The organism is Streptomyces sp. NPDC091281 (assembly GCF_044757425.1).
GTDB lineage: Bacteria > Actinomycetota > Actinomycetes > Streptomycetales > Streptomycetaceae > Streptomyces.
In genome coordinates, this window is record NZ_JBIVUY010000001.1 from 109,398 (window position 1) to 221,607 (window position 112,210).

Here is a 112,210-nt window from a genome sequence, read left to right on the forward strand (position 1 = left end):
GATTCCCGGACACGCTCCGCCGTTCACGCTCGTCCCACCCGTATAAGGATCAATACGCCGAGACAGCCATGGCCGGTCACGAATTCTTCGAACCAGCGGACCGCAAGCGGCCCGTCGCCGATCCCACGGCGGACGAGCCCCGGGCGGCGGAAGAGACACGTTCCTCCTGCGACCCCGCCTTCCAGCACGGTGTCGTCGTCGGCTTCGACGGCTCCACCTCCAGTGAACGCGCCCTCGCCTACGCCATCGGCATGGCCCACCGCTCCCGCGCGGGCCTGATCATCGTGCACGTCGCCAACCGGCTGCCCACCACGGTGTGGGCGGGCTGCGAGCCGCCCGTCTTCGTGGATGTGCCGGACCACCGCACCGAGGTGCTCGGCCTGGAACTGGCCTGCGCCGACTATCTCTCCGAGGTCCCCTGGATCCTCGTCGAGCGCGGCGGCGACATCTGCCACGAACTGGAGGAAGTGGGGCGGGAGTACGAGGCGGACGCCATCGTCGTCGGCTCCACCCACGGCATCGTCGGCCGTATCTTCGGGTCCGTCGCCGGGCGGCTCGCCAAGCGGGCGAAGCGGCCTGTCGTCGTCATCCCCTGACTCCCGTTCCTCCCAGGTGAGATCAGATCCGGGGGTCCGTCAACTCCCTTGTGCGCCACGCCAATCTACTGGCGCGTAGAGGTGTTTGTGTCCTTGTGAAGGGCATATACCGCTCACACAACTGCACAGGCATGAAGGGAGCCCGCCGTGGACAGTGACGTCTCCGCGGGAAGAACCACCACCTCCTCCGTCGTCGGCCGACTCGCCCTGGGAATCACCCTGTTGGCGTTCGGCCTCGGACACACCGCCGTCATCGACGGCGTGACGGCGGCCGACGCCGTCTCTCTCGCCCGGTACGTGGGCGGAGTCGCCCTCTTCCTCGCCGGACTCCTCGCGCTGCGCGACGGCGACACCGTCACCGGTACCGCCTTCTCGGTGGTCGGCGCGCTTTGGTTCACCTGGGCCGTCTCGGCCGGGGCACAGGTCTCCGAGAACGCGGCGGCGACGTTCCTGCTGCTCTTCGCGCTGGTCGCGCTGACGCTCGCCCTCGCGGTGCGCGAACAGCTCGACCAGGGGACGTACGGGCTGTTCGCGATCGCGCTGGTGCTGCTCGCGGTGGGGGTCCTCGCCGACAGCGGCGGGCTCGCCAAGGTGGGCGGCTGGGTCGCCGTCGCGGCGGGTGCGGTGGCCTGGTACGCGGGGGCGGCGGCTCTCGCGCAGTGGCCTACGGCGTTTGCGCGGGGGTCCGGGCGGGCCGGTCGGTCCGGGGTGACGGCTACGGGCTGACCGGTGGTCGCCGGGGGTGGGCTTGCCCCGGCGGTGGGACGGCCCCCCATGGGGTGGGGGGCCGTTCTGCGTGGTGCGGCGGCGCGGGGCGGTGGGGGCTGATCGCGCAGTTCCCCGCGCCCCTGAGGGGGCTGCGCCCCCTCGGTCGTCTTCGGCTGCGGGCCGGTGGGGCTCCTTCGCGCAGTTCCCCGCGCCCCTGGGGGGGAGTTGGGGAGCTGCGCTCCCAACTCCCCCCCCAGGAGCAGGCGTCGGCTACTCCACCGTCACCGACTTGGCCAGGTTGCGGGGCTTGTCGATGTCGCGGTCGAGGGCCTTCGCCGTGTAGTAGGCGAGGAGTTGGAGGGGGATGCCCATGAGGATGGGGTCGAGTTCGTCCTCGTTCTTGGGGACGAGGAGGGTCTGGTCGGCCTTCTCCTGCTCCTGGTGGGCGACCGCGAGGATGCGACCGCTGCGGGCCTTGATCTCCTCCAGGGCGGCGCGGTTCTTCTCCAGGAGGTCGTCGTCGGGGACGATCGCGACCGTCGGGAGCGCGGGCTCGATCAGGGCGAGCGGGCCGTGCTTCAGCTCGGACGCGGGGTAGGCCTCGGCGTGGATGTAGGAGACCTCCTTGAGCTTGAGGGAGGCCTCGCGGGCCACCGGGTAGCCCCGGACGCGGCCGATGAAGAGCATCGAGCGGGCCTCGGCGAACTGCTCGGCCAGCTTCTTGATCTCCTCCTCGCCCTTCATGATCTCGGCGATCTGGCCGGGCAGGCGGCGCAGACCGGCGATGATCCGCTTGCCGTCGCTGACCGACAGGTCGCGGGTGCGGCCGAGGTGCAGGGCGAGCAGCGCGAAGGCGACCGTGGTGTTGGTGAAGCACTTGGTGGAGACGACGCAGACCTCCGGACCGGCGTGCACGTAGACCCCGCCGTCGGCCTCGCGGGCGATCGCCGAGCCGACGACGTTGACCACGCCGAGGACGCGGGCGCCCTTGCGCTTCAGCTCCTGCACGGCGGCCAGCACGTCGTACGTCTCGCCGGACTGGGAGACGGCGATGTAGAGGGTGTCGGGGTCGACGACGGCGTTGCGGTAGCGGAACTCGGAGGCGGGCTCGGCGTCCGCGGGGATACGGGCCAGCTCCTCGATCATCTGGGCGCCGATCATGCCCGCGTGGTACGAGGTGCCGCAGCCGAGGATCTTCACGCGGCGGATGCGGCGGGCCTCGCGGGCGTCGAGGTTGAGGCCGCCGAGGTGCACGGTGGAGAAGCGGTCGTCGATCCGGCCGCGCAGCACGCGGTCCACGGCCTCGGCCTGCTCGTGGATCTCCTTGTGCATGTACGTGTCGTGGCCGCCCATGTCGTAGGAGGCGGCCTCCCACTCGACGGTGGTGGGCTCGGCGGTGGTGCGGGTGCCCTCGGTGGTGTAGGTGCGGAAGTCGTCGGCCTTGAGGGTGGCCATCTCGCCGTCGTCGAGGGTGACGATCTGGCGGGTGTGGGCGACCAGCGCGGCGATGTCCGAGGCGACGAACATCTCCTTCTCGCCGATGCCGAGGACGACCGGCGAGCCGTTGCGGGCGACGACGATACGGTCCGAGAAGTCGGCGTGCATGACGGCGATGCCGTAGGTGCCCTCGACGACGCGCAGCGCCTCGCGGACCTTGTCCTCCAGCTTCTCGGCCTGCGAGCGGGCGATGAGGTGGACGAGGACCTCGGTGTCGGTCTCGGAGAGGAACTCGACGCCGTCCGCCTCCAGCTTGCGCCGCAGGTCGGAGGCGTTGTCGACGATGCCGTTGTGGACGACGGCGACCTTCAGGTCGGCCGACATGTGCGGGTGGGCGTTGACGTCGGAGGGGGCGCCGTGGGTGGCCCAGCGGGTGTGGGCGATGCCGGTGGTGCCCTTGAAGCGGGCCGGGACCTTGGCCTCCAGGTCACGGACGCGCCCCTTGGCCTTGACCATCTTCAGGCCGGCCGTCTTCGGGGAGGTGACGACGATGCCCGCCGAGTCGTAGCCGCGGTACTCCAGCCGCTGGAGGCCCTCCAGGAGGAGGGGGGCGACGTCACGCTTTCCGATGTATCCGACGATTCCGCACATGTATGGGTGTCCCTCAGCCGTAGACGATGCGGCGCAGCTGGCGGAGCGACAGCTCCGGCGGTGCGACCGCCCGGTATTTCAGATCCGCCTCGATCCGGTCGAAGATCTCCGCGTTCACCAGGCCCTGACCCTGGAGTTCACGGTGGCGGCGACGGACGTACTCCTCGGTCGTCTCGTCGAAGTAGGCGAGCACGTCCTGGATCACCCGCAGCGCCTCGCCCCGGTTCAGGGGGGAGGAGCGCGTCAGATGATCAACGAGTTCGTCGTGCACCCGGTAGATCCTGGGGTACCTGCCGCAGATCCGCAAGAATCCTGCCCGATTTCGGGCAAGCGGTCGCCGGGCTTTCCTTGGGGGAACGTTGAACCTCTCATGAGGGGGTGTTCGTGAGCCGTCCATGCCCCCGCCCGCGGACGGTCGCCCGAGGAGACCAGTTTCAGGCGCCATGGACATTCCTCGTATGGGCGTACCGGAGCGGCTCGCCGAGCGCATGAGCATGGCGGAGCAGCACGAGTACCTCCGCAGCAGATTCTCCCGCCGCACGATGATCCGGGGCGGCGCGGTCACCCTCGGCGCCGTCACCGGCGGCGCCTTCGTCACCGGCACCCCCGCACAGGCCGCGCCGCGCACGGCCGCGCACACCGCGCCGCGTCACGAGAAGGTCGACGGCGCCCTCGTCGCCCCCTTCGGACGCCACCTCGCCTATGGCGCGGACGCCCGCACCGAGATGACGATCTCCTGGCAGGTCCCGGTCGCCGTCGAACGCCCGTTCGTGCGGATCGGTGTCCACCCGTGGGACCTCTCGCACAAGATCCAGGCCGAGGTCCGTACGCTCCACACCCCCGCCGGGGTCGGCGCGAGCGCGGACCACACGCAGTACTACGTCCACGCCAAGCTCACCCACCTCAAGCCGGGGCGTACGTACTACTACGGCGTCGGGCACGCCGGGTTCGACCCGGCCGCCGCCCACCTGGCCGGGACCCTCGGCACCTTCACCACCGCGCCCGCGCACAAGGAGCCGTTCACCTTCACCGCCTTCGGCGACCAGGGCGTCAGCTACCACGCCCTCGCCAACGACGGCCTGGTCCTCGGCCAGAACCCCGCCTTCCACCTGCACGCGGGCGACATCTGCTACGCCGACCCGTCCGGCGCGGGCAAGACCAGCGACACCGGCTTCGACGCCCGGATCTGGGACCAGTTCCTCGCCCAGACCGAGACGGTCGCCAAACAGGTCCCCTGGATGCCCGCCTACGGCAACCACGACATGGAGGCCTGGTACGCGCCGCACGGCTACGGCGGCGAGGAGGCCCGCTGGGTCCTCCCCGGCAACGGCCCCGACCGCGCCAACCTGCCCGGCGTCTACACCTTCACCCACGGCAACACCGCTGTCATCGCCCTCGACGCCAACGACGTCTCCTTCGAGATCCCGGCCAACCTCGGCATCTCCGGCGGCACCCAGACCCGTTGGCTGGAGGCGCAGTTGAAGCGCTACCGGGCCTCGCGGGACATCGACTTCGTGGTGGTCTTCTTCCACCACTGCGCCTACTGCACCTCCACCGCCCACGCCTCCGAGGGCGGGGTGCGCAAGGAGTGGGTGCCGCTGTTCGAGAAGTACACCGTCGACCTGGTGATCAACGGCCACAACCACGTCTACGAGCGCACCGACGTCCTCAAGGGCGACCGCGTCGTCAAGAAGCTCCCGATCGGCGGCACCGCCTACCCGGAGACCGAGGGCGTCGTCTACGTCACCGCGGGCGCCGCCGGGCGCAGCCTGTACGCGTTCAGCGCCGACCAGTCCTACGAGGGCCACGAGAAGGACGTCGACTCCGTCCCCTCCTACGTCGTCGAGAAGGACGGCCACCGCGAGGAGGCGGTCGCCTGGTCACGGGTGCGCTACCTCGACTACTCGTTCCTGCGCGTGGACGTCACCCCGGCCCCGCGGGGCCGCCTCGCCACCCTCACGGTGAGCGGCATCGCCGAGACCGGCGCCCGGGTCGACCGCTTCACGGTGGCCCGCCGCGCCAAGTAGGCCTCTGTATCGCTGTGTTGGGCGGGCGGTGCTCACATACGTTTGAGGACCGCCTGCTTGGCGAGGGTGAACTCCTCGTCCGTCAGGACCCCTTCACGCCTCAGCTCGCCCAACTCCCGCAACCGCCGCAGCAACGCGTCATGATCGTCCTCGGACGGCCGTACGGTGTCGGCCCGTACGGTGTCGGCCCGTACGGTCTGGGGGCGTACGGTGTCGGGGCCCACGGTTCCCGGTGCCGCGCCGTCGGCCGCGGGGGCCGGGGCGGGCAGGGCGCGGGGCGGTCCGGCGGACGCCGCCGGGTGCGGCAGGCGGGCCTGGACCGCGGCGGCGACCAGCGCCATCAGGGGGTCCTTCTTGAAGCCCCACAGGTCGACGGCGTTCGGGTCGTACTTGGGCGGGGCCTTGGTCGGCGCGCCCCGCACCGTGAACCGCAGGTACCCGTTCTCCAGACCGGCCGACGGATACCACTCCACGCCGGTGATCGCGTCGAGCGGCAGGTCGCGCGTCCCGGCGGCGGCCTTGGCGTCCTCGGTCTTCCAGTTCCACTCCAGGCGGACCCGCTCGCCGTCGAAGCTCGCGGTGCCGTCGCCCGCCGACACCGACAGCGGCACCGACGGGCCCGGCAGCAGGAACCCGTCCACCGGGCCCGCCGGCACCTGCTCCAGCAGCAGGGCGTTGCGGACCTCGTCGACCAGGTACTCGGCGACGCCGAACCGGTCGGACTCCACGACCAGTTGGTAGGGGTCGTGAGGAGCGGCCAGACGACCGCCCGTGGCGAGGAGCAGCGGGTCGGCGCCGTCCCGCAGCCGCAGCCGCAGCCGTCCCGCGCGCTTGCCCTGCTCGAACGAGACACCCGCCAACGCGGCCAGCGGCACGACGAGTTCACCCAGAGTGGCGCGCAGAGGACCGACGCTCTTGTCCCGCCCCGGAGTGAGCCGCAGGGCGTCCCCGTCGAAGACCCAGGTGCCGTCCTTCTGGATGATTTCCGCCATGGGGCGATTCTTCCATCAGCGGCCGCTGCGGGGGCTGTTGGACGGCCCGGCCACCGACTCGCCCGACGTCCGACGTCCGGCTCAGCGGCCCGCTGCGGCCGATCGCGCAGTTCCCCGCGCCCCTGGGGAAGTGGGGGTGCGGGGCGGTGGGTCTGCGCGGGTCCGTCGTGGCTGGTCGCGCAGTTCCCCGCGCCCCTGAGGGGGTGGGGGGCGACCTTCCCGCCCCAGGGGCGCGGGGAACCGCGCACAGTTCTGTGACTGAGGGGGCTGGGGAACCCCGGCCGGTGGGTCGACCTTTGAGGGGCGCGGGGAACCGCGCACGCCCGCCGGGACCCGGGGTCACATCGCAGCCCCGGTCAGCTGACCTTCTTCGCCATTTCTATGGCCTCCGCGAGAGCGTCCAGCAGCGGTGCGCACTTCTCGTAGGACAGGATCGGCTCCGCCGACCGCGGAATGACCTGCCCGGCCTTCACCGCCGCCAGCTTCTTCCACGTCGCCTTGGTGATCGCGTCCGGCTGGATGGCCTGCGCGCGGTCGTCCATCATGATGATGTCCGCCGGGTACTTGTCGACGTTCTCCCAGCTCAGCGACTCGAACCAGCCGCCACCCTCCGCCTTCGCGCTCTCCGGCGGCTCGACGAAGTTCACGCCGAGGGACTTGAAGTACTCCAGGTCGACGGAGAGGTTGGTGCCGGACACGTAGAAGATCTGGTCGCTCGCGGACCCGGCGAGCACCTTGATCTCGGGCCGCGCCTTCGCCGCCGCCCGCAGCCGCGTCGCCGCCGTCTCGAAGCTCTTCTTCGCGTCGGTCGCCTTGGCCCCGGTCACGTCCGCGCCCAGGGACTCGGCGAGCTTCCACACCTGCTCCAGCGGCGCGGTCAGCTGACGGTCGTAGACGGAGACGCCGACGCTCGGCGCCAGCTTGGCGATCTTGTCCTTGGAGGCCTCGGGCACGTACCAGAGGGTGCCGGCCTTGTCGTACATCGTGGTGACCAGCACGTCGGGCGCGAGGGCCGCGTACTTCTCGACGTTGAACTCGTCCCAGACGTTGCCGAGGATCTCGACCTTGGAGATGTCGAGGTCGCCCGCCTGCACGTCGGGCTTGCCGTCGGTGGTCTTCGTCGGGCCGAACACGCCCTTGACAACGATGCCGTAGTCGAAGAGGGCGGCGGCGACGCCGGTGAAGGCGACGATGTTCGCCGGGATCTTGTCGAGCTTCACGGTGGTGCCGCGGTCGTCCTTGAACGTCCAGGGCCCCGACTTGGCGGACGCGCCCTCCGTCGACGCGGAGCCACCGCTTTTCGCGTCGTCGTCCCCGCACGCGGCGAGCGCGGCACCGAGGCCGAGGGCGCCACCGGCGGCGAGGACGCCCCGGCGGGTGAGGTGGGAGGCGCTGGCGTTGGGCATGAGGATGGCTGCTTTCGGACGGGGCGGATCACCCGCTGGACAAGTCGAAGGTAGGTTAGCCTAACCTCACGACCTGTCCAGCGGCGGGCCTCCGCCGGGCCCCAGGACCCGGCCCGGCAGCCTCCCCGGCCCGTGGGCCTCAGCCCACCAGCCCCAGCTCCCGCGCGATCAGCATCCGCTGCACCTCGCTCGTGCCCTCGCCGATCTCCAGGATCTTGGAGTCCCGCCACATCCGGGCCACCGGGTACTCGTTCATGAAGCCGTACCCGCCGTGGATCTGCGTCGCGTCGCGCGCGTTGTCCACGGCGACCGTCGACGTGTAGAGCTTGGCGAGCGCGGCCTCCTTCTTGAACGGTTCGCCCGCCACGAGCCGGCTCGCCGCGTCCCGCCAGGCGAGGCGCCCGGTGTGGGCCTTCATCTCCATGTCCGCGATCTTGAACTGCACGGCCTGGTTGGCGCCGATCGGACGGCCGAAGGCGTGCCGCTCGCGCGCGTACTTCACCGACTCGTCGACGCAGCCCTGGGCGAGCCCGGTGGCGAGCGCGGCGATGGCGATGCGGCCCTCGTCGAGGATGCGCAGGAACTGTGCGTACCCGCGGCCCTGTTCGCCGAGGAGGTTCGCCGCCGGGACCCGGACGTCCACGAACGACAGCTCGCGGGTGTCGGAGGCGTTCCAGCCGACCTTGGAGTAGGGCGCGGCGACCGTGAAGCCGGGCGTCCCGGACGGGACGATGATCGACGAGATCAGCGGCTTGCCGTCGGGCTTGCGGCCGGTCACGGCGGTGACGGTGACCAGGCCGGTGATGTCGGTGCCGGAGTTGGTGATGAAGCACTTGGTGCCGTTGATCACCCACTCGTCGGTGTCGGGGTCGAGGCGGGCCGTGGTGCGGGTGGCGCCCGCGTCGGAGCCGCCGTCGGGCTCGGTCAGGCCGAACGCGCCGAGGATCTCGCCCGCGCACAGCCGGGGCAGCCAGGTCGCCTTCTGCTCCTCGGTGCCGAACAGGTGGATCGGCATGGCGCCCAGCGAGACGCCCGCCTCCAGGGTGATCGCCACGGACGAGTCGACGCGGGCCAGCTCCTCCAGGGCGATGCCGAGCGCCAGGTAGTCGCCGCCCATGCCGCCGTACTCCTCGGGGAAGGGCAGCCCGAACAGGCCCATGCGGCCCATCTCGCGGACGATCTCGTAGGGGAACTCGTGCCGCTCGTAGAGGTCGCCGATCTTCGGGGCGACGACGTCGTGCGCGAACGCCTCGACGGTGCGCCGGAGTTCTTCCAGCTCGGGGGAGAGACGGTGGTCCATCGGGTCACTGCTCCTTGTGGGCCCGCGGGCCCTGACGGTCCTCGATGCCTCTGCTGTCCCCGAGGTCCTCGTGGGACGGCGCGGGGGTCAGGGCGCGGACGGTGCGGGACGGGCTGGGGCGGCCGAGCCGGTCGGCCATCCAGACGCTCGTGGCGACGAGACGGCCGAGGTCGACCCCGGTGTCGATGCCGAGGCCCTGGAGCATCCAGACCAGGTCCTCGGTGGCGAGGTTGCCGGTGGCGGACTTCGCGAAGGGGCAGCCGCCGAGGCCGCCCGCGGAGGCGTCGACGGTGGTGACGCCGTGCCGGAGGGCGGCCAGGGTGTTGGCCAGGGCCTGGCCGTAGGTGTCGTGGAAGTGCACGCCGAGGGTGTCGGTGGGCAGGCCCGCCTCGTTCAGCGCGGTGAGCAGGGCCGTGACGTGGCCCGGTGTGGCGACGCCGATGGTGTCGCCGAGGCTCAGTTCGTCGCAGCCCAGGTCGCGCAGCTCCCGGCAGACGCGGACGACCTGCTCGACGGGGACGGCGCCCTCCCAGGGGTCGCCGAAGCACATCGACAGATAGCCGCGGACATGGCCGCCCGCCTCCTTGGCGCGGGCCACCACCGGGGCAAACATGGCGAGCGCCTCGTCCACCGTCCGGTTGAGGTTGGCGCGGGCGAAGGACTCGGTGGCGCTGGCGAACACGGCGACCCGGGTCGCGCCGAGCGCGAGCGCCCGGTCCAGGCCGCGTTCGTTCGGCACCAGCACGGGCAGGTCGGCCGGGAGGTCCGCGACGAGCGGGAACAGGGCCTCGGCGTCCGCCAGTTGGGGCACCCACTTGGGGTGGACGAAGCTGGTCGCCTCGATTGTCGTCAGACCGGCGTCGGCGAGCCGCCGGACGAACTCGGCCTTGACCTCGGTCGGGACGGTCGCCTTCTCGTTCTGGAGGCCGTCGCGCGCGCCGACCTCGTGAATCCGTACACGCGCGGGCAGGCCCGCCTCCGGTACGGCCATCGGGAGTCCCCGGAGCGGCGTGGTCATGACCTGCCTCCCGCCACCCGAGGCGTGGCCGGGTCCCCGACCGCCCCCGTTCCTGGCCCTGTCCCTGGCCCCGCCCCCGGTCCCTCGGCCGTGCCGTCGGCCGTCGCCGAGCCCGCGGCTTCCGCCGAGACCACGGCCCCCGCCGGGTCCTCGTGCGGGGCGACCACCGCCAGCACCTGCTCCATCGCGACGGTCGTGCCGGGCGTGACGTCCAGTTCGGTGACCGTGCCCGCGTGCGGGGCGGCGATGACGTGCTCCATCTTCATCGCCTCGACCACCAGCAGACTCTGACCGGCCGTCACCTCGTCGCCGACGGCGACCTTCACCACCGTCACCGTGCCCGGCATGGGCGCGGTCAGCGCGTCGGCGCCCGCGTGCGCCGCGCCGGTGAGGGAGGCGGCCACCGGGTCGTGGTCGCGCACGTGCCAGGCGTCGCCGTCGCGGCCGAGCCAGTCACCGGCCCGGTCGAAGGTGTGCCGTACGCCGTCGAGGGTGACCGCGACCCGGTCGGCGGTGACGGTCGCGCTGCCGCGCGGGGTGTACGCCACCGGCTCGTCGGCCCGCAGATGGAACGTGACCGGGTGCGGGGTGCCGCCCAGCCGCCAGCCGCTCGGCACCGAGAACGGGTCCCGCCAGCCGTCCCCGCGCGGGGCGAGCGCGTCCAGCCGGATTGCCGCCGCCGCCTCGTGGACCTCCTCCGGCACCCCGGCCGGGACCAGGTCGTCCACCACCCGCTCCACCAGCCCGGTGTCCAACTCGCCCGCCACCACCGCCGGATGGGCCAGCAGGCGGCGCAGGAACCCGGCGTTGGTCGGCACGCCCAGCGTCACCGTCCCGGCGAGCGCCGCGCGCAGCCGGCGCAGCGCGGTGGCGCGGTCCGGGCCGTACGCGATGACCTTGGAGAGCATCGGGTCGTACAGGCTGCCGACCTCGGTGCCCTCGCTGAGGCCGGAGTCGGTGCGGACGCCGTCGCCCTGCGGTTCGCGCAGCCGCAGCACGGTGCCGCCGGACGGCAGGAAGCCGCGCGCGGGGTCCTCCGCGCACAGCCGCGCCTCCACGGCGTGCCCGGTGAGCGTCACGTCCTCCTGCGCGAACGGCAGCGGCTCCCCGGCCGCCACCCGCAGCTGCCACTCCACCAGGTCGATCCCGGTGACCAGCTCGGTGACCGGGTGCTCCACCTGGAGGCGGGTGTTCATCTCCATGAAGTAGTACGCCGTCGGGTCGCCGCCCGGCACGATGAACTCCACGGTGCCCGCGCCCCGGTAGCCGCACGAGCGGGCCGCCTGCACGGCCGCCTCGCCCATCGCGGCGCGCGTGGCCTCGTCGAGGAGGACGCTGGGCGCCTCCTCGATGATCTTCTGGTGGCGGCGCTGGAGGGAGCACTCGCGCTCCCCGAGGTGCACCACCCCGCCGTGGCCGTCGGCCAGCACCTGGATCTCGATGTGCCGGGGCCGGTCGATCCACCGCTCCACGAGCAGCGTGTCGTCGCCGAAGGAGGCGCGGGCCTCACGGCGGGCGGCGGCGATCTCCTCGGCGAGGGCGGCCTCCGCGCGCACCAGCCGCATGCCCTTGCCGCCGCCCCCGGCGCTCGGCTTGAGCAGCACCGGCATGCCGATCTCCCGCGCCGCGTCGGCGAGTTCGGCGTCGGTGAGGCCGCTGCCGCTGGAGCCGGGCACGACGGGCACGCCCGCCGCCTTCACGGTCTCCTTGGCGCGGATCTTGTCGCCCATCAGGGCGATGGCGTCGGCGGGCGGCCCCACGAAGACGAGCCCGGCGTCGGCGCAGGCGCGCGCGAAACCGGCGTTCTCCGCGAGGAAGCCGTACCCGGGGTGGACGGCCTGGGCGCCGGTGCGGGCGGCGGCCTCCAGCAGCCGCTCCACCGACAGATAGCTCTCGGCGGCGGGCGCCGGGCCGATCCGTACGGCCGTGTCGGCCTCGCGGACGTGCCGGGCGTCGGCGTCCGCGTCGGAGAAGACGGCGACCGAGCGCACGCCCAGCGCGCGCAGGGTGCGGATCACCCGGACGGCGATCTCGCCCCGGTTGGCCACGAGCACGGTGTCGAACAGGTCGGGCGTCACGAGTCCCCTCCTCACATCCGGAAGACGCCGAACCGGGGCTCCCCCAGCGGCGCGTTGGCACAGGCGGTCAGGGCCAGACCCACGACCTGGCGGGTCTCCAGGGGGTCGATGACCCCGTCGTCCCACAGGCGGGCGGTGGCGTAGTAGGCGCTGCCCTGGCGCTCGTACTGGGCCCGGACCGGGTCCTTGAACGCCTCCTCCTCGGCCGTCGGCCACTCCTCGCCGCGCGCCTCCAGCTGGTCGCGCTTGACGGTGGCGAGGACGGACGCGGCCTGCTCGCCGCCCATGACGGAGATCTTGGCGTTGGGCCACATCCACAGGAAGCGCGGCGAGTACGCCCGGCCGCACATCGAGTAGTTGCCCGCGCCGTACGACCCGCCGACCACGACCGTCAGCTTGGGGACGCGCGTGCAGGCCACCGCCGTGACCATCTTGGCGCCGTGCTTGGCGATGCCGCCCGCCTCGTAGTCACGGCCGACCATGAAGCCGGAGATGTTCTGGAGGAACAGCAGCGGGATGCCGCGCTGGTCGCACAGCTCGATGAAGTGGGCGCCCTTCTGGGCGGACTCCGAGAACAGGATGCCGTTGTTGGCGACGATGCCGACCGGGTGCCCGTGGACGCGGGCGAAGCCGGTGACCAGGGTCTGCCCGAACTCCGCCTTGAACTCGGCGAACCGGGAGCCGTCGGTGATCCGCGCGATGACCTCCCGGACGTCGTACGGCGTGCGCGGGTCGACCGGGACCGCGCCGTACAGCCCGAAGGGGTCGGCCTTCGGCTCGACGACCGGCTCGACCGACCACGGCAGCGGGCCGCGCGCGGGCAGCGTGGAGACGATGGTGCGCACGATGCGCAGCGCGTGCGCGTCGTCCTCCGCGAGGTGGTCGGTGACGCCCGACACGCGCGCGTGGACCTCGCCGCCGCCCAGCTCCTCGGCGGTCACCACCTCGCCGGTGGCCGCCTTCACCAGCGGCGGGCCGCCCAGGAAGATGGTGCCCTGGCCGCGCACGATGACGGCCTCGTCGCTCATCGCGGGCACATACGCGCCGCCCGCCGTGCACGAGCCGAGCACCGCCGCGATCTGCGGGATGCCCGCGGCCGACATCCGGGCCTGGTTGTAGAAGATCCGCCCGAAGTGCTCCCGGTCGGGGAACACCTCGTCCTGCATCGGCAGGAAGGCGCCGCCCGAGTCCACCAGGTACAGGCACGGCAGCCGGTTCTCCAGGGCCACCTCCTGCGCGCGCAGGTGCTTCTTCACCGTCATCGGGTAGTACGTGCCGCCCTTGACGGTCGCGTCGTTGGCGACGATCACGCACTCGCGGCCCGAGACCCGCCCGATCCCGGCGATCACCCCGGCGGCCGGGGCCTGTCCGTCGTACAGCCCGTCGGCGGCCAGCGGGGCCAGCTCCAGGAACGGCGAGCCCGGGTCCAGCAGCGTGTCCACCCGGTCCCTGGGCAGCAGCTTGCCGCGCGCGGTGTGCCGCTCGCGCGCCCGCTCACCCCCGCCGAGCGCCGCGGCGGCCAGCTTGCCGCGCAGCTCCTCGACGAGGACGCGGTGCGCCTCCTCGTTCACCCGCCAGGCCTCCGACGCGGGGTCCGCCGCGCTCGTCAGCTCCGGTGCCTGCTCCATACCTCGCGGTCCCCTCACCCAGTGGTCGACTGTTAATGAGCGTTAACCATTTCCTTCAGGTTAACGACCGCTAACCTTCCTGTCTAGAATTATCGGCATGGCCACCAGAACCGACGCCCCCACCCGCCGCGAGCAGATCCTCAAGGAGGCCGCCCGGCTCTTCGCCGAGCGCGGCTTCCACGGCGTCGGCGTGGACGAGATAGGCGCCGCCGTCGGCATCAGCGGCCCCGGCCTCTACCGCCACTTCCCCGGCAAGGACGCGATGCTGGCGGAACTGCTGGTGGGCATCAGCGGGCAACTGCTGACGGGGGCGCGGCGGAGGGTGGAGGAGGCGGGCGCCGGGACACCCGAGGGCGGGGCGGAGGGCCGGGTTCCGCGGGGGGCGCGCGGGGGTGGTGTGGACGGTACGGATGGCGCGGGCGCGCGGGGGCAGGGTGCGGGTGGGCAGGGCGCGGGCTCCCCGGATGCGGACGGCGCGAGCGGTACGGCCGCCGAGGCGCTCCTCGACTCCCTCATCGAGGGCCACATCGACTTCGCCCTGGACGACCGCCCGCTGATCACCCTCCACGACCGGGAACTGGACCGCCTGCGCGACAGCGACCGCAAGCTGGTCCGCCAGCTCCAGCGGCAGTACGTGGAACTGTGGGTCCAGGCCCTGCGCGAGGTCTACCCGACGCTCACCGAACCGGCGGCCCGCTCGGCGGTCCACTCGGTCTTCGGCCTCCTGAACTCGACCCCCCACCTGGGCCGCGCGGGCTCCCTCCCCGGCCGAGGCACCACAGCGGCCCTGCTGCACCGGATGGCACGGGGGGCGTTCGGGGCGGCGGCGCGGGGGTAGGGACGGGCGGACGGAAACGGCGCGGACCTGGCCAGGCCGGTGCGGAACCGTCGCTCAAGGGTCTCCGTCAGCCCTCCGCCGGGCGCGCCCCGTGCTCCGTGGCGAGGGCGCTGACGCGTGCGGCCAAGGCCGTGTCGCGGGCGGTGATCGCGCCTCCGGCGTCGTGCGTGTCGAGCCTGAAGCCGATCGTCCCGTACAGGACGGTGATCTCGGCGTGGTGGTCGGCCGCGTCCTCCGCCGCGGCGACGGCGGCGTAGAACCCGGGGACGGCGGCCCGGTCGGCCTTGAACGTCGCGGCGAGCTTCCCGCCCCGGACACTCCAGCCGGGCAGGCCGGTCAGGGCCTCGTCGAGTTCGGTGGGGGTCAGCGGGGTGGCGGCCATGGGGGTGACTCCTTCGGCGTCGACGACGACTTCGAGCGTAGGGGCGGCTCCAGGCGGATGCCTACCGCGTCCGTGCCCTTGGCGTGCCCCTGCCGTGCCCTTGCCGTGGCCTTGCCCGGGACTCTGCCGCAGGCCACGTCGGAGACAGCCCCCTACGAGCGCCCCATGTCGATGACGCACTTCCCGCGCACGCCGCCCGCTTCGAGCCGGTGGTGGGCCTCCGCGATGTCGGTCATCGGGAAGACCGTGTCGATCGCGGGCCGGATGCTGCCGTCCTCGACGGACCGGGTGAGTTCGGCGATCCGGTCGGGTGACGGATTGTTGCTGAAGGGCTTCACGCGGCGGGGTGAGGTGGCGGCGCGCAGCATCGTCCCCGCCACGGACGAGACGATGTGGTCCGTGTCGAAGGCGAGCGGGATCATGCGTCCCTGCCGCGTCAGCCGCGCCCGGTACGCGCCGAGATCGGTGCCCACCACGTCGACGACGACGTCGAAGAGGCCGAGGTCCTCCGGCCGGGTCGTGCGGTAGTCCAGGGCCACGTCCGCGCCGAGTTCCGTGATCCAGTCGAGGTTGCGGGCCCCGGCGAGCGCGGTGACGTGGGCGCCGAGGGCCTTGCCCAGTTGCACGGTGACGCTGCCGACGCCGCCGGTGGCGCCACGGACCAGGAGCCGTTCCCCCCGGGTGAGGCGCGCCTTCTCCGTCAGGGCCGTCAGGGCCGTCGTCCCCGACACCGGGAGGGCGGCGGCCTCGACGAGGTCCAGGTTCTTCGGGGCCGCCGCGATCCGCTGCTCGGGTACGGCGACGAAGTCGGCGATCGCTCCGAAGGTGAGGTGCGGCATGAGCCCCCACACCGCGTCCCCGGCCCGCCACGCCTGGACGCCGGAGCCCACGGCCGAGACACGGCCGGTGAAGTCGCCGCCGGTGCCGCGGGGGAAGCGGGCGCGGCTGAGCCTGCGCATCTTGCCCGCGCGGAAGGCGGTCTCGCCCGCGTCCACGCTCGCCGCGTGCACCTCGACGAGCACTTCTCCCGGTCCCGGGCGGGGGGTCGGCACCTCCTCGACGCGCAGCACCTCGGGCGGGCCAAAACGGTCGTACTGCACGGCACGCATGATCGGCTCCTTCGGTCGGTCTCCTCGACGGTAAATGGGGTGGCACCCCACTTACTGCCCGCTACGATAACCGGAAAGCCACCCCGGTTAGCAAGCGCAGGAGGCCGACGTGCCCGACATCGCCCCCGAGCGGCCCTTGCGCGCCGACGCGCGGCGCAACTACGAGCGCATCCTCGCCGCCGCCCGCGAGGTGTTCGCGGCCCACGGGGCCGGCGCCTCCCTGGAGGAGATCGCCCGCCGGGCCGGGGTGGGCTCGGCGACCCTGCACCGGCACTTTCCGTCCCGGCGGACCCTGCTCACCGCCGTCTTCCACGACCGCGTGGAAGCCCTCTGCGCCAGGGCGCGGGAGTACGCCGAGGAGAACGAGCCCGGCGTCGCGCTCGTCGCCTGGCTGCGGGACTTCACCGCCTACGCGTCGGCCAGCCGCGGCCTGGCCGCCTCCCTGCTCCACGACGGCCGGGACGGCGACCCGCCGCAGCGCAGCGACGACTGCGAGATGATGATCGCCGCCGCCGCGGGCGAACTCCTGCACCGGGCGCAGGAGGCGGGCGTCGTCCGACCCGGCGTCCGCGCCGAGGACCTGCTCACCCTCCTCAACGCCATCTCGCTCGCGACCGAGCACCACCACGACGACGCCCAGGCGAGCCGCCTGCTGGACCTCACGATCGACGGCATCCGCGTGCACCCGTAGGGCCGTTACGGCGGTGCGGACGCGACCCGCCAGGCGCCCCAGGCGTGTCTCCTCACGCACCGGCGAACCCGATTCCGTCCTTACGGCATCCGCAGGGCGCAGACCTGTTGGGGCCTCAGTCGGCTTGCTGCCTCGCGTGGGACACGAACGCCGTCCACGCGCGGGCGTCGACCCTGACGGTCCCGACCGCAGGTGCCTTGCTGTCGCGGACGGGTACCACGCCTGACGTCACGGCCACGGCCGGTGCCCACTCCAGGCAATTGCCGCCTTCGGGCCCGCTGTAGCTGGACGTGACCCACTCCGTCAGGGCCGGGCGCGGGTGTGGGTTCACAGGTTTTCCCCGTACTCGGTGCGGCTGGTGCCGGTGGTGTTCATCCCTGGTCTCCTGTCAGGTGATCGCTCTCATGCCGCGATGCCGAGTTCCGTCCGGGCGCGGTGGGTGAATTCGCGTACGGCCGGTTCGCGTCGCCAGGGGGCGAGGGCGGTGGTGAACTCGTGGACGTAGTCCTTGGCACGGGCGGAGCGGACGCGGGCGAGGATGTCGACGGAGCGGTTGCCGAGGTGGAGGCCCTGGTCGAGGTCGCGGGCCTGGAGGTGGGTGGTCCCTACGATGGCCAGCCGCATGCCGACCGAGCGGGTGAAGACCCCGGTCGGCATCGCGGTGGCCCGCTGGTTCCAGGTCAGGGCGGCCCTGGGGTTCCGCAGGTCCCGGTAGATCTCGGCGGCGTCCGCCGAGAGGCGGGCGTGGTGGAAGAAGTCGATCCAGGCCGGTTCGTCGCCACCGGCGGTGTCCGCTCGGGACAGCAGGTCCTCGGAGGCCGCCACCGCCCGCGAGGCGGCGCGGGCGTCCCCCACCCGGGCGTGGGCGCGGGCCTCGATCAGCTTGGTGAACGCGAGGACGCGGGGCGCGGCGTGGTCCTTCGCGCGTTCGAAGGCGCCCTGGGCCATGTCGACGGCCTCGGAGCCGAAGCCGCGCAGCAGCGACTGCATCGCCATCGTGGTCAGCACGTAGCAACCGAGCTGGATGTCGCCGCCCGCGCGGGCCAGGCGGAGTGCCTGGACGAAGTGCCGCTGGGCGACGTCGTGCTGACCGACGTCGAACGCGGTCCATCCGGCCAGGCGGGACAGCTCGCTGGTGACGGAGAACAGGTCACGGCCCACGCCGTCGGTGAACGAGCCCCGCAGCAGCGGGGACGCCCTCTCCTGGAGGCAGACGGCGACGGAGCCCGCCCGCCAGTTCCCGCCGCCGTACTTGGAGTCCCAGCGGCGCGCTTCGTCGGCCGCGTCCCGGAGTTCCTCCAGATCGGCCCGACCGACCCGCCTCGTGCCGTCGGACATGTCCGAGGCCTCGTCGGCGGGGGTGACGAGCCAGCGGGTCACGGGTGTGCTGAAAGCGGACACGGCGAAGCCGCCTCCGGCCAGGAAGTCGCGGCGGTTCACGAAACTCCAGAACGACGTGGCTGCTCGGACCGCGTCAGCACGGTCCCGCGGGAAATCCAACCCCACGTCCGTGTCCGGTGTCTCCACCTCGCCCATACCGATGTCGCCAAGTGCCACGGGTCTGCCGAGCCGTTCGGAGATCGCCTGCGCCAAGAGCGTCGGCACCGGCCACCTGGGGGTCATACCCCGTCGGCACCAGTTGGCGACGGACGTGTGCGAGTAGTCCGTCTCCAGCCCGGCCTGCTGGGCGAGTTGGTTGACTCTCAGGGCCAGAGACTTGTGACTCGCACCGCAGGTCTCGATGAGCCGGTGCAGTTCCGCGTTCGGCGGACGCTTCCGGCGGCTGGTCGACGCCACCGGACATCCCCTTTTCCCTCAGGCGCGCAGGGACCGCCTACCTGGACAGCAATGTGCCGAAGCGCCCGACCAGTTGTCCCCTGGCCGAGCGCTCTTCTGGGGCCACGCCCCCGGATCAAGCTCTACGCCGTGTCGAACGCTCCGTCTGAGATGCCCTGCACGAGGGCGTCGAACGCCGAGGAAGGCACGGCCAGGGACGGGCCGCTCGTGTTCTTGCTGTCGCGCACTGCCACTGTGCCGTGAGCGAAGGCGACTTCCACGCACTGCCCGTTGCCACTGCTGTAGCTGCTCCTGCGCCACGTGGCGCGGCTGAGGTCTATGTATTCCATCCTTGGCCTCCTGTCATGTGATCTCTCGAACCAGTGCGGCGATCAGTCCCGCCGAGTCGTCGGGGCTCAAGGCCGAGGCGCGCAGGTGATCGAAGATCTGGTTGTAACGCCGAATGTCCTCGTCCGCTTCAAGGAAGAGATCACCGGCCATGCTGTCGATGTAGACGAGCGGAGGGTCTTCCGAGTCGGGAAAGTCCATCCGCACGAAGCTGCCGGGCATGCCCGGGTGTGCTCCTGCGCCGAACGGGATGACCTGAAGCATCACGTGCGGCTCCGCAGCGACTTTGAGCAGGTGGGTCAACTGCTCGACCAAGACCTTTGTGCCGCCGACCGTCCGTCTGAGCGCGGCCTCGTCCACGATCGCCCACAGTTCGAGCGGGTCGGTCTTGGCGAGGACAACTTGCCGTTCGATCCGCGCCTGTACCCGCTGGTCCACCTCCTTGGTGGTAACTGTCGGCAGAACGCCCCGGATCACGGCTCGGGCGTAGTCCTCCGTCTGGAGGAGACCGGGGATGAACGACGACTCGTAGTTGCGGACACTGCGAGCCTCTGCCTCGAAGCTGATGTATCCAACGTACTCGTCGGGCAGATCCGCGTGATACGGCCGCAGCCAACCCTGCTCACCCGCCTGCGTGGATAGCGCCAAGATCGCTTCGCGCTTCGTGTCACCCACGCCGTACGTTTCCAGGAGTGCCATCAGGGTCCGGCGCTGCGGCCGCCCCTTGGCCGTCTCCAGGCGATACAGCGTGGCCTCGTTCACGCTCGTGCGCGCCGTGACGTCTTCCCTGGTCAGCCCCGCTTCGCTACGCAATCGGCGCATCTCGCGAGCCAACCTGCGAAGACGAGCTGTCGGGGCTGTACGCCTTCGGGTGAACAGCCCCGATCGCCTCCCGGCCACCGGCAGGCTCCGTCTGCTTCTCTGCGCGCTGGTTCGTGAAGCGGCTGCTCGGTCGGCCGGAGGCTGGTGACCAGCCGACGGGAGCAGCCCTCCGTAGGAGGCGGGATCGACTTGAGTCCATTGATGCACGGCTGTCTGTGTGGGTTACCGGGAGCAGACGGAGCCTCAGAAATGCGTGTTTCGGCAGTCCGATCGGCCCTCTTCGGCAGAAGCGGGGCCGTCGTCTCCCGGTCTCGGCCCCAGGAACTCGCCGTGTCCTCGGCGGGTGTCCGGTGACTGCCCTGCCGTTCCCCGAGACGCCGTACGTGGGAACCATCACCCTCGTCGCCGCGCCCACCGCCGCCGCCTGCGGACGGGCGTTCGTGCGGGAGCGGCTCGCCCGCTGGCAGGTGGAGGACCGCGCCGATGACGCGCTGCTGGTGGCGTCGGAGCTGGTGAGCAACGCCGTTACGGCGGTGGGGTTCGGCGACCGTGTGCCCAGGGACTGGGAGATCACGGGGCGGCAGGTCATCGGGTTACAGCTCAGGTTGGTCCGTGCGGACCTCTTCGTCGAGGTCTGGGACGGCGCGGCCGGTCTGCCCGAGCCGTGCGCCGCCGCCCTCGACGCCGAGGGCGGGCGGGGGCTTCTGCTGGTGGAGAGCGTCTGCCGTACGTGGGGCGTCTTCCGGCCCGCTGTCGGCGGGAAGGTGGTCTGGGCGCAGATCCCGCTCCCGCGCGAGGTGGGTCTCTCCGCCCGGACGGAGGCGTCCCTCCTGCCGCATCGCCCGCCGGAGCACGCCACCGTCCACGAACTGGCCGGCACCGCCCTCCTGCAACGCGTCCTGGACGGACTGCGCCACCTCCAGTGAAGAGCCGTACGCCTCGACGACGAACAGGTCACTCATGACTCACGCACCGAAGGCATACGGGTACGTCCGTCTGCGCCCTGACGCAGGGGAGCGGGAACTCCTGCACATCGACCGCTTACTGCGGCATTGCGCCGACCGGCACGCCCTGCGCATCGTCGGCATCCTCTACGAGGAGGGGCCGGGGCTCTCCCCGGACCGTCTGATCCGTCGACTCGGTAGGGACGGCATCCGGCATGTGGTGGTGCCGTCCCTCCGCCAGATCACCGAACATCCGCCGCTGCGGCGCCACTTGGCCCGAGCGATCATCCTCGGCGCCGGAGCGCGGCTGTACGAGGCGGACCCTCTGGCCGGAGCGGGCCACTTCACGACCGGTGCCTGAACCGGTCGGGAGAGACCCGCGAATCGGCCGCCCCCCTACCCCCTACACCCCCGAGCCCCCCCACCCCGCCCCGGTGTCGGGTCCAGGTACACCCTGCTGATGCCGGGGATCGCGGTGCGGAGGCGGGTTTCCGCGGCCTCGCAGGCCCATTCGATCTCGGTGGCCGTGGAGCCGTCGCGGAGGTCGATCTTGGCGGCGACGAGGGCCTCGCGGGGGCCCTGGACGAGGGTGGTGAGTTCGAGGACGGCCTCGATGTGGTCGGAGGCGAGGAGTTCCTCGCGGATGCGGGCCCGCATCGGCTCGGGCAGGGGGCGGCCGACGAGGAGTTCGACGTTGGAGCGGCCGAGGACCCAGGCGACGTACAGGAGGAGGGCGCCGATGCAGAGGGAGGCGATGCCGTCCCAGACGCCGGAGCCGGTGAGCTGGCCGCCGAGGAGGCCGCCCGCGGCGAGGAGGAGTCCGGCGAGGGCGGCGGAGTCCTCCAGCACGACCGCCTTCACGGCGGTGTCGGGGGTGTGGCGGAGGTAGCGGCGCAGCGGTACGCCGAGCGCGACCGCCTCGCCGCGTGCCTGGCGCAGGCCGGTGCGCAGCGAGTAGCCCTCCAGGAGGAAGGCGACCGCGAGGACGATGTAGGAGAGGAGGGGGTCGCCCAGGTCCTCGCCCGCGAGCAGGGTGTGGATGCCGTCGTAGAGGGAGAAGACGGCGCCTCCGACGAAGGTGGCCACCGCGGCGAGGAGGGCCCAGATGTAGCGTTCGGGGCCGTAGCCGAGGGGGTGGTCCTCGTCGGCGGGTTTCTCGCTGCGTTTGAGGGCGGTGAGCAGCAGGACCTCGGTGACGGTGTCCGCGACCGAGTGCGCGGCCTCCGACAGCATCGCGCTGGAGCCGCTGATGACGCCCGCGACCGCTTTCGCGAGGGCGATGCCGAGGTTGGCGGCGGCCGCGACGATCACCGTGAAGGTGCTCTCGCCGCCGCCCGCGTCCGGGGTGTCCGGCGTGGCGTCCTCGGGCGGCTTCAGCAGGGCGCCCGTCTCCAGGGCCGCCTCCGCCGCGTCGCCGTCGCCCGCGCTGTCGCCGCTGCCGTCGTGGTGTTCCGCTGTGGACATTCCCTCAGTCTTCCCGAGGGACGCGGACCACACCTTCCTGGATGACCGAGACGGCGAGCCGCCCGTCCTGGGTGTAGATGCGGGCCTGCCCGAGGCCGCGCCCGCCGGACGCGGACGGCGACTCCTGGTCGTACAGCAGCCACTCGTCGGCGCGGAACGGGCGGTGGAACCACATCGCGTGGTCGAGGGAGGCGCCGACGACGTCGCCGACCGCCCAGCCGCCGCGGCCGTGCGCGAGGAGGATCGAGTCCAGGAGGGTCATGTCGGAGACGTACGTGGCGAGCACGACGTGCAGCAGCGGGTCGTCGGCGAGTTTGCCGCGGGCGCGGAACCAGACCTGGCTGGACGGCTCGCGGGGCGCCCCGAACACGCCGTACGGCGGGTCGTCGACGTAGCGCAGGTCGATCGCCTCGCGGGCCTGGAGGACGCGGGCGACGACGGCCGGGTCGAGGTGGTCGTAGCCGCGCAGCCGCTCCTCGGAGGTGGGCAGCGTGACCGGGTCGGGCGCGGGCGGTGCGGGGGCCTGGTGGTCGAGGCCGTCCTCGTACGTCTGGAAGGACGCGGAGAGGGCGAAGACCGGGCGGCCGTGCTGGACGGCGACGACCCGGCGGGTGGTGAAGGAGCGGCCGTCGCGGATGCGTTCGACGTTGTAGACGATGGGCGCGTCCGGGTCGCCGGTGCGCAGGAAGTACGCGTGCAGCGAGTGGGCGGGCCGGTCGGCGGGGACCGTGCGGCCCGCGGCGACCAGCGCCTGGGCGGCGACCTGGCCGCCGAAGACGCGCGGGACGACGGTGGCCCGGGACCGGCCGCGGAAGATGTCCTCCTCGATCCGCTCCAGGTCGAGCAGATCGAGGAGGTCCTGAAGTGCCTCGCTCATGGGGGAGTGGGTGTCGTGCCTGCCGTGCCCCTGGTGGGTGCGGGGGGCTACAGCCCCATGTCCTTGGCGATGATCGACTTCATGATCTCGCTGGTGCCGCCGTAGATGCGGTTGACGCGGTTGTCGGCGTACAGGCGGGCGATCGGGTACTCGTTCATGTAGCCGTAGCCGCCGTGCAGTTGGAGGCAGCGGTCGATGACGCGGTGGGCGACCTCGGTGCAGAACAGCTTGGCGGAGGCGGCCTCGGCGGGGGTCAGCTCACCGGCGTCCAGCGCCTCGGTGGCGCGGTCGGCGACGGCCTCGGCGGCGTCCACCTCGGCCTGGCAGGCGGCCAGTTCGAACTTGGTGTTCTGGAAGTGGGCGACCGGCTTGCCGAAGACGACGCGGTCCTGCACGTACTGCTTGGCGAAGCGGACGGCGGCCTTGGCCTGCGCGTAGGCGCCGAAGGCGATGCCCCAGCGCTCGGAGGCCAGGTTGTGTCCGAGGTAGGAGAAGCCCTTGTTCTCCTCGCCGAGAAGGTCCTCGGCGGGCACCTTGACGTCCACGAAGGCGAGTTCGGCGGTGTCGGAGGTCTTCAGGCCGAGCTTGTCGAGCTTGCGGCCGACGGAGTAGCCCTCGGACTTGGTGTCGACCGCGAAGAGGGAGATGCCGAAGCGGCGGTCCTCGGCGGACGGCGGGGAGGTGCGGGCGCACACGATGACCTTGTCGGCGTGGACACCGCCGGTGATGAAGGTCTTGGCGCCGTTGAGGACGTAGTGCGTGCCGTCCTCGGAGAGCTTGGCGGTGGTCTTCATGCCCGCGAGGTCGGAACCGGTGCCCGGCTCCGTCATCGCGATGGCCCACATCTCCTCGCCGGTGACGAACTTCGGGAGGTAGCGCTTCTTCTGCTCGTCGGTGGCGAGCATCTTGATGTACGGCAGGGCGAGCAGCACGTGGACGCCGGAGCCGCCGAACTGGACGCCCGCGCGGGCGGTCTCCTCGTACAGGACGGCCTCGAACTTGTGGCTGTCCTCGCCCGCGCCGCCGAACTCCTCGGGCACGTTGATGCCGAAGATGCCCAGCTCACCGAGCTGGTGGTAGAACTCGCGCGGAGCCTGTCCGGCCGCGAACCACTCGTCGTACACCGGTACGACCTCGGCCTCGATGAAGGCGCGCAGAGTCTCCCGGAACGCCTCGTGATCCTCGTTGAACACCGTACGGCGCACGCCGCCACCTCCATGAACCTCGGCTGCCCAAGCGCGGCCCTGACCTGTCTAAGCGCTTGCTCACCCCTACCGTACCGGCGGGTAGGTGGCTGAGTCCAGGGTGGTCCGCGGGTAACGCTCATCACGCCCGCGAGGGTGACTCCGAAACGGTGATACCCTCTAACTAATTCTTGCGGCTCTAGCCGCTTCCGGGGGCGAGGAGAGGCGGCGGCGCATGGCGGCCAAGGACGGCGCACGGGACCGGGCGGGCACCCCGCGCGGGCGGGACGGCGCGGGGACGCCGCGCGAGCGCTACCGGGCGCAGGTGCGCGCCGAGATCAAGGAGCGGGCCTGGGAGCAGGTCGCCGACGCGGGCGCCTCGGTGCTGTCGCTCAACGCGATCGCCAAGCAGATGGGGATGAGCGGGCCCGCCCTCTACCGCTACTTCTCGGGCCGCGACGACCTGATCACCGAGCTGGTCCGCGACGCGTACCGCAGCCTCGCCGACACCGTCACCGCCGCCGGAACCCCGGGCCCCCCGGACGTCCGCGCCCTCGCCGCCGCCCTGCGCGCCTGGGCCCTGGCCGACCCGCACCGCTACTTCCTCGTCTACGGCACCCCCGTCCCCGGCTACCACGCGCCCGGCGAGATCACCGGGATCGCGTCGGAGATCATGACGGTGCTGCTGGACGGGTTCACGGCGACGGGCTCGGCAGGAGCCGCCGGGCAGGGAGGGGCGGCCGGGTCCGCCGATGACCCCGATGAGCCGGGAGAGCCGCAGGCTTCTGAGGCCGCCGGGGTCGACGCCGGGGTCGGCGCCCGCTTCGACGCCCACCTCGCCGATCACCGCGTGTGGGCCGCCGAGCACCCCGCCCCGCCCGCCGCCCTGCACCGCGCCCTGTCCTTCTGGACCCGCCTCCACGGCGTCCTCTCCCTGGAGCTGGCGGGCCACTTCACCGGGATGGGCTTCGACCCGGACCTCTTCTTCGCGGCCGAGGTGGAGAGCCTGCTGGGTCCCTCCTGAGCGGACCCCGGCCCCCCGGCCTCCGGCGGGGTCACCTGTGGCGGGACCCGCCCGGCCCGGACGCGGGTCCGCTCAGTCGATCCCCGCCGCGTTCAGCAGGTACGCCGTCATCGGGTCGTAGTGGCGCGGGCTGACGACGTGGTCGTCGAGGGGGACCGTGACCTGGACGGTGCCCTCGGCCTCGGCGATGAAGAGGCCGGGGTCGTTGCAGTCGGCGTAGCCGACGGAGTCGACGCCGTGCTGCCCGGCGTAGCCCGCCCAGCCGTGGTCGGCGACGACGAGGTCGGGCAGGGGGCGGCCCTCGCGCTCCAGGCCGGTGAGGATCGCCTTCATCGGCTCGCCGGAGTGGGTGTGCCAGAGCGTCGCCCCGTGCTCCAGGACGGCGACGTCCGCGAACTGCATGACGTAGCCCTCGTCGGTCTGGAGGCCCTCGGGGATGACGACGATCTCGCAGCCCCGCGCGCGCAGCGCCGCCGCCGTCGCGCGGTGCACGTCGAGGAGGCCGCCGGGGTGCCCGGTGGCGAACAGCACCCGCTGCCGGTCCTCCGCCGCCTTCCGCAGCCGCGCGGCCAGCCGGTCGAGGCCGTCCACGGTGAGCTGCGGGTCGATGGTGTCCTGCCCGTACCGGTACTCGGGGTCGTCGTTGACGCCGACCCGCTCGGCCATCACCGCGAGCACGTCCTGCTCGTCGCTCCAGCGGTCGCCCAGCTCCAGCCCGAGCCAGAAGTTGCGGACGCCGTTGGCCAGTTGGCGGTAGTGGGAGAGGTTGTTCTCGCGCGGCGTGGCGACGTCACCCGCGATGCGGGTCTGCACCAGGTGCTCGATCAGCTCGGCGCGGCTGGGGGTCCCGGATATCGGCATGGTGTCCATTGTGGGGGAGCCGCGCCGCCCGCGACCCGGTGTCCCGCGCGCTGGGACGCGCGTCACTCCCGCCCACCTGCGCCGATGCCCTCCGGTGCACAGAACCGCCCGCCTCCGCCCGCCCTCGCCCACCGGGGCTCACCTCACGGTCGCCTCACCGTCGGCGCAGCGCGAACCACAGCTCCATCCGTACGTCCGGGTCGTCCAGGTCCGTCCCCAGCAGGGCGGCGCAGCGGGCGACGCGCTGACGCACGGTGTTGCGGTGCACGTCCAGCGCCACCGCCGTACGGTCCCAGCTGCCGTGCAGGGACAGCCAGGTGCGCAGGGTGTCGGCGAGGGCGGCGGACTCGCCGAGCGGGGCCAGCAGGGTCCGGGCGTGCGCCTCCGCCTCCCCGGGCGGGACCAGGTCGGTCAGCGCGGGGCGGTCGCCGTGCCGGACCAGCGGGACCCGGGTGGCGCGGGCGCGGGCCAGGGCGCGGCCCGCCCGCAGGTCGGCGGCGGCCCAGTCGGCGGGGCCCGCCGCCGCGCCGACGCCCAGCGTCCAGCCGGGCAGCGCGACGGGCTCCCGGTCGCCGGGGACCAGGACGCGGACGACGTCCTCGCCCAGGTCGACCAGCGGGGAGCCGAGGGCCGCGCCCAGCGCGGAGGCGGCCACCGCGTCCGGCGCGGGCGCCTCCCCGGCCGGGCCCCCGGCGCCGGGCGCGCCGCCCGGCCCCTCGGGTCTGCCGTGCACCACGTGCCAGCGCCGCCCGCCCAGCAGCGGGGCCACCGACTCCGGGGCCGCCCCGAGCAGCACGCGCACCAGCGCGGAGGAGCGGGCCGCCTCGGTGCCGCTCTGGTGTTCGCCGGTGAGCAGGGAGAGCAGGACGGCGGCGACGGAGGCGATGGTGTGGTCGCCGGGTTCGCGGCGCGGGGCGGCGACCCCGAGGACGTAGCCCCGGCCCGCGCCGAGGCCGTACGCGGCGAGGTGGGTGCCGTGCGGGGTGCTGTCGGTGGCGGTGGCCGAGCCGCGGCCGGTGAGGACGCGGGCCAGCGCGGCCAGCGGCTCGTCCACCGGCTGCGCGGGGCGGCGGCCCGCCTCGGCGACCGGGGCGCCCTCGGGGCCGTACAGCACCGCCCGGCCGCCGATGCGGCGGGCGAGCTGGCGCAGCACCGACGGCACCGGGTCGGGGCGGGAGGCCGCGACGGCGAGGCTCTGCTGCGCCTCGGTGACCCGGCGCAGCTCCGCGTGGCGGGCCTGCGCCATGAGCTGCCACACAGCGCGGGCCACCGCCGCGAACGTGGTGCGCGGCGGGACCTCCAGCAGCGGCAGCCGGTGCGCGTCGCAGGCCGCGACCAGGGCGGGCGGCACCGTGTCGTGGACGGGCGCCAGGCCGAAGCCGAGCGCGGCGCCCCCGGCGGCGACGATCCGGCCGACGTACGCGTCGAGGTGCGCGGCCCGCGCCGCCTGCCCGGCCGGGTCGTCGTCGGCGGCCTCGGGGAGGTGCACGCCCGCCGAGAGGAGCAGCTCGCCGCCGAGCAGGTACGGGTAGGGGTCGGCCATCTCCGAGGTGTGCGCGCCGTGCAGTGCGAGCGCCGCGTCGCGCGGGCCGGCGATCTGGCGCAGCGCGAGATCGTCGCGGGCCAGCAGCGCGGCGAGGGGGACCGGGGGCGTGGGGGGCGCCGGTGCGGCGGGAGGCGCGGCCGACGGGGCGGGAGGGGAGGGCGCGGGCGGGGCGCTGACCTCGGCGGGATCGTGCACGGTGTGCATTCCTTCCGTCCCGGACGGCTGAAGTGGATGAAACGTACACTTCGCAGCCGCCTCCCGGCCACCTAGGGTCGGGGACCAGCCAAGCCAGAAACCGGCCACTTCCGTGGCGGGCACCGGCGGCCACGGGTACGGGCGGATGTCCCCGTGGCGCGAGCGACCGGTGCGCACGCCTCCGACCCTCTGCACGACACGCCACCGACCCAGCCCCAAGGAGCCCCCATGGCCGTCGACTACCTCGTGATCGCCGCCTATCTCGCCGGCATGCTCGCCATGGGCTGGTGGGGCATGCGCCGGGCCCGCTCCAAGAGCGAGTTCCTGGTCGCGGGCCGCCGCCTCGGGCCCGCCCTGTACTCCGGCACCATGGCCGCGATCGTGCTCGGCGGCGCGTCCACCATCGGCGGGGTCGGCCTCGGCTACCAGTACGGCCTCTCCGGCGCCTGGATGGTCTTCACCATCGGCCTCGGCCTGCTCGCCCTGTCGGTGTTCTTCTCGGCCCGCATCGCCCGGCTGAAGGTCTACACCGTCTCCGAGATGCTCGACCTGCGCTACGGCGGCCGGGCCGGGGTGATCTCCGGGCTCGTGATGTGGGCGTACACGCTGATGCTCGCCGTCACCTCGACCATCGCCTACGCCACCATCTTCGACGTCCTCTTCGACATCCCGCGCACCCTCGCCATCGTGCTGGGCGGCTCGATCGTGGTCGCCTACTCGACGCTCGGCGGCATGTGGTCGATCACCCTCACCGACATGGTGCAGTTCGTGGTGAAGACCGTCGGCGTGCTGCTCCTGCTGCTGCCGATCGCCGTCGTCAAGGCGGGCGGCTTCGCCGAGATGAAGGCGCAGCTGCCGACCGGGTACTTCGACCCGCTGGGCATCGGCGGCGAGACGATCTTCACGTACGTGCTGATCTACACCTTCGGCATGCTCATCGGGCAGGACATCTGGCAGCGGGTGTTCACCGCGCGCAGCGACCGCACGGCGAAGTGGGGCGGCACCGTCGCGGGCACCTACTGCCTGGTCTACGCGCTCGCCGGGGCCGTCATCGGCACCGCCGCCAAGGTGCTCTACCCCGACCTGTCCTCCGCCGACGACGCCTTCGCGACCATCGTCAAGGACGAGCTGCCGATGGGCGTGCGCGGGCTGGTGCTGGCCGCCGCGCTCGCCGCCGTCATGTCGACGTCGTCCGGCGCGCTGATCGCCTGCGCGACCGTCGCCAACAACGACATCTGGTCACGGCTGCGGGGCGCGCGGACCGCCTCCGGCGCGGACGGGACGGACGCGGCGGACGGGGCGCACGAGCGGGACGAGGTCCGCGGCAACCGTGTGTTCATCCTCGTCATGGGCCTCGCCGTGATCGTCGTCGCGATCGCCCTCAACGACGTGGTCGAGGCGCTCACCGTCGCCTACAACCTCCTCGTCGGCGGCCTGCTGGTGCCGATCCTCGGCGGGCTGCTCTGGCGGCGCGGCACCGCGCAGGGCGCGCTCGCCGCGGTCGCGGTCGGCGGCCTCACCGTCGTCGCGTTGATGGCGGCGTACGGCATCCTCGCCAACGAGCCCGTCTACTACGGCCTGCTCGCCTCCCTCGCCGCGTACGTGGCCGTCTCCCTGGCCACCCCGCCCACCGACGCCGCCGTCCTCGCCGCCTGGCGCGAACGCCTCGCGGGCCGGGACCCCGAACTCGTGTCCGAACCGGTGCCGGCTCCCCAGTAGAGTCGTCCTCAGTGGTGCAGAGCGGTGCGAAAGCCGTGAAGCGTAGGAAAGAAGGCAGTGCATGAGCAGCAACGAGACGCCCCGCGGGCCGGTCGACTCCTCGCGCGTCCCCCGGTACGCCGGACCCGCGACCTTCGCCCGGCTGCCCCGGCTGGACGAGGTCGGCCGCGCCGACGTCGCCGTCGTGGGCGTGCCGTTCGACTCCGGGGTCTCCTACCGGCCCGGCGCCCGCTTCGGCGGCAACGCCATCCGTGAGGCGTCCCGGCTGCTGCGCCCCTACAACCCGGCGCAGGACGCCTCCCCGTTCGCCCTCGCCCAGGTCGCGGACGGCGGCGACATCGCCGTGAACCCGTTCAACATCAACGAGGCCGTCGACACGATCGAGGCCGCCGCCGACGACCTGCTCGGCACCGGCGCCCGCCTCATGACGCTCGGCGGCGACCACACCATCGCGCTGCCGCTGCTGCGGTCGGTGGCGAAGAAGCACGGACCCGTCGCGCTGCTCCACTTCGACGCCCACCTCGACACCTGGGACACCTACTTCGGCGCCGAGTACACCCACGGCACCCCCTTCCGGCGGGCCGTGGAGGAGGGCGTCCTCGACACCTCCGCCCTCTCCCACGTCGGCACCCGCGGCCCGCTCTACGGCAAGCAGGACCTCACCGACGACGAGAAGATGGGCTTCGGCATCGTCACCTCCGCCGACGTCTACCGGCGGGGCGCCGACGAGGTCGCCGACCAGCTCCGCCAGCGCATCGGCGACCGGCCGCTGTACATCTCCATCGACATCGACTGCCTCGACCCGGCGCACGCGCCCGGCACCGGCACCCCCGAGGCGGGCGGCATGACCTCCCGCGAACTCCTGGAGATCCTGCGCGGCCTGGCCTCCTGCCACCTGGTCTCGGCGGACGTCGTCGAGGTGGCCCCCGCGTACGATCACGCCGAGATCACCTCCGTCGCCGCGTCGCACACGGCGTACGAACTCACCACGATCATGTCCCGTCAGATTGCCGAGGCCCGCGCGCAGTGACCCACGACCACGACCTGGTGCTCCGCCCGACGGAGGCCCAGATCTCCGCCGCACTGAACCCGCCCGCCGGACGCAACGGCGGAGACCTGGTCGTGGAGACGCTGGCCGGGCTCGGCGCCACGACCGTCTTCGGCCTGCCCGGTCAGCACGCGCTCGGCATGTTCGACGCGCTGCGCCGCTCCGACCTGCGCTACGTCGGTCTGCGCGTCGAGAACAACGCCGGGTTCGCGGCGGACGCGTACGGCCGGATCACCGGGGAGGCGGCGCCGCTGCTGCTGTCCACCGGGCCGGGCGCGCTCACCTCGCTGGCCGCGCTCCAGGAGGCGGCGGCGGCCTCGGCGCCGGTGCTGGCGATCAGCAGCCAGATCCCCACCAAGGGGCTGGGCGGCGGGCGCCACGGCTACCTCCACGAACTCCCCGACCAGGCCGCCTCGTTCCGGGGCGTCGTGAAGTCGGTGCACACCGTCCGCGCGCAGTCGCAGATCCCCTCCGCGCTGGCGGCGGCGTGGACGTCGGCGCTGACGGCCCCGCACGGGCCGGTGTGGGTGGAGATCCCGCAGGACGTCCTACTCGCCGAGACCGCCCTCCCGGTCGTCACCGCCGTCGACGCGGCCCCCGAGGAGCTGCCGCCCCGGCCCGAACTCACCGCGGTCGCCGCCGACCTGCTGGCCCGTGCCGCGCGTCCGGCGGTCATCGCGGGCGGCGGAGTGGTCCGCGCGGACGCCTCCGGCAAGCTGCGGGCGCTGGCGGAGCGGCTGAACGCGCCCGTCATCACGACCTTCGGCGGCAAGGGCGCGTTCCCCTGGACCCACCCGCTCTCCCTCCAGTCCTGGCTGGAGGACCGGCACAGCACGGACTTCCTGGAGGACGCGGACGTCCTGCTCGTCGTCGGCTCGGGCCTCGGCGAACTCTCCTCGAACTACCACACGTTCGCCCCGCGCGGCCGGGTGATCCAGATCGAGGCGGACCTCGGCAAGCTGGAGTCCAACCACCCCGCCCTCGGCATCCACGCCGACGCCCGCCTCGCCCTCCAGGCCCTCCTGGAGACGGTCCCCGAACGCCCCGACGACACGGCCCCCGCCCGCGTCGCGGACGTCCTGGCCAAGGTCAAGTCCCGCATCGACGCCCAGCAGTTGACCCTCGAACAGGACCTGCTCGCCGCGATCCGCCGGGCCCTCCCCAGGGCGTCGTCCTCCTTCTGGGACATGACGATCCTCTCCTACTGGGCGTGGTCGGCCTTCGACCCCCAGGGCCCCAACCGCATGCACTCCGCGCAGGGTTCGGGCGGCCTCGGCTACGGCTTCCCCGCGGCCCTCGGCGCGGCCGTCGCCGACCCCACCCACCCGGTCCTCGCCGTCTCCGGCGACGGCGGCGCCCTCTACTCCATCGCCGAACTCGCCACCGCCCGCCAGTACGACCTGGACGTCACCTGGCTGATCATCGACGACGGCGGCTACGGCATCCTCCGCGAGTACATGACCGACGCCTTCGGCACCCCCACCGCCACCGAACTCACCCGCCCCGACTACGCGGCCCTCGCCGAGTCCTTCGGCGTCCCCGCCACCCCCACCACCCCCGAAACCCTGGAGCAGGACCTCCACCAGGCCCTCACCACCCCCGGCCCGTCGGTGGTCGTCCTCCCGGCGGTCCTGCGGATGTTCGCGGCGACGCATCTGGGGTAGCTCTGACCGCGGGCGGCCCGGACCGAGGCACGCCCGCCCGGGGGCGTCTCCGGACCCCATCCGAGGAGAGGCGGCCGGGATGAGCACCCACCATCCGCCACACCGGCCCGAGGCCCCGCCGCCCGCCGAGGAGCACACCGCGGAGCCTGCCGACGGGTTCATCCGCCGCCTCGGCGTCGAACGCCTCGCCCGTGACGGCTGGGCCGCAGGCCGGTCCGTCTGGGAGGGCGACGCCGGTGGGCGGGAGGTGGGGGTCGACTCTGTCGTGGTGGGGGAGGAGGGCGCGCCCGGTGGGGTGGGTGCCGTGCTGGGGGTCGGGGACGGGGAGGCCGTTCTGGTGCGTCGGCGTCGGTACACGCTGGACGGGAAGCCGGTGCTGATCGCCACCTCGTACTTCCCGGCCGCGCTGGTCGCCGGTACGGCGATCGCCCGGGTCGACACCGGGCCCGGTGGGGTCTACGCGCGGCTCGCCGAACTGGGGCGCGGGCCCGTGCGGTTCCGGGAGGAGGTGCGGTCGCGGATGCCGAGCCGGGAGGAGGCCGACGCGCTCGGGCTGCCGGCCGGGGTGCCCGTCGTGCTGGTCGCGCGGACCGCCTACGACGCGGACGGTGTCGCCGTCGAGGTCAACGCGATGGTGCTCGACTCCGCCGCCTACGTGCTGGAGTACGGGTTCGACGCGTGACGACCGCCGCACCCCGGAGCCCGTCCGGGATGCGGCCGCCGTGGGGGTGTGCCGGGGCTACCAGATCGCCTCGACCCACTCCGGGTGGTCGATGAACGGGTTGCGGTTGTGCTGGTAGGTGTCGTAGATGACCTGGTTGCGGCGCTCCTCGAAGGCGTCCGGCGGGTCCTCGTCGTTCCACTGCTTCAGGACCGAGAGGCGGCCGTGGTAGGGGTTGCCGCTGCCGTTGGTGACGGCGTCGTTGGGCTCCAGGTTCGGCCAGCCGTCGTCGCCCTCGTAGCGGACCGCCATGTAGAGGATCATGCGGGCCACGTCGCCCTTGACGGCGTCGCGGGGCTCGAAGGAGTTGGAGTCGGTGAGGCTGCCGCCGGAGTTGGTGAAGCTGCTGCCGCCGTTGTCGAAGTCCTTGTTGCCGCGCACCGCGTTGACCGTGACGTCCTCGGGGCGCAGGTGGTGGAGGTCGGTCCCGGGACCGGCCGAGGTGCCGAAGTCGCCGTGGGACTGCGCCCACACGTGCTCGCGGTTCCAGTTGCCGCTGTTGCCGCCGTTGAGCGACTTGCTGCGGGAGATGCCGGAGTAGAGCAGCTTGACGTTGCTGCTGTTGTTGGGGTCCTGGTCGGTGACCTTCAGGGCCTCCCAGAGCGCCGCGTACGACAGCTTGGTCTGCGGCTTGATGATCGTGTGGAGGGCCGACTTCAGGTTCGTGCCCGACTTCCCGATCGCGTTCTTGTAGTACGTCGCGTCGTAGGCCGTCGTGGTCGCCGCGGCGGGGGACGCGGTGAGCGCGGGGGTGGCGAGGCCGGCGAGGACGGCGGCGGTGGCCAGGGCCACCGGCTTCCATCGGCGGACGCGTGAGGACGACTGCATGTGGGGTGTCCGATCTACGCGGGTTGACAGGAGGCGGCAATCGGGAGAGTGACATGCACATGCGGCCGTGTCGATGAATCCGACATGGAGATTCGGTGACGGGAAACGGCAAGTCGGGAGGGAACGGTACGAGTCGGCCCGACCGTCCGGGCCCTGGGGGCTTTCAGCCGAGCAGGGCGCCGAACTTGTCCCGGTAGGTCGCGAGTTGCTGCTCGTATCCGGCCACGAACGCGTCCTCCTCGCCCGGCTCCATCGTGCTGCCGGGCAGCTTCGGCGGCAGCAGGTCCGGCAGCGCGCGGAAGATCTCGGCCGCCGCCTTCCCGCGCTCCGCGCCGCGCGCCCGCGCCCGGACGAGGTGCCAGCCCGCCCCTGACAGCCCCTCGCGCAGCAGGCGGACCGGCACCTTCTTGCCGCGGAACCCCGACCCCTCCGGAGCCTGCCCCTCACCCGTGCCGAGCCGCCCCAGCGCCCACAGGGCGGCGCAGGCCCGACCCGCGGAGAAATGTCCGGTCCGTGAGGGGTGTGCCTGGGTCGCCATGCACCGTCTCTACCCGCCCCCGACCGGCCTCAGTGCCCCGGCCCGGCAGGGGCCCGACCCGCACATGTGAACCTACGAACAGGTGTGCAACCATCGCCCGTCCATGCGAGTCAACCTCGCATGACTCACCGTATCGGGATACGCAGAAGAGGCGTGCTCGCCGCCACCCTCGGCGCCGGCGTCCTCCTCACGGGCGTGGCCGCCACCCCGGCCGTCGCCGCTCCGCCCGCCGTCAGCTGCACCTCGGCCAAGGCCGGGCTCGCCGCGAAGCTGAAGAAGGACATCACCGCCGCCCTGGCCAACCGCAAGGGCACGGTCGCCGTCGGCCTCCACGACCGCACCACCAACACCACCTGCACCCTGCGCGCCTCCACCGCCTTCGACTCGGCCAGCGTCGTCAAGGTCACCGTCCTCGCCGCGCTGCTGCGGGACACGCAGAAGCAGGGCCGCGCGCTGACCGCCCGCGAGAAGACCCTCGCGACCGCGATGATCACCAAGTCCGACAACGCCTCCACCTCCACCCTGTGGAAGCAGCTCGGCACCACGAAGATCAAGAACTTCCTCACGGCCGCGAAGATGACGCAGACCAAGCCCGGCGCGAACGGCTACTGGGGCCTCACCCAGATCACCGTGACCGACGAGCAGAAGCTGCTCAAGCTGATCGCCGCGAAGAACACCGTCCTCACCGACGCCTCCCGCGCCTACGCCACCAAGCTGATGGGCCAGGTCGTCTCCTCCCAGCGCTGGGGCACCCCGTACGGCAGGCCGTCCGGTGTCTCGTGGCACGTGAAGAACGGCTGGCTGTCGCGGGCCACCCACGGCTGGCGCGTGCACAGCGTCGGCACCTTCAAGGGCGGCGGCCACGACTACCAGATGACCTTCCTGACCCACGGCAACACCACGATGAACTACGGCATCACCACCATCCAGGGCGTCGCCAAGGTCATCCACCGGGACCTCGCCGCCTCCTGACCGGCCCGGCTCCTGACCGGCCGCGGCCCCACCGGACCACCCGGTCCGCCCGCCGCGCCCCGCACGCCCGGTACGGCTCGCACACCCCCGCCCGCGCACCCCGGGGACATCCTTCACGGCATGTCCCACCCCGCGTCACCCGCCCGTCCTACGGTGACCGCCATGCGCCTGCGAACCGTACTCGCGTCCCTCACCGCCACCGTGGCGGCGGCCACCGCCATGGCCGCCGGCCCCGCCTCCGCCGGACCCGGACCCGCCGAGGCCGGACCCGTCGCCGGATCTGCCGACACCCCGCGACAGCACGCCTGTTCGCCCGCCGTCCGGCTCGACCGCTTCTCCGACGCCCTCGACAAGACGACGTACGAGGGCACCTTCGTCGGGAACCTCTCCGGCCTCGCCGTCGACCGCGACGGCTCCCTCGCCGCCGTCTCCGACCGCTCCGCCCTCTTCCGCCTCGACCCCCGCACGCTCGCCCCGACCGGCGTCGCGGCGCTCGCCGACGAGAACGGCGCCGCCCTCGACTCCGAGGGGCTGGTCGTCGACCGCGACGGCACCCGCCTGGTCAGCTCCGAGACGGAACCGGCGATCCGCCGCCACAGCCGCTCCGGCGCGATCCTCGACCGGCTGCCCGTCCCCGACGCCCTGCGCGTCGCCCCCGCCGGGCGGGCCGTCGCCAACGGCACCTTCGAGGGACTGACGCTGCTCCCCGGCGGCCGGACCCTGCTCGCCTCCATGGAGTACGCCCTCGCCGGGGACAGCGCCGGTACGGTCCGCTTCCAGACCTGGCGGCGCACCCGCGGCGGCTCCTTCGCGCTCGCCGCCCAGTACGCCTACCGCACCGACCCCGGCCTCGGCGTCCCCGAGGTGCAGGCCCTCCCCGACGGCCGTCTGCTGGTCCTGGAGCGCGGCTTCACCGCCGGGGCCGGCAACACCGTCCGCCTCTACCTGGCCGACCCGCGCCACGCCACCGACACCCGCGCCGTGCCGTACCTGACCGGGCAGGACGGTGTGCGGACGGTCCGCAAGACGCTCCTCGCCGACCTCGTCGACTGCCCCGACCTGGGCGCCACCGCGCGGCAGCCCCAGCCGAACCCGCTCCTCGACAACATCGAGGGCATGACCGTCCTCCCGGCCCGCCCCGGCGCCCACCCGGCCCGCCCCGGCGCCGCCGTCACCGGCCGTGACCGGGGGTGGCTGCGCGTGCTCCTGGTCAGCGACGACAACCAGAACGCCGTCCAGACCACCCGGTTCCTGTTCCTGCGCGTCCGCGTCTGATCCGCCCCGCGCCCGCCCCCGCCCCCGCACGCCCCCCGCGCCCCCGCACCTCCCCCCGATTGTTGCGGAGGGATGAAATCCGGTTACCCGGGCGTTGGCCCCACTGGAAGATCAGGACGGCTTCCGGACGCATCGGGACCAGCACCAGGACCAGCAGGAGGCACCCGCGTGGCAGCGCAACGGGGATGGGCACGGAGACTCGCGGGCTACGCCTGGCGCCACCGCACGGACGTCGTGCTCGCCCTCGGCTCGTCCCTGGGCGGCATGGCCGTCATGGCCCTGGTGCCGCTCATCACCAAGGTCATCATCGACGACGTCATCGGCGACCGCAGCCGCGCCATGGCCCCCTGGGCGGGCGCCCTGATCGGCGCGGCGCTCGTCGTCTACGCGATGACGTACGTCCGCCGCTACTACGGCGGACGGCTCGCCCTCGACGTCCAGCACGACCTGCGGACCGAGATGTTCGCGACGATCACCCGCCTCGACGGCCGCCGCCAGGACGAACTCTCCACCGGCCAGGTCGTCGGCCGCGCCACCAGCGACCTCCAGCTCATCCAGAGCCTGCTGTTCATGCTCCCGATGACCATCGGGAACGTCCTGCTGTTCCTGATCTCCCTCGCGATCATGGCCTGGCTCTCCCCGCCGCTCACCCTCGTCGCGCTCGCCGTCGCCCCCGCCCTGTGGTGGATCGCCCGCCGCAGCCGGACCCGGCTGCACCCCGCGACCTGGTACGCGCAGGCGCAGGCCGCCGCCGTCGCGGGCGTCGTCGACGGCGCCGTCAGCGGCGTCCGCGTGGTGAAGGGCTTCGGGCAGGAGGAGCAGGAGACCGGCAAGCTGCGCGAGGTCGGCCGCCGCCTCTACGCGGGCCGCCTGCGCACCGTACGGCTCAACGCGCGCTACACCCCCGCGCTCCAGGCCGTGCCCGCCCTCGGCCAGGTCGCCATGCTCGCCCTCGGCGGCTGGCTCGCCGTGCGCGGGCACATCACCCTCGGCACCTTCGTCGCCTTCTCCACCTACCTCGCCGCGCTGGTCGGCCCGGTCCGGATGCTCGCGATGGTCCTCACCGTCGCCCAGCAGGCCCGCGCGGGCACCGAACGCGTCCTGGAGCTGATCGACACCGAGCCCGCCGTCGAGGACGGCACCAAGGACCTCCCCGCCGACGCCCCCGCGACCGTCGAGTTCGACGGCGTCACCTTCGGCTACGACCCCGACCGCCCCGTCCTCGACGGGCTCAGCTTCGAGATCCGCGCCGGGGAGACCCTCGCCGTCGTCGGCGCCTCCGGCTCCGGCAAGTCCACCGTCTCCCTGCTGCTGCCCCGCTTCTACGACGTCGCGCGCGGCGCGGTCCTGGTCGGCGGCCACGACGTCCGCGAACTCACCCTCGGCTCGCTGCGTGCCGCGATCGGCCTCGTCCCCGAGGACTCCTTCCTCTTCTCCGACACCGTCCGCGCCAACATCGCCTACGGCCGCCCCGACGCCACCGACGCCGAGATCGAGGCCGCCGCCCGCGCCGCCCAGGCCCACGGCTTCATCAGCGACCTCCCCGAGGGCTACGCCACCACCGTCGGCGAGCAGGGCCTCACCCTCTCCGGCGGCCAGCGCCAGCGCGTCGCCCTGGCCCGCGCGATCCTCACCGACCCGCGCCTGCTCGTCCTCGACGACGCCACCTCCGCCGTCGACGCGCGCGTCGAGCACGAGATCCACGAGGCGCTCCAGCAGGTCATGGCGGGCCGCACCACCCTCCTCATCGCGCACCGCCGCTCCACCCTGAACCTCGCCGACCGCATCGCCGTCCTCGACGGCGGCCGTCTCGCCGACCTGGGCACGCACGAGGAACTCCAGGAGCGATGTCCGCTCTACCGCCGTCTGCTGACCGACCCCGACGAACTCGGCGGCGTCTCCCCGGGCCACACCCCGCCCGCCGTCCCCCGCGAGGACACGACCGTACGGGACGAGCTGGACGCCGAGTTCGACGCCGAGCGCGGGGTCACCCCCCGGCTGTGGGCCGGGGACCGGGTGCCGAAGGACGCCGCGTTCGCCGGGACCCCCGCCACCCCCGACCTGCTGGCCCGCGTCGCGGCGCTGCCCCCGGCCACCGACCTGCCCGAGGTCGACGAGGCCCGCGCGGTCACCGCCGAGGACTCCTACGGCCTGCGCCGGCTGCTGCGCGGCTTCCGCACCCCGCTGCTGATCAGCCTCGGCCTGGTCGCCATGGACGCGGGCATGGGCCTGCTGCTGCCGGTGATGATCCGGCACGGCATCGACGAGGGCGTCTCCGCCGCCGCGCTCGGCGCGGTCTGGGCGGCCTCGCTGCTCGCCCTGCTCGCCGTCCTCGTCCAGTGGACCGCGCAGACCGCCGAGATCCGCATGACCGGCCGCACCGGCGAACGTGTCCTCTACAGCCTGCGGTTGAAGATCTTCGCCCAGCTCCAGCGGCTCGGCCTCGACTACTACGAGCGCGAGCTGACCGGCCGCATCATGACCCGGATGACGACGGACGTGGACGCCCTGTCGACGTTCCTCCAGACCGGCCTGGTCACCGCGTTCGTCTCCCTCGTCACCTTCTTCGGCATCATGGTCGCCCTGCTGGTCCTGGACGTGCAGCTCGCCCTCGTCGTCTTCGCGACCCTGCCGCCGCTGGTCGTCGCCACGTTCTTCTTCCGCCGCGCCAGCGTGAAGGCGTACGAGCTGGCCCGCGAGCGGGTCTCCACGGTCAACGCCGAACTCCAGGAGTCGGTGGCCGGGCTGCGCATCGTGCAGGCCTTCGGCCGCGAGGAGGCCGGCCGGGAGCGGTTCGCCGCGCACAGCGCCGCCTACCGTGCCGCCCGCATCCGCGGCCAGTGGCTGATCTCGATCTACTTCCCCTTCGTCCAGCTGCTCTCCTCCGCCGCCGCGGCGGCCGTCCTCGTCACGGGCGCCGGACGCATCGAGGCCGCCACCCTCACCACGGGCGCGCTGGTCGCCTACCTCCTCTACATCGACCTGTTCTTCGCCCCCGTCCAGCAGCTCTCCCAGGTCTTCGACGGCTACCAGCAGGCCACCGTCTCCCTCGGCCGCATCCAGGAACTCCTGCGCGAACCCGCCGCCACCCGCTCCGCGGGCAGCCCCCGCGCGGTGGACGCGCTGCGCGGCGAGATCGCCTTCGAGGACGTCCACTTCGCCTACGGCGACAAGGGCGAGGCCGAAGAGGCCCTGTCGGCCGTGGAGTTGCGCATCCCCGCCGGGCAGACCGTCGCCTTCGTCGGCGAGACCGGCGCGGGCAAGTCCACCCTGGTCAAGCTCGTCGCCCGGTTCTACGACCCCACCGCGGGCCGGGTGCTGGTCGACGGCACCGACCTGCGCGCCCTCGACCTCACCTCGTACCGGCACCGGCTCGGCGTCGTCCCGCAGGAGGCGTACCTCTTCCCCGGCACCGTCCGCGACGCCATCGCCTACGGCCGCCCCGACGCCCCGGACGCCGAGGTGGAGGCCGCCGCGCGGGCGGTCGGCGCGCACGAGATGATCGCCACCCTCGACGGCGGCTACCTCCACGAGGTCGCCGAGCGCGGCCGCAACCTGTCCGCCGGGCAACGGCAGTTGATCGCGCTGGCCCGCGCCGAACTGGTCGACCCCGACGTCCTCCTCCTCGACGAGGCGACCGCCGCCCTCGACCTCGCCACCGAGGCCCAGGTCAACCAGGCCACCGACCGGCTCACCGGCCGCCGCGCCACCTCCGGCGGCGGGGCCGCCCCGCGCACCACGCTCATCGTCGCCCACCGCCTCACCACCGCCGCGCGCGCCGACCGCGTCGTCGTCATGGACCACGGCCGGGTCGCCGAGGACGGCACCCACGCCGACCTCCTCGCCCGCGACGGACGGTACGCCCGGCTGTGGCGGACCTTCGTCGGGGACGACGCCGAGCCGGAGGAGCCGGTGGGCGCGGCCCGCTGAGCCCGGCCGCCCACCCCCTGCTCCGGTGCGGGGCGTGCGGGGCGCGGGGCGTGGGGCGCGCAACCATCCGGGCTGTCCCGCGCGTCCGTACATCAGTACGGCCATCGGCGGAGGCCGGACGGACGACGAACGCGCGAGGAGGCGGAGGGCATGGCCGGAGGGGGCGTGGCCGCGGGGGGCGTCGGCGCGCTCCGCCGTCGGCTGGCGGCCGGGGCGGCCGTCCTGGTCACCGCCGTCCTGCTCGCGCTCGCCGCACCCGCCGACGCGCAGGCCGCGCCCGCCTCCTGCACCGGCCGCAAGGTGCGCACCCTGGCCTTCGCCAACGGGCAGGTGCAGGTCTACCGGGGCGGCGGCTCGGTCTGCGCGGTCACCGTCCAGAAGCACCCCGGCACGAAGCGGCTCCTGTCGGTCGGTGTCCAGGCCCGCGGCCACCACCCGGTCCGCAAGGCCCGCCGCCACGCCCGCACCACGCTCCCGGTGACCGTGTACGCGGGCCACCGCTGCGTACGGGTGTCCGGGTCGGTGGGCACCGTCACCTACACATCCGGCTGGATTCTGTGCTGATCGCCGCGCGGACCGGCTGACTTGCCAATCTCCTCTGGTGCCGCAGGTGTTGCTCGGATAGCTTCGCGCACATCTGTCTCACAGGGAGGACGCACGCGCATGCGCAAGGCGCTCAGATGGCTGCTGGCCCTCACCGTGCTCATCGGCACGCTGACCACCACGGCGGGCGCGGCCACCGCCGCCGAGCCGGGAGCCACGGACATCAAGGACCGGCTGCTCTCCGTCCCGGGCGTCAGCCTGGTGGAGGAGAAGCCGTACCCCGGCTACCGCTTCTTCGTCCTGAACTTCACCCAGCCGGTCGACCACCGGCACCCCGGAAAGGGCACGTTCCAGCAGCGGATCACCGTCCTGCACAAGGACGTCAGCCGCCCGACGGTCTTCTACACCGGCGGCTACAGCGTCTCCACCAGTCCGGGCCGCCGTGAACCCACGCAGATCGTGGACGGCAACCAGGTCTCCATGGAGTACCGCTACTTCACGCCGTCCCGCCCCGAGCCCGCCGACTGGAGCAAGCTGGACATCTGGCAGGCCGCCAGCGACCAGCACCGCATCTTCACCGCGCTCAAGCCGATCTACGGCAAGAACTGGCTCTCCACGGGCGGTTCGAAGGGCGGCATGACCGCCACCTACTACGAGCGCTTCTACCCGCGCGACATGGACGGCGTCGTCGCGTACGTCGCCCCCAACGACGTCGTCAACGACGAGGACTCCGCCTACGACCGCTTCTTCCGCCAGGTCGGCACCAAGGAGTGCCGCGACCGGCTGAACGCGGTGCAGCGCGAGGCGCTGGTGCGCCGGGAACCGCTGGAGAAGAAGTACGAGGCGTACGCCGCCGAGAACGGCTACACCTTCACCACCATCGGCAGCCTGGACCGCGCCTACGAGGCCGTCGTCCTCGACTACGTGTGGGGCTTCTGGCAGTACAGCCTGCTCTCCGACTGCGACAGCGTCCCCGCCGACGCGAAGACCGCGACCGACGACGAGATCTGGACCTCGGTCGACACCATCTCCGGCTTCTCGTTCTACACCGACCAGGGCCTGTCGCCGTACACGCCGTACTACTACCAGGCGGGCACCCAGCTCGGCGCGCCCACCATCCACTTCCCGTACATCGAGCGGAAGTACGTCCGCTACGGCTACCAGCCGCCGCGCAACTTCGTCCCCCGCGACATCGCGATGCGCTTCGACCGGGGCGCGATGCGGGACGTCGACGGCTGGGTGAAGCACAACGCCCGCCACATGCTGTTCGTGTACGGGCAGAACGACCCGTGGGGCGCCGAACCGTTCCGCCTCGGCAGGGGCGCGAAGGACTCGTACGTGTTCACCGCGCCCGGCATGAACCACGGCGCGAACGTGGCCGGTCTGGTCGCCGACGAGAAGGCGCTGGCCACCGCCCGCATCCTCAAGTGGGCGGGCGTCGCCCCGGCCGCCGTCCAGGAGAACGCGTCGGCGGCCCGCCCGCTGGCGAAGTTCGACGCCAAGCTGGACGTCCGGGACGTGGAGCGGGAGCCCACCCTGCGCCCGTAGCGCCTCGGCGCGCGTACGGCACGACGGCCGACCGGCTTCCCGCCGGCCGGCCGTCGTGCCGTACGTGGTCGGAGAGGCTTTCAGTACGTCAGTCCGTGCCCGACCGGGTACAGCACCCGCTCCGGGTCGTCCGCCCGTCCCACCGGCACCGGCAGCTTCCCGCGCGGGCGTACGGCCCCCGCCATCACCCGCGCGGCGGCCCGCAGTTCGACGTCGGTCCACGAGTAGGCCGCCAAGTACGCGCGTACGCCCGGCAGATGGGCCACGTCGTAGGGGTTGCGGACGGCGACCGCGACGACCGGCCGGCCGGTCGCCGACAGCCGTTCCACCAGGGCCTGTTGGGGGCTTCCGGCCGTCACGTTGTACGTGAGGACGACCACCGCGTCCGCCGCCCCGGCCGCCGCCACCGCCCGGTCGGCCGTCGCGGCGGACGGGTCGGTGCCGGTGGACAGGGCCGTCGCCGTGAAGCCGAGCGCGGTGAGGGCGGCGGCCAGGACGCCGGTGGGCGGCCCGGTGGTGCCGGTCGGGGAGACCGGGTCGGCGCCCACCACCAGCAGCCGGGGGTGCTCGCGCGGCGACAGCGGCAGCGGGCGAGCCGCGCCCTCCCGCTCCGGCGCGTTGACCAGCAGGGTCGTGGTCCGCTCGGCGAGCCGGTCGGCGATCGCCCGGTGCCGCCGGGTGCCGACGGTGCGCCCGACCCGGTCGCGGCGGACGTACGGCTCGGTGAACAGCCCCAGCCGGTCCTTCAGCCGCAGGATGCGCAGCACCGACTCCTCCAGCCGCGCCTCGGTCAGCTCCCCGTCCCGCACGGCCCGCAGCACCGCGTTCCACGCGAGGTCCAGCTTCGGCGGGTTGAGCAACTGGTCGACGCCCGCCTTCAGCGCGAGCACCGGCACCCGGTCGTCGCCGTACTTCGTGCGCACGCCCGCCATGTCGAGGGCGTCGGTGACCACCACCCCGTCGTAGCCGAGGCGTTCGCGGAGCAGGCCGGTGACGATCGGGCGGGAGAGGGTCGCCGGGTCGCCGGAGTCGTCCAGGGCCGGGACGAGGAGGTGGCCGGTCATCACGGAGTCGGCGCCCGCCGCGACCGCCGCCCGGAACGGCACCGCGTCCAGCCGCTCCCACTCCGCACGGCTGTGGGTGATGACGGGGAAGCCGGTGTGGCTGTCGACGGCGGTGTCGCCGTGGCCGGGGAAGTGCTTGGCGGCGACGGCGATCCCGGCGTCCTGGTAGCCGCGGATCTCGGCGGCGGCCAGCGCGGCGACCGCGTCCGGGTCGGCGCCGAAGGACCGTACGCCGATCACCGGGTTGGCCGGGTCGACGTTCACGTCGGCGACGGGGGAGTAGTCCTGCCGGATGCCCATCGCCCGCAGTTCGCGGCCCGCGACCCGGCCCAGGGTGCGGGCGTCGGCGCGCGAGCCGCCCGCGCCGACCGCCATCGCGCCGGGCAGGAGCGTCGCGGGCGCGCCGACGCGGGCGACGATGCCGTGCTCCTGGTCGGTGGAGATCAGCAGCGGCAGCCCGCGCGGGCGGCCCAGCGAGGCCCGCTGGAGGCCGTTGGAGAGGTCCGCGATCTGGAGCGGGTCGCGGGTGTTGTGCGCCCACGTGAAGTAGATGACCCCGCCGACGCGGTAGCGGTCGATCAGCTCGGCGGCGGTACGGACGCCGAGTTCCGCCTCGTTGGTGTCGGCGTCGGCCGGATCGGGGGCGGTCGCCGAGTGGCCGTACACCCGCGTCACGAAGACCTGGCCGACCTTCTCCTCCAGGGTCATCCGGGAGATCAGCGCGCGCAGGCGGCGGTCGTCGGCGTGGGCCGGTCCGCCGCTCCCGGCGACGGCGAGGGCCGCGGTGAGTCCGGCACCGGCGGCGAGGACGGTACGTCGGGAGGGCACGGGCGCTCCTTGCGGGGTTCCGGGATGCGGTGACGGAACGCGCACGGTACCCGCGGCGGAGCCGCCATCGGCGCAAGGGAGGGGGGCGCGCCGATGGCGGCACGCTGTCGGCGGCGGTGCGGCGGAGAGGGGTGCGCCGGTGATCCCGCCCCGGAGGGCGGGGCCGGCACCGCACCGGGGGTGCCGGTCCGACAGCTCACCGGTCAGACGGGCGGCGGGCCGCCGGGGTTCCCGGAACCGGGAGCCGGTTGCGGGAACCCGGAGCCGGTTGCGGGAACCGGTTCGGGTCTACGCCCCGGTGGGGGTCAGGTCGTGCAGCAGGAAGTGGAGCTGTACGCCGTCCGCGGTGTCCGCCCAGAGCCCCTCGGCGTCGAGCACGGAGGCGGCGACCAGCCGTGCCGCGGCCACGTGTGCGGGGTGCGCGTCGAAGCCCGGCCAGGGCAGGACGGGGTGGCCGTGCTCCTCGCCGTACCGGCGGACCCGGTCGACGTCGCCGAGGACGGCGGGCGGCAGTGACGGGTTCGCCCAGGACCACAGCGAGGTCTCCCGGTCGAGGGCGACGGTGCCGAGGAGGGTGAGGCGGCCGGTGAGGAAGACGGTGCCGCCGTGCGCCCAGGTGATGCGGGCGTCGTCCAGCGACCAGTCGTACTGCACGTCGCCCGAGAGGCCGTGGCGTTCGACCATGCGTGCCTGCCGGGACCGCGCCCGTGCGCGCGCGACGTCCACGACGGCCTCCCAGCCGGAGCCGTCGTCCCGCGCGGCCTCGTCGTCCACCGTCACTCCCCTCGCCCGCGTCGCACAGGCGTACGACCCGTCTCCGTCGACGCGATCATCGCACCGCCGTCACGGCCGGGAGACGCCCGCCCCCACCGCTCCGGTTCCGACGCCCTCGGCGGCCTCGGCTGTCTCGTCGGCCGCCGGTGTCCCCGCCACCCGCGGCCAGTGCTCCCGCAGGGTCCGTACCGTCTCGGCGATCGCGGGGCGGCGGGCCGCGCCGCCGCGCCACAGGGCGTACAGGCGGCGGACCGGCATCGGGTCGAGGGGCACCTCCACCACGCCCGGCGGCAGCGGGCCCCGGCCCAGCCGGGGGATGAGGGCGACGCCGAGACCGGCGCCGACCAGGGCCACCAGGGTCGGGTTCTCCTCGGCCTGGTGGACGAGGTCCGGCTCGTGCCCGGCGGCGCGCAGGGTCCGTACGAGCCAGTCGTGGCAGACCCGGCCCGGCGGCTGGCAGATCCACCGCTCGCCGCCCAGCTCCTCCCGCCGCACGCCGTCCCGGCCCGCGAAGGGATGGTCCGCCGGGACCAGCAGGTCGCACAGGTCGTCGCCGAGGACCGCCTGCTCGACGCCCGCCGGGGCGGGCAGCGGCGCGATGTCCCAGTCGTGCGCCACCGCCAGGTCGACGGCGCCCTTGGCGACCAGGTCCACCGACAGGTGCGGGTCGACCTCGGTGAGCCGGGCGTCCAGGGCGGGGTGGCGGCGGGCCAGGTCGGCGAGGACGGGCGGCAGCAGGCCGCGCGCGGCGGAGGCGAACGCGGCGACCGCCAGCCGCCCCGCGGGCACCCCGCGCCGCTCCTCCAGCGCCGTCTCCGCCCGCTCCACGATCGCCATCAACTCACCCGCCGTACGCACGAGTTGACGCGCCTCGTCGGTGAGCCGGACGCCGCGGCCCTCCCTTTCGAGCAGCACCGTACGGGTCTCGCGCTCCAGCTTGGCGATCTGCTGGGAGACGGCCGACGGCGTGTACCCGAGCGCGGTGGCGGCGGCGCCGACGGTGCCGTGGACGGCGACGGCGTGCAGGGCGCGCAGCCGCTGGAGGTCGAGCACGGAAGCCTCCCAGGGGGACAGCGGAACGGTCTCACCCGATCCATTAGCGGAGCTTCATCCAACCATGCAGCAATCATCGCTGGTGCTTCACGTTCCGGGCGGGTGATCCTCGACGCATGCGACCCGCTCACCTTGCTCTCGCCGTCCTCGTCGCCGCCGTCTGGGGCGTCAACTTCACCGTCATCGAGATCGGCCTCGGCCACTTCCCGCCGCTGCTCTTCTCGGCCCTGCGCTTCCTGGTGGCGGCGCTGCCCGCGGTGTTCCTGGTGGGCCGCCCCAAGGTGGCGTGGAAGTGGATCGTGGCGGTCGGACTGGTCCTCGGCGTCGCCAAGTTCGGGCTGCTCTTCGTCGGCATGGACGCGGGGATGCCCGCCGGGCTGTCCTCGCTGGTCCTCCAGATCCAGGCGGTGTTCACGGCGGGCATCGCGGGCGTCGTCCTCGGCGAACGGCCCACCCGGCTGCGGCTGGTGGGGATGGCGGTGGCCCTCGGCGGCATCGCGGTCGCCGCCGCGGACGAGGGCGCGTCCGGCCCGCTGGGCGCGTTCGCGCTGGTCATCGCCGCGGCGGCCTGCTGGGGCGCCTCCAACGTCCTGACCCGCAAGGCCTCCCCGCCCGACGCCCTCAACTTCATGGTCTGGGTCAGCACGGTCCCGGTCCTGCCGCTGCTCGCCCTGTCCCTCCTCACCGAGGGCCCCTCCCGCGACCTCGCGGCCCTGCGCGCCCTCGACTGGCAGGGCGCGGGCACCCTCGTCTACGTCGCCTGGATCACCACGGTCTTCGGCTTCGGCGCCTGGGGCTGGCTCCTCCACCGCCACCCCGCCTCCACGGTCGCCCCCTTCTCCCTCCTCGTCCCCGTCTTCGGCATGACCTCCGCCGCGCTCTTCCTCGCCGAGCCGGTCACCCCCCTCCGCTGGTGCGCGGCGGCCCTCCTGGTCGGCGGCGTGGCACTGACGTCACTGGCACCGGGGCGACGGGCGGGCGGTTCCGGCGGGACGGGGGGAACGCCCGCGGTGGTGGCCGGCGTCACGGGCGGCGCCGTCGTCGGTGCCAGGGACGGCGGAGGTGCCGTCTGACGTGCGCGGCTGTCCCGCTCCGTGTCGCGAAACCGTGACATGGAGCGGACGAGTCCGGCTTACAAGATCACTAAGTTTTTGTCTGCAGCCGGCCCCACCAGCCCCGCTTCCCGGGGAGTCAGTGAAGGCGGCATGCGACTCTCCCCACCACTTGCTGATCCGACCTGGAGTCGTCATGCGTCGTTCGTTCCTCCGCACCACCCTCACCGCCGTCGCCCTCGGCGCCGCGGTGTTCGCTCCGGCGGCCCAGGCCTTCGCGACCGACGGCACGACGCCGGCCGACGGCAGGACGGCGGCCGCGGACGGCGCGGGGAAGCTGGTCGAGACGAAGACGCTCGGTGACGGGCTGACCGGAGCGATCCACCAGCAGGGCGAGCACACCTACACCGCCGCGATCTCGCGGGGCACCACCCTGCTCGGCGTGCTGCACGTGACCAGCGGCTCCGACGCGATCGTCAAGGACTACCGCGTCTTCGGGAAGGTCCAGGTCGTCCTCGCCTCGGACGGCACCCTGACCTGGCACTGGACCGAGGACGGCGACCCCCTGGGCGACCTGGTGGGGACGTACCCCCTCAAGGGCGGTCTCGTCGCCCGTGTCTACCTGCTGAACCCCGGACGCTACGACGCCACCGTCCACACCGACGGCGGCCGCCGCGTCCTCGGCAAGCTCCAGACCGGCTCGGCGTCCGGCGGCGGCGCGGCGGACAGCAAGGTCTTCGACGGCGTCCGCGTCACCCTCCACACCGACGGGAAGGTCACGAGCGAACTCGTCGACGACGGCGGCAGCACGGGCGAGGGCACCCTCCTGCGGACGGAGAAGCTGTCCGACGGCTCGCTCCTGAAGGTGTACCGGGCCGAGGCGGGCCGCTACCGCGCGGAGCACGTCATCGGCGGGCGGACCGTCTGCGTCCTGGAGGCCACGGACCGCTCCGCCGCCTGCCGCTCCAACGGCGTCTACCTGGTGCTCACTCCCGGCGGCCAGACCTACCACTGGACCGGCAGCACCGTCGGCGGCGCCCGGCTCGGCTCGTACAAGCTGCCGAACGGCAAGCTGGTGAAGCTGGTGCGCGAGAACGGCGTGTACGGCCTGGAGGCCTTCCGGGACGGCGCCTCGATCGGCACCGTCTGGGCCCGGGACAACCGCTCGGCGGTCGGCCAGGACGACGTCACCCTCGTCGTGGTGAACCCCGACGGCTCCTTCAGCAACCACATCCTCGGCGCCGCGAAGCAGGGCCCCGCCGTCTTCGCGGGCAACGGCGGCGACACCGACGAGAGCGGCACCGGGACGCGGACCGGCACGGAGCCGTCCGCTCCGGCGAAGACGGGCACGTCCTCGCGGACGGGCACCTCCACGGTCACGACGGCCCAGACCACCGTGGTGCCCCAGGGCGGGGTGGCCGCCGGTGCCGAACTGACAGCGGGCGGCGAGGACGGCACGGTGTTCGCCGCCGCGACGGCGGGTGCCGCGGCGCTCGCCGCCGCGGGTCTGGCGTTCACCGTCGTCGTCCGTCGCCGCACCCGCTGACCCACGGAACACCCACGGTACGGCCGGCCGGTGGCGTCTCGCCGGCCGGCCGTACCCGTTCGTCCGCTCCCGTCGCCCGTCCCGCCTGTCCGTCCCTCCCCCGGGGAGATCCATGCCGCCTCGCCGTACCGCCGCCGCGCTGTTCACCCTCGTCGCCGGAGCCGCCCTGCTCGGCTGCGGCGACGCGGACGGGGCGCGGCAGCCCGCCCCGCAGGCGCACGTGCGCCCCACGACCGCCGCCCCCGTCCCCTCGGCGACAGCGTCCCGCCCGATGCCCCGGTCCAGGCCGGTGCGGGTACGGATTCCCGCCGCGGGAGTCGACGCCGGGGGCGTGCTGGCCCTCGGGCTCGCCCCGGACGGCACGATCGAGGTGCCCCCGGTCGAACAGGCGGACCGCATCGGCTGGTACGACAAGGGCGTGACCCCCGGTGAGACCGGGCCCGCCGTCCTGGTCGGCCACTTCGACACCGCCGACGGCCCGGCCGTCCTCCGGGACGTCGCGCGTATCGGGGCGGAGGACACCATCAGCGTCACCCGCGCCGACGGCACCACCGCCGACTTCCGGATCCGCGAGATCGAGCAGGTCGGCAAGGGCGCCTTCCCGACCCGGAAGGTCTACGGCGACACGTCCCGCCCCGAACTCCGTCTGATCACCTGCGGCGGCGACCTGGTCGACGGTCATCGCCCCGACAACATCATCCTGTACGCCGATCTGATCGCGTGAGGTCGCGGGCGCGGTCGCCTGCCGCAGGGGCCTTCACGGCCCCCGGTACACCGTCCGCCGGGAAGCCGCCCGCCCCGCCCGCCCCCCGCGCCGCCGGAACCCCCTCCGCGCCCCCGTCTCCGCCCCCGCCCCGCAGCTCCGGCGTCCGACCCGCCACCGTGGCGACCGCGGCGAGGCACAGCAGGCCGCCCAGGACGAGGGCGGTGGCGCCGGATGTCCAGCCCGCGGTGACGCCCGCGCGGAGGTTGCCGAGGTGAGGGCCCGCCTGGCCGACGACCGTCTCGGCGGCCGTGACCCGGCCCAGCAGCGCGTCCGGCGTACGGGTCTGCACGATCGTCGTCCGCGACAGCACCGCCACCGCGTCCGCCGCCCCGGCCACCACCAGCGCCCCGAGCCCGGCCCAGGCGTGGGTGCTCAGCCCGAAGAGGGCGAGGGAGACGCCCCAGCCGCCGGACGCGCACAGCATCACCGGCCCCGGCCGCGCCAGCCGCGTCACCGGCCCCGAGAACGCGGTCGCCGTCACCCCGCCCACCGCGAGCGCCGACAGGAACAGGCCCAGGGTGCGCGGGTCACCGCCGAACCGCTCCTCGTTGACCAGGGGGAACAGCCCGACCGGCATCGCCAGCACGGTCGCGGCCAGATCCGTCACCAGCGCCCCGCGCACCACCCGGTGCCCGGTGAGGAACCGCAGCCCGTCCGCCACACCGCGCAGCCCCGGCCGCGACGCCTCGCCCTCCGGCGGCAGCGGGGGCAGCCCGAAGGCGCCGTAGAAGGCAACGGCGAAACTGACGGCGTCTAGGAGGTAGCAGACGCCGACGCCCCACACCCCGAGCACCAGTCCGGCGACGGCCGGGCCGAGCAGCATCATCGTCTGCCCGCTGACCTGGTTCAGAGCGAGCCCGGCGGCCACCTGGTCCTTCGGCAGCAGCCGCGGCACGAACACCCCCGCCGCGGGGGCCGCGACCGCCGCGCACGCCGACTGGGCCGCGACCAGCGCGAGGACCGGCAGCACGGGCAGCGGTCCCGCGAAGCCCTGCACGGCCAGCAGCAGGGAACAGACGGCCTGGCCGACGGTGGCGAGGAGGTAGACCCGGCGCCGGTCGGCCCGGTCGACCCACGCCCCGGCGAACAGCCCGACCCCGACCAGCGGCACCGCCTGCGCCAGGCCCACGGCCCCGCTCCACACCGAGCTGTGGGTGGTGTCCCACACCTGGTACATCACGGTGACCATGGTCATGAACGCGCCGAGCGTGGAGACGGTACGGCCGATCAGCAGCCGCCGGTAGACCGGGGAGGTCCGTACGGGGCGCACGTCGAGGAGGGTCCGCGAGAACCGAGCGCGCGAGGACGGGGGGACAAGCCGGGAGAACGGGGTCCGCGGAGACCGGCTCATGACGGGAGGGCGGCGGTGGCGCGCGCCGCGGGCTGCGGTCTCACGGCGCGGAGGCTAACCCGTCACCCGCCGCGACGACCACCGGTTTACGCCCCGGCCGCGGCCAGGTCCGGCCTCTACGAGATCCGCCCGCTCACCCGCACAGCCCTCACGCCGACTCGTTCAGCAGCCGGGCCAGGTGGTCGCGCCCCGCGCCCAGCAGGCCGGGCAGCGGTTCCGGGACGGACGGGACGGTTCCCGCGGCGGCGGGCGCCGTGTCGGTCGTGGGCCGCGGGCCCTCGTACGTCCAGCACAGCCAGCCTTCCCACCCGCGCCGGGACAGGACCTCCACGCACTCGGTGAGCGGCAGCACCCCCGCGCCGAGCGCCAGCGGGGCCCGGTCCTCGGCCGAGGCGAAGTCGCCGACGCGGACGTAGCCGAGGTGCGGGGCGAGCGCGGCGCAGGAGGCGTGCGGCTGCTCCCCGTCGAGCCAGGTCCGCCGTACGTCCCACACGGCGCCCGCGCCCGGATGCCCGACGCGGTCGAGCACGCGGGCCACGGCGGCGCCCGTGCCGTGACCGCCGTGGGTCTCCAGCAGGACGCGTACGCCGAGCCCGGCCGCGTGCGGGGCGACGGCGGTGAGGCGCCGGACCACGGCGTCCTCCGCGCCCGGCGTACCGGGAAGGCCTCCGGGGAGGACCCGGAGGAAGGGGGCGCCGAGCGCGGCGGCCTGCGCGGTGAGCGCGCGGATCGCCCCGATCACGGCCTCGTCGCTGCCCGGCGCGGCCACCTCCGTGGCCGCCGCGAGCCCCAGGACCTCGACTCCGGCCGCCGAGGACCGGGCGGCGAGGTCGGCGCGTTCGGCGGGGCCGGGTCCGGGGCGGCCGGGGCCCTCGGGGCGTACGGGCTCGTCGGCGCGGAGTTCCACGCCGTGGTAGCCGTGGGTGGACGCGAGCCGCAGCACCTCCGGGACCGGCAGGTCCGGCACCCCGAGGGCGGAGAAGGCGAGCTTCATACCTCTGGACCCTACGCGCGACCCGCCCGCTCCACGACCAGAGCGCCCGGCGGCGGCCCACCGCGGCACGCGCTCACGCGGGCTCGGCCGCCGCGCGGTACACGCACACCTCGGCGCCCGTCTTGGCGGCCGTCGCGGAGACCAGTTCGAAGCGGCGCAGCCCGCCGTCGGTGGGGAAGAGCGACTTGCCTCCGCCCAGCACCACGGGCATCCGCATCAGCACCATTTCGTCCACCAGCCCCGCGCTCAGCAGCCCCCGGACGAGGGAGGGGCTGCCCATGACCAGCAGGGTGCCGCCGTCGCCGTCCCGCAGCGCGCGGACCCGGTCCAGGTCGCCGCCGGCGGGGAGTAGCCGGGAGTTGTCCCAGGTGAGGCCGGTCTCGGTGAGGGTGTCGGAGACCACGTACTTGCGGATCGAGTTCATGCGGTCCGCGAAGGGGTCCCCGGCCCGCTCCGGCCACGCCCCGGCCATCGCCTGCCAGGTCCGCCGCCCGAACAGCAGCGCGTCGGCGCCCCGCAGCGCCGCGTCGAAGGCGCCGCCGACCACCTCGGGGTCGAACCAGGCGTGCGTCCAGCCGCCGTGCGCGAAGCCGCCGTCGGTGTCCTCCTCGGCACCGCCGGGGGCCTGCACGACGCCGTCGAGGCTGATGAACGAGCTGACCACGATCCGCATGGGGTTCCCTCTCTCCTCCGGCCCCGCTCCTGGCGAGCGAGCCGTCACCGATACCGTCACCGATTCCGTCGACGGAGCCGGTGACGGTGCCCGGTTGACGACAGGAAGACCGGCACCCCGCCGGAAACTCATCGCTCCGCGCGCAACTCGTCGCCCCGGCCGGAAGCCGCCCGCGCGGCCGCGATCCGAGCCCCCGGGCCGACCGCGACCCGCCCGACGCCGCGTGCCCCCGACCGCCAAGCCCGCCCCCGGCGGCCCTACCCCCGCGCCGCCCCCGTGGACCCCCGCACCACCAGCTCCCCCGGCACGAGCGCGATCCCGCCGGGCGGCGGCTCCTCGCGGCCCATGGCGATGCGGCCAGCGCGGGCACCGGCCTCCGCGAGCGGCAGCCGTACGGTCGTGAGGGAGGGCACCGCGTCCACGCTGGAGGGGAGGTCGTCGAAGCCCGCGACCGACACGTCCTCGGGGATGCGCAGCCCCGACTCCCGCAGCGCCGAGCAGGCGCCGAGGGCGACGGAGTCGTTGGCCGCGACGATCGCCGTCAACGTGTCGTCCCTGCGGAGCAGTTCGAGCGTGGCCTCGTAGCCGGAGCGCCGGTCGTAGCGGCCGTGGACCGTCCGGCGCGGGTCGTCGGGCACACCGCCCGCGGCCAGGGCCGCCTGGTGGCCCTCCAGCCGGTGCCGGGTCGTCGTGCTGCCGCGGGGGCCCGCGATGTAGCCGAGCCGCCGGTGGCCGAGTCCGACGAGGTGCTCGGTCAGCCGCCGGGTGCCGCCCCGGTTGTCGAAGGCGAGGGCGACGGCGTCGGTGTCGGGCACGGGCGGCCGCCCGCACAGCACGACCCGGGTGCCCGCCGCGGCGAGCTTGCGCAGCTTCTCGGCGACGGCCGTGGCGCGCGGGTCGCCCTCGGCGGCGCCGCCGGTGAGCACGACGGCCGCGGCCCGCTGCCGTTGCAGCAGGGTGAGATAGGTCAGTTCGCGGTCCGGGGAGCCGCCGGTGTTGCAGACCACCGCGAGCCGTTCCCCGCCGGCCCGCCCGCCGGGCCCGCCTATCTCCGACTGGATCGCGCTGGCCATGATCCCGAAGAAGGGGTCGGCGATGTCGTTGACGAGGATGCCGACCAGGTCGGAGGTGGCCGCCGCGAGGGCGCTGGCGGGGCCGTTGAGCACGTAGTCCAGTTCGTCCACGGCACGCAGCACCCGTTCGCGCGTGGACGCGGCGACCGGGTAGTTGCCGTTCAGCACGCGCGACACCGTCGCGGGGGAGACCTGGGCGCGGGCCGCCACGTCCGCCAGGGTCACCGTCATCAGTCGTCCTCCGGTCACGCGTCCGGGCGTAGGTCGTTCCACGCCCTGGTAGACAGGTCGCGCCACGTGATGGTTCCGGGCGCGCGGAGCAGACATTACGGCCAGGAGGCCGAGTTGCCCGCCCCCGAGGCCGCCCCGGGCCGCACCCGCCCCCGCGGGGACCGCGCCGGGGCCGGGCGAGGACGGCGTACGGGCGGGGCCAACGCCGCTACGGGGCACCCGAGTTGCCGCCGCGGTCCCCGCCGCCCGAGCTGTCGGCGCCGTCCCCCGGCCCGTCTCCGGTACTGCGCAGCCCCTCCACCTCGTCCGCCGTGGGGAACGACGCCTGCGCGCCCCGCCGGGTGACCGCCGCCGCCCCCACCCGCGCCGCGTATGCCGCCGCCCCGGTGAGGGACGCGCCCGCGCCCAGCCGCCAGGCCAGCGCGGCGGTGAAGGCGTCGCCCGCGCCCGTGGTGTCCACGGCGTCCACCGGCACCGGCGGCACCTCCACGACGCCGTCCGCCGCCGAGGCCACCAGCGCGCCCCGCGGACCCAGCGTCACCACGACCGACTTGGGGCCCTTGGCGAGGAGGATGCCCGCCCAGTCGGCGGGCCGGTCGCCCGCAGGTGCCCCGCCGATCAGCACGCGGGCCTCGTGCTCGTTGACGATCAGCGGGTCGCAGGCGGCCAGCACCTCGGCGGGCAGCGCGCGCGGCGGCGACGGGTTCAGCACGAAGCGGCTGCCCGGCGCGAGGCAGCGTACGGTCTCCACGACCGTCTCCAGGGGGATCTCCAGCTGCGCCGACACCACCCGCGAGGCGTGGAAGAGCCCGGCGGCGGCGCGGACGTCGGCGGGCGCGAGCCGCGCGTTGGCACCGGGCGAGACGACGATGCTGTTGTCGCCCGACGGGTCGACGGTGATCAGCGCGACCCCGGTCGCCGCCCCGCCGACCAGCACGCCCACCGTGTCGACGCGCGCCGCCCGCTGCGAGTCCAGCAGCAGACGGCCGTGGGCGTCGTCGCCGATCCGGGCCAGCAGGGCCGTCCTGGCGCCCAGCCGGGCCGCGGCGACGGCCTGGTTGGCGCCCTTGCCGCCGGGGTGGACGGTCAGGTCCGAGCCGAGCACGGTCTCCCCGGCCGCGGGGCGCCGCTCGACGCCGATGACCAGGTCGGCGTTGGCCGACCCCACGACCAGCAGGTCGTAGTCGTACATGAAGGGACTCCTGCCTCACCCGCCGACGTGACGTCCCATGGTGCCGCGTCCGGGGCGCCCGGCGCGCCGCACCCGGCACGGCCCCGGTGGGGGTGCCGTCCGGACGGCACCCCCACCGGGGCCACTGCGCGGGGGAAGCGGGTCAGTTGACGGTGGCGGAGAACTTCTTCACCGCGAGGCCCGCGCCGTTGACCCACGGCTCGAACCCGGCCTGGACGCTGGTCAGGTACCAGGCGTCGGTGGCGAGGCCGTTGGCTATCGCGCCGTTGACGAAGTCCTTCACGTTGAAGCTCAGCGAGGTGATCGCCGAGGGGGCGACGTAGGAGATGACGTCGTTGGAGCCGTTGCTGCCCTTCCAGACGTCCCAGGTCCGGCCCGCCACGGAGGCGGTGCCGGTCTTGGCGCCGATGGGCTGGATCGACCCGACCTTGTTGAGCCAGATCATGATCTCGGTCTTGTTGACCCCGTCCTTCTTCGGGGTGGGGTCGAGCCAGATGTCGTAGGAGGCGTTGTACGTCGCGCCGCTCACGTACGTGTACTCGATCTGGCTCGGCACGCTGCCCAGGGAGTTGATCCGCTTGGGCAGCGCGGTGCCCGGGGAGCAGTTGGTGTAGTGACAGCCCGCGAAGATCGACGGGTACGACTTCGGGGCGCCGTTCGTCGGCACCGAGCCGTCGGCCCGGGTGAGCTGGAAGCCGTCGCCGACCTGGTTGACGCACTGCGCCTCGCCGGTGCCCCAGGCGTTGTTCTGCACGACGTAGCCGCCGGGCGTGGTGACCGAGCCGTACTTCTCGCAGGTCTGGGCGTCGGCGCTGGCGACGCCGCTCAGGGCCGTGACGGCGGTGACGGAACCGGCGGTCATCACCAGGGCGGCGAGCAGGGGCCGCAGCCGGCGGGCGCGGCGGAGGGGTGCGTTCATGGGAGTTCCTTTCGTCCAGCGACGTGGGGGGATCGTGGGGGATCGTGTCGTGGGAGCGCTCCCAGTGCTGGTCCGGACTGTACGGAATCCCTCCCTCCGCAAGCAAGGGACGGAACGGCACCGGTCGAGGATGGCGTGAACACGCTGTTACCCGTGTGTACACGGCAGTTCGGCCGGAACCGGTACCGGCCGGGCGCCGGACGGTCGCGTCAGCACCCTGCCCCCGCAACTGCCCTGCCGGTACGGTGAATCGGTGACCGCCCACCCGGAACCCCACCCCGTACCCCGGCCGACCCCGCCGACGGACGCCGAGCAGGACTCCGCCGTGCGCCGCCTCCAGGACGCCTACGCCGACGGGCACCTCACGCACGCCGAACTCGACGCGCGGCTCGACCGGGTGCTCACCGCGCCGACGGGCGCCGACCTGTCCGCCGCCCTGGCCGCGCTCCCCCCGGACCCCGCCGAGGCCGGGGCCACGGTCACCCTCGCCGCCGCGACGGGGCCGATCCGGCGCCGCGGCCCCTGGCGCGTCCCCCGCAGACTGAAGGTCGAGTCCGCCTTCGGCCGGGTGCGGCTGGACCTCGCCCGCGCGGTCCTCGACCACCCGGTCGTGGACATCGAACTCCACCTCGGCACCGGCGGCGCCCGGATCGTCGTCCCCCGCGACGCGGTGGTCGTCGTCGAGGGCCTGCGCACCGTCTGGAAGGTCCCGCTGCACCGGCAGCCCCGCCGCGCCCGTCCCGGCGGCCCCGTCGTCCGGATCTCCGGCACCATGGGCTTCGGCCGCCTCAGAATCCGCCACGCCCGCCGCTGACCCGCCCCGCCCCGGCCCGCGCACCCGCGCTGCCGCTCCCACCCTCCCGCTCCCGCCCTCCCGTCCGTCTCTCCACGGTCACCCCCACCCCTGTCACCCCTCACCGGTACGGTCTAGCCATGCCCCACCAGCCCGGCACCGCCCCCGCGCGTACGCAGCCCGCCGCTCCGGGCGCCGACGGGCCCCGGTTCGCGGTCCTCGAAGGGGTGCTGGAGCGGATCACGTACGCCAACGAGGAGACCGGGTACACGGTCGCGCGGGTCGACACCGGCCGCGGCGCGGGCGATCTCCTCACCGTGGTGGGCGCGTTGCTCGGCGCGCAGGTGGGGGAGTCGCTGCGGATGGAGGGCCGCTGGGGCTCGCACCCGCAGTACGGCAAGCAGTTCCACTGCGAGAACTACACCACCGTCCTGCCCGCCACCCTCCAGGGCATGCGCCGCTACCTCGGCTCCGGCCTGGTCAAGGGCATCGGCCCGGTCTTCGCCGACCGCATCACCCAGCACTTCGGCCTGGACACCCTGCGGATCATCGAGGAGGAGCCGAAGCGGCTCGTCGAGGTCCCCGGCCTCGGCCCCAAACGCACGAAGAAGATCGCGGACGCCTGGGAGGAACAGAAGTCCATCAAGGAGGTCATGCTCTTCCTCCAGACCGTCGAGGTCTCCACCTCCATCGCGGTCCGCATCTACAAGAAGTACGGCGACTCCTCCATCTCCGTCGTCCAGCGGGAGCCCTACCGCCTCGCCGCCGACGTGTGGGGCATCGGCTTCCTCACCGCCGACAAGATCGCCCGCTCCGTCGGCATCCCGCACGACAGCCCCGAACGCGTCAAGGCGGGCCTCCAGTACGCCCTGTCCCAGTCCTCCGACCAGGGTCACTGCTACCTCCCCGAGGAACGCCTGATCGCCGACGCGGTCAAACTCCTCCAGGTCGACACCGGGCTGGTCATCGAGTGCCTGGCCGAGCTGTCCCGCGTCCCCGAGGACGGCGGCGATCCGGGCGTGGTCCGGGAGAAGGTGCCCGGCGCCGACGGCGGCGACCCCGTCACGGCCGTCTACCTGGTCCCCTTCCACCGCGCCGAACTCTCCCTCTCCGCCCAGCTGTTGCGTCTCCTGCGCACCGGCGAGGACCGTATGCCGGGCTTCCGGGACGTCGCCTGGGACAAGGCGCTGAGCTGGCTGCGCGGCCGTACCGGCGCGCAGCTCGCGCCCGAGCAGGAGGCCGCGGTGCGGCTCGCGCTCACCGAGAAGGTCGCCGTGCTCACCGGCGGCCCCGGCTGCGGCAAGTCGTTCACCGTCCGCTCGGTGGTCGAACTGGCCCGCGCCCGCCGGGCGAAGGTCGTCCTGGCCGCCCCGACCGGCCGCGCCGCCAAGCGGCTCGCCGAGCTGACCGGCGCCGAGGCGTCCACCGTGCACCGCCTGCTGGAGCTGCGCCCCGGCGGCGACGCCGCGTACGACCGCGACCGCCCGCTCGACGCCGACCTGGTCGTGGTGGACGAGGCGTCGATGCTGGACCTGCTGCTCGCCAACAAGCTGGTGAAGGCGGTCCCGCCGGGCGCGCACCTGCTCTTCGTGGGCGACGTCGACCAGTTGCCGAGCGTCGGCGCGGGCGAGGTGCTGCGCGACCTGCTCGCCGAGGGCGGCCCGGTCCCCGCCGTCCGCCTCACCAAGGTGTTCCGCCAGGCCCAGCAGTCCGGGGTGGTCACCAACGCGCACCGCATCAACGCCGGGCAGCACCCGCTCACCGACGGCATGAAGGACTTCTTCCTCTTCGTCGAGGACGACACCGAGGAGGCCGGGCGGCTCACCGTGGACGTGGTGGCCCGCCGCATCCCGGCCCGCTTCGGCCTCGACCCGCGCCGCGACGTGCAGGTCCTCGCCCCGATGCACCGCGGCCCGGCGGGCGCGGGCACGCTCAACGGCCTGCTCCAGCAGGCGGTCACCCCGGCCCGCCCGGACGTCCCGGAGAAGCGGTTCGGCGGCCGGGTCTTCCGCGTCGGCGACAAGGTCACCCAGATCCGCAACAACTACGACAAGGGCGAGAACGGCGTCTTCAACGGCACGGTCGGCGTGGTCACCGCCCTCGACCCGGTCGACCAGCGCCTCACCGTGCGGACCGACGAGGACGAGGAGGTGCCGTACGACTTCGACGAACTCGACGAGCTGGCCCACGCGTACGCGGTGACCATCCACCGTTCACAGGGAAGTGAATATCCCGCCGTCGTGATCCCCGTCACCACGGGTGCATGGATGATGCTGCAACGGAATCTTTTGTATACGGCCGTCACGCGCGCAAAACAGCTCGTCGTCCTCGTCGGCTCACGCAAGGCCATCGGCCAGGCCGTCCGTACGGTGTCCGCGGGCCGCCGCTGCACGGCTCTCGCCTTCCGCCTCTCCGGCGACCCGACCCCCTGACCTCACCTTCTGTCATGGCGGCCGTAGGCCGTTGCGGGCGTCTTGTAAAAAATGATCGATCAAACGAGTCGGAAAGGTCACAGAGCACTACCGGAAGCCCGACGAAGGCGGCAGGATGAGCTAGTTGGCGGCACTCAGTGCCGCCAATACGCCCAATGGCCGACCCCGAGTGCACTCTCCTGCGCCAAATGGGGGATGGTAGAGACAGTCAGGGCAACCTCGAAGAAGAGGCACAACGTCGGTGAGGGATGACGTGAGCGACAACTCTGTAGTACTGCGGTACGGCGACGGCGAGTACACCTACCCGGTGATCGACAGCACCGTCGGTGACGAGGGCTTCGACATCGGCAAGCTCCGCGCGCAGACCGGACTCGTGACCCTGGACAGCGGATACGGCAACACCGCCGCCTACAAATCCGCGATCACCTACCTCGACGGCGAGCAGGGCATCCTGCGCTACCGGGGCTACCCGATCGAGCAGCTCGCGGAGCGGTCGACCTTCCTGGAGGTCGCCTACCTGCTCATCAACGGTGAACTTCCCACCGTCGACGAGCTGAGCGTCTTCAAGAACGACATCACGCAGCACACCCTGCTCCACGAGGACGTCAAGAACTTCTACAAGGGCTTCCCGCGCGACGCCCACCCGATGGCGATGCTGTCGTCGGTCGTCTCGGCGCTGTCGACGTTCTACCAGGACAGCCACAACCCGTTCGACGAGAAGCAGCGCAACCTCTCCACCATCCGCCTGCTCGCGAAGCTCCCGACGATCGCGGCGTACGCGTACAAGAAGTCGATCGGCCACCCGTTCGTCTACCCGCGCAACGACCTGGGCTACGTGGAGAACTTCCTCCGCATGACCTTCTCGGTCCCCGCGCAGGAGTACGAGCTGGACCCGGTCGTCGTCTCCGCGCTCGACAAGCTGCTCATCCTGCACGCGGACCACGAGCAGAACTGTTCGACCTCGACGGTCCGCCTGGTCGGCTCCTCGCAGGCGAACATGTTCGCCTCGATCTCGGCCGGCATCAACGCCCTCTGGGGCCCGCTGCACGGCGGCGCCAACCAGTCCGTCCTGGAGATGCTGGAGGGCATCCAGGCGGGCGGCGGCGACGTCGACTCCTTCATCCGCAAGGTGAAGAACAAGGAGGACGGCGTCCGCCTGATGGGCTTCGGCCACCGGGTGTACAAGTCCTTCGACCCGCGCGCCAAGATCATCAAGGCCGCCGCGCACGACGTCCTCTCCGCGCTCGGCAAGTCCGACGAGCTGCTGGACATCGCGCTCAAGCTGGAGGAGCACGCGCTCTCCGACGAGTACTTCGTCTCGCGCAACCTCTACCCGAACGTCGACTTCTACACCGGCCTGATCTACCGCGCGATGGGCTTCCCGACCGAGATGTTCACGGTCCTCTTCGCCCTCGGCCGGCTGCCGGGCTGGATCGCCCAGTGGCACGAGATGATCAAGGAGCCCGGCTCCCGCATCGGCCGCCCGCGCCAGATCTACACGGGCATCGTCGAGCGCGACTTCGTCCCGGTCGAGCAGCGCTGACGCCGCTCACCACCGCCTGACCCGTCGCACCGGGGGTCGGCCTCCCCGCAGGGAGGACGGCCCCCGCAGTCGTCTCCCGGGCGGGGTGGGGCGGGGCGGAGGTGGAGGCCTGAGGGGCGCGACGGTACGCGGGTGCGAAGGCACGGAGGCGCGGCTGCGCGTGAACGGCGCGGTGCGGATGTTCACGACTTGTTTTACGGCATGAAGAAGGCGCCCTGGTGCGTCGGTCCCCCCACGGGCCGACGACCAGGGCGCCTTCCCATGTCCCGGTGCGGATTCCCCCCACGGGATCCGGCCGGGCGTCTGTGAGGACACAGCGCCTGAATTCGCTGATGCCGATATGCGGTTGTGCTGCTCGTGCGGTACCGCTCATCCTGCGGTGCCGCATTTCCTGCGGTGTGCGATCTGCCGGGACGCGCACGCTGGGAGGGCCGCTCAAAGCTTCCCGGTGTACGTGCCCCGGCAACGCATCTCTGGAGAAGTCCCCCAAGACATCTCCAGATGCCAGTCCGCGCCCCCCAAGACGCTTCCTGACATCGTCAACTTAGACCGTCGAACCCCTTCGATGGTTACGTTCCCGACACTGTGATCTGTGTCTCCTGCATATGTCCCGTTACATGCGCAAGAGCCCGATTGCAGCAATCGGTGGCCCGGCGTAAGGATGATGCGCGAGCCTTGTGAAGAGCTTATGTGAGGCTCGCGCCTGACTCCAGGGGGCCTGGGGTCTCGACTTGGACCTAATCGCCAGTAACTTCCGGTTCTTTTGTCCTGAGTTCAGCGGAACGTCCGCAGTCGCAGACTGTTCGTCACCACGAACACCGACGAAAAGGCCATCGCGGCACCGGCGAGCATCGGGTTGAGGAGTCCGGCGGCGGCCAGGGGGAGCGCGGCCACGTTGTAGCCGAAGGCCCAGACGAGGTTCCCCTTGATGGTGCCGAGGGTGCGGCGGGCGAGCCGGATGGCGTCCGCCGCCACCCGCAGGTCGCCGCGGACGAGGGTGAGGTCGGCGGCCTCGATCGCCGCGTCCGTCCCCGTGCCCATGGCGAGGCCGAGGTCGGCGGTGGCGAGGGCCGCGGCGTCGTTGACGCCGTCACCGACCATGGCGACGGTGCGGCCCTGTTCCTGGAGGCGGCGCACGGCGTCGACCTTGCCCTCGGGCAGCACCCCGGCGATGACGTCGTCGATGCCGACCTCGGCGGCGACCGCGTGGGCGACCGTGGCGTTGTCGCCGGTGAGCAGCACGGGGGTGAGGCCGAGGGCGCGCAGGTCGCGGACGGCCTGGGCGCTGGTGGGGTGTGGGGTGTCGGCGACGCCGAGGACACCGCGCGGCGCCCCGTCCCAGCTGACGACGACGGCGGTGCGCCCCTGCCGCTCGGCGTCGTCGCGTGCCTGCCGCAGGGCGGCGGGCAACTGCGCGTCGGCGTGCTCGGGGAGCCGCCCCGCGGCGACCGCGTGTCCGTCCACGCGGCCGCGGACGCCCTGGCCGGGCAGGTTGCTGAAGTCCTCGACGGCGGGCAGGGCGCCGCCCGTGCGGTCGCGGGCCGCGGTGGCGACGGCGCGGGCGACGGGGTGCTCGGAGGCGTCCTCCAGGGCCCCGGCGAGCCGCAGCAGCTCCTGCTCGTCGGTGCCCTCGGCGGCGTACACGTCCTGGAGGGTCATGCGGCCGGTGGTGAGGGTGCCGGTCTTGTCGAGGAGGACGGTGTCGGCGCGGCGGGTGTTCTCCAGCACCTCCGGGCCCTTGATCAGGATGCCGAGCTGGGCGCCGCGGCCGGTGCCGACGAGGAGCGCGGTGGGGGTGGCGAGGCCCAGGGCGCACGGGCAGGCGATGATCAGCACGGCGACGGCGGCGGTGAAGGCGGCGACGGTGTCGCCGGTGAGGCCGAGCCAGGCGCCGAAGGTGGCGGCGGCGATCAGCAGGACGACGGGCACGAAGACGCCCGCCACCCGGTCGGCGAGGCGCTCGACGCCCGCCTTGCCGTTCTGGGCGTCCTCGACGAGGCGGGCCATGCGGGCGAGCCGGGTGTCGGCGCCGACGCGGGTGGCCTCGACGACGAGGCGTCCGCCCGCGTTCACGGTGGCCCCGGTGACCGGGTCGCCGGGACCGACGTCCACGGGCACCGACTCGCCCGTCAGCATCGACACGTCGACGGCGGAGGCGCCCTCGACGACCGTGCCGTCCGTGGCCAGCTTCTCGCCGGGCCGTACGACGAACCGGTCCCCGACCGCGAGCCGGTCCACCGGAATCCGTGTCTCGCGCCCGTCCCGCAGGACGGAGACCTCCTTCGCGCCCAGCTCCATGAGGGCGCGCAGGGCGGCCCCGGCGCGGCGCTTGGCGCGTGCCTCCAGGTAGCGGCCGAGGAGGAGGAAGACGGTGACGCCCGCCGCGACCTCCAGGTAGATGGCCGAGGTGCCGTTCCCGCGCTCCACGGTCAGCTCGAAGGGGTGGCGCATGCCGGGCATGCCCGCGTCGCCGAGGAACAGCGCCCACAGCGACCAGCCGAACGCCGCCAGCGTCCCCACCGACACGAGGGTGTCCATGGTGGACGCGCCGTGCCGCAGGTTCGTCCACGCCGACCGGTGGAAGGGCAGGCCGCCCCAGACCACGACGGGCGCGGCGAGGGTCAGTGACAGCCACTGCCAGTTGTCGAACTGGAGCGCCGGGGCCATCGCCATCGCGACGACCGGCACCGCGAGGAACAAGGAGACCAGCAGCCGGTGCCGCAGCGCCGACAGCTCGGGGTCCGGGGCGCTGCCGCCGTCCCCGGTGTCCGCCGGGGCGGGCAGCGCGGGTTCCTCGGCGGTGTAGCCGGTCCGTACGACCGTCGCGACCAGGTCGGCGACGTCGACGTCGGCGGGGTGGCTGACCTTGGCCTTCTCGGTCGCGTAGTTGACCGTGGCGGTGACGCCCGCCATGCGGTTGAGCTTCTTCTCGACGCGGGCGGCGCAGGCGGCGCAGGTCATCCCGCCGATGATCAGCTCGGTCTCACGGGCCCCGGTGGCTATCGGTGCCGAGGTGGTGCTGGACATGTCGGTACTCCAGGACTCCGGTGGCGGGAACGGGCGCCGGGCGGGCCGCAGGGGGCTGACGGTGGGCTCCGCCGGGGAGCCGACGGCGCGGTCGACCAGGGGTCGGCGGTGCGGTCGGCCGGGGGGCCGGCGGTGCGGGGTCCGTCTGCCGTGCGGCCCGGTGCCGGAAGGGGGTGGTGCGGGGCGCCGGGCGGGGCGCGGTCAGGCGCGGCCGACCAGCTCGAAGCCGGCCTCGTCGACGGCGGCGCGCACGGCCTCGTCCTCCAGCGCGGCGGCGGAGACGACGGTCACCTCGCCGGAGGCGGCCACGGCCGTCACCGAGCTGACCCCGGCGAGCTGGGAGATCTCACCGGAGACGGCGCCCTCGCAGTGGCCGCAGCTCATGCCGCTCACCTTGTAGACGGCGGTGACGGTTCCCGGGGTGTCGGTGTGGACGGTCATCTCGTTGCTCCTCGGTGAGGCGGGTGGGCCGGGGAGGTCCAGGAGGGGCCTCCACGACCTCCACGCTATACCCCTACGGGGTATTTCTCAAAGAGGCTCCGGCTCCGGACGGGGAGGGGTGGGAGGGCGTGCGGAGGCGCCCCGGCGACGGCCCGGCGGGGCTGTGGCGGCGGTCCGGCGGGGGCTCGGCGGGGCTGTGGCGGCGGTCCGGTCGTGGGCCGGTCGCGGCTCGGCGGCCGTCGCGCCGCGGGTGCGGGACCGTGTGGGGAGAGGTGGGGGCAGGGGGGAAAGAGGGGCTGGGGTCCTGGCTGGGGTCCTGGAGAGACTCAGGAGGCGGGGCGGCCGAGGGGAGCGGTGACCAGGGGGTCGAGGTAGCGGACCAGGGCGGCCTTCAGTTCCTTGACGTACGCCGCCCGCTCCTGGCCCTCGTGGGCGAGGATCAGCTCCAGCCCCGCCTTGTACAGGCCGAGGCACATCTGCGCGGTGCGGTGCAGGTCGGCGGCGGGCGCGTCCGGCAGGAACGAGCGGAGCAGGCCCTCGATCCGGGAGACCAGCGTGGCGTGCAGCGCGTCGTGCTCCTCGGCGATCCGGCCGGGGATGTCGGGGCCGTGCATCAGCGCGAAGAACTCGGGGTGGTCGCAGTTGAAGGCGATGAACCGGTCCACCGCCGCGCCCACGGCCTCCTCCAGCGGGGTCGCGGGGTCGACGGGGGCGAGCGCCTCGCCGTAGGTCTCGCGCATCTCGTGCATGAGCCGGTCGCCCATCTCGATGGCGATCGCCTCTTTGTTCGGGAAGAACTGGTAGAGCGTGCCCGGGGAGACCCCCGCCTGCCGGGCGATGGCGTTGGTGCTGGCCGCCGTGTAGCCGCTGGTGCAGAAGACGGAGGCGGCGGCCTCCAGGAGCTGGGCGATACGGCGCTCGCCGCGCGCCTGACGGCGGCGCGGCTGGTCCTTCCCCGGTTTCTCCTCCGGGGTCTCCGTCGCGGCGGTGTCGATGTCGGTGTCGGGCACGCGTTGTCCCCAGCTCTCGGAACGCGATTGACAAATGCGAGAGGTCGCTCGCATTCTGGTCCCAGTCAGAACGCGAGTGACATCTCGTGTTTGCCAGTCTATGGCAATGACGTCAGATCCATGCTGCCCGCCGACCGCCTGACGGCCGTCCACCGGCCGCCCGTCGGCCACCCGTGGCACGACCGTCGTCCGGCGGTCGGCGGCGGCTGCCGGGTCTGCATGAACCCATGGTGAATCAGGTGAAGGGGACACCGCACGATGACCGAAGTCAACAGCCCGCAGCGCCTCGGGGGCTGGACCCGCTTCGTGACCGCCCGCCCCCGGCTCTCGCTGCTCGCCGCCCTGGTCCTCACCGTGCTCGCGGTGCTGGCCGGAAGCGGTGTCGCCGACCGGCTGGGCAGCGGCGGCTGGGAGGACCCGGACGCGCAGTCGACGTACGCCACCAAGGCCCTGGAGCGTGAGTTCCCGGACTCGCAGCCCAACCTGCTGCTCCTCGTCGACGCCGGACGGGCCTCGGTGGACGATCCGGCGGTCGCCGCCGAGGCCGCCCGCCTCACCGAGCGGCTGGCCGGGGAGAAGGGCGTCACCGGCGTCGGGTCGTACTGGCAGGGCAAGGCGCCCGGCCTGCGCGCCGAGGACGGCCACGAGGCGCTGATCGCCGCCCGCATCACGGGCGACGAGGACACCATGGGCGAGACCCTCGACCGCATCGCGCCCGCCCTGCGCGGCGCGCACGGCCCGGTGGACGTCAAGCTCGGCGGCATCGTCGCCGTGCGGCACGAGATGCAGACGACCATCCAGGAGGACCTGCTCCGGGCCGAGATCATCGCCCTGCCGGTCACCCTGGTGCTGCTGGTGATGGTCTTCGGCAGCGCGATCGCCGCCCTGCTCCCGCTCGGCATCGGCATCGTCGCCATCCTGGGCACCAACGCCGTGCTCAGCGGCCTCGCCGCGTTCACCGACGTCTCCATCTTCGCGATGAACCTCACCACGGCCCTCGGACTCGGCCTCGCCATCGACTACGCCCTGTTCATCGTGCGCCGCTTCCGTGAGGAACTGGCGGGCGGCCAGGACCCGCTCGGGGCCATCGGCACCACCCTGCGCACGGCCGGCCGCACCGTCCTGTTCTCCTCGCTCACGGTCGCCGTGTCGCTCGCCGCGATGCTCGTCTTCCCGCAGTACTTCCTGCGGTCCTTCGCCTACGCCGGTATCGCCGTCGTCCTGCTGGCCGCGGCCGCCGCCCTGATCCTGCTCCCGGCCGCCCTCGTCCTGCTCGGCCACCGCGTCAACTCCCTGGACCTGCGCGCCCTGTTCCGCCGGGGCCGCCCCGCGAAGCAGGCGCCGTCCGAGGGCGGCGGCGCCTGGGGCCGCACCGCGGACCTCGTCATGCGCCGCGCCCCCTTCTTCGCCCTGGGCACCACCGCCGTGCTGATCCTGCTCGGACTGCCCTTCCTCGGCGTCAAGTTCGGCACCGCCGACGACCGCCAACTGCCCTCCTCGGCCGAGTCGCACGTCGTGCAGCAGCACATCCGGGACGGCTTCCCCGGCAGCCCCGGCGGCGGCCTCGACATCCTCGCCGAGGGCCCCGCCACCGAGGCCCAGTACACCGCCTACAAGGAGCGGATCGCCCGGCTCCCCGAGGTCCTGCGCGTCGACGGACCGCTGGTCAACGGCGACACCGCCTACTTCACCGTCCAGCCCAGGGGCGAGTCCGTCGACGACCCCGCCCAACGGCTGGTGGGTGAACTGCGCTCCGCCGAAGCCCCGTTCGACACCAAGGTGACCGGCGCCGCCGCCGTCCTCGTCGACTCCAAGCACGCCATCGGGGAGCAACTGCCCCTCGCGGGCGCCTTCATCGTCGTCGTCACGCTCTTCCTGGTGTTCCTCCTCACCGGCAGCGTCCTCATCCCGGTCCAGGCCGTCCTGCTCAACGCGCTCAGCCTCACCGCGATGTTCGGCGCCGTGGTCTGGGTCTTCCAGGACGGCCACCTCAGCGGCCTCCTCGGCTTCACCAGCCCCGGCTCCATCGAGACGACCCTCCCCGTCCTGATGTTCTGCGTCGCCTTCGGCCTCTCCATGGACTACGGCGTGTTCCTCCTCTCCCGCATCAAGGAGGAGTACGACCACACCGGCGACCACGACCGCGCCGTCCGGCTCGGCCTCCAGCGCACGGGCGGGCTGATCACCGCGGCGGCCGTCATCCTGGCCGTGGTCATGGTCGCCATCGGCACCTCCCGCGTCACCAACACCAAGATGCTCGGCCTGGGCATCGCCCTCGCCGTCGTCATGGACGCGATGGTGGTCCGCAGCCTCCTGGTCCCCGCCATCATGCGGCTCACCGGCCGGGCGACCTGGTGGGCCCCGGCCCCGCTGCGCAGATTCCACCGCCGCTTCGGCCTCAGCGAGGGCGAGTCCGCCCCGGCACCCGCCGCCACCGAGCCCGAGCGGGACACGGTGGGCAGCCGCGGCTAGCCCATGTCCGAGCGCCACGGACACGGCCTAGGGTTCCGACGGCGACCGTCCGGCCCGGCACGCACCGGCCGGACGGCCACCGTCCGCCGGACACCCCCGGCCGGACGGCCGTCACCGGCCGGGAGCCCCCGGCCGGACCGCTCCCCGCCGGGACGACGACTCCGCCCGGCCGGGCCGGAAGGGAGTCGTCGATGCGGGCCGTGGTGTTCGAGCGGTACGGAGAACCGGCCGAGGTCAGGGAGGTGCCCGCGCCGCGCCCCGCCGAGCACGGGGTGGTGGTCCGCGTCGAGGCCACCGGCCTGTGCCGCAGCGACTGGCACGCCTGGCAGGGCCACGACCCGGACATCACCCTCCCGCACGTACCGGGACACGAACTCGCGGGCACCGTCGAGGAGACCGGCACCCGCGTCACCCGCTGGCGCCCCGGCGACCGGGTCACCGTCCCCTTCGTCTGCGCCTGCGGCACCTGCCCCTCCTGCGCGGCGGGCGAGCACCAGATCTGCGCACACCAGACCCAGCCCGGCTTCACCCACTGGGGCTCCTACGCCCAGTACGTCGCCCTGGACCACGCCGACGTCAACCTCGTCGCCCTCCCCGAGGACCTCTCGTACGCCACCGCCGCCGCGCTGGGCTGCCGGTTCGCCACCGCGTTCCGGGCCGTCGTCCAGCGCGGCCGGGTCGCGGCGGGGGAGTGGGTGGCCGTGCACGGCTGCGGCGGGGTGGGCCTGTCGGCGGTGATGATCGCGGCGGCCTCCGGGGCCCGGGTGGTCGCCGTCGACCTGTCGCCCCGCGCCCTCGAACTGGCCCGCGCGTTCGGCGCGGTGGCCTGCGTGGACGGCCGGGACACCCCGGACACCGCGGCGGCCGTACGGGAGGTGACCGGCGGCGGCGCGCACCTCTCGCTGGACGCCCTCGGCTCCCCGGCCACCTGCGCCGCCTCGGTGAACGGCCTGCGCCGCCGCGGCCGTCATCTCCAGGTCGGGCTGCTGCCCTCCCCGGACGGCACCACCCCGGTCCCGCTGGCCCGCGCCATCGCCCTGGAACTGGAGATCCTCGGCAGCCACGGCATGGCCGCCCACACCTACCCGCCGATGCTCGACCTGGTCTCCGCGGGCGTCCTGCGCCCCGACCTCCTGGTCACCGCCACCCTCGGCCTGGACGCCGCACCGCAGGCGCTCGCCGCCCTCGGCTCGGCCCCCGGCGCCGGGGTCACCGTCATCGAGCCGTGGCGCTGAGCGCCGCCCACTCCCGCGCCAGCAGCCCCATCAGCACCTCGTCCACCCACCCGCCGTCCCGCGGTGCCGCCTCCCGCCGCACCCCCTCCACCACGAAGCCGACCTTCTCGTAGACGCGCCGGGCCCGGCCGTTGTCGCCGTACAGCTCCAACTGGACGCGGTGCAGGCCCAGCCGCTCGAAGCCGTGCCCGACGATCAGCCGGGTCGCCTCGGTGCCCAGACCGCGGTCCCGGCCGCGCGGCCCGATCAGGGTGCGGAAGGAGTAGCTGCGGGCGTGGGCGTCGTACTCGTTCAGCACCACCTCGCCGACGAGTTCGCCGGTGGCCCGGTCGGTGACGGCCAGGTCGAGCCGGTCCGGTTGCGTGGAGCGGGTGCCGTACCAGGCCCGCAGCCGCTCCAGGGAGAGTTCACCGGGTGCCGGGAAGGTGAACCGGACGACCTCCGGGTCGTGGATGATCCCGGACATGGTCGCGGCGTCGGCCTCCGTGAAGGGCCGCAGCACGGTGCGCTCGCCGGTGAGTACGGGTTTGACGGAGAAGTCCATGGACGGCACTCTGCACCACCCGGACGAGTCCGGAGGAAAGGTTTTCCACAGCCCGGACGCCCCCTGGTGGGTGCCTGCCCAACCCGCCCCGCGCCTCCGGCAGTTCGCCGGGGTCCGTTCATCCACAGGTCTGTCGGGCGTCGGGCGTCGAGGTGCACAATCGGCTCATGACGATCACCGCGACGGCGCCCTCCGGACAGGAGACGCCCGCCGGTCTGGCCCTCGGGTTCCTGACCGGCGGGGTGATCGGCGCGTCGCTCACCGCCTTCATCGGCGGCTGCGTCGTCGGCAGCGCGCCCCTGGTGATCACGGGACTGGTACTCCCGGCGGTGTACGGCCTGTTGTTCTTCCTAGCCACGCTCCCGCGCCGGGCCCGGGAGGCGGCGGTCGTGCCGCGCACCGCGCTCGCGGTGATCGAGGACCTGACTGCCGTCGGCGGGGGCGAGACCAGCGACGTCCCGGTCCGGTTCGAGCTGTCCGTGGTCCCCGACGACGCCCCCGCGTTCCGCGTCGAGATCCGCCAGGACATCAACCTGGTCGAGCTGGCGGCGTACCGGCCGCGCGGGACCGTGGTGGTGGCGTATCCGCCGGACCGGCCGTGGAAGACACGGATCGTGCGCCGCCCGACACCGGAGTGGGAGGAGCGGGCCGCCGAGGCCCGGCTGGACTCGGTGCCCGGCCCGCCGCTGCGGAAGGAGACCCGGGACGGCTGCCTCGGCGGCTCCCTTACCCTCCTCGGCCTGCTGCTCGGCACGGCCGCGGTGCTCTTCGCCTTCCGCGCCGACCTGTTCGACTCCACAGACCCCGCGAACGCCACCGGTACCCCGTCCGCCACCAGAACCTCGTCCTCCTCGTCCTCATCGTCCACGTCGATCGTCGTGACGTCCGCGACGGGCACCGTCACCCTCGGCCCCGGCGCGGACCGTTCGCTGTTCGACCCGGCCGAACTGCGCCGCGCGGTGCAGTCGTTGACACGGGACAAGGCGGACTCCCGGGCCCTCACCCTCGTCGTCCAGGAGCGCGTGCTCACGCTCGTCTTCTCACCGACCGGCGTGAAGACCACCGGCTTCGACCCGAGAACCCTGCCCTACGACCGCATACCCCGCCTGGTGGAGGAGGCCGCGACCACCCTGGGCGACACGTCCCCGCGCACCCGGCAGCTCACCGTCGACGCCGCTACCGGCGCGCTCCGCCTCCGGGTCGTGGTCACGGGCGACGGCGGCACGGCGACGGTGGAGGCGGACGGGCGGGGCACCGTACTGAACCGGACCGGCGGCTGACCGACCGTCGGCCGACCGGACCGGAAAGAGGAGAGGCGCATGGGGTGGGACGAGGCGCTGCTGCTGTGGTGCGCGCTGTGGGCCGTACTGGCCCTGGCCGGATACGGCATGGCGCTGGCCGGGCTCACCAAGGGCCAACGGACGGTGCGGCTCACCGGCCGGATCGACCGGGTACGGCGGCTCCCGCAAGGGCGGCGTCTCGGTGGTCGTCACCTACCGCGACCCGGTCTCGGGCCGGGACGTCACGGTCACCAACGAGGGCGACCGGGGCGAGATGATCACCGCCGCGTGGGAGGGCCGGACGGTCGGCGTCACCCACCCCCGCGGCCGCCCGCACGCCTACGGCTTCACCGACACCCCGCAACCCCCCACCCGCGGCCTGGGCTGGCCCACGTTCGCCCTCTTCCTGGTCTACGCGGGCCTGGTGGTCCTCGCCGCGATCGACGAGGGCTGGCCGTGGGCGCTGATCGGGTTCGGCGGCCCGTTCGCCCTCCTCGGCGCGGTCCAACTGCCCGGCGCCGTCCGCGCGAGGAACCGTCGCGTGGCGAGCCTGTCCGCGATGGAGGCCGTGCCGGGCAAGGTCGTCGCGGTCCTCAAGGACGTCACCGTCGACCAGGACGACGGCTCGACCGCGACCACCCTCACCCCGGTCATCGCCTTCACCACCGCCGACGGCACGGCGGTCACCGCCTTCTGCACCCACCACCTCCCGAACCCGGCCCACGCCTTCGGCCGCGAGATCACCGTCCACCACACCCCCACCGACCCGGCCGACTTCACCCTCTCCCCCGAGTCCGACCTCCGCTCCCGACACCAGGACGTGACACTCCACGCCCTGTTCGTAGCCCTCTTCACGGCGACGGCAACGGCGGGCACACTCCTGCTCTGACCCGAACGCCAGCTCCGCCCCGACCGCCTCGACCGTCCCGCCGTACCCCCCCGCACAGCACGGTGCCCCGCCCGAAGGCGGGGCACGGAAGGGGCCGTCGTTCTCGCCCCTGGGTCAGTCCAGTCGGCGTCCTCGGTTGCCGGGTCGGGAGGCGACCCAGGCGCGGACGGTGTCGGCGTACCAGTAGGGCTTGCCGTTCTCCACGTGGTCGGGCGGCGGCAGCAGCCCGTGCTTGCGGTAGGACCGCACGGTGTCCGGCTGCACCTTGATGTGCGCCGCGATCTCCTTGTAGGACCAGAGCTTCCGGTCGGTCATGAGCCGCACCTCCCTGCGCGCGCGGGGCGGCGGCCGGGAGGCCGCCCGGGGGAGCCCGGCGCCGCACTGGTGATCACCAGGCCTGTGCCCGATCAACGCACCGAGGTGACAGAGAGGAATCGTCCGTTGACCACACGTGACACCCGAGCCGCGTACACATGACATCCGTAACAGAACCCCAGCATTAGTGACACACCCACCACATAAGCCCCCCCAAGGGGCGCGAGGAACCGCGCGCCCAACTCCCACGAACCCGCACCCACCCCCCAACCGCCAGCCCCACCCCCTCAGGGGCGCGGGGAACTGCGCGACCAGCCCCCACGCTCCCGCACCCACCCCCCAACCGCCAGCCCCACCCCCTCAGGGGCGCGGGGAACTGCGCGACCAGCCCCCACGCTCCCGCACCCCCCGACGAACCCCACCCCCCACCCCCCGGTGGGACCCGCCCCACCGCCGGAGGCTCACGCTCCGCAGGACCGCAGAAACGCCCGCGTCCGCCGGGCGATCGGCAACGGCCGCTCCGCCTCGCACGGATACATGTCCTGCTCGACGATCGCGAACAGCTCCACCCCGAGTGCCTGCGCGGCGACCAGCACGGGCTCCAGCTCCGGCACCCCCGTCGGCGGCTCGCACATGACGCCCTGCGCGACGGCGGGCCCGAACGGCGTCCCCTTGGCGCGGACGTCCGCGAGGATCTCGGGGTCGACCTGCTTGAGGTGCAGGTATCCGATCCGTTCCCCGTAGGTCTCGATCAGCTTGACGCTGTCGCCGCCGCAGTAGGCGTAGTGCCCGGTGTCGAGGCACAGCGAGACGAGGTCGGCGTCGGTGCCATCAAGGAACCGGGCGACGTTCTCCTCGCTGTCGACGTGGGTGTCGGCGTGCGGATGGACGACGATCTTCAGCCCGTACCGTTCGCGCACCTCCCGCCCGAGCCGTTCGGTGAGCGTGGTGAGGTTGCGCCACTGCTCGGCGGTGAGGGTGTCGGGTTCCAGCACCTCGCCGGTCTTGTCGTCGCGCCAGAAGGACGGGATGACGACGAGGTGGGAGGCGCCGGTGGCCTGGGCGAGCGCCGCGTTGTCCGCGACGTGGGCCCAGGTCTTCTCCCAGACGGCCTCCCCGTGGTGCAGCCCGGTGAAGACGGTGCCCGCCGACACGTTCAGGCCGCGGCGGGAGGTCTCGGCGAGGAGGACGGCGGGGTCGGTCGGGAGGTAGCCGTAGGGGCCGAGTTCGATCCAGGTGTAGCCCGCGAGCGCGACCTCGTCGAGGAAGCGCTGCCAGGGCACCTGCTGCGGGTCGTCCGGGAACCAGACGCCCCAGCTGTCGGGGGCCGAACCGATCCGGATACGGGACAGTGAGGACGGAGGTGACAACGGCGTCATGGGCGTCAGCGTGCGGTCCGCCCGGAGGGGGTGTCAAGGGCTCGTCCGAATGTCTGGACAAAATGTTGACAGGGTCCACCGTGCGGGGCTAGAAAGCCGTGGAGAGCCGATACGAAGGGAACTCGATGGCCTACGACCTGATCACCATGGGGCGGATCGGAGTGGACCTCTATCCGTTGCAGACGGGCGTGCCGCTGCCGCAGGTCTCCTCCTTCGGGAAGTTCCTCGGCGGCTCGGCGGCGAACGTCGCGGTGGCCGCGGCCCGCCTCGGCCGGAGCACGGCGGTGATCACCCGCACCGGCGACGACCCGTTCGGCACGTACCTCCACGAGGAGCTGCGCGGCTTCGGCGTCGACGACCGCTGGGTCACCCCGGTGCCCGGCCTCCAGACCCCGGTCACCTTCTGCGAGGTCTTCCCGCCGGACGACTTCCCGCTCTACTTCTACCGCCGCCCGAAGGCGCCCGACCTGGAGATCGACGCCCACGACCTCGACCTCGACGCGGTCCGCGCGGCCCGGATCTTCTGGGTCACCGGCACCGGCCTGAGCGAGGAGCCGAGCCGTACGGCGACGCTGGCCGCCCTCGCCCACCGCGCGAAGTCCGGCACCACCGTCTTCGACCTCGACTGGCGCCCCATGTTCTGGACCGACCCGGACGCGGCCCGCCCCTTCTACGCGGAGGCCCTGCGCCACACCACCGTCGCGGTCGGCAATGTCGACGAGGTGGAGGTCGCCACCGGTGTCCGCGACCCGCACGCCGCAGCCCGCGCCCTGATAGACGCCGGCGTCGAACTCGCCGTCGTCAAGCAGGGCCCCAAGGGCGTCCTCGCCGTGCACCGCGACGGCACCACCGCCGAGGTCCCCCCGCTCCCGGTCACCGTCCTGAACGGGCTCGGCGCGGGCGACGCCTTCGGCGGCTCCCTCTGCGACGGCCTGCTCGCCGGGGCCGACCTGGAGACGGTGATGCGCCGCGCCAACGCCGCGGGCGCCCTGGTCGCCTCCCGCCTGGAGTGCTCCTCGGCCATGCCGACCCCCGCCGAGATCGACTCCGCCCTCGCCGCGGGAGCCGTCCGGTGACCGTCGACATCGCGGGCCTGGTCCGCACCCGCACCCATCACCCCGAGGCCGTCGCCGAGGCCGCCGCCCGCCGGGTCCGCCGCCCGCTGCTCTCCGAGGGCGGCCGGCTGATGATCGTCGCCGCCGACCACCCGGCCCGCGGCGCGCTCGGCGTCGGCGGCGACCCGCTGGCCATGGCCAACCGGGCGGGCCTGCTGGAACGCCTCTGCCTGGCCCTGTCCCGGCCCGGCGTGGACGGCGTCCTCGCCACCGCCGACATCCTCGACGACCTCCTGCTGCTCGGCGCCCTCGACGGCAAGGTCGTCATGGGCTCCATGAACCGCGGCGGCCTCCAGGGCGCCCGCTTCGAACTCGACGACCGCTTCACCGGCCACCGCGCCGAGGACCTGCACCGCCTCGGCTTCGACGCGGGCAAGCTGCTGCTGCGCATCGACTACGACGACCCGGGCTCGCTCACCACCCTGGAGTCGACCGCCCGCGCGATCGACGCGATGGCCGAGCGACGGCTGCCCGTCTTCGTCGAGCCGTTCATCTCCCGGCGCGGCGCCGACGGACGGCTGCGCAACGACCTCTCCGCCGAGGCCGTCACCCGCTCCATCGCCATCGCCTCGGGTCTGGGCGGCAGTTCGGCCTACACCTGGCTCAAGGTCCCCGTCACCGACAACCCCGACGACATGGCCCGCGTCATGGAGACCTCCACCCTGCCCGCCGTCCTCCTCGGCGGCGAGGTCGGCGACGACCAGGACGGGGCATACGAGAAGTGGCGCGGGGCACTCCAACTGCCCACGGTGCGCGGCCTGGTGGTCGGCCGCTCGCTGCTCTACCCGGCGGACGGCGACGTGGCCGCCGCCGTCGACACCGCCGTAGGACTGCTGTGAACGACGCGACACACCCCACCGCGCACGACACCGCAGGCGCCACCGCGGGCGAGGACCGGACCGTACGGAGGGCCGTATGAGCGACAAGCTGCACATCCCCCGCGGAAGCACCGCCACCAGCACCGCCACCGCCTCGACCAGCACCGCCGCCACCAGCACCGCGACCACCGCGACCGCCACCGCCCCCGGCGAGGGCCCGTACGCGCTGCGCATCGACCCCGTCCGGGCCGGCTGGACCTACAGCGCCCTGCGGGTGATCGAGCTGGAGCCCGGCGCGAGTCACACCTTCGACAGCGGGGACAGCGAATGGATCGTGCTGCCGCTGTCGGGCGGCTGTACGGTGCGAACAGCGGATGAAGAGTTCCAACTCCAGGGCAGGGCAAGCGTTTTCGCGTCGGTCACCGACTTCGCGTACGTTCCCCGCGACGCCCGGACCCAGATCGCCTCCGGCGCGGGAGGCCGCTTCGCCCTGGCAGGAGCGAAGTGCGAGCGACGACTCCCCGCCCGCTACGGCCCCGCGCCGGAGGTTCCCGTGGAGGAGCGCGGCAGCGGCACCAGCGCCCGCCTGGTGCGCAACTTCGCCTCCGCCGACGCCTTCGACTGCGACAAGCTCATCGCCGTCGAGGTGATCACCCCCGGCGGCAACTGGTCCTCCTACCCGCCGCACAAGCACGACGAGCACCGGCCGGGCGAGGAAGCCGAGTTGGAGGAGATCTACTACTTCGAGATCGAGGGGCCGGGCGGCTTCGGCTACCAGCGCGTCTCGCCCTCGCGGGAGGGCGGCGCGGACGTCCTCGCCGAGGTCCGCTCGGGTGACGCCGTCCTCGTCCCCGACGGCTGGCACGGCCCGTCGATCGCCCAGCCCGGCCACCCCATGTACTACCTGAACGTGATGGCCGGACCCGGCGCCACCCGGGAATGGCGGATCTGCTTCCACCCCGACCACACGGAGGGCTACCGATGACGACGACCCGGCTGACCGTCGCCCAGGCGCTGGTCCGCTTCCTCACCGCCCAGTACAGCGAACGCGACGGCGTACGGCAGCGGTTGATCGGCGCGACCTGGGGCATCTTCGGCCACGGCAACGTCGCCGGACTCGGCCAGGCGCTGGTGGAACACGCCGACACGATGCCCTACCTCCAGGGCCGCAACGAGCAGGCGATGGTGCACGCGGCCGTCGGCCACGCCCGCCAGTCGAACCGCCTCGCCACCCACGCGGTGACCACCTCGATCGGGCCGGGCGCCACCAACCTCGTCACCGGCGCCGCCCTCGCCACCGTCAACCACCTGCCGGTCCTGCTGCTGCCGGGCGACACCTTCGCCACCCGCCCCGCCGACCCGGTCCTCCAGCAGCTCGAAGTGCCGTACGCGGGCGACCTGTCGGTCAACGACACCCTCCGCCCGGTCTCCCGCTACTTCGACCGCGTCACCCGCCCCGAGGCGCTGATCCCGGCCGCGCTCCAGGCGATGCGGGTGCTCACCGACCCGGTGCAGACCGGCGCCGTCACCCTCGCCCTCCCGCAGGACGTCCAGGCCGAGGCGTACGACTGGCCCGACGCGTTCTTCGCCGACCGGGTCTGGACCGTCCGCCGCCCGGCCGCCGACCCGGCCGAACTCGACGCGGCCGTCCGTGCGATCCGCGCCGCCCGCCGCCCCCTGCTCGTCGCGGGCGGCGGCGTCCACCACAGCCGCGCCGAGGACGCCCTCGCCGCGTTCGCCGAGGCCACCGGCGTCCCCGTCGCCTCGACCCAGGCGGGCAAGGGCGCCCTGCGCCACGACCATCCGCAGGACGTCGGCGGCGTCGGCCACACCGGCACCGCCACCGCCGACGAACTCGCCCGCACCGCCGACCTGGTGATCGGTGTCGGCACCCGCTGGACCGACTTCACCACCGCCTCGCACACCCTGTTCGCCGCCGACGGCGTCCGCTTCCTCAACCTCAACATCGCCCCGTACGACGGGCACAAGCTCGCCGGACTCCCGCTGGTCGCCGACGCCCGCGGCGCCCTCACCGCGCTCACCGCGGCGCTCGCCGCCGACGGCCACCGCGTCCCGGAGTCCTACGTCGCCGAGTACACCGGCGACAAGGAACGCTGGGAGCAGCGCGTCGACGCCTGCTTCGAGGCCGAGGAGCCCGACGTCCGGCCCACCCAGACGCAGGTGCTCGGCGCGCTCGACGCCCTCGTCGACGACACCGACATCCTCATCAACGCGGCCGGTTCCCTCCCCGGCGACCTGCACAAGCTCTGGCGGGCCCGGTCCCGGGACCAGTACCACCTGGAGTACGGCTACTCCTGCATGGGCTACGAGATCCCGGCCGCGATCGGCGTGAAGCTCGCCGCGCCCGACCGGCCGGTGTGGGCGCTGGTCGGCGACGGCACGTACCTGATGATGCCGACGGAGATCGTCACCGCCGTCCAGGAGGGCATCGCGATCAAGGTCCTCCTCATCCAGAACCACGGCTACGCCTCGATCGGCGGCCTCTCGGAGGAGACCGGCGGCGAGCGCTACGGCACCGCCTACCGGTACCGCGCCGAGGACGGCACCTTCACCGGGCCGCCGCTCCCCGTCGACCTCGCCGCCAACGCGGCCAGTCTGGGCCTGCGCGTGCTGCGCGCCAAGACCGTCCGCGACCTGCGCGCGGCCCTCGCCGAGGCCCGCGCCGCCGACACTCCCACTTGTGTCTACGTCGAGACCCAAACGGCAGACACAGTGTCGGGGCCGCCTCCGGCCCAGGCCTGGTGGGATGTACCCGTGGCCGAGACCGCGACCCGCCCGTCGGCGGTCAAGGCCCGTGAGCTGTACGAACGGCACGTCTCCACCCGACGCCGCCATCTGTGAAGGAGCACTCGGTCATGACGAAGATCGTCAACCACTGGATCGGCGGCAAGACCGTCGAGGGCGCGTCGGGCACGTTCGGGCCGGTCACCGACCCGGCGACCGGCGCGGTCACCACCAAGGTCGCGTTCGCGACCGTCGACGAGGTCGACGCCGCGGTCGCCGCCGCCAAGGACGCCTGGACGAGCTGGGGCCAGTCCTCGCTCGCCAAGCGCACGGAGATCCTGTTCCGCTTCCGGGCCCTGCTGGACGCCAACCGGGACGCGATCGCGGAGCTGATCACCGCCGAGCACGGCAAGGTGCACTCCGACGCCCTCGGCGAGGTCGCCCGCGGCCTGGAGATCGTCGACCTGGCCTGCGGGATCACCGTCCAGCTCAAGGGCGAGCTGTCCACCCAGGTCGCCAGCCGGGTGGACGTGTCCTCGCTCCGGCAGCCGCTGGGCGTCGTCGCGGGCATCACGCCGTTCAACTTCCCGGCCATGGTGCCGATGTGGATGTTCCCGCTCGCCATCGCCTGCGGCAACACCTTCGTGCTGAAGCCGTCCGAGAAGGACCCGTCGGCGGCGCTCAAGCTGGCCGAGCTGTTCGCCGAGGCGGGCCTGCCGGACGGCGTCCTCAACGTCGTGCACGGCGACAAGGTGGCCGTGGACCGGCTGCTGGAGCACCCGGACGTCAAGGCCGTCTCCTTCGTCGGCTCGACCCCGATCGCCCGCTACATCCACACCACCGCCTCCGCCAACGGCAAGCGCGTCCAGGCCCTCGGCGGCGCCAAGAACCACATGCTGGTGCTGCCCGACGCCGACCTCGACGCCGCCGCCGACGCGGCCGTCTCGGCGGCCTACGGCTCCGCGGGCGAGCGCTGCATGGCCATCTCGGCCGTCGTCGCGGTCGGCGCGATCGGCGACGAGCTCGTCGCGAAGATCCGCGAGCGCGCCGAGAAGATCACCATCGGCCCCGGCAACGACCCGGCCTCCGAGATGGGCCCGCTGATCACCGCCGCCCACCGCGACAAGGTCGCCTCCTACGTCACGGGCGCCGCCGCCGAGGGCGCCGAGGTCGTCCTCGACGGCACCGGCCACACCGTCGAGGGCTTCGAGGACGGCCACTGGATCGGCATCTCCCTCCTCGACAAGGTGCCCACCACGGCCAGGGCCTACCAGGACGAGATCTTCGGCCCGGTGCTGAGCGTGCTGCGCGTGGAGACGTACGAGGAGGGCCTGGCCCTCATCAACGCCTCGCCGTACGGCAACGGCACCGCGATCTTCACCCGCGACGGCGGCGCCGCCCGCCGCTTCCAGCTGGAGGTCGAGGCCGGCATGGTCGGCGTCAACGTCCCGATCCCGGTCCCCGTCGGCTACCACAGCTTCGGCGGCTGGAAGGACTCCCTCTTCGGCGACCACCACATCTACGGCAACGACGGCACGCACTTCTACACCCGCGGCAAGGTCGTCACCACCCGCTGGCCCGACCCGTCCGAGGCCCCCACGGGCGTCGACCTGGGCTTCCCGCGCAACCACTGATCCACCCCGCGGCACCGCTCCACCCCGCAGCACCGCGTCAGGCCGTCCGTGTCCACGGGCGGCCTGACCCCGTTCCCGGCGCCCGCACCGCGTTTTTCTCCGGCGCCGCGTTTTTCTCCGGCGCCGCGCTGCGGTTCCCGTACGGCCCGCCGGTCGGCGCTGGCCCGGCCGTACCGCCGAATCCGCCATCAGGAAGCGGACCGGGCAACGAAATCCGTAGGTGAACGACTCTTGACGTGCCGGTTTTCGTCGGGGTTCGATGCGGCGTCACCCCACCGCCGGAGGCACCCGCCCGAGTCGATCGGAACCGCCGCATGACCGACACGCTCCGCCCCGCCGAGACCGCCCCCGCCGCCCTCGCGCAGGCGCCCGGCGATCCCGGCACCCCGCCCGGCCCCGCGCGGCTGAAACGCTCCATCGGCGTCGTCGGCGGCACCCTCCTCACCCTCTCCTGCGTCACCCCCGCCTCCACCCTCTTCGTCGTCGTGCCCGACCTGTTCGGCACGCTCGGCACCGCGACCGCCCTCACCATCGCCGTCGGCTCCCTCCTCTGTGTCGCCGTGGCCTTCTGCTACTCCGAGCTGGGCACCCTCGTCCCCAGCGCGGGCGGCGAGTACGCCATGGTCTCCACCCTCGCCGGACGCCTCGCGGGCTGGCTGGTGTTCGTGCTGTCCCTGCTGGTCGTCCTGATCGTCCCGCCGGTCATCGCGATGGGCACCGCCGACTACCTCGCCCCCGTCGTCCACCTCGACCCGTCCCTCGCGGGCGCCGCCGTCATGCTGCTCGCCACCCTCGCGGGCCTGCTCGACCTGCGCGCCAACGCCTGGATCACCGGCGTCTTCCTGGTCCTGGAGGTCATCGCGGCGGCCGTGGTCGCCGTCCTCGGCTTCGCCCACGCCGAACGCGGCCCCGGCAGCCTGGTCTCCCTGGAGGTCGCGGGCGCCGACGGCCGCCCCGACGCCGTCACCGCGCTGCTGATCGTCTCCGGCCTCGCCATCGCCCTCTTCGTCACCCAGGGCTTCTCCACGGCCGTCTACCTCTCCGAGGAGCTGGAGAACCCGCGCCGCACCGTCGCCCGCACGGTCCTCGCCACCCTCGGCCTCTCCACCGTGATCATCCTGGTGCCGGTCGTCGCGATCACCCTCGGCGCGGGCGACCTGGCCGAGCTGACCGGCGGCGACATCGGCGCCATGGTCACCGCCTGGTCCAGCTCCGCCGTCGGCACCTTCGTCAGCCTCTGCGTGGCCCTCGCCATCGTCAACGCGGGCATCGTCATGGTCATCCAGAACTCGCGCGTCCTGTTCGCCTCCGCCCGCGACAAGGCCTGGCCCGCCCCCGTCAACACGGTCCTCTCCCGCCTCGGCCGCTTCGGCTCCCCGTGGGTGGCCACCCTCGCCGTCGGCGTCCCCGGCGCGGCCCTGTGCTTCGTCGACCTCGACACCCTCTACGGCGTCACCGGCGTCTCGGTGACCGCCATGTACCTCCTCGTCGCCGTCGCCGCCCTGCGCGCCCGCCGCGGCGCCCACCGGCACACGTCCGCCTGGCGGATGCCGCTGTGGCCCGGCGTCCCGGTCGTCCTCATCGCCGTCCTCGCGTACGTGCTGAGCGAGCAGGAGACCTCGTACCTGCTGTGGACCGGCGGCATCACCGCCGCCGCCACCCTCTACTGGGCCCTCTACCTCCGCCCGCGCCCCGCCACCCGCTGGCTGGTGACCCTCCCCGACGACCAGAACGACGGGCACGACGGGCACGACCGCCACGACGGCCTCCCGCACCCCGCCGACCAGCACTCCTAGGGGTCCGCGTACCACGAACGCAGTACGCCGGACCGTGCCGCGTACCCCCGCGGGATGGTCCTGCGTCCCGGCCTCCGGTCGACACCTTCCCGACAGGTTCAGCCCGTACCGTTGACGCATGGATCTTCGACTGCCCCGACCGCGGCGGCCCCGACGGACCCTGGCCGCCGCGGCCGCCGTCGTGGTGCTCGCCGGGGCGGGGACCTGGACCGCCGTCGCCTCCGACGAGCCGCCCCCGGTGCAGCGCACCGACGAGGTCATGGCCGTCGACGGGGTGCGCCTGGACACCTCGTACTTCACCACCTCCTCCGGCGGCCGACGGCCCGCGGTCCTGCTCGGCCACGGCTTCGGCGGCGACAAGGACGACGTCCGCGCCCAGGCCGAGGACCTCGCCGCCGACGGGTACGCGGTCCTCACCTGGTCGGCGCGCGGCTTCGGCCGCTCCACCGGGAAGATCGGCATCAACGACCCGAAGGCCGAGGTCGCCGACGTCTCCCAGCTCATCGACTGGCTCGCCCGGCAGCCCCAGGTCCAGCTCGACAAGAAGGGCGACCCGCGCGTCGGCATGGCGGGCGCCTCCTACGGCGGCGCGATCTCCCTGCTCACCGCCGGGTACGACGACCGGGTCGACGCGATCGCCCCCGCGATCACCTACTGGAACCTCGCCGACGCCCTCTTCCCCGACGGCGTGTTCAAGAAGCTCTGGACCGGCGTCTTCTTCAACTCCGGCGGCGGCTGCGCCCAGTTCCAGCCCGACCTGTGCGCGATGTACGAGCGGGTCGCCGAGTCCGGCACCCCCGACGCCGCCGCCCGCGCCCTCCTGGAGGAGCGCTCCCCGTCGGCCGTCGGCGACCGCGTCAAGGTCCCCACCCTCCTCCTCCAGGGCCAGACCGACTCCCTGTTCACCCTCGCCCAGTCCGACGCCGCCGCCAAGGCGATCCGGGCCAACGGCGCCCCCGTCGACGTCGACTGGATCGCGGGCGGCCACGACGGCGGCGACCTGGAGACCGGCCGCGTCCAGGCCCGCGTCACCGACTGGTTCGACCGGTACCTCAAGGACGAGAAGGCCACCGACACCGGCCCCGCGTTCCGCGTCACCCGCACCGGCGGCGTCGACTCCTCCGACGGCGCGGCCCTGCTGCGCGGCGCGAGCGACGACACCTACCCCGGCCTCGACGCGGGCGACCGCACCCTCGCCCTCACCGGCCGCGAGCAGTCCTTCAGCAACCCGCCCGGCGCCAGCCCGCCCGCCGTCTCCGCGCTGCCCGGCCTCGGCGGCGGCGGCCTCGCCCAGCTCTCCAGCCTCGGCGTCGGCATCTCCCTCGACTTCCCCGGCCAGTTCGCCGCGTTCACCTCCGCGCCCCTGACCGCCGACCTGCGCGTCACCGGCTCCCCGACCGCCACCGTCCGCGTGAAGTCCACCACCGAGGACGCCGTCCTCTTCGCCAAGGTCTACGACGTCGGCCCCGACGGCCGCGGCCAGGTCCTGCCCTCGCAGCTCGTCGCGCCCGTCCGCGTCGAGGGCGCCAAGGCGGGCAAGGACGTCACCCTCACCCTCCCGGCCGTCGACCACGAGGTCGAGAAGGGCCACCGCCTGCGGCTGGTCCTCGCCTCCACCGACCTCGGCTACGCCTCCCCGGCCGCCCCCGCCACGTACACCGTCTCCCTCCGGGGCGACCTGACGGTGCCCACCGCGCCCGGCGTCAGCACCGCCGCCGCCCCGCTGCCCTCCTGGGTGTGGTGGCTGCCGCTCGCCGGCGCCGGGGCCGCCCTCGTCCTGCTGCTGAGCGCCCGCCGCCGCACCGCGATGCCCCCGCCCGACCCGGCGCTCGCCGACGTCCCGCTCCAGATCACCGACCTCAGCAAGAAGTACGCGGGCGGCGACCGCTACAGCGTCCGCGACCTCACCTTCCGCGTGGAGAAGGGCCAGGTCCTCGGCCTGCTCGGCCCCAACGGCGCGGGCAAGACCACCACCCTGCGCATGCTGATGGGCCTGATCCGCCCCGACGGCGGCGAGATCCGCGTCTTCGGCCACGCCATCCGCCCCGGCGCCCCCGTCCTCTCCCGCGTCGGCGCCTTCGTCGAGGGCGCGGGCTTCCTGCCCCACCTCTCCGGCCGCGCCAACCTGGAGCTGTACTGGAAGGCCACCGGCCGCCCGGCCGCCGACGCCCACCTCGACGAGGCCCTGGAGATCGCCGGGCTCGGCGACGCCCTCGCCCGCGCCGTGCGCACCTACTCGCAGGGCATGCGCCAGCGCCTGGCCATCGCCCAGGCCATGCTCGGCCTGCCCGACCTGCTGATCCTCGACGAACCCACCAACGGCCTCGACCCGCCGCAGATCCGCGAGATGCGCGAGGTGATGATCCGCTACGCCGCCGCGGGCCGCACGGTCATCGTCTCCAGCCATCTCCTGGCCGAGGTCGAGCAGACCTGCACGCACCTCGTCGTCATGGACCGCGGCAAGCTCGTCCAGGCCGGACCGGTCGGCGCGATCGTCGGCTCCGGCGACACCCTCCTCGTCGGCACCGCCGCCCCGCTGGAGGCGCCCGTCGCGGAGAAGGTCACCACGCTGCCCGGCGTCGTCTCCGCCGTCGCCACCGACGACGGCCTCCTGGTCCGCCTCGGCCCCGACGGCTCCGCCGAACGCCTCGTGGCCGAACTGGTCCGGCTCGACGTGCCGGTCCGCTCGGTCGGCCCGCACCGCCGCCTGGAAGACGCCTTCCTCACCCTGATCGGAGGCTCCGCATGAGCACGCTCACCGAGCCCGTGGAGCCGGACACCCCGACCGGCCCGCCCGCTCCGGCCGCCCCGGACCGCTCGGCGGAGACCGCCGACGGCTACCGCCCCGGCCACACCCTGCCGCTGCGCGTCGAACTGGTCCGCCAGCTCAAGCGCCGCCGCACGCTGGTGATGGGCGCCGTCCTGGCCGCGCTGCCCTTCGTCCTCGCCGTCGCCTTCGCCATCGGCGGCGAGCCCGGCGAGGGCGGCGACCGCGTCAACCTCATGGACACCGCCACCGCGTCCGCCGCCAACTTCGTCGCCGTCAACCTGTTCGTCTCCGCGGGCTTCCTGCTGGTCATCCCCGTCGCCCTGTTCTGCGGCGACACCGTGGCCTCCGAGGCGGGCTGGTCCTCCCTGCGCTATCTGCTGGCCGCGCCCGTCCCGCGCGCCCGCCTGCTCTGGTCCAAGCTGGTCGTCGGACTCACCCTGAGCCTGGCCGCGATGGTCCTCCTCCCGGTCGTCGCCCTCGCCGTCGGGACCGCCGTCTACGGCTGGGGTCCGCTCCAGATCCCCACCGGCGGCTCCCTCGACGAGACCGCCGCCCTCCGCGGCCTCGCGGTGATCGTGGCCTACCTCTTCGTCTCCCAACTCGTCACCGCCGGGCTCGCGTTCTGGCTGTCGACGAAGACGGACGCCCCGCTCGGCGCGGTCGGCGGCGCGGTCGGCCTGACCATCGTCGGCAACGTCCTCGACGCCGTCACGGCTCTCGGCGACTGGCGCCACTTCCTGCCCGCGCACTGGCAGTTCGCCTGGGCCGACGCCATCCAGCCCACCCCCGAGTACGCCGGCATGATCCAGGGCACCGCCGTCTCGGTCACCTACGCCCTCGTCCTCTTCGCCCTGGCCTTCCGGGGCTTCGCCCGCAAGGACATCGTGTCCTAGGGCCTGTCGTTTGGATCACGCCTGGGCCGCGGGGTGTGGCACGCACTCCCCCAGAGGGGGCACCCCCAGCGGCGTTGTCGTCGGTTGCCGACGCTCCGCGTCGACGCCCTCCTCCGCCTTGCAGCTGCACGCACCACACCCCGCTCACCGGCACTCACCAGGCACCGAAGCCCGAAGCCGGCATGATCCAAACGACAGACCCTAGCGGACGTTCAGGAACGGGCCGGTCACCGGAGGATCACCCACCGGTCACACCGGCCCCCCGCCGTGCCCGCATCGAGACCCACCCGCAACACCCCGTACCGCACGTTCCCGCCCCCTGTGCCGTCACAGTCACGTACGTCCACGCACGTCGACGTCCACGGACACAGGGGGCACGCATGTCGGAGACGAACCACCGCACCCGCCGGCTGCTGGCGGCCACGGCCGCCGCACTGGCCCTGCTGCTCACCGCCTGCGGCGGCGGGGGCGGCGACGCGGACCACAGCGGGACCGCCGACCGCTCCGGCGGCAACTCCGGCCGCCAGGACGGCTTCCCGGCCCCCGCCGACGGCGCCACCGGCCAAGGCACCGACGAACGCCGGGACTTCACCCAGGAGGACGACGAGGCCCGCCCCGCCGAGGACCTTCTCTCCACCTTCGCCCTCGACGTCGACACCGCCTCCTACGGCTACGCCCGGCGCACCCTCGCCGACGGCGGCACCCCCGACCCGGCGACCATCCGCCCCGAGGAGTTCGTCAACAGCTTCCGCCAGGACTACGACCGCCCCGACGGCGACGGCTTCTCGATCACCGTCGACGGCGCCCGCACCGGCGACGACGACTGGTCCCTCGTCCGCGTCGGCCTCGCCACCCGCACCGCGGGCCCGGTCGGCGAACGCCCGCCCGCCGCCCTCACCTTCGTCGTCGACATCTCCGGCTCCATGGCCGAACCCGGCAGGCTCGACCTCGCCCGGCGCGCCCTCGGCACGATGACCGACCGGCTGCGCGCCGACGACTCCGTCGCCCTGGTCGCCTTCAGCGACGAGGCCGAGACCGTCCTGCCCATGACCCGCCTCGGCGACCGCCGCGCCCGCGTCCACGACGCGATCGACAGCCTGGAGCCCACCGACTCCACCGACCTCGGCGCCGGGGTGCGCACCGGCTACGCCACCGCCGTCGAGGGCCTCCGCGAGGGCGCCACCAACCGGGTCGTGCTGATCTCCGACGCCCTCGCCAACACCGGCGACACCGACGCCGACCGCATCCTCGACCGCGTCGAGGACGCCCGCCGCACCCACGGCATCACCCTCTTCGGCGTCGGCGTCGGCAGCGACTACGGCGACGCCCTGATGGAACGCCTCGCCGACCGCGGCGACGGCCACACCACCTACGTGTCCGACGACGCCGACGCCGACCGCGTCTTCAGCGAGGAACTCCCGCGCCACGTCGACCTCACCGCCCGCGACGCCAAGGCCCAGGTCGCCTTCGACCCCCGCACGGTCGACACGTTCCGCCTGATCGGCTACGACAACCGCCGCGTAGCCGACGAGGACTTCCGCGACGACCGGGTCGACGGCGGCGAGGTCGGCCCCGGCCACACCGTCACCGCCCTGTACGCCGTCCGCACCCGCCCCGGCGCCACCGGGCATCTCGCGACGGCCACCGTCCGCTGGCTCGACCCCGCCACCCGCGCCCCGCACGAGGCCGCCGGACCGCTGGAGACGGACGCCCTGCACGAGGACCTGACTGCCGCCCCCGCCCGCTTCCAGGTCGCGGCCACCGCCGCCTACTTCGCCGAAGCCCTGCGCGGCGACCCGGCCGAGGGCCGCCCGCTGCCGGACACCCCGACCCTCGACGGCCTCGCCGCCACCGCCCGCACCTTGGCCCGGCGCACCGAGGACCCCCAGGTCCGCGACCTGGCCGACACGATCGACCTGGCCCGCCGCACCTGAGCGGCCGCCGCGCGCACGACGGCGGACACGACGGTGCCCGGCCACCATGAGGCGCCGGGCACCGAAAGGCTCCGCGGACACGGAAAAGCGGCGGGCACCGGAAGAACCGGTGCCCGCCGCCCGCGGTCGGACTCAGCCGTTGCCCGCGCCGTTGCCCGACAGGGCCGAGATGTCGTCCAGGATGTGCGACAGCGGCTCGTCGCCCTTCGCCTGGGTGCTGTTCTCGACGCACTGCTGCGTCTGCGGGGCGGACAGGATCGGGATGTCCTGGACGCCGACGTTGACGAGCGCGATGAGGGACTGGGCGTTGATCTTCGCCGGCAGACCGATGCAGGGCTTGTTGAGCGAACCCTGGACCAGCGAGAGCTGCGGGCTCTGGTTGCCGAGGGTCGCCGAGTTGCCGAACTCCGACGAGGCGCCGTTGCCGCTGGCGGACGTGGTGCCGCTGTCGTCACCGATGGCCAGGGCCTGCGGGGCGCTCACGGCCGCGAGACCGGCGACCGAGGCGGCGATAGCCGCGGATGCCCACAGCTTCTTCATGTTCGTTCCCTTTCGAAAGGCGGACTCCGGGGGAGGAGCTGCGTGATCATCAACGGCCGGTCCCGACCCGGGGTTGCGGGCTGTGCCCCGATTGGCGCAGCGCACCCGGGAACCGGTCCGCGCGCCCCTCACCGGCACGCGTACGCGCTCCCGCGAACGGGTGTCGTGGAACCGACGATCGTCGGCGGGTCATCGGGCCGCGGCTCCTCGCCCGCGCGCACCAGCGGCCGGTCCTCGCGCACGGCCGCGAAGAGGGTCCTCGCCCGCCCGCGGTCCCACACCAGCGCCGAGCCGACCCCGGCCTCGGGCGGGGCGAACCCGGACACCGGCACGGTGGTGAACTCCGTCGCCGACGCGGGCAGCTTGTGCAGCGCGCCCGCCAGCTCCACCAGCTCGCGCACGGAGAAGCCCTGCGGCCCGGACCCCAGCAGGGTGCGGGCCATCCGCGTGGCCCGCACCGGGTCGGAGAGCACCTTCCGCATCTGGACCCGGCGCAACGCCTGCACCAGGAAGCGCTGCTGACGCTGGATGCGGCCGAGGTCGGCGCTGCCGTCGACGTGGCGCGAGCGGACGTACTGGAGCGCCCGGCCGCCGGTGAGGCGGTGCGTGCCGGGGGAGAGGTCGAGGCCGGTCGTGGTGTCCTTCAGGCGCCGCGGGGTGCACACCTCGACGCCGTCGACGTCGCGCACGCTGTCGATGAACCGCCGGAAGTCGACCTGGAGGTAGCGGTCCACCACGACCCCGGTCATCGACTCCACGGTCCTGACCGCCAGCTCGGGCCCGCCCTCCTGGAAGGCGGCGTTCAGCTTGGCCGCGTGCGCGGCCCGCTCGGCGCCGCTTTCCTGGCGGTACGCGGGGATCTCGGCGTAGGAGTCGCGGGGCAGGCCGACGACGGTGACGCGGTCCCGCCGGGCGGAGAGGTGGACCAGCATGAGGACGTCGGTGCAGCCGCAGGCCTGGCCGCCCGCGTGGAACCGCCGTTTCTCGGCGTCGGTGAGGGTGTCCCGTTCGTCGGTCCCCATCAGCAGGATGTTCGTCGCGCGCGGCGCGGACCCGTGGCCCGGCGGCGCGAAGCCCGTGCCGAACAGGGCGCCCGCGCCGGCCAGGACGGCCGCAGCGAGGGCCAGACGGCGTGGCCGGAGGCGTGTCTTCATCGTCACGCGCCGCACGCTAGAACAGCGGGCCGCCGGAGATCCGGCGGCCCGCTGGGAGGGTGGCGGAACCACCCGTGGGCTCAGGAGATGAACCCGTTCACCTCGTCGGTGTCAGTGGTTCGCGGCACCGTTGCCCGCGAGGACCGAGATGTCGTCCAGGATGTGCGACAGCGGCTCGTCGCCCTTGGCCTGGGTGCTGTTCTCGACGCACTGCTGGGTCTGCGGGGCGGACAGGATCGGGATGTCCTGGACGCCGACGTTGACGAGCGCGAGGATCGACTGGGCGTTGAGCTTCGCCGGGAGGCCGATGCAGGGCTTGTTGAAGGAGCCCTGGATGAGCGCCATCTGGGGGCTCATGTTGCCGTAGGTGGCCGAGTTGCCGAACGCCTGGCTGGCACCGTTGCCGCTGGCGGACGTGGTACCCGAGTCGTTGCCGATGGCGAGCGCCGGGGTGGCGGCAGCAGCGGAGGCGCCGACGATGGAGGCGGCGACCGCGGCGGTGGCCAGAACCTTCTTGATCACTTGTAAGTCCCTTCGTGCTGAAACCCCGTCCACCGGAGCGTGCTGAACAACTCCCGGCGCGCTGTTTGGTTGCTCCGCTTCACTCTGATGGCCTATTGCCGGGAACCGCCGACCGGCGGCCCGGAAAAACCGATCGGGTGAAGAGGCGCAACCAATTCGGGTGGACCCGGTTGTTTCGGGAGCAGGCACGTGGTCCTGGCCCGGAGCCAGGGCAGGGAAAGGAATAGCGACATGTTCAAGAAGGCAATGGCCGCGGCGGCGGTCACCGCTTCCGTCATCGGTGCGTCGGCGGCGATGGCTCCCCAGGCGCTTGCCATCGGGGACGACTCGGGCACCACCTCCGCCAGCGGCAACGGCGCGCACGAGGCGTTCGGGAACGCGGTGACCCGGGGCGACATGAGCCCGCAGGCCACCCTGGTCCAGGACTCGGTCAACAAGCTCTGTGTCGGCCTGCCGGTCAAGGCGAACGTCCAGTCCGTCCTCGCGCTGGTCAACGTCGGTGTCCAGGACATCCCGGTCCTGTCCGCGCCGCAGACCCAGCAGTGCGCCGAGAACAGCACCCAGGCCAAGGGCGACGAGCCCGCGTCGCACATCCTGAGCGACATCTCCGCCCTCGCGGGCAACGGTGTGGCCAACGGCTGACCGTTCGTGACATCGGCCGCCGGCCGGTCCGTTCGATTTCTCGCGGACCGTCCGGCGGCTTTTCGCGCCCCGTTCCGCGATTTCCTTCTGTTTCTTCCGGAGAACCGTTTCCTCTTTCGCTGCGCCTAAAGTGTCTATTGTGCGAGGGCGTTCGAGTGAATTCCAGGGCGCCACGCGTTCATCAGTTTCCTCCTGTGTCTATCCCTCGTTTGCAACCTGCCGGTCATGGTGCGAGCCGTTCCGGCTGTGCTCGCTCGGTTTTCCACCGTCAACGAGGCATGACCGCAGAGAAGGGAAAGTCATGAAGAAGAGCGCTGCTGTCGTCGCGGGTGTCCTGCTGGCCCTGGGTGGGGCCGCTCCGGCCTTCGCCGACTCCGGTGCCAACGGGGCTGCCGTCGGTTCCCCCGGTGTGCTCTCCGGCAACGTGGTCCAGATCCCCGTCCACGTGCCCGTCAACGTGTGCGGCAACTCGATCAACGTCATCGGGCTGCTGAACCCCGCGTTCGGCAACGTCTGCGTCAACGACTGACGACGGCGTCACACCAGCCGCACGGCTGGGTCAAGGCCGGCCCTGGACCACTGCTCCACGGTCCAGGGCCGGCTTTTTTCCCACTCCTCCGAGCAGGAAAGAAGACCAAGAGATTGCGACAGACCCTGAGCAAGGGAATGGTCGCGGCGGCAGCCGCGACGAGCATTCTGTCCCTGTACGGCGGTTCCGCCCTCGCCGACACGCGCGCGGACGGCGCCGCCTCGAACTCACCCGGTGTCGTGGCGGGCAACGGTGTCCAGGTTCCGCTGACGGTTCCGGCGAACGTCTGCGGCAACTCCGCCGACGTGGCCGCCGCCCTGAACCCGGCCTTCGGCAACGCCTGCGCGAACACCTCCGGCGCCGAGGACGAGTCGGCGCGCGGCGGCTCCGCCCAGGACCGTGACGACCAGCAGGCGTACGGCGAGCAGGAGCAGGAGCAGGAGCAGGAACAGGAGCGGAAGCAGGAGCAGGAGCCGAAGCAGGAACAGGAGCAGGAGCAGGGCTACGGCGACAGCCCGCAGGGCCACGACGGCCCCAAGGGCCATGAGGGGCCGAAGGACCACGAGGGTCCCAAGGAGCAGGAGGAGGAGCCGGGTTACGGCGACTCCGGGCAGGGCGACGAGGACTGCGGCGGGTACGGCGACACGTGCGGCGGCGAGACCACGCCCCCGCCCGGTGGTCACACGACCCCGCCTCCCGGTGGTCACACCACGCCTCCCCCCGGTGGTCACACGACGCCCCCGCCCGGCGGTCACACCACTCCGCCTCCCGGTGGTCACACGACCCCGCCCCCCGGCGGGCACACCACGCCTCCCCCCGGCGGTCACACGACCCCGCCTCCCGGTGGTCACACGACGCCCCCGCCCGGTGGCCACACCACTCCGCCTCCCGGTGGTCACACGACTCCACCCCCCGGTGGACACACCACGCCCCCGCCCGGTGGTCACAGCACCCCGCCGCCGCACGGCGAGCACAGCACGCCTCCGCCGCACGGCGGTGGGCACGGTCCGCGGCCCGAGCTGCCGCAGACCGGCAGCGGGGCCCTGCTCGCGGCCTCCGGGGTCAGCGCCGCGCTGATCACGGCGGGTGCGCTGCTCTACCGCAGGGGCCGTGCCGCGACCCGTCGGTGACGGTGACGCGGGAACGTGGAGATATGCGGCGACGTACGCAAACGCAGTGACGTACAGATGACGGCCACGAGTGCCGGACGCCTCGCACGCGCCCGGCACTCGTGCCGCGTCTCAGGGCCCCGTGCCGGCCGTGACGTTTCGCCACGTGCCGTCGGCCGGGGCCGGGACCCCGCCGTACGGCGTCCGGGACCGTAGCCGCCGCCGTACGCCGTGTACCAGGGCGGGCGCGGTGAAGCCCGTGCCGTGGACGAAGCGCATGGCCGGGCCGAAGGCCGAGGCGGTGACGGGACCGGCCAGGAACAGGCCGGGGTACGAGGACTCGAAGTACCGCCCGACGGCGGGGGAGCCGTCCGGCAGCGCGGCGAGCGCGTGCCGCAGCGCGGGGGCGAGCGGGCCGAGCCGGGCGCGCGTGGGGCGGAAGCCGGTGGCCGCGATGACGTGCTCGGTCTCCAGCGGGCTGCCGCCCCGCACCTCCAGCCGGACCCCGCCCGGTACCGCGCGGGCCGCGGTCACCTCCTGGCCGGGCCGCATCTCCACCCGCTCCCGCAGCCACCAGGCACCGGCCGGTCCGAGCGCCGACGCCATGATCCGGGTCCGGGCCGCCGACGGCAACCGCCGGAAGAGGCCGGGCCGTTCGGCGTAGAACCAGTTCCGCCAGCCGCAGCCGAGGGCGGTGTGCGGGGCGCGGGCCGCGCGCCACCAGGGGCGCCGCCACGGCGGGGGGACGTCGTTCCAGTCGGGGTGGCCCGCGCGGGTCAGGACCCGGACGCGGGTGCCCTGTTCGGCGAGGAGCGCGGCCGTCTCCAACGCGGCCTGGCCGCCGCCGATCACCGTGACGTCCCGGCCGCGGAAGCGGTCGAGGGTGCCGTGGGCGCCGCTGTGCGAGACGAGGTCGGCGGGCAGGGCGCGCAGGGCGGCGGGGATCTCCGCGAAGGGCAGTACGCCGACGGCGAGGGCGACCGTGCGCGCGGTCACCGTGCCGCCGTCGCCGGTCGTCGCGGTGAAGCCGCCGGGCCGGGCGTCGACGCGGGTGACCGTGCGTTCCTCCACCGCCGGGACGGCGTGCCGGGCGAACCAGAGGCCGTAGTCGGCGAAGGCGCGGACCGGGAGGGGCTCGCCGTGCCGGGCGGGTGTGCCGAGGGCCGCGCGGTACGCGCCGAGGCGGCGCCGCCCGGCCGGGTCGGACAGGTCGGACGCCCACGGTTCGGACTTGAGGAACATGCCGGCGGGCATGTGGTCGCGCCAGGTGGCCATCGGGCGGCCGAGGACGCGGAGGGAGAGCCCGGCGGCGGCCGCGTGCGCGGCGACCGACAGGCCGTACGGTCCGGCTCCCACCACCAGCAGGTCCTCCATCAGCGGCTGCCCGCCTTCCGGTCCCCGGCCGGGCCGGTCGGCGCGCTCGGGACGGCCGTGGCGGCCGTGGCGTTCGGGGCGCTCGGGTCCGTGTGGCGCGGAAGGTTCGTCAGGGAGACCGGAGACGGGGGCGCCTGACGGACCAGCCGGGGCGCGGGGGCGGCCGGGCGGGGCGCGGCGGTGGGGCGCAGGCGGGTGGTGAGCCTTCGGGCGACGTGGGCGGTCCACAGGCCCCACAGGGCCCGGCCGGGACGGGGGTCGTCGCCCGCGTGCCAGGCCAGTTCGCGGTCGTGCGGGGCGCGGCGCAGGGCGGTGAGGGGGGCGTAGTTCTCGACGACGAAGGTGCGGCCGGGGCGGGGCGCGCCCGCCGGGAACGGACGGTGCGTCAGGTCCAGGTGCTGGGCGCGGACCACGTCGAGGCCCGCGCTGTCGGTGAAGAGCCGGAACTGGGCTCCGGGGCGGGGGTTGAAGTCGAGCAGGTGGGAGCGGCCGGTGGTGGCGCAGCGCCGGAAGTCGAGGTCGAGGATGCCCCGGTAGCCGAGGTGGGCGGTGAGCGCCTCGGCGTGGGCGCGCACGGCCGGGTCCGGGGCCCACTCCCCGGCCGCCGTGAGGCCCGCGCCGCGCGGCCAGGCGGCGAGCTTGCGTCCGGTGCCGCCGCCGCGCAGGACGCCCGCGCGGTCGGCGTACCCGTGGACGAACCAGTCCTGGCCGGGGCCGGGGAGGAGGAACTCCTGGAGGAGCAGGGGGCTGCCCGCCTCGTCGGTGCGCTCGTACAGGGCGCGGGCCTCGCGCGCGGCGCGCACGACGACCGTGCTGCGCAGGTCCGAGCCGGGCGGCAGCAGCCACGGGCGGCTCCACTTGGCGACCACCGGCAGGCCCAGCCGCCAGGCGGCGGAAGCGGCCTCGTCGGCGCTCGCGGGGACCACGGTGACCGGGTGCGGGACGTCGGCGGCGGCGCACAGCGCGGCCAGTTCGGCCTTGTCGGCGACCCGTTCGGGCAGGGCGGCGGGCTGCTGCGGCAGCAGGTAGGCGGGGGCCAGCTCGTCGCGGAGCCGGTTCACGGCGACGGCGCTCGCGTCGTCCATCGGGATCAGCACGGCGGGCCGCGCCACGCGCGCGGCGACCCGCAGCAGCGCGGCGGCCACCGCGGCGGGGGAGGCGCCGGGCGGCGGCGCGGCGTGCGTGCGGGCGACGAACCGCGAGCGGCGTACGGGACTTCCGGCCGCGTCGGCGACCAGGTGGACGTCCACCCCGGCGCGGCCGAGGGAGCGCACGGCGCCCAGCGTTCCGTGGTGGAAGGGGTTCGGGTCGACGCGCAGAAGTACCGCGGGGACACGGGTGTCGAGCAGCGACACGGGGGATTTGTTCCTTAGGTCGTTTTCACCGATGTGGACGATCGGGGCACCCGAAAGCCCTAACGGCGGTGGCGTGATTCCTTTTCGTGTGACTTTCATATGACTGAGTGTCAGCACGATCGGCCGTGCGCGTGCGCATGGGTGACAGCACGAGAGTGGAGAAAGGAGCAGGCATGGCCCCACAGCAGCAGCGCACCCGGTCCCGTCGGCTGGCCGTCGTCGCGGCGGCGGTCGCGGTGACGGCGACGCTGGCGTCCGGACCTGGTTTCGCCGCGGGCGCGGGGGTGGCCACGGTCGCCGATCCGCCCGCTCCGGCCGCGACGGTCGCCGGAACGACGGCGAGCGACCTCGACCCGGCCACCGGATCGGCCACCACCGCTCCCGACCCGTCCGCGACACCCGCCCCGACCGGCACCACGAGCCCGGCCCCGGCCTCGTCGCCGAGCGCGTCGCCGAGCGCGTCCCCCGCGGCCGTCCCGGCGTTCGGCGCCTACCTCGACTACGGCCCCCGCGGCGTCGCCCGCATCGCCGAGCTGAGCGAATGGCTGGACGGCGCCGAACTGCGCGTCGGCCACACCTACCTGCCCGGTGACCTGTGGAGCAACATCGAGGGCCGGGCGGGCTTCCTCGACGTGTGGGCCGACTGGCGCAACGAGGTCGACGACCGGATGCTCGTCCTCAACGTGCCCATGATGGAGCGCAACGAGCAGGGCGTCTCCGACGCCGAGGTCCGCCGCCTGCTGCGCAAGGGCGCGGCCGGTCAGTTCGACCACCACTTCCGCGCGCTCGCCGAACGGCTGGTCGACCTGGACGCCCAGGACACGGTGATCGTGCTGGGCTGGGAGATGAACGGCATCACGTACACCCATCGCTGCGGGCCGGACCCGGAGGCCTGGAAGACGTACTGGAAGCGGATCGTCAAGACGATGCGGGCGGTGCCGGGGCAGAAGTTCACCTTCGACTTCACGCCCAGCCGGGGCCGGGACGCCGTGCCCTGGACCGAGTGCTACCCGGGGGACGACACCGTCGACATCATCGGGATGGACTCCTACGACCAGCCGAGCGGCATCACGTTCGACGAGCAGGTGTCGGAGCCCTTCGGTCTCCAGGAACACGTGGACTTCGCCAAAAGTCACGGCAAGCCCATCTCCTATCCCGAATGGGGGCTCTTCCGTAACGGCGACAACCCCGAGTACATGCGGCGGATGCTGGCCTGGATGGACGAGCACAAGCCGCTCTACAACACGGTCACCGACTACTGCCCGCACGGCGTCTGGCAGTGCGCGCGCAACCCGAAGGCCTCCGAGGTCTACCGCTCGGTGCTCTCCGGCCGCGTCGACCCGCCGGTCACCGCGCCGCCCGTCACCGACCCGCCGGTGACCGAGCCCACCACGCCGCCCACCGCCCCGCCCGCCACGAGCGAGCCGAGCCCCGAGCCGACCGTGCCGACCGGCCCCGCGCCCACCCCGGCGCAGCCCGCGGGCACCTGCTCCCCGCTCGACCTCGGCGACTGGGTCGAGCACTGGATCGGCGGCAGGCTCTGCCTGCGGCTGGACTGGTGGTCGCGCACCGGCTGACCCGCCCCGCGCGCCGGCCCCCGGCGGCGGCTCCGCCTCAGGAGTCGCCGCCACCGGCACGCTCCTCCCAGCGCCGCACCAGCTCCTTGCCCCGGCGGCGCGCGGACGCGTCCCACAGCGCCGCCGACAGCAGCGGCGCGGTCCGCCGACGGGCCAGCAGCAGCCGCTGGTTGACGACCGGCTCGGGCTTCCAGTGGTGCTTGTACGGCTCGTTGCCGCGCAGCAGGCTCAGCGTGCCGCGCGGCTCACCGCGGGTGTGCTCCGCGCAGGCGTCCAGCAGCATCACCGCCACGTCCGCCTTCCGCTCCCGCAGACTCGGGTGCGCCCCGTACAGATAGCCGCCCGCCAGCCGCCGCGACAGCAGCGTCAGATCGACGGCGACCACGTCCTCGTCGAGGCGGAACTCGGTCACCACCGCGTCCCCGGAGCGCACCATCGGCCCCACCGACCGCACCAGGTGCTCGCAGAACCGCGACCGCAGGTGCTCGCCGGTCACCTTCCGCCCCTGCCACTGCAACCGGTGCAGCTCCAGCAGCCGCCGCAGCGCCGGGTCCACGCCGTCCGGGCGGACCACCTCGCGGCGCACCCCGAGCGCGGTCAGCCTGCGCAGCTTGGCCCGCACCCGCTGCTGCGCCTTCGCCGACGGCAGCCGGGCCACCAGTTCGTCCATCGGCACGGCGGGCAGTTCCAGGCAGACCGAGTCGCCCACCCGGTGGCGGGGCCCGCTCCAGCGGTCGTAGACGCGTTCCACGGCGCTGCCGGGCCGGACCTCGCGGAAGTCGATCAGGGCGGTCCTGGCGGCCCCGGCGAGCGCGCCGGTGAGGGCGTCGACGGCCCGCTCGCCGTGCTCGTCGTCGACGAGGACGTCGCCGTAGTCGGAGATCGCCCCGCCGAGCGGGACCAGCGCGGGCAGCGGGCGGCGGACGGTCATGAGGGGGGCGGCGGCCAGCAGTTCCCCGCCGTCGCGCACGACGAGCACCCGCAGTCGGCCGCGGGTGCCGTACGACAGCCACCAGGAGTGCAGCCAGGCGTGGCTCTGGAACGGCGTGGCGCTGGCGCACCGCCGGTACAGCCGTCCCCACGCCGGGGCGAGGGCGGCGAAGTCCTGCTCGTCGGTGACGAGTTCGGTGGTGTACGCCGCGTTCACAGCGTTCCGTGGACGTCGGCGGCGAGCGCGGGTCCCGGCACCGCGGCCGGTCGCGCGGACTCCTTCCGGTCCCCCCGCGGACGCACCAGCAGCAGCAGTCCGCCGAGCAGACCGCCCGCGCTCGCCCCCACGAGCCCGGTCAGCGTCCAGGACGCCGAGGACGGCGCGGACGGCTTCACCGCGCGGGCGAACTGCTGGAGTTCGACGTTGGTGGTGGCCTGTGAGTCCGCCGCGTGCCGGGTCAGGGCGCGGGACACCGCGTTGGCCATGTCGGCGGCCAGGTCGGCCCGTTCGGAGGTCGCGGTGATCGACACCATCGGCGCGTCCGGCGAGGTCGCCGTCTGCACGTTCTCGCGCAGCGTCCGCACGGGTACGCCCGCCCAGACCTGGGCGTCGCCGAGCACCGCGAGCTGTCCGGCGACCCGGCCGTAGGCCTGCGCGAAGCCCAGCGCGGTCGACGGGTCGGACTTCTCGGTGGGGACGGCGACGACGTAGGCGGTGGCCGTGTAGACGGGCGGGGTCACGGCGCCGTACGCGCTGCCGACGAGGCCGCCCGCGAGGACACCGGCGGCCAGCAGCGACCAGGGCGGGAGCGTCTTCACACGGCGCAGGGCGCCGGGGCGGCGGCGGAGGGGACGCAGGGGGGTCTCGGTCATGAGGAGGCGACTTCCTGGGAGGACGGGGTGGGAGAGGGAGCGCGGGGCGGGGTGGGGGCGGGTGCGGTGGAGGCGGGCGGGGTGGTGGGGGCCGGGACGGTGGGGCGGGGTGGCGCGGTGGGCAGGGGCTGCCGGGTGAGGGTGGCCGTGTAGACGTCCGTGAGGAGGGCGGCGCTGCGGGCGATGTCGTAGTGGCGGGCCGCTTCGGGCGCGGTGCGCGGGCCGGGGGCGGTGGCGCGGACCTCGGCCAGGGACCGCGCGAACTCGTCGGCGCCGCCGAGGACTTGGTGGGCGCCGGGGGCGGCGTGGGCGGGCAGGTCGGCGACCGCCGGGCAGGACGCGTAGCGGACGGGCAGCCCGCAGGCCAGGGCCTCGATGACGGCGAGGCCGAACGCCTCCTCGGCGGAGGGCGCGGCGAGGACGTCCATCGCGCAGGTGAGGGAGGGCAGGTCGGGGCCGGGGCCGCCGTCGGGCGCGCTGGGGCGTTCGCCGGTGAACAGGACGCGGTCGGTGACGCCGTGCTCGTGGGCGGTGCGGCGCAGCGCGCTCTCCTCGGGGCCGCCGCCGACGAGGAGCAGGTAGTGGTCCTCGGGGAGCCGGGCGAGGGCGCCGATCAGCAGGTCGAAACGTTTGCCCGGATGCAGTCGGCCGACGCCGCCGACGACGAACGCGCCCTCGGGCAGGCCGAGTCGGCGGCGCGTCTCGTGGCGGCGGACCGGGTCGAAGCGGAAGCGGTCCAGGTCGATCCCGTTGGGCACGACGGCGATCCGCCCGTCCGGGACGCCCCAGGCGCGCAGCCGGTCGGCGACCGTGGGGGAGACGGCGACGGTGGCCCGGCCGAGGCGTTCCCCGGCGAGGTACAGGGCGCGCACCCCGCGGGTGAGGTCGTGGCCCTCCATCTGCGTGTCGCCCAGGGAGTGTTCGGTGGCGACGACGGCGCGGACCCCGGCGAGGCGGGCGGCTAGGCGGCCGTAGAGGCAGGCGCGGTAGAGGTGGGTGTGGACGAGGTCGTAGCCGCCCGCGCGGATCAGGCGGACCAGGCGGGGCAGGGCGGCCAGGTCGCGGTTGCCCGCCATGCCGAGGTGCGTGACCCGTACGCCGTCCGCGGTCAGCCCGTCGGCGACGGCGCCCGGGTTGGTGAGGGTGACCACGTCGCTGTCGACCGGCATGTGCCGCAGCAGCAGCCGGAGTTGTTGTTCGGCGCCGCCGACGCCGAGGCCGGTGATGATGTGCAGGGCCTTCATCGCGGGCCTGCCGCGGGGCGTCGGCGCAGCCGGTGCAGCCGGTGTTTGAGGAAGAGCCGCAGCCCGGTGTCGTTCTGTCCGACGTGCACCCGGGGCAGGGCGTGCGGGCCGGTCAGCGGGCCGGGGTCGATGGCGCAGCCGTAGCGGTACCCGGCGTCCCGGACGGCGGTCACGGCGCGCAGGTCGATGGTGCCGTAGGGGTAGCAGAAGCCGTCGACGTCGACGCCGAGCAGGTCGGCGAGCGCGGCGCGGCTGCCCTCGGTCTCCGCCTTCAGGGTGGCGTCGTCGGCCTGGGTGAGGTCGGTGTGCAGGAGGCCGTGCGAGCCGATCTCGACGCCCTCGGCGGCGGCCTCGCGGATGCCGTCGGCGCTCAGCAGCGGCTTGCGCGGGCCCAGCGGGTCCCAGGCGTTGTCGCCGCCGAGGCGGCCGGGCAGCACGAAGAGGGTGGCGCCGCAGCCGTGGCGGCGCAGCACGGGCAGGGCGCCGGTGAGGAAGTCGGCGTAGCCGTCGTCGAAGGTGAGGCCGACGAGGTCACCGCCCTCGCCGCGGGCGCGGGCGGCGAGCAGCACGTCCATCGACACGCCCCGCAGGCCCCGCCGCCGCAGCCAGGCCAGCTGCCGGTCCAGCCGGTCGGGGGTCACGGTGATCCGGTACGGGTCCTCGGCGCGGTCGCCGACCGAGTGGTACATCGCCACCCAGGGGACCGGGCCGGGGGCGCTGTCACCGCGGGGGGCGGGGAGCGCGGCCGGGCTCCCCGGACTCCTCGGCGCGTTCCGGCTGTTCGGGGTGGCCGGGTCCGGCGGATCGGCGGGCCCGGGGGGAACGGGGAGTGCGGACATGCGGGAGCCTTCCGGTCGCGGAACGGACGATGCGGAGTGCGGAGGCGACGCCCTGGGCGCCCAGGGCCCGGCCGAGGAGGACGAACACGGCGGTCACGGTGAGCGTCCCGGCGGCCAGCGCGGCGGCCGGGGCCGCGCACCGGTCCGCGACGAACGCGCCCGCCGGGGCCGCGGCCAGCGCCGCCGCCAGCGGGCGGGCCAACTCGCGCAGGACGGCGGCGGCGTGGAGCGGCACACTGCGCGGGGTGCGGTGCAGGCCCCGGCGCGGCAGCCGTCCGGCGGGGCCGCTCGCGGTCCCGGCCAGCAGCACCAGCGCGGTGACGGTGATGCCCGCCGCGTTGGCCGCGGCGATCCCGTGCACGCCCCACGGGCCGACGCACAGGGCGCCGAGCCAGGAGGTGACGAGGATGCCGACGCCCATCGCGCCGACCGGGTACCAGGAGGCGCGGCCGGTCGAGAAGTAGGAGCGGACCAGCACCCCCACCAGGGTCTGGCCGAGCAGCCCCAGCGCGTACACCCGCATCACCCCGGCCGTCGCCGCGGTGTCCGCCGGGGTGAACGCGCCGCGCTGGAAGAGGAGTTCGATCATCTGCGGGGCGCAGGCCACGACCGACGCGGTGCCGAGCAGCACCACGCAGGTGGCGACCGCCAGGTCCCGCTGCACCCGGTCGCGGGCCCGCGCGGTGTCGCCGTCGGCCAGCGCCCGCGCGACCACCGGGAAGGTGACCGTGCAGACCATCACCGACAGGATCATCGGCATCTGGGCGACCTTCTGGGCGTAGTTGAGGTGCGAGATCGCCCCGGACGGCAGGTCGGAGGCGAGGAACCGCTCGACCAGCACCTGCGACTGGCGGCACAGCGCGAACAGCAGTACCGACGCCACGACCGCCGCCCCCAGCGGCCGCGGCTCCTCCGCGACCTCCCCCGCCCCGCCCGCCCGCTTCCGCAACTGCCTCAGCAGCGCGGGGAGTTGGACGGCGACCATCAGGACGCCGCCGACCGCGACCCCGGCCGCCGCCGACCGCACGCCCCAGCGCCCGCCGAGGACGAACATCCCCGCGATGATCCCGGTGTTGTAGGCGACGTAGATCGCCGCGGGCGCCACGAACCGGCGGTGGGCGCGCAGGGCCGCGCTGAAGTACCCCGCCAGGCCGAAGCTGACCACGCAGGTCGCGGTGAGGCGGGTGCAGTCGACGGCGAGGGCGGGGTCGGACAGGCCGGGGGCCAGCGCGCCGACGAGCTGCGGGGCGAGGCCGACGGCCAGCAGCCCGGTGGCGACGAACGCCAGCGACAGCCGGGGCAGGGTCCCGGCGACCAGGGCGCGGACCGGGTCGCCGGGGGCGCCCCGCGCGCGCCGGGCGAGGGCCGCGCTGAACGCCGGGATCAGCGCGAACGCCAGCCCGTCCTCGATCAGCAGCGTCGCCGCGAACTCGGGCACGGTCCACGCCACCAGGAAGGCGTCGGTGTCGCTGCCCGCCCCGAACAGCCGCGCCAGCGCCTGGTCCCGCACCAGCCCCAGCAGCGACCCCGCCACCGACAGCACGGCGGTCACGAGCGCGGCCCGCGCGAGGAAACCCCCGGAGGCCGGGGGGAGTTCACGGGGGTCGGGGTCGGGGTCGGGGTCGGGGTCGGGGTCGGGAGCGGGGGCGGTGTCCGGGGCGGTGTGTGCAGCCGTGCCGGTGCCGCCGGGCGCGGGGGCCTCGCGCGGCGGCCGTACGACCGTGGTCCCGGCGGTGATCTCGGTGGTGATCCCGGCGGTGCGGCCGTCCGCCCCGGTGCCTGGCGCGAGGGAGCCGCCGGAGTCGCCGGAGCCGCCCGCCCGGCCGTCGACGCCCTCGCCCTCCGCCGGGACCCCGGACGGCGTCTCCCCGCCGTCCTGCGTCCGCACGCCCGCGGCGTCCGCGGCGTCCGTCCCGCCGTTCGCCCGGGGGACCCGGGAAGGCGTCAGCGTCATCGGCCGAGCGCCTCCTCGCGCCCGTCGCGCGCGTCGCCGGACCGGTCGCCGCCGACCAGCGCCCACCAGGCCACCAGGCCGAGCGCCACGGCGGTCAGCACGGTCGAGGGGCCGCCGATGTCGGCGTACAGGAAGTCGGTGAGCTGCCACAGCAGCAAGCCGCAGGCGACGTAGCCGCAGTCCGCGCCCGGCGCGCCCGAGCGGCGGACGCGCCACAGGCCGCGCAGGGAGCACACCAGCAGCGCCAGCCAGCAGCCCCCGAGCGTCAGCAGGCCGACGAGGCCCTGTTCGCCGAGGACCAGCAGGTACATGTTGTGCGGGGAGAGCAGGGGCTGCTTGCGGTAGGCCGACCCGGCGCCCTCGGTGTCGCTGCCCGCCGACAGCGCGAGCGAGGCGTGCGCGTCCCGGTGCTCGGGGAAGCCCTTCAACCCGACGCCGGTCAGCGGCTGTTCGCGCCACATCCCGACCGCCGCCGCCCACATCGTGTACCGGTCGGTCACCGACTGGTCGGGGGCGGCGGCGACCTGGGTGATGCTGCCGATCCGTTCCTGGAGCATCGCCGAGCCGACGCCGAAGCCGCCCACCAGGACCACGCCCGCCGCGAGGGCGACCGCGCCGACCCTCAGCGCCCGGCGCAGCCCGGCCAGCACCAGCTGGGCCGAGCAGGCCACGGCGGTGGCGATCCAGGCGCCCCGGCTGAAGGAGAGCGCGAGCGGGAGCAGCAGGGCGAGCGCGCAGGCCGCGGCGACCAGGCGCCGACGTCCGCCGGTCCGGTCCAGGGCCAGGCCCAGGGCGCAGACCAGGCCGAGGGAGACGACCGTCGCCATGCCCATCACGTCCTGCGGGCCGAACGTGCCGACCGCGCGGATCTCCTCGCCCTGGTAGGAGGCGCCGGTGCCGGTGACGAACTGGTGCGCCCCGACCGCGCCCTGCCAGCCCGCGAGGCCGACGAACGACCAGGCCAGCAGCCGTACGTCGGAGCGGTCCCGGATCAGCAGCAGCACCGCCGCCGGGACCAGCACGAAGATCTGGAGGTAGCGGCCGAGACCGCCGACGCCCGCGCCCGGCGAGGACGCGCCGAGCGCGGCCAGGGTCAGCCCGGCCACCGGCAGCCCGAGGACCACCGCGGCCGTCCGGGACAGCGGCCGTCGGCGTGCGCGGGCCAGCCGGACCACGCAGAACAGCACGACCAGCGCGGACAGCGCGTCGGCCGGACCCGCGCCGCCCTCGCCGCCGGGGGAGACCGGCAGCGCGAGCAGGGCCACCACGGCGACGACGGGCAGCACCGGCGACAGCGCGCGGGCCCGGGGCCGGGCCGGGGCGAGGGCCGGGGGCAGGGGCGGGGCGAGGGTCATCGGTCGGTTCAGCTCCCGGTCGGCCGCACGAGGGCGGCCGCGGTGCGCAGCAGGATGCAGATGTCCTGCCACAGCGACCAGTTGTCGATGTAGGCGTTGTCGAAGCGGGCCCGGTCCTCGATCGAGGTGTCGCCGCGCAGTCCGTGGATCTGCGCCAGGCCGGTGACCCCGGTCCGCATCCGGTGCCGGGCCGCGTAGCCGGGGTAGGTCTGGCTGAACTGGCCGACGAAGAAGGGGCGTTCGGGGCGCGGTCCGACGAGGCTCATGTCGCCGCGCAGCACGTTCCACAGCTGGAGCAGCTCGTCCAGCGAGGTCTGCCGCAGGAACCGGCAGAAGGGGTTCATCCGTACCTCGCCCGCCACGCTCCACCGGGTCGCGGACTCGTGGGCGTCGGCGGGCCGGTGGGTGCGGAACTTCAGCAGGGTGAAGGGGCGCCCGTCCTTGCCGATGCGTTCCTGCCGGAACACCACGCCCGGCCCGTCGGCCAGCCGCACCGCGACCGCGCACACCAGCAGCAGTGGGCTGAGCAGCAGCAGGAGCGTCCCGGAGACCGCCACGTCCAGCAGTCGCTTGCCCGCGCCGCCGTCGCGGGTCGCGCCGAGGTCGAGCCGCCGCCGGGGGAATCCGGCGAGCTGCTCGCGGGCGCCGTACGCGGGGGTGTCGGCGTCGACCTCCCACACGGCGCAGCCCGACTCGGCGAGCGCCCGCAGCAGCGGGCCCTGCGCGGTGCGCACCGACGGGTGGACGCAGAGGACCTCGCGGACGCCGTTCTGGATGAGGGCCCGCTGCACCTCCTGCCCGGTGGTGAGCACGGGCAGGCCGTCGGCGCCGTCGTGCGGGCCGGGCCGCTCGGCGACGATGCCCACCGGCCGTACGCCGTAGCGGGGATGGCGCAGGACGGCGGCGGCGACGCGTTGCGCGGTGGCGGCCGGTCCGACGACCAGCGCGGCCCGCGGGTGGCGGGCCAGCGCCCGGCGGTGCCCGAAGTGGACCAGGGCCCGCCCGGTCCCGGCCGCCGCCGTCTGCGCGGCGAAGCCGAGGACGAGGGTGCGCGCGGACAGCGCCGAGGCGGGCGCGTACGCCGCGACGAGCGCCGCGAGCGCCAGCCAGGTGACCGCGATCCGCCCGCACAGCGCGGGGAGTTCGTCGAGGACGCCGGTGGCCGGGCGGGGCCGGCGCAGCCGCAGCAGCAGGGTCGCGGCGATGAGCGCGCCCACCACCAGCGGCCGGTGCCGGGCGCCCGTGGTGAGGGCGGCGGCGCCCGCGCACGCGGCGAGGAGGTCGGTGAGGAGCAGGGGCAGCGGCGAGTCGGGCCGGGCCACGGGCCGTCCGGCCGGGAACCGGAACCCGGCGGCGGTGCCGCGCCGGGGGATGACGGAGACGGGACCGAACCCGGGCTGCGTGCCGGGCGAGGGGACAGTGCTTTCCGCGGTCACGAGTGGATGGACTCCCTGCACTCGGTGGGCACGACCCGCGCCTTCTCACGGGCTGTGGGCGGCTGCGGGCCGAGGAGGTCGCGGTAGAGGTCCGCGACCGCCCCGGCCGTGCGCCGCACGTCGTGCGTGGACAGGACGTTTCGGCGTCCCCGGTGGCCCAGCGACTCCCGCAGCAGCGGGTCGAGCAGCAGGTCGGCGACGGCTCGGGCCAGGCCGCGCGGGTCGTCGGGGGCCACCAGGCAACGGGACGCGAGCGCGGCGGGCAGGCTCTCGCGGGCGCCGTCCACGTCGGTCACCACCACGGGCCGGCCGCAGGACAGCGCCTCCAGCGGGGCGAGGGCCATGCCCTCCCAGCGCGAGGGCAGCACCACCAGATCGGCCGCCTGGTACCAGGGGACGCAGTCGTCGACGGCCCCGGCGAACCGCACCGACTCCGGTGCGCGCGCGGCGAGTTGGTCCCGGTCGGGGCCGTCGCCGACCAGGACCAGCCGGGCGGCGGGGACCTGCCGTACGACGTCCTGCCAGGCGTCCAGGAGCACGTCCTGCCCCTTCTGGCGGCAGAGCCGTCCCACGCACACCACCAGGGGCGCCGCCGGGTCGGTGTCCGGCAGCAGCCCGGCGCGGACGGTGCCGACGGGGGCCGGGTGGAAGCGGCCGGTGTCGACGCCGTTGGGCACGACGCTCCACCGCCCGCCGATCCCGGCGGCGACACCGCGCGCCCGCTCCGCCTCGCTCACGCACAGCAGCCGGTCGGCCCAGCGCGCCCCGAACCGCTCCCAGCGCAGCGCCAGGGCGGCGGTGGTGCCGCCGACGGCCTCGAAGGACCAGGCGTGCGGCTGGAACACGGTGGGGACGCGGCCCCGGACGGCGAGGCGTCCGGCGAGCCCGGCCTTGGCGCTGTGCGCGTGCACCAGGTCGGGCCGGACCGCGTCGAGCAGCCGCCGCAGCCGCCGTACCTCGCCCGCCAGGCCGGGCCCCGGCTGCCGGGTCGCCGCCCAGGGCCGTACGTCCGCGCCCAGGGAGCGCAGGCCGGCGGCGAACGGGCCGTCCGGACAGGCCACGGTGACGCGCAGTCCGGCGGCGAGCTGGGCCCGCGTCAGATCCGCGACGACACGGGCGACCCCGCCGTCCACGGGCTGGGTGAGGTGCAGTACCCGTGGTCCGACATCGGGTTCTGGCTGGTGCATCGCGCGGTTTCCTCGCTCACGGGTGGCGCTCGGGACGTACGGGAACGCGCCTACTGGCTCCGCGCGCCGACGGAGGTGCGCAGCACGCCCGTCCACGCCGCGTCCCGACGGGAAACGAGCCGGAACGCCCGCTGGTCACCGCCCTGCCGCAAACCCGCGCGCGGATCGAACACGCCGCGCGGGCGGCCGAGGGCGCGGGCGTACGCCGGGACGCGCGCCGCGGGAGCCGCCCCTGGCCCGCTGAGCGTGGATTTCAACAGATCGTCGGATGGATCGACCGCAGCGTCCGGCGCCGGGAGGCGGTCCGGGCCGGTCGAGCGCCTGAGCGAATCACCCGAACGGCCGCAGCCCCGGCGGCCCCGGCGGGACGGGGGGAGGGGAGGGGTATGGCGCATGACCGGCAGTGCCTCTCGGGATAGTGCTATAGACGGGCAATACTGGCGAATACTGGTCATAAGGATGCGGGGACGGTCCGCAACTCTAGGTGCTGGATGGACTAATGCCGTCAAGTCGGACAAGTGTGTCGGAATCGGAAAGGCGGCTCCGGTGGCACATCACTCGTTCGGCGGCACAACCCTCGGAGGTGCGGCGCGTTGACACAGCGCCGGGCACCCCCGCCCGTGTGTGTTGTGTCGAAAACCCCCAAGGAGCACCTCTCCATGTCGCGTATCGCGAAGGGCCTGGTCCTGACCACCGTTGCCGCCGCGGCCGTCGCCGGCGCCTCCGGCATCGCCGCCGCCGACAGTGGCGCGGCCGGCGTTGCCGAGCACTCCCCGGGCGTCCTGTCCGGCAACGCCATCCAGGTCCCCGTGCACATCCCGGTCAACGTCTGCGGCAACACCGTCGACGTGATCGGCCTGCTGAACCCGGCGTTCGGCAACGTCTGCGTCAACGACTGACGTCGTCCCGATCCGGGTCACGACGCGTTCCGCACCGGACGGCCGCCCTCCCGCCAGGAGGGCGGCCGTCCGTGCGTCCCGACCCGAACGGGGGAGACCACGGCCTCGGCGTGCGCGCCCCGGGCGACGGTGCTGACCTGCGACGACGTGGGTCACCGGGAGGCCGGACGGTCACCTTTCGTGGTTGCTCTGTTGCGGTGGGTGGTGGCCGCTCGCACGGTGGAGCCTGCGACCCGACGCACATCGAAAGGAACCCCCATGCGTGGTCTGCCCGTCCGGCGTATAGCTTCCACCGCTGTCTGCGCCACCTTCGTCCTCGGCATCGCCGCTCCCGCCGCCCTGGCTGCCGACGGCGACGCCGCCCGTGAGCGCGTCCACGCGGTGCAGCCCGTCCCCGGCGCCGACGCGCTCCTCACCCGGGTGGAGGGCCTGGGCGACCTCGGGACCGCCCTCGACCCCGTCACCGACCTCGCCGAGACCGCCCTCAAGGCGCAGGGCGCGCGGCTCCCCGCCGACCGCGCCCACCGGCTCGCCACCGCCGCCGACCAGGGCCTCGACCGGGTCCGTACGGCCGCGGCCGCCACCCCCGCCACGGCTCCCGCCGCCGACCGGGCCGCCGCCGACGCCGTCGACGACGCGCTCGCCGGGCTCCAGGCACAGATCGACGCCCTCGTCACGGCCGTCACCGCCGGAGACGTCGGTCAGGTCCTGCCCTCGGTCACCGGAATGGTCACCGGGCTGGTCGACCTGCTGACCGCCGGACTCGACGTCCCGGCCCTGTCCGAGCTGCCGGACCTCTCCCAGGCCGGCGGCCTGCCGGAGCTGCCCGCGCTCCCGGCGACACCGGGACTCCCGGCCGCCCCCGAGCTTCCGGCGACGACCCCGGCCCTGCCGGACGCCCCCGCGCTGCCGGTCACGGCCCCCGCCCTCCCGCAGGCCCCGGCCCTCCCGCCGCTCCCCGTCACGGCCCCGGCGCCGCCCGCCTCCCCGGCCGCGCCCGCCGCCCCGTCCGTGCTTCCGGCGCCCGCCGCCTGACACACGGTGCGCCACGGCCGGTCCGTCCGGCCCGGCCCGCCGCTCCGCCCCCGGTGCCCGCGTCCAGCGGGCGCCGGGGGCGGAGAAGTTTCCGCGCGCGGGGTTTCCGGCGTCGGGGGAGATCGTTAGGCACGGCGGCAGAACACTCCGTGGCGACCCGGACCGCCCCGTCGCGCGCCGACCACTCGGGCCGCGGGCCGCCGACGAAAGGAACCAAGGAAACCCATGAAGTCCCTCAAGGCCGCCGCCGTCGTCGCCGGGTCCATGGTGCTGGCCGGGGCCGCCGCCCCCGCGTTCGCCGCCCACGACCCCGCCGCCCTCACCGCCACCAGCCTCAACGGCGGCGTCAACGCGCTGACCAGCCACCCCCTCACGGTCGGCGACGTCATGCCGCTCCAGCACCAGTCCAACGCGCTCGACACCGAGAACAAGGACTCCGTGCTCAGCACCGTCAACGACGTCTCGGCCGTCCTCAACGACTCCGGCAAGCTGCTCGGCGGGCTGCCCCTCCAGCGCTGACCCCCGCCCCGGCGGTCCCGCAGGGCCGGTCCCGTGCCGTGGGGGACCGGCCCTCGGCGCGCCCCGGAGACCGCCCCGGCGACCCGCCCGGCGCGACGGCCGGTCCGGGCGGGCTGTTCGAGCCGGGGGCGCGGGCCGGGTCCCTCGTTCGTGTGGAGCGTCCGCCCCGCGTCCCCCGCGCGGGTGAGAAGCCCCCGGTCGCCGCGCGGGACGCCGATAAGGTCGCGCGGTGACCTCAACCCCCAGCACTACCAGCCCCTTCCGCATCGCCGACCTGGGCACTCTCGTCGTGATGCCGTGGAGCGGCGAGGCCCCCGACGGCACCGACATGCCCTACCTCCTCGCCTACTCCCTCGGCGACACCGCGGACGGCCCCGAGGGGACGGCCGCCGCCATCACGCGCCTCCTCGCCGACAACGGCATGCCCGTCGGCGGCGACGTCGTCGACGGCACCGAGCGGCCGAGCCTGCCCTTCACGCTCCTCGTCGAGTCCGGCGCCGCCGTCCTCAACATGCCGGGCCTCAACGCCCAGTGCCTGCCGCCCGCCGAGTGGCTGGAGGCGTCCAAGGCCCGCGGCTACGCCTACCTCGTCCTCACCACCCGCGCCTGGCCGGAGGCCGTCCCCGGGCAGCCCGTCACCCCCGAGGCGCTCGCCGAGTTCGCCGGCGCCGAGGAGACCCTCACCGCCGCCGCGCACATCGTGCTGCCCGCCCGCAGCCTGCGCGGCTGATGCCCCGGACCGCGGGCGCCGGACGCGGGTTCGCCCTGCTGCTGGTCCTGACCGGCGCGGCCGGACTGCTGGCCTCCTGGGTGATCACCCTCGACAAGTTCAAGCTGCTGGAGGACCCGGACTTCACCCCCGGATGCAGCCTGAACCCCGTGGTGTCCTGCGGCAGCGTCATGGAGAGCGACCAGGCCTCGGCGTTCGGGTTCCCCAACCCGATGCTGGGCCTGGTGGCCTACGCCGTCGTCGTCGCGGTCGGCGTCACCCTGCTGACCGGCGCGGAGTTCCCGCGCTGGTACTGGCTCGCCTTCACCGCGGGCTGCCTCTTCGGCGTCGGCTTCGTCACCTGGCTCCAGTTCGAGTCGCTGTACCGGATCAACGCCCTCTGCCTGTGGTGCTGCCTCGCCTGGATCGCCACCATCACCCTCTTCTGGTACGTCGTCTCCCTCGACGTACGCCACGGCTTCCTCCCCGCGCCGCAGCCGGTACGAGGGTTCCTCGCCGAGTTCACCTGGGTGCTCCCGGTGCTCCACCTGGGCGTGGTCGGCATGCTGATCCTGACCCGCTGGTGGGACTTCTGGACCGGCTGACCGGCCACTGCCCGCCCCGGCCCGCTTGTCGTACCACTCGTACGACTACGGCGCTCGGGGGAATTGTGAACTGATGCCGTTTTGCGGCTCGTTGTGCGGTACGCACGCCCGCCCGTCCAGCACACCGAAAGGGCCCGTACCCGAGATGAAGTCGACCACCCGAGGAACCCTCGCCGCCCTGCTCACCTGTGTGGCCGCCGCGGCGGGAGCCGCCGCGACCCCCGCCGCCGCGGCCGGCACGGTCCCCGTCCCCGTCCCGCTGGAGGGGGTCGAGCAGTCCCTCCAGATGGAGCTGCCCGAGATCGACGCCGAAGTTCCCCTGCTGGCCCCGGGCGCCCCCGACGGCCCCCGCTACGTCGAGGGACGCCTCATCCCGGACCGGGCGGTCCCGCAGCTCCCCCTCGACGCCGCGCTGCCCGGCCTCGACCTGCGCGCCCCGCTGCCGGAGGTCCTCGGCGACGACTTCAACCACCTCGGCGTCGACGCTCCCGCCGCCGGTCTCGACACCCTCGCCCCCGGCCTCACCGTGGACCTCCCCCTCACCGCGCCCGACCCCGGCAACTTCGGCCTGCCCGCCCCGAAGCTGCCCCAGGCGGGCGTCCTCGCCCCCGCCCTGCACGGCGTCCCCGCCGCCGAACTCGGCCTCGGCCAAGGGCTGTAGCACCGCCGCCCGCCACCACGCGCGACCCCCGACAGGCCCCGGACCGCCGTCCGGGCCTGCCGTCGTTCCCGGCCCCGACGGTGACCCCGGGGCCCGCCGGACGGTTACCCCGTACGACAACCGAACCGGAGGAGGAGCACCGATGGCCGTGAGCGTGAACGGGACCGCCGTGCCGGCGGTCCCCGGGGAACCGGCGGGAGGAAGAACGCGACGGGCCGTGCTGCTCGGCGGCACGGCGGTGCTGGGGCTCGTCCCCGTCGCCCTGAGCCTCCGCTCGGCCCACCCGGGCGGCGGCGGCGCGGAGGCCGCCTTCGACGAGGTCCGCGCGGGACGGCGGCTGCGCGGACGGCCCGCCGCGGGCGCCGCGGGGCGGGACGGAGCGTGGGAGGTCACCCTCGACGGGCGCCCCCTGCACCTGATGCGGCGCGCCGACGGCACCTGGCTGAGCATGGTCGACCACTACTGCTCGTACGCCACGCCCCTGGCCGCCGCCCGTGCCGCCGCCGACGAACTCGGCCCCGGCCGCGCCCTGCGCGCGGCCGACGACCGCCATCCGGACCACACCGGCCCGGCGAGCGGTACGGCGGACGGGGGGGAGCGTCATGGCGTACGTGCGTAAGGACGTCACCACGCTCACGGCCGCCGAACGGCGGCGCTTCGTGCGGGCGTTGCTGGAGCTGAAGCGGCGCGGCGAGTACGACGCGTTCGTGCGGATGCACATCGACCACTACGTCACCGACGGCGAGGGCGGGCTGCGGACGGCGCACATGACGCCCTCGTTCCTGCCGTGGCACCGCCGGTTCCTGCTGGAGCTGGAGAACGCGCTGCGCCGGATCGACCCGTCGGTGACCGTGCCGTACTGGGACTGGACGCGGGACCGTTCGGCGACCGGGTCGCCGTGGACGCCGGACCTGCTGGGCGGCACCGGCCGCAGCACGGACCGCCGGGTGACGACCGGGCCGTTCGCCTACTCCACCGGCGCGTGGACGCTTCGGGAGACCATCACCGACGAGGACTTCCTCACCCGTGACCTGGGCCGTTCCCGCGATCCGATCGCGCTGCCCACGGCGGCGGACGTGGAGGGGGCGCTGAAGGACCCGGTCTACGACGTCTCGCCCTGGAACTCGACGGTCACCCGCGGCTTCCGCAACCGGCTGGAGGGCTGGGGCACCGGCAGCGGGCCCGTCGCCTGGCGCAACCACAACCGTGTCCACCGCTGGGTGGGCGGCGCGATGGTCGGCGGCGCGTCCGTCAACGACCCGGTGTTCTGGCTGCACCACGCCTTCGTCGACCTGCTGTGGACGCGCTGGCAGAACCGCCACCGCGAGCACCGCTACCTGCCGGACCGGCCGCCGCTGCCGGGCACCAGCCAGTACCGCCGGGTCGTCGCCCGCCACGAGAAGCTCAAGCCGTGGAACATGACGCCGGACCAGCTGGAGGACATGGGGAGCGTCTACCGGTACGCGTAGGCGGCGCCTCGCAGGCATGGGGAGAGCCCCGGCGCTCGGAGGTGCCGGGGCTCTGCCAGGTGCTGCCGGGGGAAGGTCAGCCGCCGTAGCCGTAGTCGCCGCCGGCCTCGCCGCCCTTGTCCTCGCCGCCGTGGTCGCTCACGTTGGCGCAGGTGTTGCCGAAGGCCGGGTTGAGCAGGCCGATGACGTCGATGGTGTTGCCGCAGACGTTGACCGGCACGTTGACCGGGACCTGGATCAGGTTGCCGGACAGGACGCCCGGGGAACCCACGGCCGCGCCCTGCGCACCCGCGTCCGCCGAGGCCAGACCGGCGCCGCCGGCCATCACGGCACCGGCGCCGAGGGCGACGACGGCTGCCTTCGCGATGCGAGACATCACGTTCTCCTTAGTGATTCGGTTCGCGCGGCAGCAGGTCGCGCCGCC

At 73.9% G+C, this 112,210-nt stretch carries 98 protein-coding genes; 48 read left to right on the top strand and 50 right to left on the bottom strand.

Annotated elements, in window-relative coordinates:
• The first annotated feature begins 68 nt into the window (after positions 1–68).
• Both ACIQPQ_RS00565 and ACIQPQ_RS00570 read left to right on the top strand, forming a co-directional pair.
• A complete protein-coding gene (locus tag ACIQPQ_RS00565; RefSeq protein WP_383768049.1) occupies positions 69–596 on the top strand; it encodes a universal stress protein in 528 nt (175 codons plus the stop codon).
• Positions 597–743: 147 nt separating this feature from the next.
• Entirely contained in the window at positions 744–1,322 is a 579-nt protein-coding gene (locus ACIQPQ_RS00570; protein ID WP_383768047.1) for a GPR1/FUN34/YaaH family transporter, read from the top strand.
• 252 nt (positions 1,323–1,574) lie between these two features.
• Here ACIQPQ_RS00570 and glmS read toward each other — a convergent pair whose 3' ends face one another.
• Positions 1,575–3,392: a glutamine--fructose-6-phosphate transaminase (isomerizing) gene (gene glmS, locus ACIQPQ_RS00575; protein WP_383768044.1), complete on the bottom strand. Its 1,818-nt coding sequence runs from the start codon at positions 3,390–3,392 to the stop codon at positions 1,575–1,577.
• Between the two features lie 13 nt (positions 3,393–3,405).
• Positions 3,406–3,663: a hypothetical protein gene (locus tag ACIQPQ_RS00580; protein WP_383768041.1), complete on the bottom strand. Its 258-nt coding sequence runs from the start codon at positions 3,661–3,663 to the stop codon at positions 3,406–3,408.
• Between the two features lie 187 nt (positions 3,664–3,850).
• Here ACIQPQ_RS00580 and ACIQPQ_RS00585 point away from each other — a divergent pair, with 187 nt between their 5' ends.
• Positions 3,851–5,419: a purple acid phosphatase family protein gene (locus ACIQPQ_RS00585; RefSeq protein ID WP_401299539.1), complete on the top strand. Its 1,569-nt coding sequence runs from the start codon at positions 3,851–3,853 to the stop codon at positions 5,417–5,419.
• A gap of 32 nt (positions 5,420–5,451) precedes the next feature.
• On the opposite strand, the gene ACIQPQ_RS00590 is transcribed toward ACIQPQ_RS00585, so the two are convergent.
• The 6 genes from ACIQPQ_RS00590 to ACIQPQ_RS00615 all read right to left on the bottom strand — a co-directional run bounded on the left by ACIQPQ_RS00590 (position 5,452) and on the right by ACIQPQ_RS00615 (position 13,841).
• Entirely contained in the window at positions 5,452–6,411 is a 960-nt protein-coding gene (locus ACIQPQ_RS00590; protein WP_401297861.1) for a DUF4429 domain-containing protein, read from the bottom strand.
• A gap of 356 nt (positions 6,412–6,767) precedes the next feature.
• On the bottom strand, positions 6,768–7,817 hold the full coding sequence (locus tag ACIQPQ_RS00595; protein WP_401297864.1) for an ABC transporter substrate-binding protein: 1,050 nt from the start codon (positions 7,815–7,817) through the stop codon (positions 6,768–6,770).
• A 139-nt stretch (positions 7,818–7,956) separates the two neighbouring features.
• The gene (locus ACIQPQ_RS00600; RefSeq protein WP_401297866.1) at positions 7,957–9,117 is read right to left on the bottom strand and encodes an acyl-CoA dehydrogenase family protein; all 1,161 of its coding nucleotides are present in this window, start codon (positions 9,115–9,117) and stop codon (positions 7,957–7,959) included.
• 4 nt (positions 9,118–9,121) lie between these two features.
• Positions 9,122–10,135 carry a hydroxymethylglutaryl-CoA lyase gene (locus ACIQPQ_RS00605; RefSeq protein ID WP_401297868.1) on the bottom strand — a complete coding sequence of 338 codons (1,014 nt, stop codon included), beginning with the start codon at positions 10,133–10,135 and terminating at the stop codon, positions 9,122–9,124.
• Positions 10,132–12,201: a biotin carboxylase N-terminal domain-containing protein gene (locus ACIQPQ_RS00610; protein ID WP_401299541.1), complete on the bottom strand. Its 2,070-nt coding sequence runs from the start codon at positions 12,199–12,201 to the stop codon at positions 10,132–10,134. The genes ACIQPQ_RS00605 and ACIQPQ_RS00610 overlap by 4 nt, the downstream gene beginning before the upstream one ends.
• Before the next feature lie 23 nt (positions 12,202–12,224).
• The gene (locus ACIQPQ_RS00615) at positions 12,225–13,841 is read right to left on the bottom strand and encodes a carboxyl transferase domain-containing protein (protein ID WP_401297871.1); all 1,617 of its coding nucleotides are present in this window, start codon (positions 13,839–13,841) and stop codon (positions 12,225–12,227) included.
• A gap of 97 nt (positions 13,842–13,938) precedes the next feature.
• Here ACIQPQ_RS00615 and ACIQPQ_RS00620 point away from each other — a divergent pair, with 97 nt between their 5' ends.
• Positions 13,939–14,679 (top strand): TetR/AcrR family transcriptional regulator, encoded by a 741-nt coding sequence (locus tag ACIQPQ_RS00620; protein ID WP_401297874.1) that lies wholly within the window; start codon positions 13,939–13,941, stop codon positions 14,677–14,679.
• Between the two features lie 67 nt (positions 14,680–14,746).
• On the opposite strand, the gene ACIQPQ_RS00625 is transcribed toward ACIQPQ_RS00620, so the two are convergent.
• Both ACIQPQ_RS00625 and ACIQPQ_RS00630 read right to left on the bottom strand, forming a co-directional pair.
• Positions 14,747–15,061: a 4a-hydroxytetrahydrobiopterin dehydratase gene (locus ACIQPQ_RS00625; protein WP_401297877.1), complete on the bottom strand. Its 315-nt coding sequence runs from the start codon at positions 15,059–15,061 to the stop codon at positions 14,747–14,749.
• 152 nt (positions 15,062–15,213) lie between these two features.
• The gene (locus ACIQPQ_RS00630) at positions 15,214–16,170 is read right to left on the bottom strand and encodes an NAD(P)-dependent alcohol dehydrogenase (RefSeq protein WP_401297880.1); all 957 of its coding nucleotides are present in this window, start codon (positions 16,168–16,170) and stop codon (positions 15,214–15,216) included.
• A gap of 109 nt (positions 16,171–16,279) precedes the next feature.
• Here ACIQPQ_RS00630 and ACIQPQ_RS00635 point away from each other — a divergent pair, with 109 nt between their 5' ends.
• Entirely contained in the window at positions 16,280–16,861 is a 582-nt protein-coding gene (locus tag ACIQPQ_RS00635; protein ID WP_401297882.1) for a TetR/AcrR family transcriptional regulator, read from the top strand.
• Positions 16,862–16,976: 115 nt separating this feature from the next.
• On the opposite strand, the gene ACIQPQ_RS00640 is transcribed toward ACIQPQ_RS00635, so the two are convergent.
• The 4 genes from ACIQPQ_RS00640 to ACIQPQ_RS00655 all read right to left on the bottom strand — a co-directional run bounded on the left by ACIQPQ_RS00640 (position 16,977) and on the right by ACIQPQ_RS00655 (position 19,885).
• The gene (locus ACIQPQ_RS00640) at positions 16,977–17,192 is read right to left on the bottom strand and encodes a DUF397 domain-containing protein (protein ID WP_401297885.1); all 216 of its coding nucleotides are present in this window, start codon (positions 17,190–17,192) and stop codon (positions 16,977–16,979) included.
• 71 nt (positions 17,193–17,263) lie between these two features.
• A complete protein-coding gene (locus ACIQPQ_RS00645) occupies positions 17,264–18,658 on the bottom strand; it encodes a sporulation protein (protein WP_401297888.1) in 1,395 nt (464 codons plus the stop codon).
• A 122-nt stretch (positions 18,659–18,780) separates the two neighbouring features.
• A complete protein-coding gene (locus ACIQPQ_RS00650; protein ID WP_401297891.1) occupies positions 18,781–18,987 on the bottom strand; it encodes a DUF397 domain-containing protein in 207 nt (68 codons plus the stop codon).
• Between the two features lie 13 nt (positions 18,988–19,000).
• Complete coding sequence (locus ACIQPQ_RS00655) at positions 19,001–19,885, bottom strand: helix-turn-helix domain-containing protein (RefSeq protein WP_401297893.1); 885 nt, start codon at positions 19,883–19,885, stop codon at positions 19,001–19,003.
• 272 nt (positions 19,886–20,157) lie between these two features.
• Here ACIQPQ_RS00655 and ACIQPQ_RS00660 point away from each other — a divergent pair, with 272 nt between their 5' ends.
• Together ACIQPQ_RS00660 and ACIQPQ_RS00665 are read left to right on the top strand one after the other, a co-directional pair.
• On the top strand, positions 20,158–20,733 hold the full coding sequence (locus ACIQPQ_RS00660) for an ATP-binding protein (protein WP_401297896.1): 576 nt from the start codon (positions 20,158–20,160) through the stop codon (positions 20,731–20,733).
• 34 nt (positions 20,734–20,767) lie between these two features.
• Positions 20,768–21,112 (top strand): hypothetical protein, encoded by a 345-nt coding sequence (locus ACIQPQ_RS00665; RefSeq protein WP_401297898.1) that lies wholly within the window; start codon positions 20,768–20,770, stop codon positions 21,110–21,112.
• A 35-nt stretch (positions 21,113–21,147) separates the two neighbouring features.
• Here the strand turns inward: ACIQPQ_RS00665 and ACIQPQ_RS00670 are convergent, their stop codons facing one another.
• The 3 genes from ACIQPQ_RS00670 to ACIQPQ_RS00680 are packed head-to-tail and all read right to left on the bottom strand — an operon-like array spanning position 21,148 to position 24,297.
• Entirely contained in the window at positions 21,148–22,215 is a 1,068-nt protein-coding gene (locus tag ACIQPQ_RS00670) for a cation diffusion facilitator family transporter (protein ID WP_401297900.1), read from the bottom strand.
• A gap of 4 nt (positions 22,216–22,219) precedes the next feature.
• Complete coding sequence (locus tag ACIQPQ_RS00675; protein WP_401297903.1) at positions 22,220–23,092, bottom strand: acyl-CoA thioesterase; 873 nt, start codon at positions 23,090–23,092, stop codon at positions 22,220–22,222.
• Positions 23,093–23,139: 47 nt separating this feature from the next.
• Positions 23,140–24,297 carry an acyl-CoA dehydrogenase family protein gene (locus tag ACIQPQ_RS00680; protein WP_401297905.1) on the bottom strand — a complete coding sequence of 386 codons (1,158 nt, stop codon included), beginning with the start codon at positions 24,295–24,297 and terminating at the stop codon, positions 23,140–23,142.
• A 214-nt stretch (positions 24,298–24,511) separates the two neighbouring features.
• Between ACIQPQ_RS00680 and ACIQPQ_RS00685 the strand changes: the two genes are divergently transcribed.
• Positions 24,512–25,300 carry a TetR/AcrR family transcriptional regulator gene (locus tag ACIQPQ_RS00685; RefSeq protein WP_401297908.1) on the top strand — a complete coding sequence of 263 codons (789 nt, stop codon included), beginning with the start codon at positions 24,512–24,514 and terminating at the stop codon, positions 25,298–25,300.
• Between the two features lie 72 nt (positions 25,301–25,372).
• Here ACIQPQ_RS00685 and ACIQPQ_RS00690 read toward each other — a convergent pair whose 3' ends face one another.
• On the bottom strand, positions 25,373–26,161 hold the full coding sequence (locus ACIQPQ_RS00690) for a phosphatase (RefSeq protein ID WP_401297911.1): 789 nt from the start codon (positions 26,159–26,161) through the stop codon (positions 25,373–25,375).
• A 154-nt stretch (positions 26,162–26,315) separates the two neighbouring features.
• Entirely contained in the window at positions 26,316–27,911 is a 1,596-nt protein-coding gene (locus tag ACIQPQ_RS00695; protein ID WP_401297914.1) for a helix-turn-helix domain-containing protein, read from the bottom strand.
• Between the two features lie 219 nt (positions 27,912–28,130).
• On the opposite strand from ACIQPQ_RS00695, the gene ACIQPQ_RS00700 reads away from it, so the two are divergent.
• From ACIQPQ_RS00700 to ACIQPQ_RS00715, 4 genes are all read left to right on the top strand, one after another.
• Positions 28,131–29,621 (top strand): sodium:solute symporter, encoded by a 1,491-nt coding sequence (locus tag ACIQPQ_RS00700; RefSeq protein ID WP_401297917.1) that lies wholly within the window; start codon positions 28,131–28,133, stop codon positions 29,619–29,621.
• A 61-nt stretch (positions 29,622–29,682) separates the two neighbouring features.
• Positions 29,683–30,651: an agmatinase gene (gene speB / locus ACIQPQ_RS00705; protein WP_401297920.1), complete on the top strand. Its 969-nt coding sequence runs from the start codon at positions 29,683–29,685 to the stop codon at positions 30,649–30,651.
• Positions 30,648–32,333, top strand: a complete 1,686-nt coding sequence (locus tag ACIQPQ_RS00710; RefSeq protein ID WP_401297923.1) for a thiamine pyrophosphate-binding protein — start codon at positions 30,648–30,650, stop codon at positions 32,331–32,333. The genes speB and ACIQPQ_RS00710 overlap by 4 nt, the downstream gene beginning before the upstream one ends.
• Before the next feature lie 79 nt (positions 32,334–32,412).
• Positions 32,413–33,015 (top strand): UTRA domain-containing protein, encoded by a 603-nt coding sequence (locus ACIQPQ_RS00715; protein ID WP_401297926.1) that lies wholly within the window; start codon positions 32,413–32,415, stop codon positions 33,013–33,015.
• A gap of 57 nt (positions 33,016–33,072) precedes the next feature.
• Here ACIQPQ_RS00715 and ACIQPQ_RS00720 read toward each other — a convergent pair whose 3' ends face one another.
• Together ACIQPQ_RS00720 and ACIQPQ_RS00725 are read right to left on the bottom strand one after the other, a co-directional pair.
• Positions 33,073–33,882, bottom strand: coding sequence for an endonuclease I family protein (locus ACIQPQ_RS00720; RefSeq protein ID WP_401297929.1), 810 nt, complete (start codon positions 33,880–33,882; stop codon positions 33,073–33,075).
• Positions 33,883–34,045: 163 nt separating this feature from the next.
• Entirely contained in the window at positions 34,046–34,420 is a 375-nt protein-coding gene (locus tag ACIQPQ_RS00725) for a hypothetical protein (RefSeq protein WP_401297932.1), read from the bottom strand.
• 120 nt (positions 34,421–34,540) lie between these two features.
• Between ACIQPQ_RS00725 and ACIQPQ_RS00730 the strand changes: the two genes are divergently transcribed.
• The 5 genes from ACIQPQ_RS00730 to ACIQPQ_RS00750 all read left to right on the top strand — a co-directional run bounded on the left by ACIQPQ_RS00730 (position 34,541) and on the right by ACIQPQ_RS00750 (position 42,688).
• Positions 34,541–35,392 (top strand): serine hydrolase, encoded by an 852-nt coding sequence (locus tag ACIQPQ_RS00730; RefSeq protein ID WP_401297935.1) that lies wholly within the window; start codon positions 34,541–34,543, stop codon positions 35,390–35,392.
• Between the two features lie 162 nt (positions 35,393–35,554).
• Positions 35,555–36,667, top strand: a complete 1,113-nt coding sequence (locus tag ACIQPQ_RS00735) for an esterase-like activity of phytase family protein (RefSeq protein WP_401297937.1) — start codon at positions 35,555–35,557, stop codon at positions 36,665–36,667.
• A gap of 168 nt (positions 36,668–36,835) precedes the next feature.
• Entirely contained in the window at positions 36,836–40,597 is a 3,762-nt protein-coding gene (locus ACIQPQ_RS00740; RefSeq protein ID WP_401297940.1) for an ABC transporter ATP-binding protein, read from the top strand.
• A 150-nt stretch (positions 40,598–40,747) separates the two neighbouring features.
• Positions 40,748–41,161 carry a hypothetical protein gene (locus ACIQPQ_RS00745; protein ID WP_401297942.1) on the top strand — a complete coding sequence of 138 codons (414 nt, stop codon included), beginning with the start codon at positions 40,748–40,750 and terminating at the stop codon, positions 41,159–41,161.
• A 99-nt stretch (positions 41,162–41,260) separates the two neighbouring features.
• On the top strand, positions 41,261–42,688 hold the full coding sequence (locus ACIQPQ_RS00750) for an aminopeptidase (RefSeq protein ID WP_401297944.1): 1,428 nt from the start codon (positions 41,261–41,263) through the stop codon (positions 42,686–42,688).
• A gap of 80 nt (positions 42,689–42,768) precedes the next feature.
• On the opposite strand, the gene ACIQPQ_RS00755 is transcribed toward ACIQPQ_RS00750, so the two are convergent.
• The 3 genes from ACIQPQ_RS00755 to ACIQPQ_RS00765 all read right to left on the bottom strand — a co-directional run bounded on the left by ACIQPQ_RS00755 (position 42,769) and on the right by ACIQPQ_RS00765 (position 46,407).
• Positions 42,769–44,580, bottom strand: a complete 1,812-nt coding sequence (locus tag ACIQPQ_RS00755) for a glycoside hydrolase family 3 N-terminal domain-containing protein (protein WP_401297947.1) — start codon at positions 44,578–44,580, stop codon at positions 42,769–42,771.
• 288 nt (positions 44,581–44,868) lie between these two features.
• Positions 44,869–45,354, bottom strand: a complete 486-nt coding sequence (locus ACIQPQ_RS00760) for a DUF6882 domain-containing protein (RefSeq protein ID WP_401297950.1) — start codon at positions 45,352–45,354, stop codon at positions 44,869–44,871.
• Positions 45,355–45,423: 69 nt separating this feature from the next.
• Positions 45,424–46,407 (bottom strand): LysR substrate-binding domain-containing protein, encoded by a 984-nt coding sequence (locus ACIQPQ_RS00765; RefSeq protein WP_401297953.1) that lies wholly within the window; start codon positions 46,405–46,407, stop codon positions 45,424–45,426.
• Positions 46,408–46,523: 116 nt separating this feature from the next.
• On the opposite strand from ACIQPQ_RS00765, the gene ACIQPQ_RS00770 reads away from it, so the two are divergent.
• The 3 genes from ACIQPQ_RS00770 (at position 46,524) to ACIQPQ_RS00780 (ending at position 49,729) form a co-directional block, all read left to right on the top strand.
• Positions 46,524–47,480, top strand: a complete 957-nt coding sequence (locus ACIQPQ_RS00770) for an EamA family transporter (protein WP_401297956.1) — start codon at positions 46,524–46,526, stop codon at positions 47,478–47,480.
• Between the two features lie 175 nt (positions 47,481–47,655).
• Positions 47,656–49,005, top strand: a complete 1,350-nt coding sequence (locus tag ACIQPQ_RS00775) for a hypothetical protein (protein ID WP_401297958.1) — start codon at positions 47,656–47,658, stop codon at positions 49,003–49,005.
• Positions 49,006–49,117: 112 nt separating this feature from the next.
• Positions 49,118–49,729 (top strand): class F sortase, encoded by a 612-nt coding sequence (locus ACIQPQ_RS00780; RefSeq protein WP_401297961.1) that lies wholly within the window; start codon positions 49,118–49,120, stop codon positions 49,727–49,729.
• On the opposite strand, the gene ACIQPQ_RS00785 is transcribed toward ACIQPQ_RS00780, so the two are convergent.
• The 6 genes from ACIQPQ_RS00785 to ACIQPQ_RS00810 all read right to left on the bottom strand — a co-directional run bounded on the left by ACIQPQ_RS00785 (position 49,701) and on the right by ACIQPQ_RS00810 (position 56,204).
• Entirely contained in the window at positions 49,701–51,041 is a 1,341-nt protein-coding gene (locus ACIQPQ_RS00785) for an MFS transporter (RefSeq protein WP_401297963.1), read from the bottom strand. The two genes, ACIQPQ_RS00780 and ACIQPQ_RS00785, sit on opposite strands and share 29 nt — an antisense overlap.
• A gap of 229 nt (positions 51,042–51,270) precedes the next feature.
• Positions 51,271–52,116: a sugar phosphate isomerase/epimerase family protein gene (locus tag ACIQPQ_RS00790; RefSeq protein WP_401297965.1), complete on the bottom strand. Its 846-nt coding sequence runs from the start codon at positions 52,114–52,116 to the stop codon at positions 51,271–51,273.
• Between the two features lie 73 nt (positions 52,117–52,189).
• Positions 52,190–52,789 (bottom strand): dihydrofolate reductase family protein, encoded by a 600-nt coding sequence (locus tag ACIQPQ_RS00795; RefSeq protein WP_401297967.1) that lies wholly within the window; start codon positions 52,787–52,789, stop codon positions 52,190–52,192.
• 257 nt (positions 52,790–53,046) lie between these two features.
• Entirely contained in the window at positions 53,047–54,093 is a 1,047-nt protein-coding gene (locus ACIQPQ_RS00800; protein WP_401297970.1) for a LacI family DNA-binding transcriptional regulator, read from the bottom strand.
• Between the two features lie 208 nt (positions 54,094–54,301).
• On the bottom strand, positions 54,302–55,285 hold the full coding sequence (locus tag ACIQPQ_RS00805; RefSeq protein WP_401297973.1) for a ribokinase: 984 nt from the start codon (positions 55,283–55,285) through the stop codon (positions 54,302–54,304).
• Positions 55,286–55,427: 142 nt separating this feature from the next.
• The gene (locus ACIQPQ_RS00810) at positions 55,428–56,204 is read right to left on the bottom strand and encodes a glycoside hydrolase (RefSeq protein ID WP_401297975.1); all 777 of its coding nucleotides are present in this window, start codon (positions 56,202–56,204) and stop codon (positions 55,428–55,430) included.
• 253 nt (positions 56,205–56,457) lie between these two features.
• Here ACIQPQ_RS00810 and ACIQPQ_RS00815 point away from each other — a divergent pair, with 253 nt between their 5' ends.
• From ACIQPQ_RS00815 to ACIQPQ_RS00825, 3 genes are all read left to right on the top strand, one after another.
• A complete protein-coding gene (locus ACIQPQ_RS00815) occupies positions 56,458–57,018 on the top strand; it encodes a DUF1707 domain-containing protein (protein WP_401297977.1) in 561 nt (186 codons plus the stop codon).
• 119 nt (positions 57,019–57,137) lie between these two features.
• Positions 57,138–59,429, top strand: a complete 2,292-nt coding sequence (locus tag ACIQPQ_RS00820) for an ATP-dependent RecD-like DNA helicase (protein ID WP_401297980.1) — start codon at positions 57,138–57,140, stop codon at positions 59,427–59,429.
• A gap of 253 nt (positions 59,430–59,682) precedes the next feature.
• Entirely contained in the window at positions 59,683–60,972 is a 1,290-nt protein-coding gene (locus ACIQPQ_RS00825) for a citrate synthase (protein ID WP_383767921.1), read from the top strand.
• A 774-nt stretch (positions 60,973–61,746) separates the two neighbouring features.
• Here the strand turns inward: ACIQPQ_RS00825 and ACIQPQ_RS00830 are convergent.
• The 3 genes from ACIQPQ_RS00830 to ACIQPQ_RS00840 form a co-directional block, all read right to left on the bottom strand.
• Entirely contained in the window at positions 61,747–63,999 is a 2,253-nt protein-coding gene (locus ACIQPQ_RS00830; RefSeq protein WP_401297983.1) for a heavy metal translocating P-type ATPase, read from the bottom strand.
• Between the two features lie 201 nt (positions 64,000–64,200).
• Complete coding sequence (locus tag ACIQPQ_RS00835; RefSeq protein ID WP_401297986.1) at positions 64,201–64,440, bottom strand: heavy-metal-associated domain-containing protein; 240 nt, start codon at positions 64,438–64,440, stop codon at positions 64,201–64,203.
• A 326-nt stretch (positions 64,441–64,766) separates the two neighbouring features.
• Positions 64,767–65,504 (bottom strand): TetR family transcriptional regulator, encoded by a 738-nt coding sequence (locus tag ACIQPQ_RS00840; RefSeq protein ID WP_401297988.1) that lies wholly within the window; start codon positions 65,502–65,504, stop codon positions 64,767–64,769.
• 204 nt (positions 65,505–65,708) lie between these two features.
• Here ACIQPQ_RS00840 and ACIQPQ_RS00845 point away from each other — a divergent pair, with 204 nt between their 5' ends.
• Both ACIQPQ_RS00845 and ACIQPQ_RS00850 read left to right on the top strand, forming a co-directional pair.
• Entirely contained in the window at positions 65,709–67,922 is a 2,214-nt protein-coding gene (locus tag ACIQPQ_RS00845) for an MMPL family transporter (RefSeq protein WP_401297991.1), read from the top strand.
• A 191-nt stretch (positions 67,923–68,113) separates the two neighbouring features.
• A complete protein-coding gene (locus ACIQPQ_RS00850) occupies positions 68,114–69,157 on the top strand; it encodes a zinc-dependent alcohol dehydrogenase family protein (RefSeq protein ID WP_383767907.1) in 1,044 nt (347 codons plus the stop codon).
• On the opposite strand, the gene ACIQPQ_RS00855 is transcribed toward ACIQPQ_RS00850, so the two are convergent.
• Positions 69,138–69,701 (bottom strand): GNAT family N-acetyltransferase, encoded by a 564-nt coding sequence (locus tag ACIQPQ_RS00855; RefSeq protein ID WP_401297994.1) that lies wholly within the window; start codon positions 69,699–69,701, stop codon positions 69,138–69,140. The two genes, ACIQPQ_RS00850 and ACIQPQ_RS00855, sit on opposite strands and share 20 nt — an antisense overlap.
• Before the next feature lie 167 nt (positions 69,702–69,868).
• Here ACIQPQ_RS00855 and ACIQPQ_RS00860 point away from each other — a divergent pair, with 167 nt between their 5' ends.
• Together ACIQPQ_RS00860 and ACIQPQ_RS00865 are read left to right on the top strand one after the other, a co-directional pair.
• On the top strand, positions 69,869–70,981 hold the full coding sequence (locus ACIQPQ_RS00860; protein WP_401297997.1) for a hypothetical protein: 1,113 nt from the start codon (positions 69,869–69,871) through the stop codon (positions 70,979–70,981).
• 202 nt (positions 70,982–71,183) lie between these two features.
• Entirely contained in the window at positions 71,184–71,870 is a 687-nt protein-coding gene (locus tag ACIQPQ_RS00865; RefSeq protein ID WP_401298000.1) for a DUF3592 domain-containing protein, read from the top strand.
• Between the two features lie 114 nt (positions 71,871–71,984).
• On the opposite strand, the gene ACIQPQ_RS00870 is transcribed toward ACIQPQ_RS00865, so the two are convergent.
• Together ACIQPQ_RS00870 and ACIQPQ_RS00875 are read right to left on the bottom strand one after the other, a co-directional pair.
• Positions 71,985–72,185, bottom strand: coding sequence for a helix-turn-helix transcriptional regulator (locus ACIQPQ_RS00870; RefSeq protein ID WP_383767896.1), 201 nt, complete (start codon positions 72,183–72,185; stop codon positions 71,985–71,987).
• A 461-nt stretch (positions 72,186–72,646) separates the two neighbouring features.
• On the bottom strand, positions 72,647–73,564 hold the full coding sequence (locus tag ACIQPQ_RS00875) for a sugar phosphate isomerase/epimerase family protein (protein ID WP_401298003.1): 918 nt from the start codon (positions 73,562–73,564) through the stop codon (positions 72,647–72,649).
• A 125-nt stretch (positions 73,565–73,689) separates the two neighbouring features.
• Between ACIQPQ_RS00875 and iolC the strand changes: the two genes are divergently transcribed.
• The 9 genes from iolC (at position 73,690) to ACIQPQ_RS00920 (ending at position 87,269) form a co-directional block, all read left to right on the top strand.
• A complete protein-coding gene (gene iolC, locus ACIQPQ_RS00880) occupies positions 73,690–74,640 on the top strand; it encodes a 5-dehydro-2-deoxygluconokinase (protein WP_401298006.1) in 951 nt (316 codons plus the stop codon).
• Positions 74,637–75,518 (top strand): deoxyribose-phosphate aldolase, encoded by an 882-nt coding sequence (locus tag ACIQPQ_RS00885; protein WP_401298008.1) that lies wholly within the window; start codon positions 74,637–74,639, stop codon positions 75,516–75,518. Before iolC ends, ACIQPQ_RS00885 begins: the two co-directional genes overlap by 4 nt.
• Before the next feature lie 76 nt (positions 75,519–75,594).
• The gene (gene iolB, locus ACIQPQ_RS00890; protein WP_401298011.1) at positions 75,595–76,482 is read left to right on the top strand and encodes a 5-deoxy-glucuronate isomerase; all 888 of its coding nucleotides are present in this window, start codon (positions 75,595–75,597) and stop codon (positions 76,480–76,482) included.
• Positions 76,479–78,359 carry a 3D-(3,5/4)-trihydroxycyclohexane-1,2-dione acylhydrolase (decyclizing) gene (gene iolD / locus ACIQPQ_RS00895; protein WP_401298014.1) on the top strand — a complete coding sequence of 627 codons (1,881 nt, stop codon included), beginning with the start codon at positions 76,479–76,481 and terminating at the stop codon, positions 78,357–78,359. Before iolB ends, iolD begins: the two co-directional genes overlap by 4 nt.
• Before the next feature lie 14 nt (positions 78,360–78,373).
• Entirely contained in the window at positions 78,374–79,876 is a 1,503-nt protein-coding gene (gene mmsA / locus ACIQPQ_RS00900; protein ID WP_401298017.1) for a CoA-acylating methylmalonate-semialdehyde dehydrogenase, read from the top strand.
• A gap of 314 nt (positions 79,877–80,190) precedes the next feature.
• Positions 80,191–81,672 (top strand): APC family permease, encoded by a 1,482-nt coding sequence (locus tag ACIQPQ_RS00905; protein ID WP_401298020.1) that lies wholly within the window; start codon positions 80,191–80,193, stop codon positions 81,670–81,672.
• Between the two features lie 118 nt (positions 81,673–81,790).
• Positions 81,791–84,421, top strand: a complete 2,631-nt coding sequence (locus ACIQPQ_RS00910) for a CocE/NonD family hydrolase (RefSeq protein WP_401298022.1) — start codon at positions 81,791–81,793, stop codon at positions 84,419–84,421.
• Positions 84,418–85,335, top strand: a complete 918-nt coding sequence (locus ACIQPQ_RS00915) for an ABC transporter permease (protein WP_401298025.1) — start codon at positions 84,418–84,420, stop codon at positions 85,333–85,335. The genes ACIQPQ_RS00910 and ACIQPQ_RS00915 overlap by 4 nt, the downstream gene beginning before the upstream one ends.
• Before the next feature lie 380 nt (positions 85,336–85,715).
• A complete protein-coding gene (locus tag ACIQPQ_RS00920) occupies positions 85,716–87,269 on the top strand; it encodes a von Willebrand factor type A domain-containing protein (protein ID WP_401298027.1) in 1,554 nt (517 codons plus the stop codon).
• 132 nt (positions 87,270–87,401) lie between these two features.
• Here ACIQPQ_RS00920 and ACIQPQ_RS00925 read toward each other — a convergent pair whose 3' ends face one another.
• From ACIQPQ_RS00925 to ACIQPQ_RS00935, 3 genes are all read right to left on the bottom strand, one after another.
• Positions 87,402–87,809: a rodlin gene (locus tag ACIQPQ_RS00925; RefSeq protein ID WP_401298029.1), complete on the bottom strand. Its 408-nt coding sequence runs from the start codon at positions 87,807–87,809 to the stop codon at positions 87,402–87,404.
• A 128-nt stretch (positions 87,810–87,937) separates the two neighbouring features.
• Positions 87,938–88,963: an LCP family protein gene (locus ACIQPQ_RS00930; RefSeq protein ID WP_401299544.1), complete on the bottom strand. Its 1,026-nt coding sequence runs from the start codon at positions 88,961–88,963 to the stop codon at positions 87,938–87,940.
• Between the two features lie 111 nt (positions 88,964–89,074).
• Entirely contained in the window at positions 89,075–89,485 is a 411-nt protein-coding gene (locus ACIQPQ_RS00935; RefSeq protein ID WP_383767865.1) for a rodlin, read from the bottom strand.
• A 231-nt stretch (positions 89,486–89,716) separates the two neighbouring features.
• Here ACIQPQ_RS00935 and ACIQPQ_RS00940 point away from each other — a divergent pair, with 231 nt between their 5' ends.
• The 3 genes from ACIQPQ_RS00940 to ACIQPQ_RS00950 all read left to right on the top strand — a co-directional run bounded on the left by ACIQPQ_RS00940 (position 89,717) and on the right by ACIQPQ_RS00950 (position 91,786).
• Positions 89,717–90,127: a rodlin gene (locus tag ACIQPQ_RS00940; RefSeq protein ID WP_383767862.1), complete on the top strand. Its 411-nt coding sequence runs from the start codon at positions 89,717–89,719 to the stop codon at positions 90,125–90,127.
• A gap of 301 nt (positions 90,128–90,428) precedes the next feature.
• Positions 90,429–90,656 carry a chaplin ChpD gene (gene chpD, locus ACIQPQ_RS00945; protein WP_383767858.1) on the top strand — a complete coding sequence of 76 codons (228 nt, stop codon included), beginning with the start codon at positions 90,429–90,431 and terminating at the stop codon, positions 90,654–90,656.
• A gap of 113 nt (positions 90,657–90,769) precedes the next feature.
• Positions 90,770–91,786: a chaplin gene (locus tag ACIQPQ_RS00950; RefSeq protein WP_401298032.1), complete on the top strand. Its 1,017-nt coding sequence runs from the start codon at positions 90,770–90,772 to the stop codon at positions 91,784–91,786.
• Between the two features lie 111 nt (positions 91,787–91,897).
• Here the strand turns inward: ACIQPQ_RS00950 and ACIQPQ_RS00955 are convergent, their stop codons facing one another.
• Together ACIQPQ_RS00955 and ACIQPQ_RS00960 are read right to left on the bottom strand one after the other, a co-directional pair.
• Complete coding sequence (locus ACIQPQ_RS00955; protein ID WP_401298034.1) at positions 91,898–93,139, bottom strand: NAD(P)-binding domain-containing protein; 1,242 nt, start codon at positions 93,137–93,139, stop codon at positions 91,898–91,900.
• A complete protein-coding gene (locus ACIQPQ_RS00960) occupies positions 93,139–94,494 on the bottom strand; it encodes an ATP-grasp domain-containing protein (RefSeq protein WP_401298036.1) in 1,356 nt (451 codons plus the stop codon). The genes ACIQPQ_RS00955 and ACIQPQ_RS00960 overlap by 1 nt, the downstream gene beginning before the upstream one ends.
• A 173-nt stretch (positions 94,495–94,667) precedes the next feature.
• On the opposite strand from ACIQPQ_RS00960, the gene ACIQPQ_RS00965 reads away from it, so the two are divergent.
• Entirely contained in the window at positions 94,668–96,071 is a 1,404-nt protein-coding gene (locus tag ACIQPQ_RS00965) for a glycoside hydrolase family 26 protein (protein ID WP_401298038.1), read from the top strand.
• 37 nt (positions 96,072–96,108) lie between these two features.
• Here the strand turns inward: ACIQPQ_RS00965 and ACIQPQ_RS00970 are convergent, their stop codons facing one another.
• The 8 genes from ACIQPQ_RS00970 to ACIQPQ_RS01005 are packed head-to-tail and all read right to left on the bottom strand — an operon-like array spanning position 96,109 to position 105,889.
• Positions 96,109–97,218: a GNAT family N-acetyltransferase gene (locus ACIQPQ_RS00970; protein ID WP_401298040.1), complete on the bottom strand. Its 1,110-nt coding sequence runs from the start codon at positions 97,216–97,218 to the stop codon at positions 96,109–96,111.
• Entirely contained in the window at positions 97,215–97,874 is a 660-nt protein-coding gene (locus tag ACIQPQ_RS00975) for a lipopolysaccharide biosynthesis protein (RefSeq protein WP_401298043.1), read from the bottom strand. Before ACIQPQ_RS00975 ends, ACIQPQ_RS00970 begins: the two co-directional genes overlap by 4 nt.
• Positions 97,871–99,118 carry a glycosyltransferase gene (locus tag ACIQPQ_RS00980; RefSeq protein WP_401298046.1) on the bottom strand — a complete coding sequence of 416 codons (1,248 nt, stop codon included), beginning with the start codon at positions 99,116–99,118 and terminating at the stop codon, positions 97,871–97,873. Before ACIQPQ_RS00980 ends, ACIQPQ_RS00975 begins: the two co-directional genes overlap by 4 nt.
• Positions 99,115–99,807, bottom strand: coding sequence for a polysaccharide deacetylase family protein (locus ACIQPQ_RS00985; protein WP_401299547.1), 693 nt, complete (start codon positions 99,805–99,807; stop codon positions 99,115–99,117). Before ACIQPQ_RS00985 ends, ACIQPQ_RS00980 begins: the two co-directional genes overlap by 4 nt.
• Before the next feature lie 31 nt (positions 99,808–99,838).
• Positions 99,839–101,911 (bottom strand): murein biosynthesis integral membrane protein MurJ, encoded by a 2,073-nt coding sequence (gene murJ / locus ACIQPQ_RS00990; protein WP_401298048.1) that lies wholly within the window; start codon positions 101,909–101,911, stop codon positions 99,839–99,841.
• Positions 101,908–103,266: an O-antigen ligase family protein gene (locus tag ACIQPQ_RS00995; protein ID WP_401298050.1), complete on the bottom strand. Its 1,359-nt coding sequence runs from the start codon at positions 103,264–103,266 to the stop codon at positions 101,908–101,910. Before ACIQPQ_RS00995 ends, murJ begins: the two co-directional genes overlap by 4 nt.
• Positions 103,267–103,274: 8 nt before the next feature.
• Positions 103,275–104,702 (bottom strand): exopolysaccharide biosynthesis polyprenyl glycosylphosphotransferase, encoded by a 1,428-nt coding sequence (locus tag ACIQPQ_RS01000; protein ID WP_383767831.1) that lies wholly within the window; start codon positions 104,700–104,702, stop codon positions 103,275–103,277.
• Positions 104,699–105,889, bottom strand: a complete 1,191-nt coding sequence (locus ACIQPQ_RS01005) for a glycosyltransferase (protein WP_401298053.1) — start codon at positions 105,887–105,889, stop codon at positions 104,699–104,701. The genes ACIQPQ_RS01000 and ACIQPQ_RS01005 overlap by 4 nt, the downstream gene beginning before the upstream one ends.
• Before the next feature lie 659 nt (positions 105,890–106,548).
• On the opposite strand from ACIQPQ_RS01005, the gene ACIQPQ_RS01010 reads away from it, so the two are divergent.
• From ACIQPQ_RS01010 to ACIQPQ_RS01045, 8 genes are all read left to right on the top strand, one after another.
• A complete protein-coding gene (locus ACIQPQ_RS01010) occupies positions 106,549–106,788 on the top strand; it encodes a chaplin (protein ID WP_383767825.1) in 240 nt (79 codons plus the stop codon).
• A 258-nt stretch (positions 106,789–107,046) separates the two neighbouring features.
• The gene (locus ACIQPQ_RS01015) at positions 107,047–107,823 is read left to right on the top strand and encodes a hypothetical protein (RefSeq protein ID WP_401298056.1); all 777 of its coding nucleotides are present in this window, start codon (positions 107,047–107,049) and stop codon (positions 107,821–107,823) included.
• A 225-nt stretch (positions 107,824–108,048) separates the two neighbouring features.
• The gene (locus ACIQPQ_RS01020) at positions 108,049–108,342 is read left to right on the top strand and encodes a hypothetical protein (protein ID WP_383767819.1); all 294 of its coding nucleotides are present in this window, start codon (positions 108,049–108,051) and stop codon (positions 108,340–108,342) included.
• 229 nt (positions 108,343–108,571) lie between these two features.
• Complete coding sequence (locus tag ACIQPQ_RS01025) at positions 108,572–109,072, top strand: DUF5949 family protein (RefSeq protein ID WP_383767816.1); 501 nt, start codon at positions 108,572–108,574, stop codon at positions 109,070–109,072.
• On the top strand, positions 109,072–109,656 hold the full coding sequence (locus ACIQPQ_RS01030; protein ID WP_401298060.1) for a vitamin K epoxide reductase family protein: 585 nt from the start codon (positions 109,072–109,074) through the stop codon (positions 109,654–109,656). Before ACIQPQ_RS01025 ends, ACIQPQ_RS01030 begins: the two co-directional genes overlap by 1 nt.
• A 145-nt stretch (positions 109,657–109,801) precedes the next feature.
• Entirely contained in the window at positions 109,802–110,317 is a 516-nt protein-coding gene (locus ACIQPQ_RS01035; protein ID WP_401298063.1) for a hypothetical protein, read from the top strand.
• 142 nt (positions 110,318–110,459) lie between these two features.
• Positions 110,460–110,936 (top strand): tyrosinase family oxidase copper chaperone, encoded by a 477-nt coding sequence (locus tag ACIQPQ_RS01040; RefSeq protein ID WP_401298065.1) that lies wholly within the window; start codon positions 110,460–110,462, stop codon positions 110,934–110,936.
• Positions 110,920–111,786, top strand: a complete 867-nt coding sequence (locus ACIQPQ_RS01045) for a tyrosinase family protein (RefSeq protein ID WP_401298068.1) — start codon at positions 110,920–110,922, stop codon at positions 111,784–111,786. The genes ACIQPQ_RS01040 and ACIQPQ_RS01045 overlap by 17 nt, the downstream gene beginning before the upstream one ends.
• Before the next feature lie 76 nt (positions 111,787–111,862).
• On the opposite strand, the gene ACIQPQ_RS01050 is transcribed toward ACIQPQ_RS01045, so the two are convergent.
• Complete coding sequence (locus ACIQPQ_RS01050; protein WP_383767801.1) at positions 111,863–112,162, bottom strand: chaplin; 300 nt, start codon at positions 112,160–112,162, stop codon at positions 111,863–111,865.
• Positions 112,163–112,210: the final 48 nt, after the last annotated feature.

Excerpts from the sequence above, each read along its gene's own strand:
- ACIQPQ_RS00565 (WP_383768049.1), top strand. The coding sequence starts at position 69 with ATGGCCGGTCACGAATTCTTCGAACCAGCGGACCGCAAGCGGCCCGTC.
- glmS (WP_383768044.1), bottom strand. The coding sequence starts at position 3,392 with ATGTGCGGAATCGTCGGATACATCGGAAAGCGTGACGTCGCCCCCCTC.
- ACIQPQ_RS00585 (WP_401299539.1), top strand. The coding sequence starts at position 3,851 with ATGGGCGTACCGGAGCGGCTCGCCGAGCGCATGAGCATGGCGGAGCAG.
- ACIQPQ_RS00590 (WP_401297861.1), bottom strand. The coding sequence starts at position 6,411 with ATGGCGGAAATCATCCAGAAGGACGGCACCTGGGTCTTCGACGGGGAC.
- ACIQPQ_RS00595 (WP_401297864.1), bottom strand. The coding sequence starts at position 7,817 with ATGCCCAACGCCAGCGCCTCCCACCTCACCCGCCGGGGCGTCCTCGCC.
- ACIQPQ_RS00600 (WP_401297866.1), bottom strand. The coding sequence starts at position 9,117 with ATGGACCACCGTCTCTCCCCCGAGCTGGAAGAACTCCGGCGCACCGTC.
- ACIQPQ_RS00605 (WP_401297868.1), bottom strand. The coding sequence starts at position 10,135 with ATGACCACGCCGCTCCGGGGACTCCCGATGGCCGTACCGGAGGCGGGC.
- ACIQPQ_RS00615 (WP_401297871.1), bottom strand. The coding sequence starts at position 13,841 with ATGGAGCAGGCACCGGAGCTGACGAGCGCGGCGGACCCCGCGTCGGAG.
- ACIQPQ_RS00620 (WP_401297874.1), top strand. The coding sequence starts at position 13,939 with ATGGCCACCAGAACCGACGCCCCCACCCGCCGCGAGCAGATCCTCAAG.
- ACIQPQ_RS00625 (WP_401297877.1), bottom strand. The coding sequence starts at position 15,061 with ATGGCCGCCACCCCGCTGACCCCCACCGAACTCGACGAGGCCCTGACC.
- ACIQPQ_RS00630 (WP_401297880.1), bottom strand. The coding sequence starts at position 16,170 with ATGCGTGCCGTGCAGTACGACCGTTTTGGCCCGCCCGAGGTGCTGCGC.
- ACIQPQ_RS00650 (WP_401297891.1), bottom strand. The coding sequence starts at position 18,987 with ATGGAATACATAGACCTCAGCCGCGCCACGTGGCGCAGGAGCAGCTAC.
- ACIQPQ_RS00665 (WP_401297898.1), top strand. The coding sequence starts at position 20,768 with ATGACTCACGCACCGAAGGCATACGGGTACGTCCGTCTGCGCCCTGAC.
- ACIQPQ_RS00670 (WP_401297900.1), bottom strand. The coding sequence starts at position 22,215 with ATGTCCACAGCGGAACACCACGACGGCAGCGGCGACAGCGCGGGCGAC.
- ACIQPQ_RS00675 (WP_401297903.1), bottom strand. The coding sequence starts at position 23,092 with ATGAGCGAGGCACTTCAGGACCTCCTCGATCTGCTCGACCTGGAGCGG.
- ACIQPQ_RS00685 (WP_401297908.1), top strand. The coding sequence starts at position 24,512 with ATGGCGGCCAAGGACGGCGCACGGGACCGGGCGGGCACCCCGCGCGGG.
- ACIQPQ_RS00690 (WP_401297911.1), bottom strand. The coding sequence starts at position 26,161 with ATGCCGATATCCGGGACCCCCAGCCGCGCCGAGCTGATCGAGCACCTG.
- ACIQPQ_RS00695 (WP_401297914.1), bottom strand. The coding sequence starts at position 27,911 with ATGCACACCGTGCACGATCCCGCCGAGGTCAGCGCCCCGCCCGCGCCC.
- ACIQPQ_RS00700 (WP_401297917.1), top strand. The coding sequence starts at position 28,131 with ATGGCCGTCGACTACCTCGTGATCGCCGCCTATCTCGCCGGCATGCTC.
- speB (WP_401297920.1), top strand. The coding sequence starts at position 29,683 with ATGAGCAGCAACGAGACGCCCCGCGGGCCGGTCGACTCCTCGCGCGTC.
- ACIQPQ_RS00715 (WP_401297926.1), top strand. The coding sequence starts at position 32,413 with ATGAGCACCCACCATCCGCCACACCGGCCCGAGGCCCCGCCGCCCGCC.
- ACIQPQ_RS00720 (WP_401297929.1), bottom strand. The coding sequence starts at position 33,882 with ATGCAGTCGTCCTCACGCGTCCGCCGATGGAAGCCGGTGGCCCTGGCC.
- ACIQPQ_RS00725 (WP_401297932.1), bottom strand. The coding sequence starts at position 34,420 with ATGGCGACCCAGGCACACCCCTCACGGACCGGACATTTCTCCGCGGGT.
- ACIQPQ_RS00730 (WP_401297935.1), top strand. The coding sequence starts at position 34,541 with ATGACTCACCGTATCGGGATACGCAGAAGAGGCGTGCTCGCCGCCACC.
- ACIQPQ_RS00735 (WP_401297937.1), top strand. The coding sequence starts at position 35,555 with ATGCGCCTGCGAACCGTACTCGCGTCCCTCACCGCCACCGTGGCGGCG.
- ACIQPQ_RS00745 (WP_401297942.1), top strand. The coding sequence starts at position 40,748 with ATGGCCGGAGGGGGCGTGGCCGCGGGGGGCGTCGGCGCGCTCCGCCGT.
- ACIQPQ_RS00750 (WP_401297944.1), top strand. The coding sequence starts at position 41,261 with ATGCGCAAGGCGCTCAGATGGCTGCTGGCCCTCACCGTGCTCATCGGC.
- ACIQPQ_RS00770 (WP_401297956.1), top strand. The coding sequence starts at position 46,524 with ATGCGACCCGCTCACCTTGCTCTCGCCGTCCTCGTCGCCGCCGTCTGG.
- ACIQPQ_RS00775 (WP_401297958.1), top strand. The coding sequence starts at position 47,656 with ATGCGTCGTTCGTTCCTCCGCACCACCCTCACCGCCGTCGCCCTCGGC.
- ACIQPQ_RS00780 (WP_401297961.1), top strand. The coding sequence starts at position 49,118 with ATGCCGCCTCGCCGTACCGCCGCCGCGCTGTTCACCCTCGTCGCCGGA.
- ACIQPQ_RS00790 (WP_401297965.1), bottom strand. The coding sequence starts at position 52,116 with ATGAAGCTCGCCTTCTCCGCCCTCGGGGTGCCGGACCTGCCGGTCCCG.
- ACIQPQ_RS00795 (WP_401297967.1), bottom strand. The coding sequence starts at position 52,789 with ATGCGGATCGTGGTCAGCTCGTTCATCAGCCTCGACGGCGTCGTGCAG.
- ACIQPQ_RS00800 (WP_401297970.1), bottom strand. The coding sequence starts at position 54,093 with ATGACGGTGACCCTGGCGGACGTGGCGGCCCGCGCCCAGGTCTCCCCC.
- ACIQPQ_RS00805 (WP_401297973.1), bottom strand. The coding sequence starts at position 55,285 with ATGTACGACTACGACCTGCTGGTCGTGGGGTCGGCCAACGCCGACCTG.
- ACIQPQ_RS00810 (WP_401297975.1), bottom strand. The coding sequence starts at position 56,204 with ATGAACGCACCCCTCCGCCGCGCCCGCCGGCTGCGGCCCCTGCTCGCC.
- ACIQPQ_RS00820 (WP_401297980.1), top strand. The coding sequence starts at position 57,138 with ATGCCCCACCAGCCCGGCACCGCCCCCGCGCGTACGCAGCCCGCCGCT.
- ACIQPQ_RS00830 (WP_401297983.1), bottom strand. The coding sequence starts at position 63,999 with ATGTCCAGCACCACCTCGGCACCGATAGCCACCGGGGCCCGTGAGACC.
- ACIQPQ_RS00835 (WP_401297986.1), bottom strand. The coding sequence starts at position 64,440 with ATGACCGTCCACACCGACACCCCGGGAACCGTCACCGCCGTCTACAAG.
- ACIQPQ_RS00840 (WP_401297988.1), bottom strand. The coding sequence starts at position 65,504 with ATGCGAGCGACCTCTCGCATTTGTCAATCGCGTTCCGAGAGCTGGGGA.
- ACIQPQ_RS00845 (WP_401297991.1), top strand. The coding sequence starts at position 65,709 with ATGACCGAAGTCAACAGCCCGCAGCGCCTCGGGGGCTGGACCCGCTTC.
- ACIQPQ_RS00850 (WP_383767907.1), top strand. The coding sequence starts at position 68,114 with ATGCGGGCCGTGGTGTTCGAGCGGTACGGAGAACCGGCCGAGGTCAGG.
- ACIQPQ_RS00855 (WP_401297994.1), bottom strand. The coding sequence starts at position 69,701 with ATGGACTTCTCCGTCAAACCCGTACTCACCGGCGAGCGCACCGTGCTG.
- ACIQPQ_RS00860 (WP_401297997.1), top strand. The coding sequence starts at position 69,869 with ATGACGATCACCGCGACGGCGCCCTCCGGACAGGAGACGCCCGCCGGT.
- ACIQPQ_RS00870 (WP_383767896.1), bottom strand. The coding sequence starts at position 72,185 with ATGACCGACCGGAAGCTCTGGTCCTACAAGGAGATCGCGGCGCACATC.
- ACIQPQ_RS00875 (WP_401298003.1), bottom strand. The coding sequence starts at position 73,564 with ATGACGCCGTTGTCACCTCCGTCCTCACTGTCCCGTATCCGGATCGGT.
- iolC (WP_401298006.1), top strand. The coding sequence starts at position 73,690 with ATGGCCTACGACCTGATCACCATGGGGCGGATCGGAGTGGACCTCTAT.
- iolB (WP_401298011.1), top strand. The coding sequence starts at position 75,595 with ATGAGCGACAAGCTGCACATCCCCCGCGGAAGCACCGCCACCAGCACC.
- iolD (WP_401298014.1), top strand. The coding sequence starts at position 76,479 with ATGACGACGACCCGGCTGACCGTCGCCCAGGCGCTGGTCCGCTTCCTC.
- mmsA (WP_401298017.1), top strand. The coding sequence starts at position 78,374 with ATGACGAAGATCGTCAACCACTGGATCGGCGGCAAGACCGTCGAGGGC.
- ACIQPQ_RS00905 (WP_401298020.1), top strand. The coding sequence starts at position 80,191 with ATGACCGACACGCTCCGCCCCGCCGAGACCGCCCCCGCCGCCCTCGCG.
- ACIQPQ_RS00910 (WP_401298022.1), top strand. The coding sequence starts at position 81,791 with ATGGATCTTCGACTGCCCCGACCGCGGCGGCCCCGACGGACCCTGGCC.
- ACIQPQ_RS00915 (WP_401298025.1), top strand. The coding sequence starts at position 84,418 with ATGAGCACGCTCACCGAGCCCGTGGAGCCGGACACCCCGACCGGCCCG.
- ACIQPQ_RS00920 (WP_401298027.1), top strand. The coding sequence starts at position 85,716 with ATGTCGGAGACGAACCACCGCACCCGCCGGCTGCTGGCGGCCACGGCC.
- ACIQPQ_RS00925 (WP_401298029.1), bottom strand. The coding sequence starts at position 87,809 with ATGAAGAAGCTGTGGGCATCCGCGGCTATCGCCGCCTCGGTCGCCGGT.
- ACIQPQ_RS00930 (WP_401299544.1), bottom strand. The coding sequence starts at position 88,963 with ATGAAGACACGCCTCCGGCCACGCCGTCTGGCCCTCGCTGCGGCCGTC.
- ACIQPQ_RS00940 (WP_383767862.1), top strand. The coding sequence starts at position 89,717 with ATGTTCAAGAAGGCAATGGCCGCGGCGGCGGTCACCGCTTCCGTCATC.
- chpD (WP_383767858.1), top strand. The coding sequence starts at position 90,429 with ATGAAGAAGAGCGCTGCTGTCGTCGCGGGTGTCCTGCTGGCCCTGGGT.
- ACIQPQ_RS00955 (WP_401298034.1), bottom strand. The coding sequence starts at position 93,139 with ATGGAGGACCTGCTGGTGGTGGGAGCCGGACCGTACGGCCTGTCGGTC.
- ACIQPQ_RS00965 (WP_401298038.1), top strand. The coding sequence starts at position 94,668 with ATGGCCCCACAGCAGCAGCGCACCCGGTCCCGTCGGCTGGCCGTCGTC.
- ACIQPQ_RS00975 (WP_401298043.1), bottom strand. The coding sequence starts at position 97,874 with ATGACCGAGACCCCCCTGCGTCCCCTCCGCCGCCGCCCCGGCGCCCTG.
- ACIQPQ_RS00980 (WP_401298046.1), bottom strand. The coding sequence starts at position 99,118 with ATGAAGGCCCTGCACATCATCACCGGCCTCGGCGTCGGCGGCGCCGAA.
- ACIQPQ_RS00985 (WP_401299547.1), bottom strand. The coding sequence starts at position 99,807 with ATGTACCACTCGGTCGGCGACCGCGCCGAGGACCCGTACCGGATCACC.
- murJ (WP_401298048.1), bottom strand. The coding sequence starts at position 101,911 with ATGACGCTGACGCCTTCCCGGGTCCCCCGGGCGAACGGCGGGACGGAC.
- ACIQPQ_RS00995 (WP_401298050.1), bottom strand. The coding sequence starts at position 103,266 with ATGACCCTCGCCCCGCCCCTGCCCCCGGCCCTCGCCCCGGCCCGGCCC.
- ACIQPQ_RS01005 (WP_401298053.1), bottom strand. The coding sequence starts at position 105,889 with ATGCACCAGCCAGAACCCGATGTCGGACCACGGGTACTGCACCTCACC.
- ACIQPQ_RS01010 (WP_383767825.1), top strand. The coding sequence starts at position 106,549 with ATGTCGCGTATCGCGAAGGGCCTGGTCCTGACCACCGTTGCCGCCGCG.
- ACIQPQ_RS01015 (WP_401298056.1), top strand. The coding sequence starts at position 107,047 with ATGCGTGGTCTGCCCGTCCGGCGTATAGCTTCCACCGCTGTCTGCGCC.
- ACIQPQ_RS01020 (WP_383767819.1), top strand. The coding sequence starts at position 108,049 with ATGAAGTCCCTCAAGGCCGCCGCCGTCGTCGCCGGGTCCATGGTGCTG.
- ACIQPQ_RS01030 (WP_401298060.1), top strand. The coding sequence starts at position 109,072 with ATGCCCCGGACCGCGGGCGCCGGACGCGGGTTCGCCCTGCTGCTGGTC.
- ACIQPQ_RS01035 (WP_401298063.1), top strand. The coding sequence starts at position 109,802 with ATGAAGTCGACCACCCGAGGAACCCTCGCCGCCCTGCTCACCTGTGTG.
- ACIQPQ_RS01040 (WP_401298065.1), top strand. The coding sequence starts at position 110,460 with ATGGCCGTGAGCGTGAACGGGACCGCCGTGCCGGCGGTCCCCGGGGAA.
- ACIQPQ_RS01045 (WP_401298068.1), top strand. The coding sequence starts at position 110,920 with ATGGCGTACGTGCGTAAGGACGTCACCACGCTCACGGCCGCCGAACGG.
- ACIQPQ_RS01050 (WP_383767801.1), bottom strand. The coding sequence starts at position 112,162 with ATGTCTCGCATCGCGAAGGCAGCCGTCGTCGCCCTCGGCGCCGGTGCC.